The following is a 115,343-nucleotide window of genomic DNA, read 5'->3' as shown; positions in this document are numbered from 1 at the left end:
TATTCGTGGAAAAACGACAGTGATACTTTTGGCATGCTGTTTGGCTACACACGCCAAGAACGAACTAATCGTACTTTGACGGGGGATACTGAGAGTAATGTATGGCGCTATACCGGTGAACAGGCCGTTAATACTGGCGGTAATCCAGTTGAAAATAATAATAATTGGGATCCGATCACTGATGCCAACGGACAAAACTATAGTGATGTATGGTTTCTGCAAGTGGTGAGAACCTCTGTAGTGAATGAAGTACGCGAGCGTGAAGGTGTGCAGTTTAGCACCCAATGGCGACCAACAAACCGTATTGAAATAGGCTTAAATTACTTTGGCTTTAGTTTAAATCAGCAGCGCAACACCTCGATTGTTGATATGCCAGAGTGGTCACTTAATCCTGATTTTTTAACTGATGTTACTCTTGATAACACCGGTAATATTGTCACAGGTATGGATTACAATGCGCTTGCCAGTGGCGCTAATAAAGATATGCAATTACCTTGGCTGCGCGGCAGTTATGTTGATGAAGAGTCAACTTCAGATACCTTTGACTTTAACCTTACTTACGAAGGTGATAATTTTACAGCGCGTTTTGTGGTTGATAAAACCAAGGCCAAAGGCGGTCCTAAAGAAAGTTGGGAAGCCGCATATAAAAGTTCAAACGCAGGTGAAGACGGAAGTGTTATAGAAAATGCTCGCAAACAGCGGGTTGGTTAATTTCAGATGATAGAATTTCAATGCAGCTTGATCCAAACATCTTAGATAATCTGTTAAATGGTATTGGTGGCGGGCGTGATGCGGGTTCGTCAAACTCAAGCTTTGTGCGCAGTACGCTTGAAGAAAAATACTATCAATTTAACTGAGTCAGAAGCCGTTACTCGTTTAGGCGATGACACTGATTCACGCTTAATAAGCACCAGCTATTCAGGCAGACGTTATTAAGCGGGGTTTAATTAAAGCTTTTAAACTTAAGCGCGGCCAAGTAATTGTGTTTTTACTGACTGTTTAACAGAATTCATAAGGTGTTATGCTTAATCATTAAATGATATTAATGAGCTTAGTATTTTCTTTTACCCTTGCAATTACCTACCTTAGCAGAGCCTATGTCTAATAACGCTGTTGAAAGTTGCGGTTAGCCAGCAAGCCGATTTTTAAGTTTTATGGGATTAGGCGTGAAAAGGATATTCCAGTGCGCATAATAAAGTATGGGCGACAGAGCGTTAACAGCAAGTGAGTGATAGAAAGCTTGGCTATAAAATGTAGGATTAATAATGAATACACTTTATATAACGGGTGCCGGAGTGAGTGCAGCCAGTGGTATTCCAACCTTTCGTGGAGAAGATGGCTTTTGGACTATTGGCAGTAAAAACTTTACGCCAATGGAAATGGCGACAAGGGCGATGTATAAAAATAACCCACGAGAATTTTTAGCTTGGTATTACCACCGATTTGCTACATACCGTAATCACGGGCCTAACGAGGTACACTATTGGTTAAGCGATAAAAACTTAATTACTCAAAATATCGATGGGCTTGATGGTAAAGCAGGCAATAAAAACTATATTCCAATTCACGGGCGCCTTGACCAAATGACCTCTTTTCATCATCAAGGCGATGACGTAACACCTCAAACGACACCATGGGGTAACATAGATGAAAGCCGTTTACACGATTCATTGCTTGAGCTATTTAAAATCGAAAACCAGCAGGCCGTGCTCAATCACTCGCTAAAACCTTATGTATTGTTATTTGATGAATACTACACCGAGCTTTATCGCATTAGTGAAGCCCAGCAAAGAATGATTGATTCCGACAAAATCGTATTTATCGGCACCTCGTTTAGCGTAAATATCACGCAAATGGCATTGGAAGTGGCTCGTAGTTACGATATCCCGATAGAAATAGTTGATCCAGACCCGACCCATATAATGCATGCAAACGTCAATTATAAAAAAATGACAGCACTTGAGTATGTGCAACAGGCATAAAACCAAATATGTTTAGCATATTTGACTTTATTACCCATATTTATTTTATAGAGGTTTTGAGCTTTGTAACATTAAGGCGAGCTTCTCGCGGATCGGGTGTAAACGTTGCGGTGCCTTCTTTATTGAGTTGTAGAATATAGCTCTCATCGCCTTTAAATGCACGCCAAGAAGGTAACCCTGGGCCATTGGGTGAGCCGTGTTTAATAAAGTTAGTAACGTAACGGTGCATTATTTTGGCCATTTGCTTGTCTTGATCGGTGGTAATATGGCCATATTTAGTGGTGGCTGTATTGAAAAAGTAAGGGATTTCAGAAGCGTGCGCGGCGCCTTGTGCATCAACTGTTTGTGCTACATACCCAAATCGGTAAAGAAATGCGGGCTGTGAGAATTTACTTACTTGTTGAGCAACAAAGCGTGCAGGTTCTTGCATTAAGCTATCTTGGCCTGTTTCATAATTAAGTACATCTAGATCTTTTTTATCGTTGCTATCATAGGCTTGCTTAGCTTGAGCTGCATGGGTGCCAAAACTGTTAAATAGTGCTTCTTTAGTGCTGTAATTCGCAAAACTAATATCGTGGTTTGTGGTACCAACCATCACAGGAACATGACTAAAATTACCTTCATTTAATGCATTTTCGATCGATGAACTAACTAAAGTACCATCTAAAATAGGTCCACCAACATAGGTAGGTGCTTTTCGGTTTGGGGTCATACTGGCTAAATTAAGGCCATCAACAAGCTTATCGGCGCTCAGCATTCGTAGTGCTTTTAATGCTGGTTTATCGTCGCCTTTAATATCGTACTGAGCCGCAAAGTTAAGACCAACTTGCTCTGCTGATAGCGTGTTTTTATCATCACTTTTCAAGGGCAGTTGATTAAATAGTTTACGGCCACCACCAGACATTATAATGGCTTTGTTGAATAGTCCTTGTGCGGCAGGGGTTTGCATCATTGCATGTACAGACTCACCACCGGCAGATTCCCCCATAAGTGTAACTTGCTGTGGATCGCCACCGAACTGGCTGATGTTATCTTTCACCCAATCAAGCGCAGCAATTTGATCCATAAACGCGTAGTTACCAAGCGCATCGTCTGCAAACTTAGAAAGTGCTGGGTGTGCAAAAAAGCCAAAACGACCTAGGCGATAATTAAAACTAACAAATACCACGTCTTGTTTTGCGAAACTTTCACCGCTATATACGTCAGGTGATGAACCTCCATTTACAAAGCCACCGCCATGTATCCACACCACTACAGGGTAAGGTTGTTGACCTTGCTTGGTGGGTTTAAACACATTTAAATATAAACAATCTTCAGTAGGGAGCGTAGTGAGTGGCGCAGCATCGCCAGCAAATGGTTTTTGCATGCAGTCTGGCGCAAATTCAGTCGTATTTTTTACACCTTCCCAATCAACAACAGGCTGCGGCGCTCGCCAGCGATTATCAGCTACAGGCGCAGCAGCAAAAGGAATACCTTTGAAGGAAATTACTTTACCTGAATCAGTACCTTGAATTTTACCGCCGGTTACATCTGCAGTGGTATTTTGTGAAGGCTTAGAACAAGCTTGTAAAATAGAGGCTGTTACAACCAGCGATGAGATAAAAAGCAGAGATTTAAGTGAACGCAATACCATTGTTAAGCCCTGTAAAGGTGGTTGTTTTAGTATAGATAACCTACGGATAGTAGCACTTAGATGAGTATAATAAAAAGTCGCACTGATAAAATATGCATACAATAACGAAATAAACCAACGCAGCTATATAGGGATTATAGCTACGCCGGTTAGGTATTTGGCAAGGTTAATCAACCTTTTATCTTCTGGGCAGAAGTGTGCCAAATTAGGTGTTATACCTAATGAGTATTAACCGTTAAAAGCGTGTACGAATACCTAAGGTAATACGGCGCTCAAATATATTTTGGGTGATCACATGCTCTGACCACTGCGCGTAGATATCTTCCTTTTCTTCAGTTAAGTTGCTTACAGAGGTATAAATACTGGTATTTTCAGCAATGTCGTATCCTGCGTACATATCAAAGTAGAGTGTACTATCGGTCCAAAATGGCACTACACCTTCACCCATTGGTGAGCTTAAACTGTCTAAGCGGTCGCTTCGATAATTGGCAGCAAGGCGTAATTGTAGAGGTCCTTTTTCGTACCACAGCACGGCATTGGCTGATTTTTCAGAGTTATCTTGAATGGGTAAGCTTTTCCCGTATACATCTACGTTGGCGCTGTCACTCGGTGCGTAAGTAAAGTTTAATGACGTACCTAAACCATCAAATGGGGCGGGTAAAAAGTTAAACGCTTGCTGATAAACCACTTCAAAGCCTTTAATATCGCCGCCTTCACCGTTTACCTCCGTGGTGACGGGTACTTCACGGCGAATAACGCCGTCAATATCAGGCAGTCCTTGCATTACAATACCGTTTTCAACAAACGATTCAATATCCATTAAAAAGGCTGAAATACTCAGTAAGCCACTTTCATTAAAGTACCACTCGGCAGATAAGTTGTAATTAGTGGCGCGCCATGGTTCTAAATCAGGGTTACCGTTTTGAGTGCCTTGCACAGCCACTAATAAGTCTGGGCTTACTCCAAGCTCTGCGCCGAGTACATCACCGGCACGAGTACGGCCAACGCTCACACCCCCTGCGAGTTTACCAATGTCTAACGTGGTCATGGTTTTACCGTAACCTGCACGTAAAATAACGTCATCGGTCAGGTTTAAGTTAAAGTTCATTGATGGTAAAAAGTCTGAATAATCACGGGCAAGCCATTTTTCACCGGTTTTTTCACTGGCAGTACATAACGAGCAAGGACGCGCTGAGCCAAGTTGATTTTGTAGTAAATCGAGTTCGGTTTTAATGTATTGCGCACCGACATTAGCGGTGTAACTTAAACTCCCCAATTCGCCAGCAAAGTTTGCTTTAAAATAGGCTGTTTGGGTCTGTTCTTTTACTTGATAAGTACGCGATGGGTTTGCTAAGCGTTTATTGCCCGGATAAATAGCGTTTTGAAATGCCATTGGATCGTCCATTACTTTTGGGTCGATTAAATAAAAGCTTTGTCCTGCACCACCTGGGCCTAAACCATTTACTTGGTGTACCCAACCATCTGGCATGTCACTAAAAAAGCTAGTTTTACCTATGGTTAAGTCGCCGCCTGCAACGCTATTTTCACCATCACCGTTAGTATCACCAAGTGACGCACCAGAGTCTTTCCACATGACATCGGCGGTAATATCACCGGTTGTAAATGGTGCGACTAAAATATAAGTCTCACGTTCTACATCACGTTTTGAAGCACGCAAACCAAAATCAAGATTATGCAAATGGTTGGTATCGAATGCGTAATGACCATCAATACGCGCGACATCAAGCCTGGCTTCTTCTTCAAAGTTATTTTCAGAGTAAGTAGAAACAAGGTTGTACTGGTTTATATCGTTACCAAAATCCTCAGGAAAACCAAGAGTTAGATACTCGCCACCACGAGAAAAATTAACATCAACCGCTTCAGGACCATAGCCATTTGGGTTTACTGGCGTAATACCATCACCATGATTTTTTAGTAAACCATGTTGCTCACCTGAGGTTAAAAAGCCATGGGCTACATTTTCTGTGTGGCTACGCTCGGCTGAGCCATGAATATACCTAAATTCGCCTGATAAAGGACCGTCGCCTTGGTATTCGAAGAAAAAGCTAGCGTTGGTTGATTCTCGTTCGTTAGTTAGGCTTTCAGAATAGGCACTGACACGGCGTACTTCTAAATCGGCATCATTAACGGTGTAAATTTGTCCACCTTGGTCGTTATCAAGACGCGGAATAAAGTTATCTGAATAAGCCCAAATAGCACCTTGAGCATTATCTACCATCACACCTTGTTTGCGGTCGGCATCATCCATCTTTGTATAAAATAAATCGCCAGTAAATATGAGCGAATCAGCTATCTGGTATTGCACAGTGGTGTTTAAGCCTAAGCGATCACGTTCGGTTTCGCGGTCCATCACGCCATAAAAACGTTGGCTGTAAAAGCTGTCGTTTAAGTCGCCATCACCGTTAAAGTCGCGGTCAGTTTCGTTTTGCACTTCTGATGAAGTTAAAATTGTGCCATTACGATAGTTCGCAAGAGTACTTTCATCGTACGCTGCGGTAAAAATAATGCCGAATTTATCATTGTTGTATCCAGCAAATACGATCGCTTTAGGGTCGATTTGTTCTGATAAACTACCGCGTGTGCCCTCACCCGTAAGTGAAAATGTGGTGCCTTCGTCCAGATCAAAAGGGCGGCGGGTTTTTAAATCTAAAGTGCCCGAAATTCCCCCTGCTAATGTATCGGCTTGAGGCGATTTAAGCACATCGATTCCTGACAGTAGCGCTGCTGGGATATCAGTAAAATCGGGCTGTAGCTGCGTAATAGAGCCGGCACTTAAAAATTGTTCGCCATTAAGTAAAGTAGTCACTTGTGGCATACCACGAATATTAATGGTTGAGCCTTCACCGGCGGAGCGGCGAATTTGCACACCGGGAATACGTTGCAGCGTATCGGCAATGGTTACGTCAGGTAATTTACCGATGTCTTCTGCGGTGATTGAGTCCATAACACCAGTGCTAAAGCGCTTATTGTTAATGTCTTGTTTGTTACTGGCTGCAATGCCGCGTACTTCAATGGTTTCAATTTCATCATTTTCGCTTTGTGCTTGATCTGCAGCAAAAGTACTAAAGCTTGAATAGCTACAAATAATTGCAGCGACTGCTTTGGCTGTTAAACTCTTGTTTAGCATAGCTAGGTGACGGTTTTTGGTAGTCATTTTGTTGTTCCTCATCCTGTATTTTTTAAAGGTGATTATTATTGCCTGTTAATTTGTAACGCGTGTTGACTATTTTCCTGTTATTAATTAACATCACTTTCAAACAAAATGCAATAACAATTACATTAACATTTGATAATTTTTTGAGTTTTAATGTAATGTTGCTATCTAAGGTAATGATTTAAAATAAGAGTTTTAGTTATGCAGCAATTAGTGATTAATAACGCCGCGCAAATAAATAGCGTGAATAAAGGTTTAGGCAGCAAGGAAGCGCTAACACTTAGTGGTTGGAATGTAACTAAACAACAAGTTAGCTTACCTTGCGCGTGTATTTATCAAACTCGGTTAGATAACAATATTGCTTGGATGGCAAAATTTGCACAGCAAAGTCACGTTGAGTTTTCGCCCCATGGTAAAACAACCATGGCGCCGGGAATTTTTAAAAAACAACTGAGCGCAGGAGCCTTTGCAATTACCGTAGCAACGGTGCATCAAGCTGTTGTTGCAGCAGAGGCGGGTGCCAAACGTATAATTATGGCTAATCAATTGGTTGGCCTTGCTAACTTGCAATACCTTGCTGATTTATTAGCGCAGTATGAAATCGACTTTTACTGTTTAGTTGATGATATTGATAATGTGGCAGCCATAGGCTCATTTTTTACCGAGCACAACCTAACAGTAAAGCTATTAATTGAATTAGGCGTGCCCGGCGGCCGTTGTGGTGTTGTTGATAGTAAAAAACTACAGCAGCTAGTAACAAAAACAAGTCAATTTTCATCATTAAAGCTTGCCGGTATTGAAGTGTATGAAGGTGTGCTTAGCAATAAAAACGATGTAACTCGGTTTTTAAATTATGCAGTTGAACAGTGCAAAAAACTGATCGAAACGAATGCATTTGATACTGAAAAAGTGATCATAACCGCAGGCGGCTCTGCGTGGTACGATCTAGTATGTGATGCGTTTGCACCAAATAATATGCTCGATAATATGATACCGATAATTCGCCCAGGTTGTTATGTAGCGCATGATCAGGGTATTTATGAAAATGCCCAGCAACAGGTATTAGCGCGTAATCCGCTGGCCTGTAATATTGGCAGCGATTTACAGTCGTGTTTAGAAATTTGGGCTTATGTGCAGTCGGTACCTGAACCCGGACGCGCAATTATTGGTATGGGTAAGCGTGATGTTGCCTTTGATGCCGGGCTGCCAATTCCTAACTTACATATAGATCAACACGGTAAAGTTACTAGCGCAGGCGCTAATTGGAAAGTTGAAAAAATAATGGATCAACACGCTATGCTTAGCTGTGAGCAAAATAGTCCCTTAAAAGTGGGCGATATTATTGCATTTGGTACGTCACACCCTTGCCTGACATTTGATAAATGGCGCTGTATAAACGTAATTGATGATAATTATAACGTTATTGATATTTTTGAGACGTATTTTTAAAACGTATTTCTAAAAAGAGTAATTAAATGGATATAGTTTCGCGAATTAAAGAACGCATCGGGCATTTACGCCAGTCTGAGCAGTTAATTGCACAGCTAATTTTAGCTGATTTACAATACGCGGCCTCAGCAAGTATTGGCGATTTAGCACAGCGCGCTAAAGTTAGTCATGCCTCAATTACCCGTTTAGCTAAAGCGCTGGATTGTGAAAACGTACGAGATATGAAGCTGCAACTGGCGCAGTCGCTGGCGGTTGGCGAGCGCTTTATTAGCGATAACAGCTCGGTGCGTGAGGATATTCCAGCCATTTATAAAGCCATCCACGATATTTTAGATATGAACGCAGGGCTTATAGAGCAGTCACAAGTTGAAGCTGCAGCCCGCTATATTGCAGGCAGCCGACATACGCTTATTTTTGGGGTTGGTGGCGGCAGCTCCGTAGTGGCACAAGAGTGTCATAACCGCTTGTTTCGTTTAGATGTGTTAAGTAATGCTTATAGTGACCCAGTTATGATGCGAATGACCGCTGCTAGTGTCGATATAAGTGATGTAGTGGTGGTGTTATCGCTTACTGGCTTACCAGGCGATTTAATCGATGCGGCTAATATAGCTAAAGATTATGGTGCTAAAATTGTTGCTATTTGCCCAGACAGCGTACTTGCAGATGCCGCAACGATACATTTACCTATTAAAACCAACGAGTCAGATTACATTTTTACACCAAGCACCGCACGTTACGCAATGCTTGCGGCTGTTGATGTACTTGCCAGTGAAGTGGCAATTTTAACGCAGAAAAAATCCCGTGAAAAACTACGCCGCATTAAACATGAGTTAGACGAATATCGTCAAGGACCTGATCGCGCGCCATTAGGAGATTAACTATGCAGCATGATATTTCGCAGCAGGTAGATACCATTATCTATCAAGCTAAAATGTTTGATGGGTTAGGCAATGAGCCACAGCTAATAGATGTGGCGATTGTCGGTGAACGTATTGTTGCCATAGGCGAATTATCTGCATTACAAGCAACGCATGAAGTAATGGCCGCAGGGCTATGTTTAGCGCCGGGGTTTATTGATGTACATACCCATGATGATCTCGAGGTATTACGTAACCCGGATATGGCAGCAAAAATTACGCAGGGTGTCACTACGGTGATCACGGGTAATTGTGGAATTAGTGCCGCACCTGCCAAATTAACCTCAAAAGCGCCTGATCCGATGAACTTGTTAGGTGAAAAAAGCGAGTTTACCTTCACTAACATGGCCAATTATATTAATGCCTTTAATAAGCAAAAGGCGAATGTAAACGTGGCAGCTTTAGTTGGGCACACCACGCTTCGTAACAACGTGATGAATGATTTATTACGCGGCGCAAGCGATGATGAAATTGCCTTAATGCAACAACAACTAAATGAAGCGATTAGCCAAGGAGCTTTGGGACTTAGTACTGGGCTTGCCTATCGCAATGCACATTGTGCGCCCGAGCAAGAAATACAGGCATTCGGCCCTACTTTGAAAAAGCACGATGCGCTTTACACTACTCATTTACGCACCGAATTTGATGCTGTACTTGAAGCTATGGATGAAGCCTTTGCGATGGAAAAAAACTTTGCCATTAAAGTAATTATTTCGCATTTAAAGTGCGCAGGTAAAAATAACTGGGGTCGCGCGCCTGAGTTACTCGCCAAATTTGCCGAGCAAGGTGAAGACTCAAAATGTAGCTGCGATGCTTACCCTTATGCTGCAAGTTCTAGCACCTTAGATTTAAACCAAGTAACGGCTGATTTTGAAATATTTATAACCTGGTCAGACGCTCACCCAGAAATGGCAGAACGGACATTGCAGGATATCGCCAAGCAATGGCAATTGCCATTACTTGAGGCGGCTAAAAAGTTGTTACCCGCCGGGGCTGTTTATCATGGTTTAAATGAGCAAGACGTAAAAACGATTTTAGCCTTTGATAAAACTATGATTGGCTCTGACGGTTTACCGTGCGACCCGCATCCGCATCCACGTTTATGGGGCTCATTCCCGCGAGTGCTGGGTCATTATAGCCGCGAGCACAGTACTTTCTCTCTTGCTACGGCCATTCATAAAATGACTGGTTTAAGTGCTGCCAATTACCGCTTGGTTGATCGCGGGGTGATCAAAGTCGGTAATTTTGCTGATTTGGTGCTATTTGATGCCGATGAAATTATTGATAACGCTACATTTTTAGATCCAGCCTTACCCGCCTCAGGTATTCACCGAGTGTGGACTAACGGCCAAGCTACATTAATAAATAAACAGATATTACCTGCACACTCGGGGAAATTTTTAACCTCACTTGGAGTAAATACAAATGATTAAACGAATTGGAACTGAAGGTGGTAAAGGCACCGGTGGTCAACACTTACCGTTTGCTCGCGCAATCGAAGCGGGTGGCTGGTTAATGGTGTCAGGGCAAACGCCAATGAAAGACGGTGAAGTAGTTGAAGGTGGTATTATTGAACAGTCTCGTTTAGCCATTCAAAACTGTATCGATATTATGGATGAAGCGGGTTATGGCCTTGAGCATGTAGCACATGTGAAAGTAATTTTGACCGATGCGCGTTATTTTCAATCGTTCAATAAAGTGTTTAAAGAGTTTTTTGGCGCTCATCCACCAGCACGCATTTGCGCTGTGGCAGATTTGGTGGTCGATTGTAAAGTTGAAGTTGATGTGACTTGTTATAAGGCACCTTAATTTTAGTTTTGGTTGGCTAAATTCCTTTATTTTTAAGGTGGTTAGCCACACCGTTAAGCAGTAAAATAATGGAAATAAGCAGTACAAACTGCGTAGTAGAAATAAGCAATACAAGTAAGCAATACAATAAAATAAAACACTATTCATCAACAGAATAATAACTAACACCAATCTCGTAATTAAATAATATGCGCGGATTCAAATCTGAAGTGCATAACGTTTAGGCGGCTTTAGCCGCCAAGTGATCCTGCATCAATTTTGCAGGCGTTTCAAATCCAAGTGTCTTCCTCGGACGATTATTAAGTTGCTCAAGTACTGGTATAACTTGCGCTGGTGTTACCGCCTTAAAATCGGTGCTCTTCGGCCAATACTGACGTAGTAATCCATTCGTGTTTTCATTCAATCCGCGCTCCCATGAGTGATAAGGGTGAGCAAAATAAACAGGAACACTTAAAGCCTCTGTGATTTGCTCGTGATAAGCGAACTCTTTTCCATTGTCAGCCGTGATGCTATGAAGCGCTGACCTATATGGCCTTAATAGCTCTATCGTCGCCGCAGTGACGGCTTGTGCTGTTTTGCCTGCCACCTGAGTTGATACAGTGAATTGGGTGACCCGCTCTACAATGGTAACAAAGGCGCCTCGATGACCTTTGCCTATGACGGTATCTATTTCCCAATCTCCGATACGACCTTTCTCATCAACTATTTGTGGGCGCTCTTCAATGCTAACGCGATTTTTTATTTGCCCTCGGTTTGTTTTACCATGACTGCGCTTGTGATATTTCTTACCGTGTCGGCGCAGATGTAGGTATAACTCACCACCTGCTTTTTTATCTTCCCAGATATACAGATAAATGCATTCATGGCTGACAGACAGTTCACTTTCTTTGCGTAACCATCCCGTTATTTGTTCAGGACTCCACTTCTCATTAAGCTTCTGGGTAATTAAAGCTATCATTTCAGGTGTCATCTTAAGCGGTTTTCTTACACTTCTTCGGCGAAACAAAGCCCGCTCATGAGCTTGTTTGTGTCTGTAACCTCGCTTACCTGTATTTCTAGAAAGCTCTCTTGAAATCGTAGATTGCGATAAATTAGTTAGCTCAGCAATACTTTGTTGCGTAAAACCGCTTTTCTTTAGAACGGCGATCTGGCATCTTTGCGCATAGGTCAGTTGTTTGTAATGTCTCATTGTAAAATCTCTTGCCGGAGAAAAAGCAGTTAGTTTATGAGCAACTGACCACTTAATCTAGCCAAAACAAGTTATGCACTTACAATTTGAATCTAGGATGTATAAAGCGTTGCGTGGATTGGTGTAACAGGATGTCTTATGAAGTGGCAATTATTAATGGCCTTTTTAGGCTACTTAGGATTTATGATTTGGTTTGGCTGGTGGGTTAGCCGAAACTCTAAAGGCGGTGATGACTTTTTACTGGGCGGACGTAACTTACCGTTTTTGCTTACGTTAGGAACTACGGTTGCCACTATGGTTGGCACCGGTTCATCCATGGGCGCTGTAGGTTTTGCCTACCTTAATGGCTGGGCTGGTATGATATATGGCCTTGGTGGTGCTGCGGGTATTCTACTGCTGGCTAAAATATTTGCCCCCGTACGTGAACACCAATTCATGACGATGAGTGAAGAAGTCTCTTATTATGTAGGGGCGCATCCGCTGGTTAAAAATACCATAGCGGTGTTTATTTTTATCGCCAGTATTGGTTGGCTAGGCGCACATATATTAGGCGGCGGCATGTATTTAGCGTGGCTAACGGGGCTGTCCCCCTTTAGCGCCAAACTTATTATTGCATTGGGTTTTAGTGTTTATGTCGTTATTGGTGGTTATGTGGCGGTAGTGTGGACCGATTCGATTCAAGCAATTGTATTGTTTGTTGGCTTTTTCTTAATGGCCGGTGTCGCGCTTTATGAAGTCGGTGGTTTAAGCGACATGGCTAGTGCTCAGCCTGTTCTTAACCAAAGCTTTTTATCGCTCGATAAAATAGGCGCTGTACATGGTTTATCGCTGTTTTTTGCGGTGCTCGTTGGGGTGTTAGTTGCGCCTTCATTTCGCCAGCGTATTTACTCAGGCAAACATGTTAAAAGCATTCGACAGTCGTTTTATTTATCCGGTGGTTTGTATTTAATATTTGCTATTGTGCCTGCCATTATTGGCATGGCCGCTTATGTACTGAACCCAAACCTAGACAACAGCGCTTTTTCATTTCCTTATATGGCGTTTGAGCTACTGCCTTTTGGCTTAGCTGCGTTAGTTATTGTTGCAGGGCTGTCTGCCACTATTTCAAGTGCCAGCTCTGATGCCATTGCAGCAGTGAGCGTGCTTATTCGTGATATTTATAGCTTGGTATTTAAGCGAATGCCCCATGCAAATGAAGTGGTTAGGCTTTCTCAGATCGGCTTAGTTATGACGATTGGCATTGCTTTATTACTTGCGTTGATGACCGATGACGTCATTGGTTATATCACCAATATGATTGCTACTTTGATGTCGGGTTTATGTGTATGCGTCATACTCGGTCACTTTTGGCCGCGCTTTAATTGGCAAGGAGCGATTACGGCACTCGTGGTGTCGTTGTGTGTGTCGTTGGCTATTATTCTTATCCCAACGTGGCAGGCGTTTTGGAGCAACCCGGTTATCCCGGCTATTTTAGCCTCAGGCCTTATGGCTGTTATGGTTACTTTAGTTAGCCCCGCACAGGCGTGTAGCTCAGCCGAAGCGTTAGCTATTTTAAAAGCCCAGCGCGAGGAAATGCAGCATGATTAACACTATTTATTCTGGTGGCACGAAGCATTTATTATCGTCGATTTTAAAGGATTGTTATATGAAAAAGTTTACTCATTTTCTGTGGGCATGTTTACTAAGTTGTAGTTTTGCTAGCACCTCTCAAGCCGAGCCCGTATTAATGCCGATGCCTGTAAAAGTAGAGGCGTTAGCTGGAGTAACAACCCTTCATTCATCTCTGCAGGTTTTTATACCTAAAGCGCAGCAACCACTATTACAGCCACTGTTTAAAAATACATTATTTGCAGAGCAATTTAAGCAGTTACAGTTTACGACGGAATCGGCGGCGCAATTACATATCAATATTGCAGAGGCGGTGAGTGAATTACCTTATTTAAATATGGATGAAAGCTATACGCTAACCATTAAAAATAACACCGTTAATTTAAGCAGCGCTAACCAATACGGCATGCTCACAGGGCTGGCAACGCTATCGCAGTTATTATTTAGTGCTCAGCAACCGTTACAGCTGAGTAATGTAACGATTACTGATACGCCTACTTACCCGTGGCGTGGTTTATTATTTGATGGCGTACGCCATTTTTTACCGATTGCAGATGTTAAACGCACATTACGTGGCTTAGCATCCGCAAAGTTTAATGTGTTTCACTGGCACTTAACTGACGATCAAGGTTGGCGAATTGAGTTAAATAGTTACCCTAAATTACATCAGCAGGTATCTGATGGGCTTTATTATACAAAAGTTCAAATTAAAGACGTAGTACAGTATGCGGCTAAACTAGGTATTAGAGTCGTGCCAGAGTTCGATGTGCCAGGTCATGCAAGCTCCATTGTGCTTGCTTACCCTGAACTGGGTAGCGGTACAAAACTCACGCAAATGGAGCGTCGCTGGGGAGTATTTAAACCGTTACTCGACCCGAGTAATCCAAAGGTATATAAATTTATTGAAGAAGTTGTCGCAGAGCTTGCTGGTTTATTTCCTGATCCGTATTTACACATTGGCGGTGATGAAATTGATGATACTGATTGGCAAAAAAATAGCAATATACAGGCTTACATGCAGGACAAAAACCTGGCAGACAGTCACGCCTTACACGCCTATTTTAATCAAGAAGTGGCTAAAATTTTAGCTAAATATAACAAGCAAATGATTGGTTGGGATGAAGTACTACACCCAAGTTTACCGAAAAACACCTTAGTGCAGTCATGGCGTGGTCATCATTCACTGGCGCAAATTCGTGAGCAAGGATACAACGGTTTACTGTCAAGCGGCTTTTATATTGACCAACCACATTGGACAAGTTATCACTATCGCAATCACCCAGAGCCGTTAGTTAAAAAGCCTGTAACTGCCAGTGCATTATTAGGCAGTGTTAACTTTACACTCACGCGACTAAAAGGCAGAGCTGTTACCGGGCAAGTAGATTTATTTAAAACACCAAAAAATAACTTACAAGCGCGTATTGAAATAAAAGGTAAAGGGCAGTTTATTAGCCAACATGTACAACAAGAAGGTGATGTATATCAGGTTAAACTCGATACTTGGATGGGCGCAACCTTACTTTCATTTGAATTACAAAAAACCACCAATATAGATGCGATGATTGGTAACACCCCGTACCAATTTACTGCGTTTGAAAACTCAAAGAGCACCTTAACGCAGTTAAATAAGCAGATAACTGAGCAACAACAACGCGTACTTAAAGGTAAAGTACTGGGCGGTGAAGCCACAGCATGGGCTGAAATGATCACAACCGATAATATTGATACCCGTTTATGGCCAAGGCTTTATGCGATTGGCGAGCGTTTTTGGTCAGCGCGAACCGTTACTGATGAACAAAGCATGTATAAACGCTTAGCAGTAATAGACCGTTACAGTGATGAAGTTGTTGGATTATTACATCAGCAGCAACTTTTGACTCACTTAAAAAGTGTGATTAAGGCACAGCCTCACGCATCAAAAAATGATTTAACGGCATTGTTAACATTTAGCCAATTAATTGAGCCTGCTCATTATTATACTGCGCATCATTTAGCGTTTTTACGTGATGAGTATCATCAAAAAGTGCCGTTGGATGAATTATTATATGTGTTACCTGTCGAAAGCTTAGCGCTTAAAGAATTCGATTATAAGGTTGATGACTACAATCGTCAGTGTGATGAGCAATTACTTGCGCCTTTACAAAATCAGCTTGTGGTTTGGCAACAATTACTCGAAAGTAAGCAACCGCTCTTTATGAACTTACCCCAGTGGCAAGCAAGTTATTTAGCGATACTTGATGCGCTTCATAACAAAAAAGAGTTGGCTAAGCAGCCGAGTGTAAATAATGACAATGGCACGATTACTCAGGTTATTGCCTCTATTAATGATCTAAAAAGAGCGCAGCAGTCTTGCCGCGCTCAATAGTAATAACTAAGTTTAGATGCTAATTAGTTGGCATTAAAAATAACTCGCGCACGTTGCAGCGCGGGTTTGCTTCAATAGCAAATAAAACGGCTTCAGCGACATCGTCAGGGTCTAGCTTATCGGGCTTTGCTTCATCAAAAAAGGGTGTGTTAACCATACCTGGAGCAATGGTAGTACAGCGCCCTTGCCATTCTTTCATTTCTTCAGCAAGGTTTTGCCCAAAACCATAAGTAAACCACTTAGTTGCTCCGTATATAGAACCTTTTAACGGAGTTCGCCCTGCAGCTGAACTGGTTAAAATAAAGTGCCCGATGGTTTTTCTAAGGTGCGGTAAGGTAAGTTTTGCAGTCCAAAGTAATGCATTGATGTTTATATCAATCATTTTTTGCCACTCGGCTGGATCGCCTTGCTCTGTGCCTGGCGTGTTTACACCCATACCAGCATTAGCAAATGCAACATCAAGGCGGCCAAAGTGCTTAACGCCTTTTTTTACAACGACTTCAAGGGCAGAATAGTCAGTTGCATCACAAGCGACGGCAAAAGTGTTATCGATACCTAGCTCTTTAACCAGTTCATTGAGTTTGTTTTCACTACGCGCAGTTATAATAACTTTGTGGCCATTTTCAACCAGTTTTTTTGCGGTTGCTTCACCAATGCCGCTTGATGCTCCGGTGATTAGAATGACTTTTTGTTTTTCCATTACATGACCTCTCAACTAGCTTAAAACTAACGTATTATAGTGTGCCCACAGTATATCGCAAAAAAGCTTAACTTTAATTGAATTGAGGAAAAGGTGTACAGCCCTAAAAGACAGGGCTGTACCGAAAATTATAAGCTAATTTATAGCTGAAATGGATATACTGAGCCCAAGTCAAGTAGTTGGGTTAATTCATCCAGTGCTTGGTAGCTTTCGGTGAGTAAATTAGGATCGGCAAAGTCATCACTACTTAACGCGTCGCGATAATACTTATTTGCCCATGTAGTGAGTTGCTGATACTTTACTTCGCTAAAGCGTACTTGTGGGTTAACCGCAGCAAGTTCTTGCTCTGTTAATGCAACGCGCAACCTTAAACATGCGGGGCCGCCGCCATTTTGCATACTTTGGCGCAAGTCGAAAAAACGTACTTGATTTATCGGGTTATCTCCACGAACAAGTTCGTTTATATAACTGTTAACCGCTGAATTTCGTTGGCATTCCTCAGGTGCAACTAATAGCATTTTACCACTAGGGAGGGTAACAAGTTGGCTATTAAACAAGTAACTACTAACAGCGTCGTTCACGCTGACCTTGTCAGTGGGTACTTCAATAATGTGCAGTTGTTTTTCACCTAAATAGGCGCTTCTAATCTTGTTTAAGGCGTCAGCTTGATTTAAAAATGCTTGCTCATGACACAATAAAACATTGGCATTAGCGACTGCAATCACATCGTTATGAAATACCCCTTGGTCAATTACATCAGGATTTTGTTGAATAAACAGCTGGTTCGTAGGTTTTAGTTGATGCAAGCGAGCAATCGCTTGTGAGGCTTCGAGGGTTTGCCTTGCTGGGAAAACACTTGGCTTTGGTAATGTGCTGTTAAAACTACTTGCCCCAAATACAAAGATTTCTAAGCCATTGTCGCCGTGATTATCACCAAGACGATTATGATTCGCTGCACCTTCGTCACCAAAAAAACCTTGCTCTGGCAAATGTGGATGATGACTAAAGTGATCATTATTATTAAACATCGATGCCAAAATGGCACTAGTGGTGCTTGGCTCTAACGAGCGGTGAAACTTATTATTTAAGTTAGCTGCGGTAAAATGTACTTTATTATCAAGGGTGTCTATTGATGGTGACACGGTACCAGCGTTTGCTGTCCACATAGCTGATGCTGAATAACAGGCACGTACTAGTACAGGGTCTACTTTAAACGCTTTGTTAATTATTTGGCTATCTGTGCCGCTAAAACCAAGACGCTTTAATATGTTGATATCAGGTCGGGCATGAGGAGCAAAAATACCTTGTTCGAGACCAAGCTCATGCATGGCTTTCATTTTTTCAAGGCCTTGCAATACGGCTTCTCGAGGGTTCGAATGGGTTGAGGCATGATTTAGTGAGGCAACGTTCCCATAAGATAAACCAGCGTAGTTATGAGTAGGTCCAACTAAACCATCAAAATTCATTTCAACTGACTGCATAGGTATTCCAAGAAGTTTAATGTTTTTTCACCATACAGAAAATTATTAAATGAAGCCAGTTAACTCCATCTCAATATTGTGTCGGTTTTGTTGCAAATGGTGACCTCCCCATCTTAACGTGGCTTGGATATGATTGTTACGTTTTAGTACAGCACATTATAAATAGTGCGTTTGGGAATTGTGTATTGTTCAGCGGCTTCACTAATCCTAGTGGATGGACCTATATTTTGTTCATCACTTTGGTTAAGTTTTATTATTTATTAACAAACCTACGCTCTTGCTCTGAGGTTGTATGTGAATCGTTTGCGTGGTGCACATGCCAAACACTAATGTCTAAGCGCCATAATAAATATAAAGTATGATAAAAGTTATACATTGAAAATCTTCCCTGTCGATGAGGTTGGTAATGTAATACCCAAGTTTAGATACTGTCTATTGTTTATCTAAGGAAGAATTATGCCAGTCTGATAAGTTATTTTTATTACAATAAAATCAGCTGCTTGATTTTTTATTTATACATCAAATTAAATATAAGCACTAATTTAGTGAAAAAGTTCAGTTTTGTGCACACTGATGGCGCACAAACTTATTGTACTTGCTCCACCAGTAAGGGGAATTAAAACCCTTCCAGCACGAGCTTGCCGCGTGCTTGATGGGATTCTAATATTGCGTGAGCATGACTTAGATTTTCAATATTAATTTTACCAAGGTGCTGGCCAAGGGTCGTTTTAATAGTACCGTTATCGACAAGCTTTGCCAGCTCGTTAAGTAATTGGTGCTGGGCAATCATATCGTCTGTTTGAAACATTGAACGAGTGTACATAAACTCCCAGTGCAGCGAGATACTTTTACGTTTGAGTTTTAAAATATCAAAACTTGCAGGGTCGTCAATGAGTGCCAGTTTACCTTGTGGTTTTATAACCTCAACAATGCTATCTAAATGTTGTTCAGTGTGAGTGAGGCTTATTACATAATCAAACTGGTTAAGGTTTTGGGACTGACGTTGTTCGTTTAAACACTTAGAATGATCAAGCACATGCTCTATGCCTAGATCGTTTAGCCAAGTAACACTCTCAGTGCGTGATGCAGTACCTACAACGGTTAAGTCTGTTAATTTTTTTGCAAGTTGTACTAAAATAGAACCAACGCCGCCTGCTGCACCCACCACTAATAGCGACGCGGGTTTAGCATCTTTATCGTGGGGTATTTGCAAACGGTCAAATAGTAATTCCCATGCAGTAATACTAGTTAATGGTAGTGCAGCAGCCTCAGCGTCGTTTAATGAAGTAGGAGCTTTACCTACGATTCGTTCGTCAACAAGCTGAAACTCTGCATTACTGCCTGAGCGAGTCAGGTCGCCGGCGTAATAAACGCGGTCACCTACTTTAAATAAACTTACTGTATCGCCAACGGCTGTAACAATCCCGACAGCGTCCCAACCAATTACTTTATAACCGTTTTTAGGGCTGACATTTGCCCGAATCTTAGCATCGACAGGGTTGACTGAAATGGCTTTGACTTTGACCAATAAATCATGGCCCTGTGCGTTTGGCATAGGAAGCTCAATTTCTTGAAAAGAATCGTCAGTTAAGCTTTTTGTTGCTTGCGTATAACCAAATGCTTTCATGTCTCACCCCGGTAAATCATCTATGTATCGCAATACTATAGCGTATATTTGATTATAAAAAGCGCCTGTTCAATCATTTTTTGGCTGATATTAGGACAGGTGTGAATAATTAAAAAATCACATATGTTTTTTCATATATAAACTTTAAAATATACGATTTACCATATATAGTGTTGTTGTCTAATACTAAGGTGATGTTATGAATTATTTAGATCCTATTCAATTTTTTAAATGTTTAGCCGATGAAACGCGCTTAAAAACACTTTTACTGGTACTTCAAGAACAAGAGCTTTGCGTTTGCGAGTTGGTTGCTGCGCTATCACTGAGTCAACCGAAGGTGTCTCGCCATTTAGCTCAGCTTAGAAATTGTGAGTTACTAACTGATAGGCGCCAAGGGCAATGGGTGTTTTATCGTTTAAACGATGCTTTACCACGATGGGCGACTGAGGTTATTGAAAAGACAGCACTTAATAATAACGACTTTTTAAATGACAGCATAACTTTATTGAATGAAATGGGCGATAGACCAACTAGAGCAACAATTTGTTGTGAAGGCTCTATTAACACCTAAATTGGAGAACGCCGCAACTAAGGGAGAGTTATTATGGGCATTTTTGAGCGTTACCTATCTATTTGGGTAGCATTATGCATTTTTATAGGTGTGGTACTGGGCAATATTTTTCCTGAGCTTTTTGCTGTTGTGGCTCAGTTTGAAGTTGCCCATGTAAACTTAGTTGTTGCAGTACTTATTTGGGTGATGATTTATCCGATGATGGTGCAAATTGATTTTGCATCAATAAAAGATATTGGAAAAAAACCTAAAGGGCTTATTTTAACGCTTGTTATTAATTGGCTGATCAAGCCATTTAGTATGGCGGCATTGGGGTGGTTATTTTTTAAAATCTTTTTTGCCTCAATGGTTGACCCTCAAACGGCTAACGAATATATCGCAGGAATGATTTTGTTAGGCGTTGCCCCTTGTACTGCAATGGTATTTATTTGGAGCCAATTAACTAAAGGTGACGCTAACTATACGCTTGTTCAGGTATCGGTGAATGACATTATTATGATTTTTTCTTTTGCACCTATTACGGCATTTTTACTGGGTGTAAGTGATATTACTATTCCTTGGCAAACGCTCCTTATTTCAGTGGGGTTATATGTTTTACTGCCTTTGGTTGCAGGAGTGTTAACTCGTAAAAAGCTACAAAAGCAAGATAATGAAAACCGAGTTAATTCTTTTTTAAGTAAAGCTAAACCTTGGTCGGTAGTAGGTTTACTGGGCACTGTTACGTTGTTATTTGGTTTTCAAGCACCGACTATTGTAAACGAGCCTCTGGTTATTGGTTTAATTGCTATTCCGTTACTCATTCAAACGTACGGTATTTTTGCTATTGCTTATGTGGGTGCAAAAATACTGAAGTTGCCTTACAACATAGCAGCGCCGGCTTGCATGATAAGTACTTCTAACTTCTTTGAACTTGCGGTGGCGGTGGCTATTTCACTGTTTGGGCTTCACTCCGGTGCTGCATTAGCAACAGTTGTGGGCGTGCTTGTAGAAGTGCCAGTGATGTTAAGTTTGGTATGGTTTGCTAATAAAACAAGCCATTGGTTTGACGCTGAAGTTAAGTAGTCTTCAACTCTGTAGTTATAACTATGAAATAATTAAGGAAAAATAAAATGACAATTAAAGTAGGTATAAATGGCTTTGGCCGCATGGGGCGCTTAACATTAAGAGCAGCACTTAATTGGCCTGAGGTTGAGTTTATAAAAATAAATGATGTGGCGGGAGATGCCCAAACTCATGCTCACTTATTAGAATTTGATTCAGTACATGGTCGTTTAGCTGAGCCGGTGTTAGTCAATGGCCAAGTGATCCGCGTCGCAAATCATGCAATAACGCTCAGCAATAATAAGCATATTAATGAAACTGATTGGTCAGATTGCGATGTAGTAATTGAAGCCAGTGGTAAAATGAAAACGACTGAGTTACTACAACAGTATTTAGATCAAGGTGTTAAACGTGTGGTGGTGACCGCGCCTGTTAAAGAAAGTGGTGTGCTTAATGTAGTTATGGGAGTGAACGATCATCTTTATGAGCCTGAGCTGCATAAAATAGTAACCGCAGCGTCATGTACCACTAATTGCTTAGCACCTATAGTTAAAGTATTACAAGAAAAGGTGGGTATAAAGCATGGTTCAATAACTACGATCCATGACATTACCAATACTCAAACGATTATAGATGCCCCACATAAAGATTTACGCCGAGCACGTGCTTGCGGTAGCAGTTTGATCCCAACTACCACCGGTAGTGCAACGGCAATTACCCATATATTCCCTGAACTTAAAGGCAAGTTAAACGGCCATGCGATACGTGTACCATTAACCAACGCATCAATTACTGACTGTGTGTTTGAGCTTGAACGTAAAGTAACCGAAAGTGAGGTTAACACTTGGTTTAGTGAGACTGCACGAGGCAACCTTAAAGGTGTATTAGGCTATGAAGAAAAGCCGTTGGTATCCATAGATTATAAAACAGATCCGCGCAGCTGTACTATTGATGCGCTTTCTACCATGGTTATTAATGACACTCAGCTAAAAATATATGCTTGGTATGATAACGAGTGGGGATATGCCAATCGCACTGCTGAGCTAATGTTGAAGGTTGGTTTAAGTGATATAAAAGGAGCATAAAATAACGATGCTAAGCCAGCTATCTCAACCGATAAAACAGTATCTAATAATTACCGGTAATTATTGGGCTTTTACCCTCACCGACGGCGCGTTAAGAATGCTGGTGGTGTTGTATTTTCATCAGCTAGGTTATGGTGCACTGGCAATAGCCATGTTGTTTCTATTTTATGAGATTTTTGGCGTTATTACCAACCTTGTAGGCGGTTGGTTTGGGGCTATTTTAGGTCTTAATAAAACCATGAATATCGGATTATTTATACAAATAGTCGCGTTACTCATGTTGTGCGTGCCTACTGAGTGGTTAAGTATTGTTTATGTCATGGTAGCGCAAGCGCTCAGTGGTATCGCTAAAGACTTGAACAAAATGAGTGCTAAGAGCGCAATTAAATCGTTAGTACCACAAAGTGAAGAAGGCGAATCAACATTATATAAGTGGATAGCCTTATTAACTGGTTCTAAAAATGCACTCAAAGGCGTTGGTTTCTTTTTAGGTGGACTACTGCTTACGTTATTTGGCTTTACAGGAGCGCTACTGTGTTTAATTACCTTATTGAGCGCAGTATGGATCTTGAGTCTAATAAAATTAAAAGGTGATATCGGCAAAGCTAAAAACAAACCAAAGTTTACGCAACTGTTTTCTAAGTCAAAAGCAATCAATTTATTAAGCCTTGCCAGAATGTGTTTATTTGCTGCCCGCGATGTATGGTTTGTTGTTGCATTACCTATTTACCTGGCTGCAGAGCTCAATTGGAATCACTGGTGGGTGAGTGGATTTCTGGCTCTTTGGGTTATTGGTTATGGCATCATTCAAACCCAAGCTCCACGTATTACCGTTAATAATAAGTTGTTATCGGTGGCGATGGGTGAAGCGCAAAAATGGGTGATTATTTTATGTATATTTACTGTATTTCTTGCTTTAAGTGCGGTATTTGACTGGCATTTTAAAGTGATTTTATTGATTGGACTGGGCGTTTTTGGTGCTATTTTTGCAATTAATTCGTCACTGCATAGTCTTGAATTCAAGTATTAAGTGCAATCATTATGCAGCCACCAGAACTTCTGATTGCCCCGTAAATAATTCATGAGGGGTTTTATACCCTCTTGTTTTTCTTGGCCGATGGTTGAGCTTATCAACTGCCGCCTGTATCTCTGCTTCACTTAGCGCCATAAAGTCAGTTCCCTTGGGGAAGAAGCGTCTAAGTAAGCCGTTGGTATTCTCATTTATGCCCCGCTCCCATGATGAATAGGGATGAGCGAAATACACATCAGCTTCTAATTTTTGTGCAACATGCTCATGGTGAGCAAACTCTTTTCCATTATCTAACGTCACGGTAATAACCTTACCTTTATATGGTGTCATACACGTGATCAGCGCATCGGCTGTTATTTTCGCATGCTTGCTTTCAATTCTGTGAACGACTGTATATAACGTTTTACGTTCAACCATTGTGACAAGCGCATTTTTACGCCCTTTACCTATCACTGTATCGCCCTCCCAATCACCAATCCTAGACTTTGAATCCACAATACTTGGGCGTTCATCAATGCTGACTCGATTAACTATCTGTCCACGTTTATCATAGCTTCCATAGCGTTTTTTATACTTTTTACATGCACGAGTGAGTGTCTTATGTAGCTTGCCACCACGAGCCTTGTCTCTGTAAATATATTGATAAATTGTTTCATGATGTAAAACGACCTGTTTCTCTAAAGCTAAGCGGCCTGCCACTTGCTCAGGGGAAAGTCCGTCATGCAACAATTTATTAATCCAGTGAGTGACGTCCTCTGTTAACTTACTTGCTTTGAAAGATGACTTACGTCTTTGTTCAGCAAAGTTATTGGCTTGGTTAGGCCGATAGCCTTTAAGTCCTTTATTGCGTTTTAGCTCTCTAGAAATAGATGACGGTGAACGAGTTAGTTCTTCAGCTATCTGCTTTTGGTTATTTCCTGCTTTTATTAACGCGTAAATCTGGTATCTTTCTTCTTGTGTCAGCTGTTTATATTTCATTAAAGCAATTTCCTTTGGCGAGAAAATGGCCGAATTATAACAGCTGGCCATCTAATCTGAGAAATTGCACTTATTATCCGAATTTAGGAGTTATTTAATTGTCAGTTTTGCAGATAAAGATGGAGTGTCACTGGATGTAGGCTTTTATTATATGGCGAATGCCTCAGGAAGACTATTAGGCACGGTACTCTCTGGGGGGATATTTCAGTTATATGGGTTAACAGCGTGCTTAATTGCCAGCGCTATTTTATTGTTTTTAGCAGCGATCGCCACGGGGTATTTAGCTGCCCACAAAAATACGCCACAGTATAAATAATTTAAAGATGAGGAACCCCAAAACTATAAATTAATTATACTTTTTATAGTTTTAATAAGACTAAATAAACTCAAACAGGCCATTCTTTAACAAAACGGCGATGGCATTAGGTGTACGTAAATGCGGCAGTTGGTGTTAGCAAAAAAGCTTTCTAGGTTTACTTTTGGTCGCATTTTTACGACTGTTTTAATTTTACCCAGTATCGCGTAGTGGCAGCCGCTTTCATCAAGTATGAGCCACTAAGTAAACAGTCTGAAAAGTTAATTGCTGCTGAGGTTGAAGAAAATATCACTGCAATGCAGCGGCTTATGGTGAACGTATCAAAAACAATCGGCGCAGCAAGCGGGTAATCACTGCCACACCTTGAATCAACTAGTTGACCAACAAAGTAATGAGCTTAATAAACTAAAAACCTGAGCTTAAACAGCTTAGGGTCTTATATGGACTCCCTATTAATGTCAAAAATAAAATTGAAATAAATTAGATGCTAGCTTATATACGGGCTCAAATTGAGGAGCTACCCCTGGCCTCAAATGTATTCGCACCTTCATGACTTTTCTGTTGAGCAGTTTTTCAAACTTCAGACCCTAACAGTCTATTGAAGGTCGGTCTTACCTATTTCAATCGATCTTTCTGACAAGTCTTTAAGCCACAAGTAATTGTGGCTGATAATCTTTGTTATGCTTTTGCATTGCAAAAGCCGTTCTGATTGTTTTATTTGCTAACGCTATAGCGGCTACTTTTTTGCCTCGACGTACACTTAATGCTTTTAACCATATATCTTTTTGGCTACGAACTTCTCTTTTTTCTAGTTGTGAAACAACAGCTAATGCGCCTTTATACAAAGCACTACGCAGCTTCTTATTTCCTACTACTTTAGATATCGAGCCTATATTTTGTTTTCCCCCGCTACTATGCTGTACTGGTGTTAGACCAAAGCAGGCCGCAGCTTCTCGACCATTTTTAAAATGGGTTATATTACCTAGTGCTATTTTAATCAGTATTGCACAGACAGGTCCCACGCCTTCTAATGCTTGCAAACGTATACAGGTTTGATCTTCTTTAATTACTTCATGCAATTGCTTTTCAATCAGCTTCACCTCTTCAATCGCCTCAGTAAAACGCTGATAAACTCGGTTAATTGTGAAGCGAAAAGCGCCTGTTAGGCTGTTTTCAGCATCTTCTAATATCTCAGGTATCGCTTGGGTCAACTTCGTATCCCCTTGAGCAATTGGGTAACCAAACTCTAACAATAAAGCTCTTAGTTGATTACCTAAACTGACTTTTTCTTTGACTAATAAATCACGCATACATTCAATGCCTTGTAAGCATTGCTCTTGCACTGAAAGTAAACGACTTCCTTTTATATGAGGCTGTCTCGCTGCAACTGAAATAGCCAGCGCATCATTTGCATCGGTTTTCTGCCCTTGACGAAACGCTTTTACCTGTCGCGCGTTAATCGCTTTGATCTGGTGCCCTGCCTGTTTAGCAAATTGCGCCCAATAATGCGTTCCGCCACATGACTCCATAGCAACTAAAGATTGCTTTTCTTTAATTAATAACTCTTTAAGCTTGGCTCTGCTTATTGTTTTGTTATAAATAACTTTGCCATTGCTTTGCGTTTTGCAAACTTGAAATAAATTTTTTGCTAAATCAATCGCTATCACATTACAATTCAACATGTATGGGCTCCTTAGTAAAAGTTTGGACACTTATTACGTTACTTCTGATGGAAGTGGGAGTCCATACATCTGTTGACCTTTTAAGGTTAAATTTGCAGCAGTCTGTTTGGTATTTAGGCAAGGCAGCGCCTATGTAGTGTGGTTATTCCCCATAAATAGGCGATAACGCAGCATCAATGCCAAACAGGCGCTGCCCTTTGGGTTCTGCCTCGGGGCGATTTACTCTTTGTTGCCTACATGGATGTAGGTAAGGGGCGTGAGCAGGACGCGGAAGCTTTGCTCGGTTTTTACTTAGCCCACTAGGTTACAAACCGAGCAAAGCGATTAAACCGCCCCGAGTTTGAACAAATTTTAATCCGCAAAGGTCAACAGACCCTCGTTATTACGTTTTTATAGCTGCTTTAACATCACAAACATACTATCAATTAAGTTCATTGCGGTGTTGTGAGGTTGTGGACGGTGTAAGTAACTGCGCAGCCCTGTAAATTGAATTTGAAACAGACGGGCATATTCAATTGCAGGTAGATCGTTTGCCAGTTCATTATTTGCTTGAGCTTTAGTGAATAACGACGCTAAATATTGCTCAAACTGAGCAAGCAGCGTTTCACTTAATGCCTTTAACTGCGGTTGTTGTTCGCTAAACTCTGCATTAGCTTTAACCAACATGCATATTTCGCTGGGTTGACTGCATTGCTTATCTGCAATAGTAACCTGCTGCACAAATGCTTTAAGACCCGCTAAGACTGTTTCACTCTCAGCTAAGCATTGCTCTAATGTTGCTTGCATCATCGTGGTGTAATTTTTTAACGCCTCGCAATATAAACCTTCTTTAGATCCAAATGCTGCATAAATACTGCCTGGGCGCATATCAATGGTGTCTTGTAGATCACGGGTAGAGGTCGCATGGAAGCCCTTTTGCCAAAATAATTGACTAGCAAGCTGCACTACGTTATCACGATCGAATTTTATTTTATTAGCCATCAGAAAATTCATAAGTTGAACATACGTTCAATTTTAACTTGAACAAACGTTCAAAATCAACTATTCTAATGCCATTGTTAATAATCAAACTGTTGGAGATGATATGACAGACTTTACTTTATACACTCAAGAAAACGCCCCAGAAGCTGCAAAATCACTACTTGCTAAATCAAAAGAAGCATTTGGTATGGTGCCAAATCTGCATGCGGTAATGGCTGAAGCGCCAACCCTACTTGAGGGTTATCAAGTTTTGCATGAGCTATTTCAAAACACCTCGTTTAATAAAGAAGAGCTTACAGTGGTTTGGCAAACCATTAATGTAGAGCACGAATGTCACTATTGCGTACCCGCTCATAGCGCAATTGCTGCAGGTATGAATGTTGATCAAGAAATTGTTGATGCACTTGTAAATAAAACGCCTCTTAGCGATAAAAAGCTAGAAGTGCTGCGTGATACCACGCTTGCTATGACCCGCAACCGTGGTGTGATTAGTGATGCAGAGCTTGAAACGTTCTTTAATGCAGGTTTTACTAAGCAACAGTTGCTTGAAATCGTGGTCGGTTTATCGCAAAAGGTGATGAGTAATTACACTAACCATTTAGCCGATACGCCGGTAGATGAACCATTTAAAAAGTTTGCTAAATAACAGTAACAACCTTAATAGCGCGGCCATACAGCCGCGCTTTTTATTTTAACCAGAGTGCTCTGGTATTTTTAAAGCGCTACTTTCTGACTAGTTTATGCACTTTGTTATTTTCCTTTCACCTCTCATATCTCATATATCGCATTAGTGGTTTACGTTTAGTAGTCAATCAGCCTGGCAAGTCACTAAAGAGGGTTAAAAACCAATTCTTAGTGAAAAGTGACGATTCATCCCTGGTTAGTATGTATTTAGAAAGTACAAACAGATCACAGAAAGATTTTTAAGTGTGTCATAATCAATTCTAATCATTATTAACAAGATTAGTATGGGCCACTGCTTGCTTATTAAAAAAATATTAATACTATTTGCTGGCTGTTTTCTGGCTGGGCTGTTTATTGGTGGGAAGTTTGGTTATTGGCCAACTTTTGTTGCAGGCATGTATGCCCTAATGAGTACAGTAACTCTCTTAGTATATAAGTGGGATAAGCATTTAGCCATGAACACTACTCAGGCATCGACTCGAGTGCCTGAGCGTAGTTTGCACATCTTTGCACTTTGTTGTGGTTGGCCTGGGGCATTATTAGCTCAGCAATGGTTTCGCCATAAATCTAAAAAGCGGCGTTTTATTGTGATCTTGTGGTTTATTATTGTATTAAACTTGGCTTTATTCATCGCGGGGCTTTTATACCTAAGACCGTTAATAAGTGCCCTCTAGTTACTGAGAAGCACGAAGACACTGTATTATAAAGAAATAGTGTCTAAGCTGAGCTTCTGATTCATAAATTGTGTGCTCTAAGACTCAAGCTTGGGAGGTTTGGCATTTTGTTATCAAGATTAAAGGGGTTATTACTGGTAATTGTATCTATTACTATTGTTTTTTTTACTACAACGCAGGCTTTTGCAGGTATGTTTGGTTTTTTTAATAAACAAGAATTTGTTTTATCAGCACCTGTACAGGGGCGATTATTAAATGAAGGATTACCCGTTGCTGATACTAAAGTAATTAGATCGCTGACTTATGGTGACGAATACATAGATGAAACAACAACAGATGATAAGGGTTATTTTGCGTTTACTGAGAAAACGATTAATACGTCTAAACCCTCAAATATGTTTGATAATGAGTCGTTGACTCAGCATATTTATTTAGAAAATGGTACACCAGAAGGTGTTGTACTATGGGCTATCAGAGTTGTTTTGCATGAGCAAAGTGACACACTAAAAAGACTACTTGATGATTTAGTTTGTGATATCTCGAAAGAGCCACAAACATACGATATACCAATTGAGGAAGCGCCAGAACACTTTTTCACTATTTATGGTGTATGCGAGGTTTAATAAAAAAACCTTCAGTATAAAACTTGCTTTGTAAGAGTTTGTAGCTGCCCCGTCCTTTTTTGTCGGAGTGCGTTTATCAGGTAAAGTGGCTAATGTCTGTTTAATTGCTTCAAGTGTTACTCCCATCGTTTGCGCAGCTTTTATAAGCGCTACACGTTTCAGTACATCGGGTTTACAGCGACGTTGGTTACCGCTGCTGCGCCAGCTTCTGCTTAGGCCTTCAGTTTCGTAAAAGTGCAGTGCTGATACTTTTACACCACTGCGCTTAGCGACATAACCTGCGGTTAAATTAGCTTCGAGGAGTTTTTTATGTTGAACGGTCATAGCTTCGCTCCACCATAAAAAAAGGAGCTAACCAAATGCAAGAAAAATTAATAAATAACAATCGCAATCCTAAAATCTAAGCTTAGAACACGACTACAAAAGTAGTTTTCACTACTGTCTAATGCGGCACCTCCCTCAGCACCCGATGCATTTACGTTAAGTGTAAATACATTTTTCTTTATTTAGGAATGACTTTTCAATCACACCAGTATATTCAAGCTAGTTAATTACTTTAAATAGAGTTAGGGTAGGTTAAACAAAAAAGAAAAGGATAATTTATGAAATCATTATTTTTAGCCGTAGCACTTACTTTAGTTAGCTTTATTGCAACTGCTGAGCAAAGCGAACCCATTATAAAAGATTTTGGCCGTTTTTATGAAGTACCAAATCATGCGCCTATAGATAAACAAACAAAATTTAAAGTTGCTTTTGATGTTGGTGGTGGTGCGGAAAAAGGCGCGAAAAATAACTATATAGATAGCTTGGCACGCTTTATTAATTTGCATGTAGCACATGGTGTTAAGCTTGAAAATATTCAATTAGCCCTGGTGGTACATGGTGGCGCAAGTGTTGATGTACTAGAAAATAGCTTTTATAAAAAGCGCTTTGGTATGGATAATAAAAATCAATCTCTTATAAACCAATTACTTGAAAATAATACTGTTATATATGTCTGCGGGCAATCAGCTACGCATATGAAGGTTGCTCCTGAAGAACTTATTCCTGGCGTAAAAATGTCGCTTTCAGCGATGACAGCCCATGCACAGCTGCAGCAACAAGGTTATACTTTGAATCCTTTTTAATGAATATATTGTGTTTTGGTGACTCAAATACCTTTGGTATATCACCCTTAGATGGAAAGCGGCTATCAGAATACGAGCGCTTTCCAACTTTACTTAAACAGCAGTTAGCTGAGCAATGCCATGTAATAGAAGCTGGTCAACCTAACCGTACTTTAGTGAAAAACTTAGCGTTTACCGGTGATAAATCAGGCATAAAATATTTAAAACCGTATCTTGAAGAGCATAAGCTGGATGCAATCATTATTCAGTTAGGTACGAATGATTTAAAAGCCCGTTTCGCTTTAACACCCAAACAAATAGCTGAGGGTTTAGAGCAATTAATAATGAGTATTAAGGCTTTTTATCGGCAAGTAATTAATCACGAACTTAGTCACCAAAAACAGAAAAACCAAAAACCTAGCAATCAACCCTTAATCATTATTTTAAGTCCACCAAAAGTGTTTGAAGTGGGGCAGTATCAAAAAGTTTATAAAGATGCTGAGCAAAAATCTAAAGCATTAGGGCTGCATTTTATGCAGGTTGCTAAAAAATACGGTTGTGAGTTTTTAGATTGCTACCCGCTCGTCGAACCTTGTAAAAGTGAAGGTATACACATTCCTAAAAGTGGACATAAAAAGCTGGCTAACGAGCTCTATAAATTGCTATCTATTTAGTTTTGTACTTATCTAATAACTCTATCACCTTTTGTTGGCCAAAGGTTTGTGCAAATTGTTCAGCAGTTTGCCCTGCTTTATTTACATGTTCTGCATCGCAATCGAGACTAACTAAGGTTTTGGCAATACTAAACTCACCTCTAAAGATCGCGGCCATTAGTGCTGTGTTGCCACGGTTGTCTTCTAAACATGCATTAGCTCCGAGGTTTAATAAGGTATTTACTGTTTTTTTATGGCCGTGGTAGGTGGCAATCATTAAGGCTGAATATCCCTTATTGTTATAGCTATTAATAGGTACTCCCGCGCTTACAAATTGGCTAATAACGGTATCATCATCAGTGCGTGCAGCAGCAAAGTAATATGCAAGCAAGTTATCATATTGCGATTGTGTATCTGTTTTTGGTTCATTAGCAGCGGCTTTAAAGCTCAAAACAGCGAATAAAACTATTAGTAAGTAACGCATAAATGTGTCCTGTAAAAAAGAGGAAGAGCAAGTCCTCCTCTAAATGGTTAGGGTCGGGTTGTTAAAGTTTATTGGCTAGTTGCTTAACCATTTTAATATCGCCGTTTACGGCTTTAGTTAAGCGTGTACCGTATTCAGTATCGGCTTTGTAAAAGTGACTAAGCATTTTGTGCTTAACGTTGCTGTCTTTTACTTTACCTAAGTCGCCCGCTAGGTTGCTAACTAAATTAGTACGCTCTTGCTTGCTAAAGCTGCGGTATAAAACGCCTGCTTGAGCGAAGTTTTGCTGCTTTTTAATAGCTGCTTGCTGTACAAAACCTTTTAGTTTCGTTTGGCTTCTACGAGCAATTGGATTCTCAGCTACATTTTCGTGGCTTGGTTGATAGTTAACGTTACCTTGAGTATTACCGTAGTTCATAGCACCATCTTGGTTATAATTAACTACATCAACTTTTGTACGGTTAACTGGCAGTTGTTGATGGTTAGCACCTAGGCGATACATTTGTGTATCTGCGTATGAAAATACGCGACCTTGTAGCAGCCTATCTTCTGATGGCTCAATGCCCGGAATAATATTACCCGGTGCCATGGCAACTTGTTCTGTCGATTGGAAAAAGTTATCTGGTACACGGTTTAACGTCATGGTACCGACTTTAGTTTCTTTAACACCTAACCACATTTTTGTAGCATCTAATGGGTTGTAATCAAAGTTATTTAGTTGCGATGGTGTAAGCGTTTTTATATACAGATCCCACTTAGGAAAGTTACCCTTATTGATTTCGGTGTATAGGTCATGAGTTAAGTGCTGAAAGTTTTTACCTTGTACTTCGGTTACCTCTTTTGCACTTAAGTTATCAATACCTTGTTTGCTTACCCAATGGAACTTAACGTATTTTACATCACCGGATTTATTAATCATTTTGTATGCATGTACGCCAAAGCCATCCATTTTACGTAGGCTTGCTGGTGTACCGTTATCACTGTAAACCCATGTTAGCATGTGAGTAGAGCCCGGCTCATACGAGAAGAAATCAAAAAAACGATTTGGATCTTGGATGTTATCGATAGGTGATGGTTTTAATGAATGTACCATGTCAGGGAATTTGATCGCATCACGAATAAAAAATACCGGCAGGTTGTTACCTACTAAATCCCAGTTACCTTCGTCAGTATAAAACTTAGTTGCAAAGCCGCGTGGATCACGCAAGGTTTCAGGACTACCCTTAGAGTGGATAACTGATGAAAATCGTACAAATACTTCTGTCTCTTTGTCTATTTCGTTAAATGGGGCTGCAATAGTTAAGTCATCTAGCGCTTTGCTTGCCGTAAATACACCATGTGCACCGGTACCACGTGCATGTACTACACGCTCTGGAATACGTTCACGAGCAAAGCGTTGCAGTTTTTGAATTAATTGTACGTCTTCAAGTAATACGCTACCGCGTTCACCAGCGGTAATTGAGTTTTGGTTATCGCCAACCGCCGCGCCGTTATCTTTAGTTAGCGTTGCTGCACTGCTAGGTAATGCCATTGCGAGCATAATAGCGCTTAAGGTTAATTTAGCTTTATTGTTAGTTAGTTTATTCATAGTGACCTCTAGATATTGTGCCAGTCAGTTGGCTTATTAATTGGTACTGAGTATATGAGTAAGCTTTTATTCGGTAAAGGTGATTGATTAGATTGGTTTGATTTGTATTTTAGATTGGTTTGGTTTTCTCAATGTAATAGTGAGGCATTAGACCTTAGTCTAGTATTTGACTATAACTCTATTGAAAGCATGGGTTTTCAGGTGTTTTTTTACCTGAAATCACCATGCTGGTGCGTTTATTATTCACTTTTTATTGACATTAGTATATGTAAAAGAGAGTATGCCCACTGCTTGGGCTAATGCCCATGCTGGTGAGGTGAAAATCTAAATGCACAAAAAGGTGGCAAAATGGCCAATAACATAGAGCTAGTGATTTTTGATTGTGACGGTGTTGTTATCGACAGTGAGGTATTAAGTGCCCGCGTGTTAATCAGCATGCTGCGCGATTTAAATATCAATATAGATAAGCGCTATGTACAGCAGCATTTTTTAGGCTGCAGTTTTAAAACTGTCAGCGAAAAAGTTGCAACCGCTTTTGGGATTAACTTGCCAAGCCAATTTGAAAACGATTACCGGAAAATATTAGTTACTATGTTCGCCGAGCACTTACAAGCAACAACAGGTATTCATGAGGTACTTAAAAACCTTAATGTACCATTTTGTATTGCTACAAGTAGTAGTCGTTCAAGAACAAAAAAAGCATTGCAAGCTGTTAATTTTGAGTCGATCTTTAAGAATATTTTTACCAGTGAAGAAGTTACCTCTGGCAAGCCTGCACCAGATTTATTTCTACATGCAGCTGCGTCGATGGAGGTTTCACCTCAAAATTGCTTAGTGATTGAAGACAGTAGCGCTGGTGTTCAAGCAGCCTTGAGCGCAAATATGCAGGTTGTTCACTATAGTGGTGGCCAACATTTAGTTGGGGGAATAAATCATGTGCATTTAAATTTCCCTAATGTTGCGTTACTTACCCATTGGCGGTCATTTTTTACTGCTTATCCTAAACTCACACACAAACAATAATTATGAATGAAAAATCAAACAGTGAATTAAAAAAGCTAGAAGACGCTGCTCGAGCTGCATGGCTTTACTATGTAGCTAAAAATACCCAAGACGAAATAGCACAAAAATTGGATGTATCACGTCAATCAGCACAGCGCTTGGTCGCCCTTGCAGTTAGTGAAAGTTTGATAAAAGTACGTTTAGATCATCCTATTACACGTTGTATGGAGCTTGCTGAGCAGTTAAAGGCTGAATTTAATTTATTAGAATGTGAAGTCGCCCCAAGTGATCCAAATGATATCAACTCATCATATGGGCTTGCACAAAGTGGCGCTAAAATTTTAGAGCGTTATCTAAAATCAAAGCAACCAAAAACTCTTGCATTTGGTACTGGACGGTCATTAAAAGCCTGTATCGATGAATTGCCAAGCATGGAGTGCGAGCAACATAAGTTGGTATCGCTAGTGGGTAACATGATGGAAGATGGCTCAGCATCTAAATTTGATATTGTAGTAAGTATGGCTAATCGGGTTAACGCTAAGCACTTTCCTTTACCGTTGCCTTTATTAGCGCAAACCCAAGCACAAAAAGAGTTATTACATGACTTAGCGCCAGTTAAAAATATTTTTAACTTAGCAGCCAATGCTGATGCGACCTTTGTGGGGATTGGACATATGACACCTAGCTCACCGCTTCTGTTAGATGGTTTTATAGATACAGATGAGCTGCAATCATTTCAAGATGCCGGGGTTACCGGCGAAATAGTGAGTTGGCTTTATGACAAAAACGGCACACTCATTAATAACACACTGACCGAGCGTTTACTAAGTGTACCACTGCAAAAAAATACTGAAAAACCTGTATTTGGTATTGCCGCAGGCCCTGAAAAAGTCGCGGCTATTGAAAGTGCTTTGCAAGGTAAGCTGATTAATTCGCTGATCACAAATGAATACACAGCTGAAAGAATTCTTAAAAACATTTCATAACGATTAATAATACGTCTGAAACTATTTTTTTGAGCAAAAATACGAATAAGTAGTAAAGGCATAGGAAATGATAATGACAACACATCAAAACACACCTAATTTAAGTGAAGTTAACGAAGAACAGCTTCCTGTTGCTCAACATAAACTTCATGGTTGGAAACACTTTGCTGGGCTGTATGCTGGAGAGCATGTAGCAGCAACTGAATTTGTAATCGGTGCAACATTTGTGGCACTGGGTGCTTCGACAATTGATATTTTACTTGGCTTGCTAATAGGTAACTTACTTGCCATGTGCTCATGGTGGTTACTTACGGCGCCAATTGCTGTCGAAACTCGCTTAAGTTTATATAATTATTTAAACAAAATTGCGGGCAACTCAATGACTAAGCTCTATAACTGGGCAAATGTGGTCATTTTTAGTGTCATATCAGCGGCAATGATCACTGTTTCCTCCACCGCGGTGCGATTTTTATTTGATATACCTGCTCAGCTTAATTGGTATCCAAATAGCCTTTGGTTTGTTGCTATCGTACTGGCTGTTGGTTCGATAGTGGTGTTTGTTGCCATGTATGGTTTTTCTACGGTGGCTGACTTTTCAAAATTATGTGCACCGTGGTTATTTGTCATTTTTATTGGTGGCTCGTTTGCGCTATTTCCAGAGCTTTCAAATCACGTTATTGGCTCAACTTCATTAACCAGTTTTAATGACTTCATGATTATTGGTGACTCCTCGATTTGGACCGGAACCAATGCAGAAGGCGAAAAGGGGATAGGTTTATTTGAAGTGATAGGCTGATCTGAACCAATAGTTTTGGACACCTCATTAAGTGAGTAAACTAACTCATAGAGGTGAAACATGACAACTAAGACCAAACGTAAATCCTATTCAGAAGAATTCAAAGAAGAAGCACTAAAGCTGGCGAGTAAAGTAGGTTTTGCTCAAGCTGCCAGAGAATTAAGTGTCGCAGAGTCCCAGCTTTACTATTGGCGAACTGCTGCTCTGAAAAAGGCATCTACATCAGATAGAGAAAGTACGTTAGCTACCGAGAATGCTCGTTTGAAACGCCAACTAGCGGTGCAAGCAGAGGAGCTAGACATATTAAAAAAAGCCGCCACCTACTTCGCGAAAAATCAAAAATAACACGATTTGAATTTATGCAAAGCTACCGAAGCACATTCAGCGTTATCAGAATGGCTAAGGTACTTTGTGTATCGCCAAGTGGGTTTTATGCATGGATAAAATCATGTGAGCACGTGTGTAAGCGCAAACAACAACAGCAAATGTTAGATACTCAGGTCAAAGCCGTATTTGTTGACAGTAAAGAGCGAGACGGTGCGAGACGTATCCAAGTCGAGCTGGCGGAGCAAGGGAATAAACATGATGTAAAAACCATCAACAGAAGCATGGGACGTCAGGGTTTAGTAGCTAAAGCAGCTCGTAAATTCAAGTCGACCACCGACAGTAAACACAATTTACCTGTGGCCCCTAATTTACTTGAGCAGAACTTTACCGCCGATAAGCCCAACCAAAAATGGGCAGGTGATATCACGTATCTAATGACCAGCGAAGGATGGCTTTACCTCGCTGTGATTATCGACCTGTACTCGCGCTCAGTGATTGGTTGGTCAATGAGTACACGCATGACATCATCTTTGGTGTGTGACGCCCTGCAAATGGCTATCTGGCGCCGAGGTAGACCTAAAGATGTCATTGTACATAGTGATAGAGGCAGCCAATATGCTTCCCATGCTTATCGTGATTTATTAAGCGAACATCATTTAATGCAAAGTATGAGTCGTAAAGGCAACTGCTGGGATAATGCGTGTGTGGAAAGCTTCTTCCATTCACTCAAGGTCGAAGCCATCCAATATGAGCCTATTATGAACCGAGAAACCATGAGGCAGCATGTATTTGAATATATAGAAATTGATTACAACAAAAAGAGAAGGCATAGTGCGTTAGGCTATTTAAGCCCCGAGAAATTTGAACAACTAAATGTCGCTTAACGAAGTGTCCACTAATGATGGTTCAGATCAATTACTCTAAAGTGTCAGGTTACACCAAGCGATATGGGGAACCACGAAATTATAGCCTGCGGGTAATGTACAATTTTTAAGGTGTAGTTTAGTAAAACTAACACTTTAAAAATTATATAATTGATAAAGTTACACCATTAATACGCACTTGTTCAAGTGCGTATTTAACATTCCTTTTCAAGTTCAAGCTAGCCAACTTATTACCAACAACCAGCAAAATAAAATGTAACTATATAGTCGTTGCGCAAAACAAGTAACAAAAGTACAATTGATAATGGTTATTATTAAATAAATGAACTACAAGTGAAAATTAAGGAAATCTTACTCCCTGTTGCAGCATTAGTATCAACAACTGTATTAGCAAATACTGATGAAACTAATACCGAAAATCAAATGACTGTCATAGAAGTTACCGGTGAATTGTTATCAAGAAGCTTGCTACAAAGTGGCAATAGTGTTGTTGTTTTTGATGCCAAAACACTTGAAAACCGCCCTGAACTTAGAACCGTAAGAGATGTTTTAAGTGAGATCCCTAATATTACTATGGTTACAGGCACAGGCAAAGCGCCAACAGTAAGAGGGATTGACGGTACTGGCGCCGCTGAAAATGCCAATGCATTTTTTGCCGGCAGCAGGGCACGGCTAAACTGGCAAATTGACGGCCGCTCAGCTACTTATAACGAAATAGTATTTGGCGACTTAGGCATTTGGGATCTCAATCAGATTGAGGTACTTAGAGGGCCACAAAGTACGCTCGCTGGGCGCAATGCTATCGCAGGTACAATCCGCGTTGAAACGCAAGATCCAACATTCGAACAACAGTTTACAATTCGCGCCGAAGGTGGGAATTTAGACCAAAAACGCCTATCTGCCACTTATAATCAACCGCTTACAGAGCAGTTTTCTGTACGTATTGCTGCCGACCAATTTGAACGTCGCTCCCCTGTTGATTATGAACCTTACCCAGATGTTGATAATCCAGCCGAGATGGAAGGCCGCGCAATTAGAGGGAAATTACTTTACGAGGGTAACGACCAATATGATACCCGCATCGTTGTTACCCTTACTGACAATAAATACACCGGCCCAAATGGTGAAATTATTGATTACCCGTTTGATGAAAGACGCTCTAATTTTCCACAACAGCCTGTACATGTAACGCATACGAAAAGCGTGGGGGTTGAATATAACGCAGCAATAAATGAACAACTAGCGCTAGAAGTGACGGCATCAGCAACAGATTTTAATTTTGAGCGTAAATCCACACCAGACGGCTCTAAAGCTAATGTTGATACGAAAGAATATGTGATTGAACCTCGTTTACGTTATCAAGGTGATAACGGCGCACAATGGGTTATTGGTAGCCGCTACTATAGCGCTAAGCAAGATGATTGGATTCAGTTTATTGTCAAACAGAGCTTTACTGATGATTCTAATAATTTTGCAATCTACTCAGAGGGCGCATTTCCATTTAATGAAAAATTTGAACTAACCGCGGGTTTACGCTACGAAAAAGAAAACCGCAAACGTGAAGGTGGCGATCCAGATAGGGCAATAGCTAAAATTGAATCAGATAATGATTACAGCGCTCTGTTACCAAAGCTAGGCCTTAGTTATCAAGTTAATGAAGAGCATACCATTGGCTTGCAATTATCTCGTGGCTATAACGCAGGGGGTGGTGGTATTTCTTTTGGCGCACCGATTGTAAACTATGAGTACGACGAAGAATACGTAAACTCATTGGAATTATATGGTCGACAACAATGGGCTGATAATAACATCAGCACATCGCAAAACCTGTTTTACTCGCAATATACAGACATGCAATTACCCTTTGATTTAACAACCGAAAATACGCGTGATGAAGCTTATGTGGTAAGAAACGCAGACGAAGTTACCACTGTTGGTTTTGAATTTAGCGCAGATTGGCGTATTGATGAGCAATTTAATTTGTACGGTAGCTTTGCACTATTAGACTCCGAAATCACTGATTATCCAGGCTCAGGCTTAGAAGGTAACTCATTGTTTATGGTTCCTTCTGCTTCAATGAAGTTAGGCGGGACATGGCAGTCAAATAACTGGGTTGTTAATATGAGCGGTCAGTACACTGATGGTTGGTATACCAATATTTCAAACGATGAAGGCAGTAAAACAGGCGCATTTGCCACCTTCAATACCAGCTTAAGTTACTCAATATCAGAGCAAGCTAAATTGTACCTTACAGTACGTAATATTTTTGATGAAGATGCGCCTGTTGCGCTATACCCAGGTACAGCACCTGCTGACAGCAATGAACCAGACAGCCATTTTGATAAAGCAGTTTTAACTCAACCTCGAACCATTAGCGCAGGTTTACAGTATACATTTTGATCTAACTAATAATTTACACGGCAGGCTCGCTTGCCGTAACCCTTCATAAAAACAATAACTAGGATTCATGCAATATGGCAATTCTAAAGCACGATCATAGCCTTTGGCCATTAGCCGTCACCGTTGCACGCGGCGGATGCACCCTCGAGATGCATTTAAACTCATTGCACGGATGGGATGAGTGGTTTAAAAAAACGGAGCCTTTTGTCGTTGTTCGTGTTTACAGCGATGAAGAGTCTTTACAGCATCCAAAAGGAGCAGGGCCCGCTACGCAAAAATGGTTAAAAGAGGGAGCGGCAGAGCAAATGCAGCAATATGTTCAAGCAATGCTTATTGTGGTTCCAGAACAGCAATTTGAACGAATGCAAAGAATGAGTGTACAAAAAGCCTTTGGTATACCCGGTGCTGTCGTTAAATCACTTGATGATGCCCATACTTGGCTAATGACAACATCAAACCACAATAAAACATTTGAGCAAACAAACTTTATGCAAATAGAGACGCTTGTTCACGCATTAGCGACTTAACCTATTGAATTAAGACTATTTAGCACTATTAGCAGCTGATTTTTAAAATCTATATTGATATCCATCAGGTAATTGCGCTTGAGGATAAAAAGTATGTGCTAATTCAACAAGAGCTTGCGGCGTTCTAGGGCCCATACTAAGCAAATAGGCAACATCAAAATTATGCACGCGTTTATTTTTAACTGCATTGGAGAACTTAAACGCGTTTAACAACTCAGAACTTGATGGTTGCTCATGCCCACCAATACTCATGGTAATAATTACATCAGGGTTTAGTACAAGCGCCGCTTCACTCGATATTGCCTGCCAGTTAGCCACGCTTGACGCCATCACATTCTTACCACCAGCAATAGCTACGAGCTCATTTGCCGTAGTACCAGAACCTGCAACCATGAGTTGATCACTGCGAATAACCAACACTTTAGGTTTAGTCGTTGCTTGTTTTAAAATATGCGTTAAGGCATCACGATCTGCTTTTAGCGCTTGCGCTAACTCCGTTCCTTTGCTCTGGACTTGCAACAGGCTGGCTATTTGTTCTATTTTATTTTCAATCCGCCAGAAGCTATCATTTTCGTGCAAAATAACCAGATTCGCAGCGGTACGTTTTAATTGCTCAACCACCTTCTTCGGGCCTATATCTGCCTCTGCAAGGATAAGATCAGGGTTTAATGACAATATCCCCTCAACGCTTATTTTACGCACATAGCCAATTTGAGGCTGTGTGGTGGCTGCAGCAGGAAAAATACTACTGCTATCAACACCAACAATACGTTGCTGCTCGCCAAGCGCATAAATAACTTCGGTTATTGAGCCGCCAGCAACCACAATTCGTTGTGGGTTAATGGGTTGCGGGCTTGCATGTACGTAACTATTAGCAAGTAAAGTAACGAACGAAATAAGGAATAGTACAAAGGGCTTCATTGTCATCAAATCAAATTTGAAAACAAAAATAATAACAGTTTCTATTTTCAACTTATAGCTTTATCTATCACGAATAAAATCCAGAGTTAAGGTGTATTTTCTTTTGGCGCTTATGGTGAACCTCGAAGCTATAGTGCGCAAATAACTTACTAGTTTTGATGTAATAACCAATCACTATGTAAGTGTTTAGTTCTGGGTAATCAAACCCCTTCTCTAAACAACTTTACGCACTACAAGCAAGGGCTATAGATTCGCTTGAAAGATAATTACTTTTGTGATCGCCAACCTATCGCTAACATTAACATCACTGCAATCAGCCCATAAGGCAAGCCATTATCGATGCTATAAACACCAGTCCCAACAATAGGGCCTACAACAATTCCCAGCCCTTGCGCTGCTGAAATTGTTCCAGCAGCGGCTCCTTGCTCATGATCTTCAACTGAATTGGCAGCCAATGCCGAGACAGATGGAAAAACCCATCCCATGCCAAAACCCGCTACGCCATAGCTAAACCAAAGCACAAGTGGTGTCGAGGCGAAGATCGTACAGCTAAATCCGGCTGCGGCAATGATCCCCCCACATTTAATTAATCGTCGCGGCTGCCAGTCAAGCTTTTGTAATACAACTTGTGCAACTATCAGCGTTACACCAACAATAGCCAGTGCAACACCTGCGGTGCGCGCCGTACTCGCAGGCTCAAGCAATAACCGATCGAGGGCAAAAAAACCAACCGTGATCTGCGCAACCGCAACACTAAATGTAGCAACAAAGGCTACAATTACTGGCCAGCGTAAGCGTATATCGTTTAATTTTAGTGAGTTACCGTCCGGCTTTACGTGGTGTTCTCGCCTTGGCAATACACGCCAAATTACAATCAATGCAATGGCGGGTAAAACAGCCGTGATGTATAAAGGAATACTTAAACTATAAGGACCAATGAGACCTACAAAACTTGGGCCTATAACCATACCTGCGGCACTTGAGGCCCCGATCCCAGCCATCGCTGCTGCTCGCTGTTTAGGCGATATATGATCTGCCACTAATGCAGCACTTGTTGCGGGCACCGCAGCATAGAATACCCCTGCTATACTCCGTCCTATCACAATGCCGACAAATGCGAGTCCCTGCACCATTGCCGTTTGCATCGCAAAATCAATAAACAATGCCAATAACGCATAGCTAATAACAAAGCCAGCAAGCCCAAATAGCATCACTGGCCGACGGCCGTTACGGTCGCTTAGTTTCCCCCAAAACTGAGCCATAACAACCCAAGCAACACCGGCCATAGTCATTGCCGTACCAAGCTGCCATGCTTCAAGCCCGATAACGCGTGCAATGGGCGCAGCCAAAGCCGCAAATGCCATTAGCGCCATCGTACACACAAATGTTTCGAACATAAGCGGTTTCAGGCTAAATGGAGCATCCGTTGTTGGCACAGTTTTATTGTTGACTAGGTTACTCATTCTCTGTCCTTATGATTGAGGGTATTGCACAGTTTTTATGCCGCTCCCCACCTTCAGGGCATATCGCTTTAAAGTGGTTATCGTCTACTGAACGTTCATAGCCAATTGCAGCATGGAATAAATATACATCGTCGTGATTTACATCACGATCAATTAATATTTCAGGGATATATTCTTGCGCACGGATATCAGAACCGCGTATCAACAAATCTTTAGTTGCCTCTTGAGCTTGCCAACCGCCTTGCGCCCACACCCAGCTCAAAATTGTTATTTCAGTGGTGCTATCATTTGTTTTGATAACCACGTCACTGCTCCTTGGTGCACCCAATAATTCATCGAGCGATCCAGAGCCAACTGATAGAGCCAGACGCTGTAATAGTGAAGATGAATGGAGTCCCACATCGAGTGCTGTTAGTATAGAGCTCGGTGAGCGTTGCTCAAGGACTCCCCAATTATCTAGAGATAATGCGGCATAAAGTCCCAACCAGCGACGATCTGCATTCACAACTTGCGTAATAGGTTTATCGATTGTCGCAAACTCCTCTGCCAGCTGCTCTGCTGCGCGTTTTCGAATTGCCATCGCGGCTGTAAAGCCACTATATGCTTCAACGCAACGTAACGCAGTCCATCCCGCGACTCCTTCTAACAACCAACGCGCTCCAGCTTCATTTCTGAGCTCTCCACGTTTGCTAACAACTGCGCGCGCTAATGCTGTCGCTATTTTGTATTGACGCTGCCATGCACCTTGGCCAGTACCATCGCTGTACCAAGCAATGTCTTCCGGCGCCCATAGTACGCCAGCGTATAAGGCGATATCTCCTGACATACGCGGTGCTTGAATTACCTGCTCAATATCCACTACAGTGTCTAGCTCCGTAGTAATACACTGTTTCATCGCCATCAATTCTTTTGCAAAGTCATCTAGTTGAGGCTGACGAGCTGCGCCTATTAAAAATTTCGTCGAAAAGAGCTGCTGCTCTGGTATCTGCTCACGGTGCCACACTGAAGCAAACGCTAACACACCGTCTGTACTACCCTCATCTGTTACTATGTATTCGCCATTATTCTGCTTAATGGCAATAGACCAGCTCCAGTTGCCAATAGGGGCAGCTCCTTGCAGTGAGCTTAATGCTGATGCGCTAGGTAATTTGGGCAATTGGGCTGATAGTCCTAAGCGTGCGCGATCACCAATAGAGCGCACTAAACGGTCTGGGTCGTGCCCAAGTTTTGGCAATATATTTTGGCTACGCAACCAAATACTAGCAGCATCAAGCCACGGTGCTGATTCTGTTTGCCATCCTTGAGCATCTATATTCAACTTAAGTGTTAACGTACAAGGTGTATCGCACTCTGCTGCTACTGCAAAGTGACTATTGTCTGCTACAAACTCTATTGGTGCCCCAAATTTGCTTGCACTTACTAGCGAAGTGCCATGTGGTAAAGTACCATGAAGAGTAGCAGCCTTAAGGTTATCAATGCGCCAGCTTACTTTTCCCACTCCCTGAGATGGGTTGAGGCGTACAGCAATATCACCGCCACTAATGGAAAAAGGCGACGCTTTAGCCCACCAGTGTTTTTCCCAATTACCATCATGCGTTATGGCGTTAGACGATGATTCATATCCGCCTAGCTCAACAAATTGCGTATTGAGTACATTGGCGCATATTACTATCAAGCTCAACGCGATAGCGAGCGTTAAACCACCATAACCCCATATGCGTCTTCGCGCAGCATGGATACGATCTCGCAGTGTCAACGCTGTGCCACGTCGCCAGATTATCCAGCTACTTGCAAATAGCACTAAAGCAAGCGCTAACTTTAAGCTAGCTAGTGCCAAAATCATTGCAATCCATGGCGACCAGCCTGTCAACTCAGATGGATAGGCATGGATAGGTGTGCCAATTGCTGCAGGTGTATATTGCACTAGCTCAACTTCATGATTAACGATGGCGATAAAAGCTGCGAGTATAGAGACTACATAAGCTGTGCCTGCTCGCTGAAAAATAGCATGTGCAAGTACTGCAATTGCACATAACTCAGCTAATGCAGGAAACACGGTTAGCAAGACATATGCAAATGGGTAGCTTATGTTAAGTGCATGCGGTGCGGCGATCCCTGTCATTATCAATGACGCGACCGCAGGTACCAAGCATAATAAAGCGGTTAGCCCAAGAGCGGCAAAAAAACGGGCAAGGAGTCTTATTCCTAGCGGCACTGGCGATGTATCTAACCATTCAATAAAGCCTTCACAATCATCGCGACGCATTAATGCACCAACAAAACCAACAACAACAAAAACGATAAAGACAAAAAAGAAGCCAACCATAAAATAAATAAGCGCTTGTGGCGTGGGCACGAGCGGGCCATCAATATGACCAATAGAGTTCACCCAAGCGGCTGCTACGCCGATCGCAGTGAGTAATAATAAAGCAAGGCGCAGGCCAAAGCTTTGCAAAGAAACCTTTAAATGCCAAGCAGACTCTGCTGCCAATGTACGCAACCAATTAGGACTGTTAATTGCACCAGCTGGTTTTGCTGAGTGAACTACATAGGATGAGGTTTTATGTGCTTTTAAACGCGGAGCATGCTCCATAGCTAAGTGCTCTCGACGTAAGCGCAGCAGGAGAATAGCCCCAATTACGACACCAATAAATAGCCACAGTCCGCGATTAAGTAACAACCTATCTGTAAAGCCAATAATAGCGACCTTTTTTTCGGCTGGGGTCCAAGTAAGTGCCTGTCGCTCTGCTTCAACATATGCGGAGGGATCAATAATTGATGCAAGCATTGGGCTTACGCCTCCTTCATGTAACACCACCAAGGAAATCATCCAAATTAAGCTCAATATTGCTGCTGTCGCAAAAGCGCCAGTATTAGAACGCGTAAGTGCGGCACCAGCTAAGAACAACACCCCTGTCGCAAATGCACTGGGTACAGTGAATACAACCAGTGACAATAGTGCAGCCGACCAAGGCACTGGGCCAATAGCATCGGGTGGTAGCGCACCAACAGTAACCAGTAGAGGTGCCATCAGTAGTCCGACACAAATTGAAGAGCCTAGAAAAACGGCGACAACAAGTGCACCACTAAACCGTGCTGCAAGTAGCAAACGCAAAGAAATAGGACTGCTAAGCACAACTTCATGTAATTCAGCGCTGCGATCCCTCACTACGATCTGTGCAAAAATCCACGCCCAAGCAAAAAACAGCCACAAACTTTGGCCTGACACCATTAAGTAAATCACATGGGGGCTGTTACGATAGATATCTACCGCCCCCATGCTGCGCATGTAATCAGCATTGAGCAAAAAAATCAGCATATAGGCGCTCAGACCAAAGAATACGATTGGCGTAATCAAACTAGTCAAGCCTTGTTTAGCCTCATAGGCGGCTTCTTTGAAAAAGAAACTGACGCGTGAATGACTCATCACAACTCCTCAACCTTGGCAGCGCGCAATGCATGATAATACACATCTTCAAGACGAGGAGTCCGCTCGCTGTAACCTTGTTGTGCGGCGCCAGAAATGACCACTCGAGTGCCGTACGGTGTTGCCGTTGCATGTAATGCATCATCAGGAACTACTTGGTCGCGTGGAACTTCTCTTTCCCAGATTTGTCCTTTCAGACTCGCTTTAAGAGCATCAGGGGTACCTACGGCAACAATTCGACCTTTCGCCATAATAGATAAACGCGTGCAAAGATTCTCAATATCTTCAACAATGTGAGTCGACAACAGCACAACAGCATCACTGCCAATCTCAGCAAGAATCCGATGAAATCGACTTCGTTCAGCGGGATCCAAACCAGCCGTTGGCTCATCAACTATCAATAAACGAGGCTTACCGATTAGCGCAACTGCAATGCCAAAGCGACGTAACATACCACCAGAGTATGTTGCTACAGCGCGATGTGCGTCGCGCTCCAAGTTAACGCGGGTCAAGAGGTATTCAACTTCCTGTTTGCGTACCTTTTTATCAGTTCGTCCCTTTAGCCAAGCGAAACGCTCAAGCAAGTCACGCCCAGATACGTTCGGATAAGCACCAATCTGTTGCGGTAAATAGCCTAACTTAAAACGCAAACTGTCAGGATCAGCTAAAGCGTCGATACCGTCTAATGTAATTGAACCTGAATCAGGTTGTTGAAGTGATGCTAAAGTGCGCATCAGCGTACTTTTCCCAGCTCCATTTGGCCCAAGTAAGCCATATAATCCTGGTGTTACTTCAAGATCAACACCATTTAGCGCACTTACGCCCCCTTTGTAGCTCTTTCTGAGCCCTTTAACAACTAGGCCACGTTCACTCATTTGTTGATTAATCATGTTTGTTTACTCATCCGTTTTTCAATTCTAAGAAATAACGCATTCACAAAGTTCAGCCACATTTGTTACTTGCTGTTTTTACTTTGGGCTGCGTCACTTTGACCATATTTACCAATCAAACTGAAAACCAACACCTAGTGTGCGAGGTTCGCCAACACTGCCATAAGCTCCAGCAAGACCAAAATCCCTGCCATCTTGGACAAAAATTTCATAATCATCATCGAGTAAGTTGTTACCCCAAATATATGCTCTCCAGTCGTCTTGCTGATAACCTAAACGACCACTCAAGAGCTTACGATTACCGATTTTAGTTACTTCTGGTGCATCAATTCTAGAATAGGTATCACCGGTGTAGCTAAAAGTCATTGATGTAAAAAAGCCATTGTCATTTTGATAAAGCCCCCCTAGATTTGCAGTAAAGTCAGGTGCTTGAGGAAAAGACATCCCCGCAAGGTCGATCCCCTTAGTTACAAACTCTTCGAATTCAGTATGAATAAAGCCAAAATTTGCAAATAGATTTAGATCTGCGGTCGCTTGCCACTCAGCTTCAAACTCAGCACCGCTCACTTTAGACTTACCAGCATTGACCACGGCATCATCGAAGCCAGCTAACCCACCTGGTAAAGTCAGAGTGACTTGTTGATCTGACCAATCAAAATAGAAGAGATTGGCATTTAACCGTAACTTTCCATCAAGCAGTTGATTTCGCAAAAATAGCTCATAATTATCGATGAACTCCTCATCATATGGCGTCGCCTCACCTAAGAACATCGCAAAAGAAACTCCTCCAGCTTGAAAACCGCGACTGTAACTGGCACCGATCCGAGTATTATCACTAATGTCATAAGCGATGGTTAATGAAGGGATAAGTTGATTGAAGGATTCGGATGCGGACTGATCGCTGACAAAACCATTGTCTTTAAAATCTTTTGTGCTGCGTTTTTCTCGATTTAGCCGAGCACCTAGCTTGATCTCCCAATCATCAATAGGCAGCCAATTTAGTTGCGCAAATAAAGCTTGTTGTTCAATATTTTCTGTGCTCTGTACGGTATTGTTAAACGGGATTACACCACCTTGACCATCAGGAAAAACACCAGCACCTGTGAATCCATTGTAGTACTCGCCGTCAGAGTAAAATAAACCCACTAATCCAGAAAGACGCTTTCCCTCATAATGCAAACGAAGCTCTTGACTTAGCAGTTCCTCGTTCATAAATCCGTCCACACCTAACAAATCGTAGGCAGTGTGATCACCTTCGAAACGCTGATCAACAGCAAATTTATTGAACCCGGTCACAGAGGTAAAGCGTAAGTTTTCACTTACTTGCCAATTTGCCTCCAGCGATAAAAGGTCAAAGCTTGAAGGAAAGTCTCCTTCAATATTGTATGATTGTTTACGTTCAAAAATATCGCCCTCAGGTAATGCATAAACAAATGGAGTGGCGTTAGTGTCTGAATTATTATGTAAATAGCTCAGATCAAAAACCAACTCCTCATCACCGAGTGGCAGCCAACGCAGCGCTAAACGAATTGTTTCTTCATCCTCATTTTGAACATCTTCGCGGCCTGTGGTGATGTTTATAACATCGCCGTCTGATTGACGAGTCTCTAGCACCAAGCGCGCAGCTAATGTATCTTCAGCCAGTACAAGATTTTGCATCAATGCCAACCGCTTAGTATCGTACTGGCCAACTTCTGCACGAACCGAACCTTCGTAACCAAAGAAATCAGGGCGGTTATAATTGATATAAACAGCACCAATCAGTGCATTAGGCCCTTGTAATGAAGACTGAGGCCCACGCAAAACCTCAGCAGAAGTGGCATCAAAAAGCGAGGGTTTTACATAGTTACCTGCAGATACCCCCATAGCCACTTGGTTAATAAGTATTGATGCCAACGCATTAGAACGATTCAAAGAACCCGCTATGCCATCTGTATTTACACCACGGATACTGTATGCCCCCGAGATAGCGCTGCCAGCAGAAACATTTGCCGTCCGGTCAAAGACATCTTCTACGTTGTAAATAACCTGATCTTTTATTTGTTCTTCACCAAAATAGCCAACGCTCGTTGCTATTTCTTGGCGGGTTTCTCCCATTTTACTCCCCACCACAACAATTTTTTCTAACTCTTTCGATTCAGGTTTAGTTAAAGGTACATCTTGTTCAAGCAAAAACGTACCAGACGTCGTTTGCGTAATTCGCAGCCCGCTATTGGCGGTTAATTGCATTAATGCTTGTTGGGCGGTTAGCTTGTCTGAAATAGCCGAGCTTTTGTATTGACTAATGTTGTCAACTTTCACGATAACTTGTTGCTCAGTAACTACCGTAAAGTCACGGAGTGCTTTAATGAGCGGTTGAGCTTGAATTTCAAAATGAAAAGTTAGGTTATCGCCAGCATAGTCTTGGCTAAAGGCGGTGGGTGTAGCGGTTAAAGCTGAAATCAGTGCCAAAACACACCATAAATTAACACGATGTTTTTTATTTCGGTATTCCATGCATACCATGCTTAATATCTCCATTGAATATTAGACGCCAATGACAAATTTCATTGACTCTTAGTGAAGGAGACACTAAAGCAGCTTATACCCGTAAAAAATAAATCAATAAATTTTAAAACTAGTTTTTATAGCGGTCGCTCTGGGGGAAGTGAACGTAATACTAGCGTATTGCGACCTTGAACTTTACCCGACAAATGATAACCTTGCATGATTGCACGTAATGCTTCATCGCCTTTATTTAATACAAAGGTACCTGATACTAGCCTATCAGCCTCATAGATCAAACGGGTGTCTAATTCATAGGACGTATATGACTGCAGCACCTCAAGTGCTTCTATTAAAGGTCGCTGCTCAAAAACAATGACTCCATCTCGCCAAGCCCCCATTTCATCAAGTGCTCGAGTTTTTATGTCACCAAGTTCACCTGCTGTAATGCGAATAACGTCATTTTTTGTTAAGCGTGCTTCTACTGGGGCTTTTTCTGCCTGAACACCAACGGCTCCTTCAATAACCTCTATTTCTACAGCTTGTTCACCCAGTTTATGAAACACAAACTCGGTACCTAATACCCTTGCCTCTACCTGTTCGCTTAGAACAGAAAATGGCCTATTTGGTTGCGAAACCACACTAAATAAAGCTTTCCCGCTGACTAACATCACTTGTCGCTTTGCCTCTGTCATTGTTACCTTAAGTTCGGTGTTCCAATCTAGCCAAATCTCTGTTCCATCTTCTAGCGTTACTTTACGCTGCTCTGCCCAACCTGTTTGATAATGCTGTGGTTTACTGACCGGATTGGTTTTTTCTATCCTCTGCACAATCTCAGTTTGAGGCACTGTTGGGCTGCTAAAATCAAAACCAAAAAGGGCAAATATAATCAAAACCATTGCAATACCGGTTGTAGGTAGCATTCGGATGGGTGTTTCTGCTAACCGTTCAAATTGAATTTGAGTAGCCAATTTAAACTTGTCGACCAGTGAAAGGGGAGGGGGATCAATTAGCCCTAACAATGCCCAGTTAGCTTCAGCTTGCCTAGCTGCAATTTCATGTAAAGATGACTGATTGCGCCAAGCATCTAGTTTAGATTGGTTATTTGGATCATTGAAAGCCGCAACGACTAGGTTATACGCTTCACGCTGTAGGCGCTTGTCGGTATCTTGATTATTCACAGCTTTTTCCTCAGTTAAAGTGTCGCGATTTAACCACAGAGTGCTTTTACCGCCCTGTTATTATAGAACACACTTCATGTGCAAAAAACCGTAATATTTACTCATAAAGACACCTAAATTCGGAGAGAAAGTGCTTTTTTCACATGCTTTTCCACAGTGGAAAGACTCACACCCATTTGCTCGGCAATATCTTTTTGGTTAATACCATGAAGCCGATACATAATAAAAATTTGACGAGTCAGTACAGGTAAACTCTGAATAATCTGCTCAACTTTTTGTACATTCTCTGTAGATTCAATAATGTTCTCAGGGCTACGTTCATCCCATTCCTCCATTATCGGTGCTAATAATACGTTTAATTCAGCTCGAGTGCGCTCAGAACGCTGTAAATTAAACGCAGCATTTTTCACAGCTCGATATAAGAATGCGCGTACATCTTTAATTGGAGGATCGGGATCCCGGCGCAACAAGTTCTCTGCAACAGATTGGAAGATATCAGCAGCCGTGTCGGCGCAGCCTACCCGTCTGGTCAAAAAGCGGTTAACTTCTCGTCGATACCCTTCGATTGAGCGAGTGAGATTTTCGGCACGAAGTTTCAAGGATTTTTTATTTTTTACCGATAAATACATGCTAAATTCTTAATAAAAGGTTGAACAAAATACTTATGACAAAACGATAAAAACAAATGATGCTCAACGTTTCCCAAAACACTACCACGAATAAAAATCATTCTCAACAACAATTCCTTATCAGGTCTTACTTTACTTAAAAAATGTAAAGCACTGTAAAATAATATTATATTTAATATATATCACGAATAAATGCAGTATAAGAACAATGGAGAGATCTTAGGTGAGAGCACTAAGCGCGCTAAGGTTGGACAACGCCAGACTAATGTAGACTGGCGTTGTGCCGATAAAGCAGAACTTAATTATTTTTCAAATTTGAAACGCTCAGGTAACGTATCTAAGTCCCTACCTTCGCTTGGTTCTCTGAGCTTAGCAGTACCATTTACCAATTTACGTATATAATTGTATGCTAGATCACCAAACATAGGGCAGAACTTGGCACTCTCATCAACAGCCGCCTGAAAATGTACCCCTCCCCAAACGCGGCTTTGGCCACATTCTTGAGCAAATGTAGTCCAATTATTGTATGAAATTACAGTATCGATTGCGGGTGTCACACCAGACTCGATGCGTGACTTTCCTGCGGCTATAGACAGATTATAAACCATACTGTCATCGCCAAAAAACTGCCTTGCGGCCTGAGCGTGGGCATAACAAAAACATGTTGAAGCAGAAGGATACTCTGGGTGATCCGCTTCTTCAAGGTAACTTGTCCATTCACTCCCTTTCATAGTAACAGTTCCCTTTCCTGGCCCACCCCAAGCTTCTATATCTGCATCTTTAAATAATTTTTGAATGGCACTAAAAGGCCTAACTGCATCATATTTGTACTTTTCCTGCCAGACAAAAATCCCTGCATCGAACGTTGCCATATTCACTACAAATTCAAACTGCATAAAATCTAATAAAGATAAATTTCTTGCATCAGTATTTGTTGCAACTGAGAATGATAATGAACGAAACTTATCATCAAATAATTCTGCTTTTAATTTCAGCTCATCAGTTAAATCTGCCGAAGCTTGCACCACCTCTTTTGCTTGCTTGCGATAAGCTTTACGGTTGCGGTGATTACTATTGTGCGGAGGTGAAATTTCAAACTCTCGAGGATCTTCATACGAATATGGCTCAGCAAGTGCAAACTGTGGGGTCACGAACTGTTGGATCTTATATAAACCCAAACCTTGACGTTGCATATCTGGCTGCCAGTGAGATGGGTTACGTAACTCATAAGCCGTATTAACTGGTTTATAATTGGTATAGTCCGCATATGGTGTGGGATTGAAGGTTTTGCCAACATCTCCATATTGGTTCATGCCATCATTTAGGCGACCAGCAACAACCGCATTACCTGCAACATTACCTAAGCCAACAGCCGTTGTGATGTCTGTGCTATTGTTATCTGGGTCAAGACCAACATTTAACAGCAACTGGCGCCAAGTTTGCTTATATGACGGCATATAGCTATTAAGTACACGGTAAGAAGCATAAAATACTGCAGTATTAATATTCCTGTTTGTTGCTTCACTTTGTGGTCTGCGACCAAGGTGTGAATACACGCCTACAGCCGTTGGATGATAAGCCGCTGTTGCATCGTACCAAGCGTTTGTTAGTAAGATAGCGTAGCGAAAAACCAAAGAAGCATCACCATAATTTGCAGATACATATTCACGCAGAGCAGGAAGGCTACCAAAACCGATGACATCTAATGCTGCGTTATCAGCATCAAAGTCAAAATCCTCTTTGACTTGTGCGACGCTGTGTAGCGAACAAAACAGTGTAGATACTAATAACCCTATTTGGCAGACACTTTTCAATTTATGTATTTGATAAATCATATTTCTAATAGAAAGGTACATTTTTATTTTCCTTGTACGAATGTGAACCAGAAAATTCAACACCCAGAGGCTCGCTTAGTTGGGTGTGGTTATCGCTGGTATGTCTAAAGTGAAGTAACCAAAGAGCCTGATAGCAGTGGCGCTAAAGTTACGCAAGTTAACCGTTACCCAGTTTATGTGTTCCTTTGTTACCTGTGGTGATACTGTGTTTGGTTCGCCAATATTGCGTTTGCTGAGCGATATACCACTGAATTATTTCGTGATATAACGACTCTATGTAATCAGCAGGTAACTTATGTTGCAGTGCCCACTGTCGACGTTCTAGCAACATTTCAGCGACTCGGTCAGGGGCTGGAATACTTGCTTGGTTTGGCTTAAAACGCGCTGCGGATAGCACATATTCCATGCGCTCTCCCAACAGTTTAATGATCTCGTGATCAATGGAATCAATACCATCGCGAATATCCTTAAGGCTTTCGCATTCTGACGGGCTTTTCATAGATTTCACAAAATTATCCTTCTTTTCTAACCTTGGCTGTTTCTTAGTATTTCATACATCGCTTTAGCCACATGATGAGTTATAAATTTCACTGACTACCGATAATGAAAACACTTCTAACCGTTTTACCCGTAACTGTGGAGCAAAAGTTTTTAGAAGTAGCTTATCTATGGAGCTCAAGGTGGGTTTCCAGCACATCGCCAATACAATGGAGTAATTCTGATTGACTAGGTTGATTGAGATAAAAGTGCCCTCCGGAGAACATTCTCATAGAAAAGTTACTTGTCGTTTCTTGACGCCAAGCATCAAGTTCTGCTTCTTCAAATTCGCGTTCATCCTCACCACCAAAAGCGTAAATTGGACAACTAAGAGGGGCTTCAGGCGCATAAGTGTAAGTATCGGTTAAAGCAAAATCAGATCGGATTGTTGGCATGAGAAGGGCCATTAGCTGAGCTTCTTGAAGCACAGCTTCAGAAGTTCCCCCTGCATAGTTAGTTCGTAAAGTGTCTATAAATTGTTCATCTGGCAACGTATGAAAATACTCTCTGGGTAGAGGAGACTGAGGTGCACGCCGCCCGGATATCAGTAACGTCAATGGCATCGGATCACCTCGCCTGCGCAATTCTCGTGTCAATTCAAAAGCCAATAGTGCTCCCATGCTATGACCAAAAAAAGCAAAAGGCTTATCTAGATATGTTTGCAATCCAGAAGCCAAAGCCCGCGCCGCAGTTATCGCTTCATCAAAACAGCTTTCACCAATCCGCATCTCCCTTCCAGGCAATCTGATGGGACGCAACTCAATATGCTCAGGAAGTTGCTCAGCCCATCCTCGAAAAGCCAACGTTCCACCACCAGCGGCTGGAAAACAGAACAGCCTCATCTTAGCTTGGGGGTTATCAGTTCCACCGAGCCATAACGACTTCTCTAGACTCATGTTATTCTCCTTACTGTATTTAATTTCTGTTTAAGTAATGTTCGAGGAGTGTCGCAATTTTTTCCGCGCCCATTCGATTATTCCTCACTAACCAAGTAATGAATGCAGGAGCGCTTTATAAAATAACCTCAAATTCAGTGCAGCAGTTAGATAATCATATATTTGATTACAGTAGTTGGACCGAAGGGCTTCTTTCTGTGCGGAACATGCCCATAAAGCATTTTTTAGCGGAGTTATCACGTTATCACCGTGGGTTTATAAAATGTGCGCCAAATTTAGATGATTACTTAGTATCTGGGGTGTTTCAATTAAATGATACTAACCTCATTTTAACAACTCTTGCTCGCACTGCTCGCGCTAAAGTGCATTACATGACTCGTTGGTGGGCTGAAATACGGCCTTAATTATTCAATTAGTTACCCAGTTCAATAGAGTTATATAAAAATATAAGATAATTATCATTTAACCTTACGGGGTTTCTATTTTCATGCGTCATATAAGTATGCATTAAAGAAATAGGAAATCATTCATGCCCCGCGCTGCACTACACTTATTATCCGTTGTAACTTGTTTGTTGGTTATCACACCCACTGCAAGTTTAGCTGAACAAGCAACAGCGACATCACAAATAAAAATGATCAATTTTGATCTACCCGGGGGCGAACTAGGGGATGTACTTAGATTATTTTCGCGCCAAGCCGGTGTAACGCTGTCATTTGAAGAGCGGACTGTACGTGGTTTTTCAGTTACTGCAATGTTAGGTCAATACAGCACTGAATCAGCATTGTTGACGCTATTACAAAATACTGACTTACAGGCCTTACCAATTAGTAGTCGTGCATGGTTAGTACAGGAAAAAAACCAACAAGATTTAATAACCCTAAATACTATTAATGTGCAAAGCCGTAACGTTGATCTAAAAGATCAAACCTACACCGAAGCTGCCTCAGTAAACTTGATCACTCAGCAAGATATTCAACGTTTTAGAGGAACCAGTGTTGGCGATATTTTTCAGGGCACGCCGGGTGTATTGATCAGTGAAAACCGCAACTCTGGTGGTCTCGATATAAATATTAGAGGTATGCAAGGACAAGGTAGAGTACCTGTGGTGATCGACGGCAGCCGCCAAGAAACCACGGTTTATCGCGGTTACTCTGGGGTGTCAAGTCGTAGCTACATTGACCCTGACTTAATCGGAACACTTAAAATTAGTAAAGGCCCGGTAATGAGTGCTGATGGCACCGGCGCGACGGGTGGCTTAGTGAGTGTAAGCACATTAAGCGCCGATGATATTGTAAAAGAAGGCGAGTTAACGGGCTATCGATTGCGTGTTAGCGCCATTGGAAATAGCTCAAATGCACCCGATCCTGGGACTTATGCGGGTTATTATTTAGCACGTAATGCGTACCGCTCCGAATGTCGGTTTTCGAGCTACTGTAGCGATCAATATTTAATGCCAGAGCGCTTTGCACCTGATGAAGGCATGGATAGACCAAGCTTATTTAAATTTAGGAGTTATGCCGGTAGTTTTGCAGCAGCGAAACATTTTGAATGGGGCGACCTTATTGGCGCCTATGCAAAAAGAGAGCAAGGTAACTACTATGCAGGCAGTAATGGCCCTGCACCAGAGGTCATTTACGGCGAGCCAGACAAACTTGCTTGGTACACTGAAACGCAAGTATCAATGCAAGGCGCGTCACGTTTTCGTGCTAATGAGCGTATCCCCAATACTAACTTTTCGAGTGAATCTTGGCTGTTAAAAAGTAATGTACTGCTGCCCGATGATCAAAGTCTAGAAATGAGCTATATACGTTATAACAGCGCGTATGGCGAAATGATGCCTTCACAAATACGTTCTTTTGGTCAGGCAAGACAATGGCTTGATAGCGAAGTAACCAATCAAACTTACACATTGCGATACCGTTGGCAGCCAATTAAATATGACTGGGCTGATTTTAAAGCCAATATTTGGCATACCGATGCACTTACTCAGTTAAATACCCCAGGTGTTGGCTCAGTAGATATTGCTGATAATGTTGCTCGCAGTGATGACTATCAACGCTTTGGAACTGATATAAGTAATAGCATGATGTTTTACTCAGCAGGCGAATTAGAACTAAGTTATGGCTTTGCTGGACAGTATGAAAACATGGACACTAACACCCCTGAAACTGAAGGTTTTTATGTGGGTTCGCGCAGCGGGTGGCGTAAAGAGTTCAGCGCTTTTAGTGCAGTAGATTGGCAATTTGCATCAGCATGGTCACTAGAAGCCGGTTTACGTTTTACTCATTTTTCTTCTAAAGACAACAATCCTCTTGCTATAAACACGAATGATCCCGCCTGCATATCTGACGATGCAGGTGGTTGCTTAGAAGTGCAATATGAAAATAGTCATTCAGGTACTGCGCCGTTAGTCGCTATAAAATGGCAAGCATTTAAAGGATTACAGTTTTACCTTCGCCATAGCGAAGCATTGCGCATGCCGAGTTTATTTGAAAGCACCTCAGGCTGGTCTGTAAGCCCTGTATTAGATATCCCCTTAGAACCTGAACATGCAACTAATCAAGAAGTTGGCCTAAATTATTTAAACGACTCATTACTGGCCAATGATTATAAAGTGGGTTTCAAGCTCGCGTATTTCCAAAACCACATTGAGGACTACTTAACCCGCACCCAGCCAAATGCATGGGAGCAAAAGCAAGGTGGCTTTGACTTCTTCCGAATGCGAAATATCGACAGTCTTGATCTAAATGGCTGGGAACTTAATTTTAGCTACGACACAAAATACTGGCTTGTAGAATTAAGCGGTACGCATTACACCCATATTGAAGTGTGCAATGTAGGGAGTTACGTACGTTACTACTGTAATGATTGGGGCCTACCTGAGAGTTATATAAACAACATGATCCCGCCAAATTGGCATGCAAGTGCTCACCTTGGTGTGCGTTTATTTGAACAGCGGTTAGAAGCGGGACTAAGAGGCACTTTCATGGGGCAACGTAACTCAATCCCTCGTTACAACGCTCCAACAGGGTTTAATGAACCCGTCCTTTGGCACAGTTATAACCTGCTGGATATCTATGCCAGTTATAAATTTAACGATGATACGACACTCGATTTCACCGTAGACAATGTCACCGATCGTTATTACCTCGATGCCTTGAGCTTGGGTTTAGTACCTGCACCAGGAAGAACAGCACGACTGAGCTTAACCTTACAATTTTAACTGATAACACCTATCAGACAGGAGAATAAAAGCATGAAAAAAATATTTGGCGTAATCGCTATCATCGGGCTTTCGCTCACTATGTCGGCCTGTGGCGGCAGTAGTGATAAAAAAGCCGACACCGAAGTGCAAGTCCCGCAGCAAAAGCCAATCGCTGTCATTGAGTTACAATCGCCCACGGAACAAATATTTTCATTAGAAGCTGGCGCGGTACAAGTAACACTCAATGCTGATACAAGTACCCATGCCGAAGGTACTAGCTTAACTTACACGTGGCAGCTTATTGAGCGACCAGCTGCAAGTAACTCAGATATTACCAGTGCAGACAGTGCAATAACTGAATTTACAGCTGATTTCCCCGGTGTATATGTAGTGAGCTTAATCGTAAACGATGGCACCAAAAACAGCGAAGCTGTTCGTTTTACGCTCACTGCAACCAGCCCGTATCCAATTGCAATTACTGAGTCAATTTATAGTGTAAATTTGGGCACTGATAGCATTGGTCTTGATGGTAGTCAAAGCGTAACACCGACTGGTGAAACCGGCTCATTAGAATACCAATGGGAGCTTATTGAAAAGCCAACAGATAGTACGGGCTATTTAAACAATGCAGATCAAAGTCAAAGTACTTTATTTGTTGATTTAGCCGGTGATTACAAACTGCAATTTATAGTGACTTATAATGGCATTGCCAGTGAGCCCGTTAATGTTACGGTTAGTGTGGCAGAGGGTAATGCACCACCAGTTGCTAAAGCAGATGACATTACTATTATTTTAGGTGAAGAAGCCGTACTTGATGCCTCATCGAGTATTGATCCAGAAGGTGAGCAACTGCAATATCGCTGGCAATGGGGTTATAGCCCAACGGAGCCTGATAATGTACCCTTGCCAAAACTTGACGGTGCAACAACCGCCAAAGTGCGTTTTACTCCACAAGCTGTAGCAAATTATAAAATAATGCTATTTGTATTTGATGGCACGCGAAAAAGTGAAGAAAAAGAAATAACCGTCACAGTCAATAAAAACCCTGAAGCGACAACCAATGCGGCACCTATTGGTGAGTTATCAGCAACTGGTTATTATCCGTCTTACAGTATTGGTGAACAAGAAGTTGGTCTTCGCGCCGAGTTTAACTTTACTGGTTATGATCCAGAAGGTGAAGCGCTGCAAATTATCGACGCGACACTTGTTGAAAAACCTGAAGGTAGTTTAGCTGAGCTTGTTGATATAGGCTCTTGGAAACCGATGGGTAAAAAAATCCAAAAGTTAGATATAGCAGGTACTTATTTAGTTCGAATGGTGATTTCTGACGGTGAAAATCAAATGTCACTTGATGCCACGATGGAAGCAAAAGTAGGTAACGTTAACGGCCAACCTTCAACAAGTGGCGTTAATGCACAATCAAAATCAGTATTGGTTGGTGATGCGTTAGTATTTGATGCTTCAAGTAGCGATCCTAATGATGACCCAATTACCTTTCACTGGGAGCTAACAGATAAACCCGATGGCAGTAACGCCACAATTGAAGCCGTGATCGAGCCAGAGAGCCAAGAGTATCGCCGTGCAAAAGTGATCACCGATGTGCCAGGTTCTTACACTGCACGTTTGATTGTAGAAGATGACCGTGGCTTATTTGCCAAAACATATGCGCAAGATGATGGTTTAGCTAAATTAACCAACACAACACCAGAGATACGCTCAGTAGTATGGGCACGTAACTGGGGGCGTTTAAGGCCGGGTGAAGACTATTATCAAATTCTAACATGTATGTCGTTATTGCATCGCCCGGTGACAATTGATGCCGATGGTGATGAAGTATTCACGCATGAAGAGCTGATCAGTACACCTGAAGGCGGCGAGTTTACCAGTAGCCCAAGTGAGGCCGATTGCTCTAACACCCGAGGTCAAGTATTTACTAAACCAGGAACGTACACATTCAGATACTCTGCAACAGACTTAATTGATGATGCTCCACAGTACGATTTTGTAGTAAAAGTTGACCCAATAGCTGAGGCTAAAGGTGTTCGTTTACGCAGTTTAAATGACAATAATGAAAGCTTATGGCAGCCATTACCATATGAAAATATCCCTCCATTTGCTAATGACTTTTATGCAAGCTCTAAGCCTTTCCTTGAAGAAGGTTATGTAAGGTGGTCATTAACTGCAACAGATGCAGATTACACCATCGAAAATCTACATGTTAGTCATATCAATGGTGATTTAGAAAGCTTAACACCTCGCTTTGAAAACTTAATGCAAGGGCAAGTTATTGGCAAAGGTGAGTCAGTTGAGTTTAAAACTGTATTACCTGCGGTAACGTGTGTTGGAAACAAAGAGGCATCAGAAGGATTTCATTTTTCATTCAGAATTAAAGAAATTCCTGAGATCACTTTTGTATATGAAATATGGCGCACAGCTAACCAATCAAGCTTATTTGATGATGATGAGTGGAGAGAATGTGAGAGCGACTAGTTAGCATAAATCGATACTATTTAAAAAGTGTAGAGTGATTTTAATGCCACTTACCTTAGAGCAAGTGGCATTTTTTATTGGAAAGTTATGAGTCTGTAACGGATTCTGTGTAACTGCCCGTTTTTAGATTTTAAATATGTTTACTGAGGTGTTCCTCAAATTCAATGATAAAACCGCCAGTCTCGTATTGGTATCCGTCCATTTTTTGATGCCTCTTTTATTGCTGAATAATCATTTTTCTTGCAGAGTCGTCATTTGGAAATAGCTTACGGTTTTTAATCGCTCGGCGAATAACGCTGTTGAGTGATTCAATGGCATCCGTTGTTTAAATGGCTTTTCTTATCGCCTCAGGGTAATTAAATAACGTATTTTGATTGTCCCATTTCTCTGCAAACCGTTCCAACTCTAGTAACGTCTCTTCTTCTGTCGTAATGGCTTTATAATCTTTCCATGAAACCTATTTCAATGAGTTGGGAGCCATATGCTCTATGTATAAGTTATTTTTGTGGAAATATGCATCACAATCCCAGATAAATAGGGAATGCTCCAATTTATCCCTGCAATAGCTATGTATAAGCTATTTTTGTGGAGATATGCATTACAATCCCAGAAATAAAGGGAATGCTCCTATCAATCCTCTGTAATAGCTATGTATGAGCTATTTTAGTGGAAATACGCATCACAATCCCAGAAATATAGGGAGTTCTCCTATCAATCCCCTGTAATAGTTATGTATAAGCTGCCTTCGTGGAAATATGCATCACAATCCCAGATAGATAGTTATTTGGGAAGTGATTGGAAAGTTCCATGGGGTTTATTCGTAAGCGCGCAATTAAACCCACATACCAATATTAATGCTACCTATGCATAATTTACTCAGCATATTAACCTGAGGTAATTATGAATAAACAGCAAAAAATAAAACACTGGCAAGGCATTTTTGAGCAGCAAAAATCGAGTGGTTTAGCCATCATTCAATTTTGTCGTGATAACAACATTAACGCATCGACTTTCTATGTTTGGCGTAAACGCCTTTCTGACGAAACGATAAGGGTTAAAAAGCAACAGGTGATCCCGTTTGTTATTCATGAGCAAGCCTTTACGCAACCTTCAATCATTAAACTCACCACACCAAACGGCTATCAAATAGACTTCGAGTCGACATTAGCTAACCAAACGCTAGCCAAATTATTGAGCGTACTGTGACACCTTGCACCCACCAAGTTTACTTGGTCACGGGATTCACCGACATGCGAAAATCAATCAATGGGTTAAGTATTATTGTCAGCGATACCCTATCTCTCGATCCTTTAAGCCAAGCGTGGTTCGTTTTTTGTAATAAACAACGCGATAAATTAAAAATTTTGTTTTGGGATACCAATGGTTTTTGGCTTTATTATCGTCGCTTAGAGCAAGGACGATTTCAATGGCCAAATCATGCTCAAGCACACGTAGCCATGGGGATTGAACAACGGCAGTTACAATGGTTATTATCTGGCTTACCGGTAAATAATAAAACCCGCCACTCAACTTTATCAGGGTTATCAGTGATGTAAATTAACCAGATCGTTTTTTTTACTTGAACGATCTTTCCCATGTGTCATGCTATTAAAATGCCAGACACTATTCTCATCACCGAACTACAAAATCAGCTTGCACTTATGCAGGCTAAGCTTGATGGCTTAGAAAAAGATAAAATTTCACTGCAAGAAGATAAGGTTGAAATGCAATCGCGGATTGACCACTTGCTTGCTGAGCTTAAGTTAAGTAAATCCCAAAAATACGGTAAAAAAAGTGAAAAAGCCCCACGGGGCACCTTCAATGAAGCGGAGCAGCATAAAACGACTGAGCCGCCTAAACACCATAAGAAAGGTAAACAAATACTGGCTGAGCACTTTGAACGAGAAGAGGTTGAGCACACCTTAACCGAGTTAACGTGTCAGTGTTGCGGTGAACAACTACATCAATGTGGTAGTGAAGACAGCGAGCAAGTGAAGATTATTCCGGCGAAAGTCAGTGTCATTAAGCACAAACAATTTAAATATGCTTGCAGACATTGCGAGCATGAACAATTGGCCAGTAAAATAATCACCGCGCCTAAACCCAAGCAGCCTATTCCTGGCAGCATTGCGAGTCCAGAAGCGTTATCGGCGGTTGTTACGGGCAAATACTGCGATGCCTTACCGCTTTATCGTTTCGTTGACATACTGGGCCGTGGCGGCCTTGAACTATCGCGCGGAACATTAGCTAATTGGTGTATTAAAGCGGGCCTGCTAATCAGCCCCTTAGTGGCAGCCATGCAACGTCACTTGCTTAGTGAGCACAGTTTATGTGCCGATGAAACCCGTACACAAGTCTTAGATGAAGGTGACAACCCTAGCAGCAATTCCTACATGTGGGTTTATCGCAGCAATGAGGTCAGCCGTGAGCCTGTCGTGATTTACGATTACCAAGCAGGTCGAAGTCGCGCTTGCGCAAAAGAATTTCTTGCCGGTTATCAAGGCTATTTACAGTGCGACGGTTACCGTGTTTATGACGGTATTGAAGGCATTACCCCTGTTGGTTGCTGGGCACACGCTAGACGCAAATATAACGATGCCTTAAAAGCAGAGTCGAAAAACAAAGGTCGAGCGCATAAAGCCATCAGCTTTATCAGCCAATTATATAAACTGGAAACCCACGCTAAAAACAAACAGTTATCTCCTCAAGCGCGGTATCAGTTACGACAAGAAAAAGCCTTACCCATATTAATGCACTTTAAAGCGTGGCTTGATGAAGCCGAAGGTAAAGTAACGGCGGGGAGTTATATTGGCAAAGCGATAAAATACACGCTTAATCAATGGCCGAAATTAATGCGGTATAGTGAAGATGGCGAACTAGGGATTGATAATAATATTACTGAGCGAGATATTCGGCCGTTTACCACTGGTAGAAAAAACTGGCTATTCTCAAAATCGGTTAATGGTGCTCAGGCCAGCGCGATACTTTATAGTATTGTGATGACGTGTCGTGCTAATGACATCAATCCGTATTACTACTTTGTGCATTTATTTAAAACGTTGCCGAATCGAGATGTGGGTGATGATGATTTTACCGACCTAATGCCGTGGAATGTGCAGCTAGACTTCGATTATAGCTAAGCGCACTGCTTAAATGCGCGCTTACTATTAAACCCTCACGCATCGATAGACAGCATAGACGACGTATTGAATGAAATTTGCAAAATTGGCGAACAATATGTGGTCGACTGCAAAAGCAAACAACTGTGCACAGCTTAAGGAAAAGACAATGAAACCAGAAATTTATGATTTAATCGGAATAGGTGTTGGCCCGTTTAATTTAAGCTTAGCAGCGCTTTCTTCGCCACTTTCAGATTTGAAGACGCTATTTGTTGACAGTCGCCCTAAATTTGATTGGCACCCAGGTATGTTATTAGACTCTGCGAGTCTGCAAACCCCTTTTATGTCAGATTTAGTGACGATGGCAGACCCGACAAGTCAGTTCAGTTACTTAAATTTTGCTAAGCAGACTGGTAAATTGTATTCGTTTTATATTCGCGAAAACTTCTTTTTACCGCGCCAGGAATATAATCAGTATTGCCAGTGGGTGTGCCGCCAGTTAAATAATCTCAAGTTTAATTTTCACGTAGAAAACCTTGAATACGAGCAACAGCTCGACTGTTATCGTGTCTCTGGCAAAGATAAAGTGACTGGCAAGGTGCAAGATTTTTATTGTAAACATTTAGTGCTTGGTACTGGTACCCAACCTTGGCTACCTGAATTTTGCCCGACCGATAAGCACATAACTCACTCTTCACAGTACCTTAATAACAAAGCAATGTTACAAAGTAAATCTGACGTTACTATTGTTGGCAGTGGTCAGAGTGCAGCTGAGATTTTCCATGATTTACTGCTAGATATTGATAAATTTGGCTACCAATTACGCTGGTTGACGCGTTCACCGCGGTTTTTTCCTTTAGAGTACACCAAGCTTACTCTCGAAATGACATCGCCTGAGTATATTGATTACTTCCATAATTTACCAAGTGCAAAGCGACAACAACTTATCCACTCACAAAAGTCGCTTTATAAAGGAATTAATTCAGAGCTCATTAACGATATTTACGATTTGCTCTATCAAAAGAAACTGAATTGCGATTTCTCAGTCGAGCTTTTAACGAATACCTCATTAACGAACATTAAACAAGAAGGCCAAAAACTTGCCCTCTCATGCCAACATAACGAGCTAGAGCAAGATTTTAGCTTTAATACTAATGCACTTGTAATGGCGACAGGCTATCAATATCAGTTACCCAACTTCATTGAACCATTACGTCATAAATTAAACTTCGATGAGAACGGCGAGTTACAAGTAAAACGTACCTATAACATTGATGAGCAAGGTCGTATTTTTGCACAAAACCTAGGCCTCAACAGCCATGGACTAACAGCGCCAGATCTCGGAATGGCGTGTTATCGCAATGCCATCATATTAAAACAAGTATTAGGTAAAGCGCCTTACAGCATTGAAGAACGCATCGCCTTCCAACAGTTTGGCATTCCTAAAACAGAGGGCTGCTTTGCGCCCTCACGTAGTAAAACTGCTTCAATGTCACAGGAGGCTATGTGAACAGTTGTAACCACGCAGAGGTCAGTAAAAGCTTCGCTAGCCAGTGCCAAGCAAGAATAAACACGGACGCCTTCGCTATTGATGACTTTCGTTTTTACATTTACCAAACACAGAACCACTTCTCCTTGTTAAATAGCTGGCTTGCTCAAGATTATGCCCACTTTTGGGGAATGCAACACATGAATGCAGAGCAACGCCAAAGTGAACTTGCTCCCGCATCTCACAAACTAGCACTTATAGCTTATCAAGATGCGACCCCTGCTTTTTTTATTGAATTGTATGAACCGCAGTTTGGCGAAATCGGTAAACATTTTGAAACCCACCCAGGTGATTGTGGCATGCACCTTTTACTTGCCCCCGTAATCACCCCGCAAAGTGGTTTTAGTCGGCGTGCTATCACAGCAACAGCAAAACTCATCTTATCTAAATTAGGTTTTACTCGATTAGTTGTCGAGCCTGACATTAATAATCAAAAAGTACATAAGCTAAATAAAAAAATAGGTATTCAGAGCAGTCATATCGTTCGCCTTACACACAAAGATGCATGGCTAGGTTTTGCTGACCTAGCAAGCTTTGAAGCAGCAACAACACAAGGAGACTAATTATGGAAATCATTAAAAATTCATTCCCTCAACATTTATCTGAATATTTATGGCAAGGTGCTAATCAACATTTAGTCGCCAAAATACTGTGTGAGTTTAGCCATGAAAAACTAATAGAACCTATTGCTGCAAAAGAACATAAAAAACAAACAGTGCAGCAATTTCAGTTATTCTTAGAGAGCAACCAAGGGCTTTTAAGTTATGACTTTAGTGCTCGCCGCTATCAACTAGATCACCTACATATTCAGCCAGAATCAATTGTCTGCAAACTAGATGGCACTATCCAAGATTTAGATGCAGTAACACTCATTATTGCCCTAAAAGATCGTTTAGGTATTACCGATAGCCTCTTACCAACTTATTTAGAGGAAATCACCAGCACTTTATACAGTAAAGCATTTAAATTGCTTCATCAAAATAAATCCGTTTCAGAGCTGGTAAATTGCGACTATCAGCAAATTGAAGCGGCCATGACTGAAGGCCACCCTGTATTTGTTGCTAACAATGGTCGTATTGGCTTTGATATGGATGACTGCCACGCTCTTACACCTGAAAGTGGTCAACCAATGAAATTAGTCTGGTTAGCTGTTGCGCGGGTAAACACAAGCCTAGCAATGATTGAAGAGCTTAATTACGAACGTTTTATTGAAAGTGAATTAGGCTGCCAGCAAGTTGCAGCATTTAATAACATGATTGCTGAGCATGATAAAAAAGCTGAGGACTATTACTTTATGCCCGTACATCCTTGGCAGTGGCGCGAAAAGATTAGCCGAATTTTTGCTGCTGATCTTGCTCGTAAGCAACTTGTTTATCTTGGTCACAGTGAAGACGATTATCAGGTCCAACAGTCGATTCGCACATTCTTCAACTTAGATAACAACAAGCGTTGCTATGTGAAAACGGCGTTGTCTATATTGAACATGGGCTTTATGCGCGGGTTATCTCCTTATTACATGAGCCGAACGCCCGAAATAAACACCTTTGTTGCTGAGCTTGTGAACAGCGACCCATACTTTGCTAAAAATCGCTTTATCGTTTTAAGAGAAACCGTAGCAATTGGTTATCACCATAAATATTACGAGCAAGCTTTAGAAAAAGATACGCCTTATAAAAAAATGCTCAGTGCACTTTGGCGAGAAAGCCCTTTCAGTTTAACGTTTCAGGGAGAACCGTTAGTTAAAGAAAACCAACAACTTCTGACATTAGCTGCCTTACTACATCAAGACAGCCAACAAAATAGCTTACTAGTTGAACTAATTAATACCTCTCAACTCACTGCAAATGAGTGGGTAAGCAAATTAATGGATCTTTATTTACAACCTCTATTACATGCGTTCTTTGCGTATGATTTAGTGTTTATGCCCCATGGTGAAAACCTGATCCTCGTTTTAGAAGAACACCAACCAGTTACCATTTTAATGAAAGATATCGGTGAGGAAGTCGCGATACTAAACGGCAATTCACCTTTACCTGGTCATGTTGCTAACTTAGCGGTGTGCCTAGAAGAGGACATGAAATTAAACTATATACTACTGGATATTTTCGACTGTATTTTCCGCTTTATCGCACCTCAGCTTGATGCACAAAATTGTTTAACTGAACATGGTTTTTGGCAATTAGTCGCTGATAAAGTTTATCAGTATCAGCATGAAAAACCGCAATTTTCCGAAAAATATACACGTTACAACTTATTTAAGGCTCGCTTTACGCGTACCTGCTTAAACCGTATTCAATTGAATAATAATCAGCAGATGATTGACCTTGAAGATAGAGAGAAAAATCTCCGTTTTGCTGGGGATATCAAAAACCCACTGCATGATTTTGCAACTAGTCATGACTTTCAACATGACATAACAATGGCCTAAGCATAGGCCTCACTATTTATATACGTAATAGGACTACGAATAAAAATGAAAAAGACTAACTACTTTAAACTCACGCCTGTCGCACTTTCTTGTTTAGCGATATTTAGCCAATCTTTACAGGCCGAGCAAAAAAAGCATAGCGATATGGAAGTACTCACAGTCGTTGGTGAACAAAGCAATGCCCGAGGCTATAAAGTTGAGCAAATGAGTACAGCAACGGGTTTAGAATTGTCATTTCTAGAAACACCACAATCAACCACAGTCGTAACTGAGCAAGCGATGAAAGATCAACAACTAAACTCAGTTATTGAAGTGATGAGCAGCGTAACAGGGATTAATACCCGACCTTCTGACAACGACCGCTATTCAATCAGCGCCCGTGGTATTGGCGTAAGCAGTATTTTATATGACGGAGTGGCAACAACCTACGATACTCGCTTTAACTATGGTGACAACTTGATGGATAGCGCAATTTATCAGCGCATAGAAGTTGTTCGCGGTGCAACAGGTTTGATGCTGGGGTCGGGTAGCCCGTCGGCTGCGATTAATTTAGTTCGTAAGCGTCCGACAGAAGAGTTTCAAGCAAGCGTAAGCCTAAGTACAGGTTCATGGCAACAGTTACGCGGTATTGTTGATTTATCGGGAGGCTTAAATCAAGACGCAAGCGTACGAGGTCGAGTCGTCGTAGCGTATCAAGATCGTGAAAGCTATCAGCATCGTTACGAGCAGCAACGACAAACCCTATACGGTATTATCGAAGCAGATATAGGTCGTAATACATTACTGACGTTAGGTGCTGACTACCAAGACACTAAACCTGAAGGCACAATGTCAGGCGGATTACCGTTATTCGACAACCAAGGCAATAGAACTAACTACAGCCATCATATATCAACAGCCCCACGTTGGGCGTCATCCAAAACCAAAGCGTTGAATAGCTTTGCTACGATTGAACATAATTTTAGTGATGACTGGCAACTCAAAGCAAGCTACATCTATGGCGATAACGATTTAGAATTTGATGTGTTATGGGCTACAGGTAACCCAGATCCAATAACCAACGAAGGTATGATACCTGGCTCATTGGCATTTATTGACGGTAATCGAACCCAACATACATTCGACTTAAAATTAACGGGTCACTTTACCCTCTTTGACCGCTCACAACAAATTCTAATTGGCGCAAATCAACAGAAGCAAGAGTTTGCCAATCCATATTATGGCTCTTTAGATGAGGCTCTACCTTTAGGTGACTTTAGAGATAAAGGTTTTACATATCCGACCCCTACATGGAGCGATGAAGTTCTGTATGGCTCATGGGGAGAAACAAAACAACAAGCAATATACCTTGCCTCTGATATTGAGTTAACCGACTCACTTTCTATGGTAATAGGTGGGCGTATTGATAATTGGGAAACTGACCAAGATAATTTTGGCACCATTCATGATTACGAAGTTGATAATGAATTTACCAGCTATGTCGGCGCCACCTATGCTATTGGGCAAAATGTATCACTGTATGCCAACTACACAGATATTTTTACACCACAAAGTAGAGTGCAAGCTGATGGCAGTTACCTCGATCCTGTTAAAGGAAAAAACTATGAAGCAGGTATTAAAGCCAGCTTATTTGAAGAAGCGTTAGACACCTCACTCTCGGTGTTTGAGATCCGTCAAGATAACGTTGGTGAAGCAACGGGAGAAACCTTACCAGGAACAACGGTTCCTATATACCGCGGTATTGATGGCACTAAAACACAAGGATTCGAATTTGAAGCCAATGGTTCAATCAATGAGCAATGGAACGTCTATTTTGGTTATAGTCAATTTGAAACAGAAGACCCTGATGGTGAAAAAATAACAACCACCAGCCCAAAACATCAAGTAAAGCTCTTCACTACCTATGAATTAGATAACTGGGTAAATGGCTTACAACTGGGTGCTGGTGTTAATTGGCAAAGTGAGATCCACAGAGATGTTACTAAGCCAGATAGAAGCTCAGTGGAGGTTAGCCAGCAAAGTTATGGGCTTGTTCGATTAATGGCAAGATACAATGTAAACGATCAACTAACATTGCGCGCTAATTTAGACAACGCATTCGATAAACGTTATTACAGCCAATTAGGCTTTTATAACCAGTTTCAATATGGCGCACCACGAAACTTTAGCATCACTGCTCAATATAGTTTCTAAGTAACTCGACATTATTGCGAATTGCTATTATGCCGCCTCTGTATGAGGCGGCATAAAATACACTTTAAAGACGCAATTTTGTGAAGAAACTTCCACCCCAGCATAATGAAAGTACAAACATACATGGCGTTACACGATACCACTGAGCTAAACTCTTTACTGGAGCGACAGGCTCCATTTTATAGTCAGCATTTTAAAATTATTGAGCCACATCAACCTCTCCCCAAAAACTGCCAACCATTATCACAACGGTTAAATAAACCGCATTATACAGAAGCACTCGTTACTTTTTCTAAGAGCTATCAACAACAGCAACAAGAATCAATCGACTTTAGCGCATTACATTCTATGTGGGGCCAATGGTTTTTCGGCTTTTTGCTTCCGCCACTATTAGAATACGCATTAAAAAGCCAAGCGAGTGTATTGCATGCTGCGATGAACCTTAAAAACTGGCATTGGACTTATCATCAAACGGGGCGAGTAGAATGTTTCTATTTAGTACTTAGAGAAGATCAAATTCAAAGACCGACTGAGTTACCCATCACATTGCTAGAGCGGTTACTTGTTAAGCTGATAAACCCTATTGTGAAACAACTAAGTACCCTGTCGCCGGGGTCAGAAAAGTTATTTTATAGTCATGTTGCGTACTGTTTTTATTGGTATTTGTCAGAGATGCCGTTAGCTCAAGAATTTAAATTTAATTTACTAACCCAGTTATTTAGTAAAGACACATTATTACTCGCTAAAGACGCTACTTTGCCACACCCTTTATGTCGCAAAATTAGACTTAAAAATAGTGAGTACCCACGTATTATGTGTTGTTTACGGCATAAATTACCTAATACACCAATGTGTAATATTTGCCCATTGAACAAAAATAAACACAAGGTCTGTAAAACAATGATGTAAAGGCTCTGTAAAAGAGCCTTTATAGAATATTTGAGCAAAGTTTTTTGCTCAAATATAATCTCATTTAGCCTTCAACAATAATGCGTAGCATACGACGAAGTGGCTCTGCAGCACCCCATAGTAATTGGTCACCCACGGTAAACGCACTGATGTACTCAGGGCCCATAGATAATTTACGAATTCGACCAATTGGGATATTCAATGTGCCTGTAACTTTAACGGGTGTTAAGTCTGTCGCGGTGATATCACGTTCATTGGGTACGACTTTAACCCATTCGTTATGCGACGCTAAGATTTGCTTCAACTTGCGCTTTCCATTCCTCTTTCGATTGCCCTGATGGCATAGGCACATCAATCCACGGAATTAAGCTGCCTGCTAACGGTACGCCAAATTGATCTTGAGGTAGCTCGCTTGATGCAATTTGCTCAGTTACAAGCTTGTCTATTTCTAAAATGGCCGCTTGCGGGTCGGCAAGCTTATCTGCAACGCTTGCGTGAATAGAGCCCATTTGAGCAATAAGCTCTTTCATATTACGAGCGCCGGCACCTGAAGCTGCTTGGTAAGTCATAGGGCTTACCCATTCAATTAAGTCTTGCTCAAATAAACCACCTAAAGCAAGCAGCATTAATGAAACCGTACAGTTACCGCCTACATAGGTTTTAACACCTTGTTCAATGACGTCTTTATTAACAGGATCAAGCACGATTATACTGTCATCTGTCATCTGACATACGCAGAGCTGACGCTGCATCTATCCAATAGCTATTCCAATCACCAATATTATGACTAATTGCTTTCAGCATAATGTTCAAATACTGATTCAATATCTTTTTTAGTTAACTCATTAAGTGTAAGGTCTCGACTATTTGACAAGCCATAATAGTATGTTTCATCTGTTGTAGTGATTACATTTGTGTCGTTCTTTAAAATCAAAACATCAACATTAGCAACGCAATACATTTCATCTATCGAAACACCTAAACCATCAATATTTTTAATTTTAACTTGTGCAACTTCGCCCTTGGCTTCTGATTTCTTTCTAACATCAATAAGAAGATATTTTGCACAGTAATCTTTTACCATCCTTTTATTAATAACTAGCTCTAGCATTTCAGGTTTTTGTATAACTAGACCTGAAGGTTTGGTTAGGTGATAAGTAATAGCGCTGCTAGTTGCAGCTACCACAGCCATGATCAGATATATTTTTAAGCTATTCATGCTTTGCGGTTACTCCTATTTTCCAATTAGGTTTGTGGGCGCTCTTGATTTTCAATTGCTCTCAAGCTCAACGAAGTGGCTCAAGAAATTTGTCATATTAATTAAATCGTCGATGGTAAAGTTACCGAAATCGTTGCCCTTTTCGTACGGGTATCTGCTTGCCTGAAAGGCTCCTTCAAATTGACTCAGAACAGCTTTAATGCATCCACCGAATTCAGCTTTGTAAGCGGATATCAATCGTTTTTGGAAGGCTTCTGGAATCACTTCCAGACGCTTCATTAAGCCGTGACCATTTCCACCTACGCTTTTTGCTTTCGCATAAAGCTCTTCAATACAGGAGCTCCCACTATCAATAGGTGTTCTAACTTCATCAGCCGAAAGTGACTTTAAGTAAAGTTCGATCGCTACAGTTGCCAAATTAATAAGAGGTAATACGACGCCTTCTTCTACCTCTTCCACTGCCTACAGGCTTTCTTAAACTGGTCTGCTGCGTCTTTTACAAGGATGTTTGGTATTTCCATTAATTCGTATTCCAATTTAATTATTTATTTGTATCGGTGAAATAGCATCTTATAATCTTTGTCTGAAATAGATGCTGTCCAAAATTCAGGAGTAAATGGCCCCTTTTTTACTTGCCTTTTTATTTCTTTCTTATGCTCATCTGGCATGTTTACGCCAAAATATATATCTGTTATTTCATCTTCTTCTAAAGATAAGCACTCACAATCATGTTTTAACTCAAGGCCTTTTAAGAGGTCGATATTTTGAGTTAATTCGATGTGTGATTTTATGTCTCTCTCATGATTTGGGTTGAAAATAGATCTGTACTCATTTTCATATTCCCATGTTTTTGATTTGCTGAGCATTGGACCTAAACCCATGTTTTTGATTTGCTGAGCATTGGACCTAAAAATAAATGGATTGTTGGATTGATATTCACGGCAATGAGCAATGCCCCCACAACGAGGGTAATATTTTAAACACATGTACTGAATTTGAAGATAATCCTCAATGTGGCTTTATAAGCTCTACCTGTGTTGATGGTGCGGCGGGTAAGTCTGGAGCTTGCTACGTAAAAGAAGAAGTATGGGATTGTGGTAGTACTGTAACAGCTGAAACCGTAGAAAAGAATACCGAATACCAATGCTCTGGCCCCATTAGGTGTATGGGAGATGACTGCCTTGATCCTAACGCAACCCAAAATCAAGCAGATAACTTTGCTAAAGCAACCGCTTTATTAAATGCAGCTCAGTTCATGACACAGGATATGGAGTGTACTGGCGGGGCCACTGAAGAGGGTGGCGATGAAAACATAGACTTAGGTTGCTCTGCTTTTGCAGGAAAGGCTGGTACTTGCAAAATAGCGGTTGGTGGAGTTTCAGATTGCTGTGAAAAGCCAAAGAATATAAATATGTCGGATTATTTGATGATGATTAGCCAAGTACCAAAGTTGGATGGGGCCATATTATCGCTTGGCAAAGACAACATAATTAAAAGCTCTTATCAAAGTTTGCGCGAGCCGGTTATGAATGCTTGGTCAGACGTATCATCTCCATTTACGAGTTACATGGATAACATTTCAGGTGCAGTAGGTGATTTTTTCTCTCCAATTGAAGAGTTAAAAGATGAGCTTATGGATCAGCTAAAGGAAAAAGCTCAAGAAATGCTCCAAGAAATAATGAGCAACTTTATAGAGGATAAAAGTACGGAAGCAGCTGCATCAGCCGCAGCTAACAAAGCAGCAAAACAAGCATCCGAGGAAATGGCAAAACAAGCAGCGTCAATGCTAAAGGGGGCTATGAACGTCTACACTGCCTACGTAGTTGCAATTGCAGTTATTCAAATGGTTTACGCATGTGAACCAGAGGAGCTTGAAATGAACGCAAAGAGAGCGACAGATAGTTGTACTTACGTTGGATCATATTGCGAATCAAAAGCGCTTGGTGTCTGTGTTGAGAAGCATCAAGCGTATTGCTGCTTTAACTCTCCGTTATCAAGGATAATACAGGAGCAAGTACGCCCACAACTAGGTTTGGACTTTGGAACAGCATTGGAGCCTAGTTGCGCCGGTGTGCCTCTTGATAAAATAGCAGAAATAGACTGGTCACAAATAGACCTGGATGAGTGGCTAGCTATATTATGATCTGAACCAATAGTTTTGGACACCTCATTAAGTGAGTAAACTAACTCATAGAGGTGAAACATGACAACTAAGACCAAACGTAAATCCTATTCAGAAGAATTCAAAGAAGAAGCACTAAAGCTGGCGAGTAAAGTAGGTTTTGCTCAAGCTGCCAGAGAATTAAGTGTCGCAGAGTCCCAGCTTTACTATTGGCGAACTGCTGCTCTGAAAAAGGCATCTACATCAGATAGAGAAAGTACGTTAGCTACCGAGAATGCTCGTTTGAAACGCCAACTAGCGGTGCAAGCAGAGGAGCTAGACATATTAAAAAAAGCCGCCACCTACTTCGCGAAAAATCAAAAATAACACGATTTGAATTTATGCAAAGCTACCGAAGCACATTCAGCGTTATCAGAATGGCTAAGGTACTTTGTGTATCGCCAAGTGGGTTTTATGCATGGATAAAATCATGTGAGCACGTGTGTAAGCGCAAACAACAACAGCAAATGTTAGATACTCAGGTCAAAGCCGTATTTGTTGACAGTAAAGAGCGAGACGGTGCGAGACGTATCCAAGTCGAGCTGGCGGAGCAAGGGAATAAACATGATGTAAAAACCATCAACAGAAGCATGGGACGTCAGGGTTTAGTAGCTAAAGCAGCTCGTAAATTCAAGTCGACCACCGACAGTAAACACAATTTACCTGTGGCCCCTAATTTACTTGAGCAGAACTTTACCGCCGATAAGCCCAACCAAAAATGGGCAGGTGATATCACGTATCTAATGACCAGCGAAGGATGGCTTTACCTCGCTGTGATTATCGACCTGTACTCGCGCTCAGTGATTGGTTGGTCAATGAGTACACGCATGACATCATCTTTGGTGTGTGACGCCCTGCAAATGGCTATCTGGCGCCGAGGTAGACCTAAAGATGTCATTGTACATAGTGATAGAGGCAGCCAATATGCTTCCCATGCTTATCGTGATTTATTAAGCGAACATCATTTAATGCAAAGTATGAGTCGTAAAGGCAACTGCTGGGATAATGCGTGTGTGGAAAGCTTCTTCCATTCACTCAAGGTCGAAGCCATCCAATATGAGCCTATTATGAACCGAGAAACCATGAGGCAGCATGTATTTGAATATATAGAAATTGATTACAACAAAAAGAGAAGGCATAGTGCGTTAGGCTATTTAAGCCCCGAGAAATTTGAACAACTAAATGTCGCTTAACGAAGTGTCCACTAATGATGGTTCAGATCAGTTATAACTTTCATCCAGCGACTGGAGAATTTGATTACACAAATCCAGATATAATCCATGATATAGCGAATCCAGAACAACCCATAACCGCATTTGGATATATCACAGCTGCACTAAAACTTCGTAAAGAGCAAAACTTAGCGGCATTTACAGTTCAGTCGTGCGATAACATTCAGCATAACGGCCATGTTACGCGAAAAATGTTGTTAGCATTTGCACAAAAGCAAGATGCCGAATTAGCACAATGGATTGAGCAACATGTTGCCTTTCCTAATGCCATGGTTGATCGTATTACGCCTATTTCAAAGCAATCAGATATTGATTATGTGACCCAAGCGTATGGCATAAATGATGGCTGGCCAATTACCTGTGAGTCATTTACACAATGGGTAATAGAAGATGATTTTAGTGATGGTCGTCCAAATTGGGATAACGTAGGTGCACAGTTTGTTAGTGATGTGACCCCATTTGAAAAAATGAAAATACGTCTGCTCAATGCTGGCCACTCGGTACTTGGCTTACTCGGTTCGATTCATGGTTATAGCACAATTGATGAAACCGTCTCTGATCCATTATTTGCAAAATACTTACGTGCATTTATGGATTTAGAAGTCACGCCATTGCTTGAAACACTACCAGGTATTGAGCTCGATAATTATAAAGATATATTAATAGAGCGCTTTTCTAACCCAAATATTAAAGACAATTTAGCGCGTATTTGTTCAGAAAGTTCAGCTAAGTTACCTAAGTTTTTAATTGCCAGCATTAGTGAAAATCTAGCACAAAACCGTAACGTATCTTTAGCTGCCTTAGTAATAGCGAGTTGGTGCTTATACAGTGATAAAGGTATGACAGAACAAGGGCAAGCTCTTGATATTCAAGATGCTATGGCAAAAGAACTTAATCAAGCTGCTAAACTAACAGCAACAGAACCGCTATCGTTTATTGAGGTTGAAAGCATTTTCGGTGATTTGGCGAAAAATAAAGAATTTGTTCTTGAATACACATCTGCAATTGCTGCTTTATACACACCAAATAGCCAGATCAAAAGTGTTATGAACGCCACATTAGCCGCAAAAGAGGGCATGTAATGAGCATATTAATTGATCATAAAGCTGCGGCAGATATTAGCATAAGCTGTTTTGGTGAAGTGCTATGGGACTGTTTTGATTCGGGTAAACGTTTAGGTGGTGCACCGTTAAACATGTGTGTACGTATTAATTCACTTGGCATTAAAGCAGACATGATAAGCGCTGTAGGTGATGATGAGCTTGGTAAAGAATTACTAAATGAAATTAGCGAACAAAGTGTTAGCTGTACTTATATAGCCGTTAACGACAGTAAAAACACCAGCACGGTTGAAGTAACACTCGATAGCAGTGGCTCTGCTAGCTACGAAATTGTTGCTGATACCGCATGGGATAATATATCCATTACTGATGAGCTACTAAAAAAAGTTAGCTCGGATGATGTATTTGTATTTGGTAGCTTAATTGGCCGCAGTGCTCCTTCGCTTGCTACTTTGCAGCAATTACTTGATGTGGCAAATTTTAAAGTATTTGATGTGAATTTACGTGCGCCGCATTATCAGCTTGATACCTTAATTGAATTAATGAACCAAGCTGATTTCATAAAATTAAATGACGACGAGCTTTATGAAATCGCCAAAGCAATGGGGTGTAAGTATCATTCCCTTGAACAAAACCTCGCTTTTATTGCCAAGCAAACAAATACGCAATATTTGTGTGTAACAAAAGGCAGCCACGGTGCGCTTCTTACTATTAAAGGTGTTAATTATTATAACTCTGGCTATTTAATTAGTGTGGTTGATACTGTTGGTGCAGGGGATTCGTTTTTAGGTTCGTTGATTTATCAACTTTGCAGCAGTGATGACGCACAGCACAGCGTTGATTTTGCGTGTGCAGTAGGTGCTATGGTTGCTGAAAGTCATGGTGCGACACCGAAACTGAGCCATCGACAAATAAATGAGTTTATGGATCCTGCATGATCTCAGTTTAATCAATAAAAAAGCGGTCTTTAAAAACCGCTTTTTTATTGTCTGCTACTTTATTCCTGATAATAAAGTGAGGGACTTCATACCTCGAATTGATATTATCAGAAAGTCTTATTGTAGACTGAAGCAGTGTCTGCTAACTTGCGACGATTATTAAATGGGTTAACGTGCTTATTTTACCCAAACAAAGAGAAAATGTGCTTTATGATTATCTTTTTTATCTGTTTGACGATTTTAATTTTAAGTTATAAATTTTATAGCCCTTTTGTCGAAAAACAAGCGGGTATAGATCCAACCGCGGCTACACCGCAAACGCGTTTTAGTGAAGGTATTGATTATGTACCAATCCACCCTGTACGCGCTTTTTTAATTCAATTTTTAAATATTGCCGGTGTCGGTCCAATTTTTGGACCTATCCTTGGTGCGCTATACGGGCCTATTGCTTTAGTATGGATAGTGCTCGGTAACGTACTCGGTGGCGCAGTGCATGACTTCTTCTCTGGTGTAATGAGTATTAAAGAAGATGGTAAAAGCCTTCCAGAAATAGCTGGTAAGTACTACAACGTTGTATTTAAAGGCTTTATGCTTGTATTTACCGCGATGCTACTGTTTTTTGTAGGTGTTGTTTTTATTACCAGTCCTGCAGGTTTGCTCAGTAATTTAGATGTATTCAAAGATACCTTTTTAGCGAATAATACCTTTTGGGTATTGGCTATTTTAGGCTATTACCTTTTAGCGACATTACTACCAATTGATAAAATCATCACTCGGCTTTATCCTCTATTTGGTTTGTTAATGATAGTGATGACCACGTTAATTGCAATTGCTTTATTAATTGATGCCCCACATTTACCCGTAGCAGGTGACTTTTTAGCTTATTTTGAAGCTGATCATGCTCATGATTTTTTGACACCTAACCCTGATGGCTTACCCACATGGCCGCTGCTGTTTGTAACTATTACCTGTGGTGCGATTAGCGGATTCCATTCAACTCAAGCGCCTATTATTACCCGTTGTTTAACGAACGAAAAATATGTGCGCCCAGTTTATTATGGCGCAATGATGTGTGAAGGTATTGTAGGTTGTGTATGGGCACTTGCTGGTATTGCTGCATTCCCAGATGGATATGCAGAATTAAAAGCATTACTTGACCAAGGCGGTCCTGGCTTAGTGGTAAATCATGTAGCGAGCAGCTATTTAGGTGTATTTGGCGGTATTATGGCAATTATTGCTGTAGCTGTTTTCCCTATCACTTCAGGTGATACTGCGTTTCGCTCATTACGTTTAACAATGGTTGATGCTTTTAATATCCCACAAAGCTTACGTAACCGCTTGTTATTAGCTGTGCCAATTTTAGCTATTGCATTCTTTATGACTAAGCTCGATTTTACACTTATATGGCGCTACTTTGCGTTCTCAAATATGTTGCTATCAACCAGTGTGTTATGGCTTGCTACTAAGTACTTATTTGACCGTGGTGCTGTTCATTGGATCGCCAGTATCCCTGCGGTAATTGCAACAGCGATTACGGTTTCATACATCATGACAGCGGAAATTGGCTTTAACTTATCACCTAAGCTTGGTCAGCCAATTGGTGCTGTGGTTGCAGTGATAGGGTTTATTGTATTAGTGATTGTTCATAAAAAACATCATAAGCAAGTCGCATAACTAATTGTTTATTTGCAAAAAAAAGCGAGCTTATAGCTCGCTTTTTTTATGTATGTTAAATATTGAATTTAGCTTTCTTGCTTATATACCGCTAGTGGATGCGAAGTACTTAAAGATACGTGAACTTTATCGCCAGGGTTTACTACCACTTCGTGACTAATACGGCTAGTTATAACTGTTTTACAGACAAGCTCTACAGCGCATAAACGGCTACCGCCTTCAAATCGTACCCATACAACCACGCCATTATTATCCGCATCGCCTTGCACAAGTAATACGTCATCAGGGCGTAGTAATACATCGACATCGACATCGCCTTGCTGACAATCTACGGCAAGCGCGGGCACACTACCAATATTAGTGATTGCTTGACCTTGTGCGAATTTGCCTGCAATGAAGCTTGCTTCACCTAAAAAGCGCGCTACAAAGCGATTTTTTGGCATGCTAAAGCAGTTTTCAGGTGAGTCAATTTGTTGAATCTTTCCGCCTTTGAGTACCCCAACACGGTCACCTACTGAGAGTGCTTCTTCTTGGTCGTGGGTTACCCAAATAGCAGGTACACTGGCTTTTTTGAGGGCGTTACGAATATCCCAACGCAGCATATCTTTGAGTGCAGCATCTAAGTTTGAAAGTGGCTCATCAAGTAATACAAAATCCGGTTGGTGGGCAAGTGTACGAGCAAGGGCAACCCGCTGTTTTTGTCCGCCAGACAGTGTGGCAGGCTTTTTATCACGAAAAGCATCAAGACCAAGTAAGGTGATCCAATGATCTGCAACAGCAGTGTCTTTTAACCGAAAACAAATATTTTGCGTTACCGTTAAGTGAGGAAATAAGGCAAAGTCTTGAAAAACCATACCGACACTGCGCTTTTCTGGTGGTACATTGAGCTTAGGTGATGCGCGCCACTTACCTAAACTTACTTCACCTTCACTTATTGGGATAAGCCCGGCAAGTGCTTGTAAAATCGTGCTTTTACCACAACCCGTAGGGCCAACAAGCATTAGGATTTCACTTTTATCAAGTGCTAAATCTAGCTCGCTTACTACACGGTTGCTGCCGTAATCTATAGACAACTTACTTACAGATAGCATTTGTTTTTAAATCCTCAATGTTCGAACTGGTTTCGCTTCTCGCCAGACAACATAATAGCTAAGCCACACGCAGAAATCACTACCAGTAGCAGACCAGGAACTGCTGCGCGGCCAAAATAACCCGCTTCGTAAACGCGCCATAAGTAAGTAGAGAGTGTTTCGAATCCTGTTGGGCCAAGAAGCAAAGTGGCTTCTAATTCTCGCATTGATTCTAAAAATACCAATGCAGCACCAGCGATTATGCCGCGCATAGTTAACGGTAATGTTATACGCATAAATGCTTCTCGGGGGCTTGCACCCAGCACTCGTGCTGATTTGACTAAACTTGAATCAAGGTGTTCGGTACTAGTACGTATTGACCCTACCGCTAAAGGTAAAAATCGTAGCACATAAGCAATAATTAACAGCCCTAAAGTTTGGTACAAAAAGGGTAATTGTAAGCCGCCATAAACCAGTGTGGTGCCCATCACTACGCCAGGAATACCAAATCCAAAGTAGGTAACTCGCTCCATAATACGACCCGCTTTGCCTGTTAGTGCTGCATGAGCAACAGGAATAGCAACAATAACGCCCACAACAGCAGCAATAGCTGATGCGTAGGCTGAGTTCCATGCAATGCTAAAATCAAATGAGCTAACACCATCGCGGACAAGCCATAACGAAAATATAGCTAACGGTAAGCCAATCGCTAAAAATAAAATAGGGGCAAAGGTTAAAAATATCAAGCTGAGTTGCCATTTTTTAGGGAAGATAATTAACGGCCGGCCTTGGCGTTCGCTGGCGGTTTTAATATTTGACTCTATAAATAATAAAAAGCCCACAATAACCATCAATTGTAATGACAACATTGCTGCGCGATCTAAGCCCATTGAATTGTATTCTACATAAATGACTCTGGTAAAGGTATCTAGGCGCATCATGGCGGGGGTACCAAAATCAGACAAAGTGTATAGCGCAACCAATAATGAGCCTGCGGCAATACCATTAACTACACGGGGTAGGATGACTCTAAATACACTTTGTGTCATAGACATACCAAGTGTACGCGCCGCATTAACCATGCTTGAATCAAGGCTGAGCAGTGATGCGCGTGTTGTTAGCATCACAAAGGGGAACGTATAAAGTGTCATAACAATAGTTGCCCCCATAAGGCCATGCATTGAGGGGGGTTCAAAACCGAGGAGGGTATTTATTTCGCCTCCGCGGCCAAATGCAGCATAAAGTGTAAAAGCACCAATGTAACTAGGAATAGCAAGCGGTGCGGCAAACACCACCAACCATAGTTTTTTAAAGGGTAAGGTTACATAAGCACTAATAAACGCCAGTGGCACACCAATTAATATTGACCCTAATACCGTTAAGACCATTAGTGATAGGGTGTTACCTAATACTTTTAAGTTGTGGGTATCAAATGCTGAACTGGTATCGCCCGCTAAGGTTATTAAAATATAAATAGGAGTTAACGTAATGAGCGCTGCAAGCAGCGCCATTGGGTATGACACAGGTAGTCGCATTACAGTACGCCGCTGTTACGCATCAAATCAATAGTTGGACGTAAATCGGCTAACTTGGTTAAATCCACTTTAGGCGGCGAAACATCTGTTAAAGAGGGCAAACCTTCTGGTTGCGTAATACCATTAATTAAGGGTATTTCATAAGCTTCGCTAGCTAAATAACCTTGTACTTCTTTACTGAGTAAATAGCGCATAAAGTTAGTTGCCAGTGGGTCATCATTCAAAGCTAAAATGCCTGATGCGTTCACTAAGCAACCTGCATCTTGCTGGGTAAAGGCTAAATCAAGCTTTGCATCTGGTTTACCTGATTTAAGGCGCAGAGTGTAATAGTGATTAGCAAAACCAATATCAACTTCGCCACGCTCAACCCCCATAACAACTCCAAGTTCACCAGCGTAAGTTTTAGAGCGCTTTTTCACTTTTTTAAGCCATTTGGCGGTTTTGTCATCGCCTTCCAGTATGCGCATGGCAGTAACAAATGATTGGAATGAGGCATATGCAGGCGCCCAACCAATGCTTAAGTCACTGTCGGCAATCTCCATAATACTGGTGGGGACTTGCTCTTTCGTTAATCGCGAGGTGTTATAAGGCAAAGTACGAATACGCCCTGTAACAGGCGTCCACTCTTTATAACGAAACTGCGGTTGTAACTGTGAAGATAAGTCTTCAGGGATTGGTTGTGCTAGGCCTGCATCAGTTACTAAACCGATTGCACCAGAGTCTACCGCCCAAAATAAATCAGCTCTTTGCACCCCTGCTTTGGACTCAGCCACAATAGTATTAGCTAATGCTGCTGTAGGACCGCGACGAATACCAAGCTCTAAGTTAGGGTTTTTATCTTGAATTGCCTGTAGCACATTCTCGTACAAACCACCCTCACCACGGCCTAAATATAAGGTAAGCTCACCTTCAAGTTTAGGTAAGTCATCAACCGAGATTGGATTGGCTATTTCGCTGGCGAGTGCGCGAGAAAGAGGCAGTGGTAATGCACCAATTGCCCCTAACGCAGCTAAGCCTTGTATAAAATTCCTACGCTTCACTTAAAATACATCCTTACGTTCTTCTTCTGCTTTTTCAAGTAACACTTTTGCGCGGTCTAGTTTAGTGTGCATATCAGAAACTACTTCGCGAACTTCATTAACGCTTTTATCACCTGAAATGGCTTTTGGTAGTGTTACGTTAAAATCTTTTTCCAGAACTTCAACCAGATTGGCATCTTGTTCAATAAGCGTGCCTTCTACGCCTTCGAAAAGATGTAGGTAAGTGTCGTGTACAATATCAGTCGCTTCGCTGTTTAAACGTTCAGCATATTTAGCAACAACACGATCAAGCTTATGTTTAATTTCATCAATGGTGGCACTTTGTGTCATCATTTTAGTGGCTGTGGCTTTAACGTTTTCTAACAAGCCTTTTTGCTGAAATTTTGCAGCAAGCTTAACAGCCCCAAGACCTTGCCACAAGGCGATATTCATGGCTTTTTGCTCTTTACGCACATCAACAGCAGGTTTATTACTATCAATGGCTGTTTTTATACCATAAATACCTTGCCAGATTGAGGCGTATACAGGCACTAAATTGGTTTCAATGGCGCTATGGAACTTAACCGATTCCCAATATTCAAGTAAATCATCACTGTTTACAGATTTTGCACCCTTGCTTTCGTAGTCGCTTACCATAGTATCGACTTTATTAACCATCCATTCTACTTCTTCAGAGTAATCTTTCATGTTTTCTTGTAGGTGATTTACGTGTTCACCAATAGGGCCATTAGCAAATACAGGCTGCGCCACGAATGATGAGGCTACTAAAAGGCTGACGCCTACGGTTTTTACTGATTTAGATAATAAATTCATAGTAAGGATGATCCGAAAGGTTATTGTAAATGATAGCGATTATCATATCCGTAAAAGTGACTAAAATCAATATACCTAAATTTAGATTGAAACACCCGCTATATATGACCTTAGCGTGGTTTCTGTGTTTTTAGCGAGGTTAAAATGAGCGCTGACTATTGAATCCCAGTGATACACTTGATGTATAGTTTGATTTTTAAGCTAAAGTAACAAATAAAGACATTTATTTTTAAGTGATAGGTATAATAGTTAATGTATTAAGTAAAATAAGCGATTACTAATGAGGAGCATAGAGTGTCGTCATTTAATGTTCAACAACTGATTAAAAGTAAGCAAATAATTTTGTTTGACGGTCAGTGCAAGTTATGTAACGCGTGGTGTAACTTTATTATTAAGCATGACAAAAAGCTGTGCTTTAAACTGTGTAGTGTGCAGTCTGATAAAGGGCAAGCAATACTTAATTACTTTAACTACCCAATGGATAATTTCAAAACCATGATTTACGTTCAGAGTGACGTATGTTTAACCCAAAGCGATGCAGTACTTGCTATAACAAATCAACTTGGCTGGCCTTGGCGAGCCGCTAACATAATGCGCTTAATACCCAAACGCCTGCGCAATTGGGTATATGACCGTATTGCGTTTAACCGCTATCGCTTATTTGGTAAGCTCGATTATTGCCGTTTGCCTAAAAGTAGCCATGAACAGCATTATCTGTAAATAAGTGATAAAATTAACAGAGTTTAATTTAGGTAGAGATAAATAATGGCCAGCACTGCCCACGCATTACATATTTTGGTTAAGCATAAAGAACTTGCCGAAGACATCATAAAACAGTTAAAAAAAGGCGCTAAGTTTCAAGTGCTCGCAAAAAAGCACTCATCTTGCCCATCGGGTAAAAAAGGCGGTGACTTGGGTGAATTTAAACGCGGTCAAATGGTTCCTCAGTTTGATAAAGTCGCTTTTAATAGCGAAATACTAGAGCCGCATTTAGTGAAAACGAAGTTCGGCTGGCATGTAATTAAAGTACTGTATCGAACTTAATAATTAAGTTGCCAAAAGGAAGTTAGCAATCTGATCTAGTCAATAAATTTATATTGTGTCTGAGAGGTCGTAATGAGCGAATTACAGACATTCAAAGTCTTGACGTAAAAATAATCAATTCTCGTTATGTAATTTAAACGGCTTCTCGTTAAAACTTTCATAAAAATTCAAGCTGTTAATTTTCAGGCGATTTATAATGTGTGTTCTCATTATGCAATTTTATGCATTCTCGATTAAGTAAATTCTCGGTTATAGAGTAGTCAAAACAATTGTAATTCCTTGTAGCTATGTGTAAATTATTAATAATTGTATTTTGATAATTCTGGCGATTGGCACATTGAGTGTTAACGGGAATTCTCGGTAATACGCTGTTATGTTGCTTATTGCGGCACTGTCGTTGCTTTGTCGTTACTTTGTCGGGTTGTTTTCGTAACCGATAACTCTATTATTTAGGCATTGTTACCACTCAGAGTAACGAGGAGTAAACAATGATAGTAAAAAAATTAAGAGTTAAGAATAAATGGTCTCAAGAACAACTTGCGACAATGAGTGGGCTTAGTGCTCGAACTATCCAACGTGTCGAAAGTGGGCAAAGCGCCAGTTTTGAAACTCTTAAATCTCTCGCCTCTGTATTTGAAATTGATATAAATAAACTTACAGAGGAAATAACAATGATAGATAAAACAACTGAAAACTGGAAAGCACAACCTTGGTGGTTTAGGTTTGGTTTCTTGGGTATGTCATCAAGAAAAGCTCAACTATGCTCTGAATTTGCTTTTATAGTATTAGGCCTCGCTGCCTTTGTATATTGGGATGATAAATTTGCAGGGACTTGCCTTGTTATCTGCGGTTATTATACTAGTTGGCTAATTAGATACGGTGATAAACAAGACGTATGGTAGAAAAATCAACATAACAAGCCACTAAAGCAGGACAAATAACAGTTGGTTTTTGCTCCTGCGTCGCTTATTTTAACCAACTATTATTTGCCCCTTAGTGGGGCGTTGGTATGACTCCCACTGTCAAGTTAAACGCACTGATCCTTGCCTAACTTTTTAAGCCATAATTACTTCAGCTCGAATTAGAGCGAGTTAATACATAGGATGAAGCAAGTAATGTCGTCGGTCATCGTGCTGATATTCGTTGGTTATTACTATTTCTAGTAACAGAGCAGACCTTACTTATTTCGTCGTGGCACCTGTCCTATGTTCGTGGTGCAATGCAGCGTTAGCTGCATTGCCATCCTAACGCCGTCGGTGGTTGTGCCACACCCGGTGCTTGATCCCATGCATTAACTCTAATTCGTTTATCATGCAGGTACTCTTGCCAATCTCAGTTTTGTATTCACTGGCGTAAGCACCACTTCTTTTGCTATTGCTCATATGTATGCAATCATTTCTCGGGCAATGGCGGTGACAACTAGGTTGTAATGTTTCCCTTTGGCTATTATTTCTTTATAGCGCTTGCAGAGCCTAAGTTGCGGTGTTTGTCAAACTAGTTGTCGCGATCACTACGTTATGCACTCTCAGCCTTGACACTATTTTGTTCAGGGTTTAAGTACACTTCTTTTGGTAAATCCCAATTACGGATATTACCGCTCCAGCGCTCAGGGTGAGCATCTTTAGCACCTTGATAAACTTCTTTTCTATTAGCCAATATGTCACCCGCTAATCCTGAATGCCTTTGATGTGGGCTGACGTATTTGATGCCACTATGTTTGTGGTTAAAATTATACCAGTGGCTAAATTTCAACACCCAACTACGCGCCTCATCAATTGTTGAAAACCCTTTATACGGATAGTCAGGGCGATATTTACACGTTTTAAATATCGACTCAGCATAAGCATTATCATTGCTCACCCTAGGACGATTAAAAGACGACACGACACCTAAACTATAAAGTGTTTCAAGCATTGATGAGCCTTTCATTGGGCTTCCATTATCCGAATGCAGTACCAGAGGATTATCTTTAACTCCTTCTTTTAAATGAGCTTTCTTAATTAATATTGATGCATTTTCTGCTGATTCGTCATCATGAATTTCCCATCCAACAATCTTTCGACTAAATATATCGAGTATCAAATATAAATAAAAATGCAGCCCTTTAGCGGGGCCTGGTAACCAAGTAATATCCCAACACCACACTTGGTTTGGCCCTGTAGCACAGTGTGTCGTCGGTACTTTTCTCTCTTTTATCTGACTACGTCCGCGAGCGTTTTGCTGTTTTTCTTCATGAAGAACACGATAATATGTTGATTCAGAAGCAAGATAAATACCCTCATCTGCTAATGTAGGGACGATTTGGCTTGGTGGTAAGCTCTTAAAATCATCGCTATTAACGATGGCTAATATGTTATCTCTCTCTGCTTTTGATAGCTTATTTTTTGGCTCAGGGCGCTGAGATATTGGTCTACCATCTGTTTTTATGTTCCCGTCAACAGTCCAACGTTGATACGTCCGGACACTGATCCCAAGTTCACGGCAAGCTTTAAACTTTGGCGCACCAGAACTCACAGCTTCATTAACTAGTTTAACTGCTTGAATGCGAGCTGAGTCGAGGATCATTCGTCCTCGGCTTCCCCCCAGATCGCATTTGCTTTTTTTCTTAACACCAATAGTGCTGCGGTTTCAGCGAGTGCCTTATCTTTTCGACGTAGCTCCTTTTCTAATTGATTGATCTGTTTTTTATCTTTCTTTGTTTCGGTGGAGAAGGCTTTTTCTTGCTCTTTAACGTTAGCGTTTGCATCTATACACGCATTTCGCCAAGCCGATACTTGTTCCACATAAAGACCTTTGCCTCGGCAATATTCCGCTAACTCAGCTTGATTTAAAGAGGCTGTTTCCAACACGACTGAGAATTTATTTGCTGATGACCACTGCTCAGCATTCTTTCCATCACCTGGCACTAAATGCCCCTTATCAATTGCTTGTTTTCGCCAATTATACAAGGTTGATTCACCAATCCCCATCTCGATTGATAATTGGGCTATTGCTATATTATTTGGAGGCATCATCTTCTGAAGAGCCGACTCTTTGCTTTGCGCTGAATAATGTTTCATTGTTACTCCACGCCCTCTGTTTAATGGTTGAATATTAAGCGCGACAACTAGTCTGACAGAGAGGGGTTGTGCCTTCCACGCAATATCAATAATGTCCTTTGGTAAACCTTCTTGTCGTTTTTGCATATCGGTCGATATATTTGCTGCATACCGATAAGTGTGTGCGCCTTCGACGAGAAGGCGTCTTGCTCGGCCGTTTCCGCATTTTGTGATGGCGCCAATATGGCGCTTGCCACCACTCGAGTGTTCACTGGGTACAAGACCGAGATAACTCATTAATTTACGGGGATGGTCGAAGCGAGATAAATCACTAAGCTCAGCAACAAGCCGGTGGCGACCAATAATCGAACGCCACGCATAGCTTGTATTGCTTTAACAGCGGGATAATAACGCCATTGATGGACGTGATGTGTTAGTTCATTGTCTAGCCGTTCAAGTCGGCTTATTCGTTCAGTAATTGTGTGTAAAAACTCTTGTAAGATGATGTGCTGGGTGTGGCAGCACAAGCTCAGTGAGCCAATGTAAATGCTTTTGTGACCAATTCGCAGTGCCTTCGTAATTAATATTATTGCGAAGCAGCAGCGCCTTTAATTGATACTTAGCATCTTTTAAGTCCTTCATTGTCACTTCGCGTTCACGAGATAAATCGCGTACAGCTTCATCTTCAGGCTCAGGAACATAGATAGGTGTTAAATCCTCAGATTTAAGTAATTTAGCAAGCTTAAGGGCATCACGTTTATCGGTTTTAATCTTCTCACCAGGCTTTTTAGGAATAAGAGAGGGTGCAACCACATAATAGCAATGGCCGAGGCTGGTAATTAATCTGTAAATCCAATAACCACATGGACCGGCTTCATAGAAAAAGTGTAGCGTTGCGCCAGGGTATTTCGATTCGAACTGACGAACAAGTTTTTGAACGGCCACTTTGGAAGATGAAACTCGACCAAGGTGAACATGAGCGCCTCTATGTTCTTCAATATAGGCGACTTCATTGAATTCTTTATGTGTATCAAGACCAATAAAAAGTATGGTATGTTTATTCATGTTAGCCTCTGCTGTTTAGTTATTTGACAAACTAATTATGGCTCTGGCTTTGAATTAAGCTAACCCACGAAAAGCGGAGGCTAACACCGTGTGGGAGTCATTATGTCTAGGTGTAACCAGAGGGTGTTATGAATAGATGTGAATGGGCTAACTCTAACCCGTTAGAAACTCAGTATCATGATGATGAATGGGGTGTACCCGTTTATGATGATAGGATACTTTTTGAAATGCTTATTTTAGAAAGTGCTCAATCAGGGTTGAGTTGGGCAACGATTCTTCAAAAGAGGAATGGCTACTTAAAAGCGTTTGATAATTTTGATGCGGAAAAAATAGCGAATTATTCAGAAGATAAAATAAAATTATTGCTAGGTGATACCGGTATAGTCAGAAATAAATTAAAAATAAATGCCACTATAAATAACGCAAAAATATTTTTAGAAATCCAAAAAGAGTACGGTAGTTTTAATGAATATATTTGGTCGTTTGTTGGCTCAAAGATCATTAATAATAAGTGGAAAGACAGCTCTGAAGTTCCATCGAGTTCCTTAGAATCAGAAATGATGAGCAAGGCCTTAAAGAAAAAAGGTTTTAAGTTTGTGGGCCCAACAATTTGTTATGCGTATATGCAAGCAGTAGGAATGGTTAATGATCATGTTGTTTCTTGTTTTAGATATAAGGAAATAATAGCGTTACAAAATCACACCTAATAAGTCATTAAACCAGAACAAAAATACGTTTGCTGTTTTCGTTCCTCAACCATTTTAGCAAATGTATTTTTTCCACTTGAGTAGGCGTTATAAACAATGGAGTTTCGATGATAGAAGTCTTGGGAATAGTTGCATCGTTGTTGGGGATAATCGCTTTTTTTGCGGTAGGCCCCAAAGATTTATTAGCAAACTTAAAAGGCTGGTTTGTTGAACCTATAACCTCAATAAATAAGCACAAAAATAAATTAGATATACGAACATTGTTTGATTTACTGAAAGTGGAAGATATCCGTCAAGAAAATATTTTCACTAAAAAAACGCTTAAAAAAGATAGTTTTGATGCTGATGTTCTCTCATATGAATATAAATTTACTGAAGAACTTCAAAAAATAAAAGATGACGAGATAAAAAGTAAACTAGATTATGCACAAAAAAATGGTATCACGTTAGACAATAATGCATCTTTTGCTCTTAGGCGTATTGATGTTAGTAGGCCTGAAGGAAAGGATGGTAAACGCCATAATGTATACAAACTGATGATGGAGCGAACAGATTATCATAGCTTTGTTTTTCCTAATCTATGCTTAGATAAACTATATTATAATGAAGCAACTCAAGAAAATCACTCGCTGCGAGATAGGCTATCACTTGAGCAAGAGTTGCTTTCAATATCAAATTTAACAGATCTCCCCCAGTGTCAGTTTAAAATTGGTACAGGTACTTTATTAGTAACTAAAGATGGTTTTTTAATCTGCTCTGTAAGATCTAAAAATCAATTGGTAGCTGGAAAACAAGATAAAAACGAAATAACAGTACATTTATCTGCCGCAGAAGGTATGTACCGTTCGGTTAATAATCCATCAAGTGGCGATGTTGATACCAATGGTAAACCATCTCCCTTTATTACTAGTTCGCGCTCGATAATAGATGAACTAAACCTCAGAGAAGAAGATTTTAATGCTGAGGATATAGAGTGCCTTGGTTATTTTATGGACTTAAAAAGAGCGCAGCCATTCTTTCTTTTCTATTTAAAAGTTAATTTGTCTGTAGATGACTTCTTTGCAATCTATTCAAATACAAGCACAGACATTCATGAAAACGAAGCTATTTTTGCTTTGCCGAAAAACTTCGATAACTTGAAAGGCTTGTTTACGGGTAAAAGAATTAGTGATGTAGGTGCTAAATACCCGAAAATATATGATGATTTTTTTAGTGTAAGAAGTTCTTATAAAATAAGAATTGCGTCTAATCATGCAAAAGCAGGGTTTGCCACATATGCATTTAAAGACTTAGGCCCAATAACGCGAGATTTGCTTTAAAGCGTTATGACAAGTCGTTTAACAAGACAAAAGAGTTGGCTTTTATTCGTTCCTTGCCACGACCTCTAGATACACGACTAAGTCAGTAGAATACTCATTGAAGTACTTAAAACAACAAAAAAGCCACGTAACCTCGGGTTACGTGGCTTTGTTATCAGTGCTTTAAAGCTTGGGTTACTTTGCTTCTTCTTGCGTAATTTGTTCAAGTGCTTGAACAAATGCGTCACTTGGTTGGCCGCCGCTAATGGCGTATTTATCGTTGATGATAAATGTCGGTACTGAGGTAATACCGAGTTCTTTAAAGCGATTTTGCTCTTGGCGTACGGTATTTACGTATTGATCTGAGTGCAAAATGTCACGGGCAGCGTCTTTATCAAGGCCTACGCTTGCAACGACATCGAGTAATGCCTCTTCTTGATTTAGGTATTTTAAATCAGTGAAGTGGGCTTCAAAAAAGGCCATTTTCAGCTCAGTTTGTTTATCATGTTCGCGTGCCCATGTTAATAAACGATGTAGATCAAAGCTGTTGATCATAATGCGTTTACCGTCAAAATTAAATGTGAATCCTGCGCGTTTTCCGGCATCGAGCATGTTTTGACGATTCTCATCGCCTTGCTCTTCGCTCAGGTTGTATTTTTGCTGTAGGTGTTCGTTTAAGTCTTGGCCTTCAAGGGGCATGTCTGGGTTTAGTTCAAACGGATGCCAAGTAATATCAGCGTTTACTTTATCTTTAAGCTCTTCTAGGGCGGTTTCAAGGTTTTTATACCCAACCACGCACCAAGGGCACATTACGTCTGAAACAATATCAATTTTGAAGTCTTTCATGAGCTTGCCTGTTTTTAAAGTGTATAAAGATTATATGCAGGCGCGGGCTAATAAATTCAAGGGCAGGAGTTTGTGAGCTTTAGTGCTTACTCATCACTGCACGATATAGTCTGACCGTGCGGTGATGGATTAATTTGAAGCTTATTAACTTTTTAAACCAAATGGGTTGTCAATGCTGTGCGCCGGCTCCGTAAACCATTTAGGTCCGTTATCGGTCATATAGAAGTGATCTTCTAAACGTACGCCAAATTCATCAGGGACAACCAACATGGGCTCGTTACTAAGGCACATTCCTGTGGCAAGCGGGGTTTTATCACCGCCAACTAAATACGGCCATTCGTGAATATCTAAACCAATGCCATGGCCGGTACGATGTGGACAACCTGGGGTTTGATACTCGGGCCCTAAACCTTGCGCGGCTAAATATGAGCGGGCTGCGCCGTCAACGGCTTCACAAGTTTCGCCAATTTTTGCGGCGTTGAAGGCAGCTATTTGTGCGGCTTTTTCATAATCCCAAAACTGGCGTTGGCGCTCGGTTGCTTCGCCGTATACGTAAGTGCGAGTTATGTCTGATAAGTAATCGTGTACTTTACAGCCAGTATCAATTAATACCATATCGCCTTTTTTAAGAATTTGTGCATCTTTTACACCATGTGGGAATGATGTTGCAATACCAAATAATACGATGCAAAAATAGTTCCCTGGTGCGCCTACTTTTTGGTGTGCTTGTTTGATAAAAGCTTCAACCTCGGTTGTGCTAATCCCCTCATGCAGCATGCTAGCGGTGGCTTGATGAACGGCCAAGGTCATATCCATAGCGCGCTGTATCAGTACTAGCTCATTTACTGATTTATGCATACGACAATGGGCAGTTACAGGCTGTGCATTAACAATATTCAAACCCGTTTGCGCTTTATTTATGCCATCAAAAATAAAAAATTGCGCACTTTCGTCAATACCGACAGTGCCGTTTTCAGCAATCCCCATTTCTTTAATAATGTTGACAAATAACTGGTATGGGTTTTCATGTTCAAGCCAGCCGCGAATAGGCCCTTCAATTACTTTAAAGCCATTGAGTGAGCCAATTTCAAAATCAGGGGCTATATATTGCACGTCGCCTTTAGCAGGTAAAATTGCGCCGACCATACGCTCACTTGCGTACCAGCGCATGCCGGTAAAGTAGGTTAAATTAGTGCCTGCGTTTAAGTAAATAGCATCAATATCGTTGGCTTGCATGTAGGCTTGCGCGCGAGCTATACGCGCCAAGTATTCATCTGCTTGAATTGGGCTTAAATCGTCGGTCATATTCGTTAGGCTAGCAAGTGCCTGTTCTTTGGTTTGAATACCAATACCGTTGGTTGTCATTGTGCTCTCCTCGTTATTTTTAGCTATTGTAACGAGCGAAAGACTTGAGTGCAAACCGTTGCGATGAGAGAAAAAACATATATAAAGCTTACGCTAAAAAGTAGTTACTTTTTAGCGTAAGGTAAGCGCTTTATTACCTTGGTTGTATGATAGCTATCAAGGCCGCTTACGGTGACCGTATTTATTGATTCTAAGTCTATAAAGCCATCGCTTTGAATTGCGCTTTGTTCTATATGCAGGTCAATTATTTCACCAATTACAAGTTCGGTGCCATTGATAGCAAGATGCTGATGCTCGACGAGTTTAAGCGCATATTTTAATCGGCTTTGTGCTACAAATGGAGCATTACAGCCTGCTAAGTATTCAGTTGTGAGGCCGGTTGCATCAAACTCGGACTCTTCTTTATCGAAGCGTGCTGAAGTTTGGTGGGCTTGCTCAACGATATCACTATTTACTTGATTTATGGTATATACGCCGGTTTCTTTAATGTTTTCAAAGGTGTGTCGTGGCACGCTGTGCGGGCGGATTATCATGCCAATCAGAGGTGGATGTGCACCTAAATGAAAAACTGAACTAACAATCGCTAAGTTGGTTTTGCCGTTACTGTCTTGAGTGCCAATTAGGTTTGCACTTTTAAAGCCCGATAATGAATTGATTAAATGCGCGCGATAGCGGCCATCTAACTCATTAATTTCGTTTATTGTTAAATGCATGGTGTATTCCTTGTCAATTAGTTTGTCTAGCTTACTAATTAAGATAAAGCGGCTAAGCAATCAGTACGATTAATACCAAATAAAATGATTGTTTTAAACATTATTTTTGCACCGCTGTCAGCTAGATTTAGAGGTTAATTTTTATTATAGGCACTTGGTGACTTACGGTATTTAGCAAACACCCAATAAGCTAAATCGGCAATGAAACGAATGCCCGGTAGCTTAAATATTTTTAACCAAGAGTGCTTACCAACAATTTCCCACGCGGCAAAAGTTACGTCTAAACCGTAAATCATCTCGCCATTGTTGCGCTTGCCGTGTAAAAAAGCCAATGCGTCAGCGCGCTTTATGTAACTAAAGCGAGTTTCAAAATCAGCGGCATTTATATCTTCTAAAGTAATAAGATTGTGTGTATCTGCTTGCTTTAATTGCTGCATTTCTGTGTTACATAATGGGCAATCACCGTCGTAGAATATAATCATCAATTACACTTTTTAGCTTTTTAATTATTTCTTGTTACGAAATAGAATATAGTTTGGATCTGTTAAATCATGTTTATGAATGTTATTAATAGATGCTCAAAATTATAAAGGTAAGTTGCTGGTACGTTTTTTACCGCTATTTAGACTCCACATCTTGAATCGTTCAGCACGTTTTAAAGCCTTTATAGTATAAACATCAACAATGGAGTATTCTCGATGAGTGAACAATATGCCGCCCTTAGGGGTAATGTAAATCTGCTTGGGCAGCTTTTAGGGCAAACAATTAAAGACTCTCAAGGGCAAGAAATTTTAGATAAAGTAGAAGAAATTCGTGCTTTAGCTAAATCTTCTCGAAGCGGCAACAGTGAGGATCGTCAAGCATTAATTAATGTATTACATGCACTAAGTGATGAGGAACTCTTGCCCGTGGCACGTGCCTTTAATCACTTTTTAAACCTAGCCAATGTGGCTGAGCAATTTCATACTGTATCGCGCTTTAATGATGTGGGATTTTGTCAGTTAGCACCTTTAACGCAAACGTTAAAAACCTTAGTTAATAGTGCTAAAAATGGTGAGGTAGATGCAAATCATATTGCAGAAGCTCTGTCTAAATTACACATTAATTTAGGGTAAGCGCGCATTTAAGCAGTGCGCTTAGCTATAATCGAAGTCTAGCTGCACATTCCACGGCATTAGGTCGGTAAAATCATCATCACCCTCATCTCGATTCGGCAACGTTTTAAATAAATGCACAAAGTAGTTATAAGGATTGATGTCATTGGCACGACACGTCATCACAATACTATAGAGTGTGGCGCTTGCTTGGGCACCATTAATTGACTTTGAGAATAGCCAGTTTTTCCTACCAGTGGTAAACGGCCGAATATCTCGCTCAGTAATATTATTATCAATCTTGAATTCAAGTATTAAGTGCAATCATTATGCAGCCACCAGAACTTCTGATTGCCCCGTAAATAATTCATGAGGGGTTTTATACCCTCTTGTTTTTCTTGGCCGATGGTTGAGCTTATCAACTGCCGCCTGTATCTCTGCTTCACTTAGCGCCATAAAGTCAGTTCCCTTGGGGAAGAAGCGTCTAAGTAAGCCGTTGGTATTCTCATTTATGCCCCGCTCCCATGATGAATAGGGATGAGCGAAATACACATCAGCTTCTAATTTTTGTGCAACATGCTCATGGTGAGCAAACTCTTTTCCATTATCTAACGTCACGGTAATAACCTTACCTTTATATGGTGTCATACACGTGATCAGCGCATCGGCTGTTATTTTCGCATGCTTGCTTTCAATTCTGTGAACGACTGTATATAACGTTTTACGTTCAACCATTGTGACAAGCGCATTTTTACGCCCTTTACCTATCACTGTATCGCCCTCCCAATCACCAATCCTAGACTTTGAATCCACAATACTTGGGCGTTCATCAATGCTGACTCGATTAACTATCTGTCCACGTTTATCATAGCTTCCATAGCGTTTTTTATACTTTTTACATGCACGAGTGAGTGTCTTATGTAGCTTGCCACCACGAGCCTTGTCTCTGTAAATATATTGATAAATTGTTTCATGATGTAAAACGACCTGTTTCTCTAAAGCTAAGCGGCCTGCCACTTGCTCAGGGGAAAGTCCGTCATGCAACAATTTATTAATCCAGTGAGTGACGTCCTCTGTTAACTTACTTGCTTTGAAAGATGACTTACGTCTTTGTTCAGCAAAGTTATTGGCTTGGTTAGGCCGATAGCCTTTAAGTCCTTTATTGCGTTTTAGCTCTCTAGAAATAGATGACGGTGAACGAGTTAGTTCTTCAGCTATCTGCTTTTGGTTATTTCCTGCTTTTATTAACGCGTAAATCTGGTATCTTTCTTCTTGTGTCAGCTGTTTATATTTCATTAAAGCAATTTCCTTTGGCGAGAAAATGGCCGAATTATAACAGCTGGCCATCTAATCTGAGAAATTGCACTTATTATCCGAATTTAGGAATCCCTAGTTCGCCATCTTCACTATATCGCATTAATTTCGGCCATTGATTAAGCGTGTATTTTATCGCTTTGCCAATATAACTCCCCGCCGTTACTTTACCTTCGGCTTCATCAAGCCACGCTTTAAAGTGCATTAATATGGGTAAGGCTTTTTCTTGTCGTAACTGATACCGCGCTTGAGGGGATAACTGTTTGTTTTTAGCCTGGGTTTCCAGTTTATATAATTGGCTGATAAAGCTGATGGCTTTATGCGCTCGACCTTTGTTTTTCGACTCTGCTTTTAAGGCATCGTTATATTTGCGTCTAGCGTGTGCCCAACAACCAACAGGGGTAATGCCTTCAATACCGTCATAAACACGGTAACCGTCGCACTGTAAATAGCCTTGATAACCGGCAAGAAATTCTTTTGCGCAAGCGCGACTTCGACCTGCTTGGTAATCGTAAATCACGACAGGCTCATGGCTAACCTCATTGCTGCGATAAACCCACATGTAGGAATTGCTGCTAGGATTGTCACCTTCATCTAAGACTTGTGTACGGGTTTCATCGGCACATAAACTGTGCTCATTAAGCAAGTGACGTTGCATGGCTGCCACTAAGGGGCTGATTAGCAGGCCCGCTTTAATACACCAATTAGCTAATGTTCCGCGCGATAGTTCAAGGCCGCCACGGCCCAGTATTTCAACGAAACGATAAAGCGGTAAGGCATCGCAGTATTTGCCTGTCACAACCGCCGCTAATGCCTCGGGACTGGCAATACTCCCCGGTATCGGTTGTTTAGGTTTAGGCGCGGTGATGATTTTACTGGTCAATTGTTCATGCTCGCAATGTCTGCAAGCATATTTAAATTGTTTGTGCTTAATGACGCTGACTTTCGCCGGAATAATTTTAACTTGTTCGCTGTCTTCACTACCACATTGATGTAGTTGCTCACCGCAACACTGACACGTTAACTCGGTTAAGGTGTGCTCAACCTCTTCTCGTTCAAAGTGCTCAGCCAGCGTTTGTTTGCCTTTCTTATGGTGTTTAGGCGGCTCAGTCGTTTTATGCTGCTCCGCTTCATTGAAGGTGCCCCGTGGGGCTTTTTCACTTTTTTTACCGTATTTTTGGGATTTACTTAACTTAAGCTCAGCAAGCAAGTGGTCAATCCGCGATTGCATTTCAACCTTATCTTCTTGTAAAGCATCAAGCTTAGCCTGCATAAGTGCAAGCTGATTTTGTAGTTCGGTGATGAGAATAGTGTCTGGCATTTTAATAGCATGACACATGGGAAAGATCGTTCAAGTAAAAAAAACGATCTGATTAATTTACATCACCGATAACCCCGATAAAGTCGGGTGCCGTGTTTGATTACTGACCGGTAACCCTGATAGCAACCACTGTAATTGGCGTTGCTCGATGCCCATAGCCGTGTGTTCATTAGTCTGTTTTGGCCACTGAAATCGTCCTTGTTCTAAACGACGATAATAGAGCCAAAAACCGTTGGTATCCCAAAATAAAATCTTTAATTTATCGCGTTGTTTATTACAAAAAACGAACCACGCTTGGCTTAAAGGATCGAGAGATAGGGTATCGCTGACAATAATACTTAGGCCATTGATTGATTTGCGCATGTCGGTGAACCCCGTGACCAAGTAAACTTGGTGTGTGCAAGGTGTCACAGTACGCTCAATAATTTGGCTAGCGTTTGGTTAGCTAATGTCGACTCGAAGTCTATTTGATAGCCGTTTGGTGTGGTGAGTTTAATGATTGAAGGTTGCGTAAAGGCTTGCTCATGAATAACAAACGGGATCACCTGTTGCTTTTTAACCCTTACCGTTTCGTCAGAAAGGCGTTTACGCCAAACATAGAAAGTCGATGCGTTAATGTTGTTATCACGACAAAATTGAATGATGGCTAAACCACTCGATTTTTGCTGCTCAAAAATGCCTTGCCAGTGTTTTATTTTTTGCTGTTTATTCATAATTACCTCAGGTTAATATGCTGAGTAAATTATGCATAGGTGCCATTAACATTGGTATGTGGGGCTAATTACGCGCTTACTTAATTTAGGGGCTGTTGATCTTTGTAGTACATATATCAATCAGCCCACATTGGTAGCCACATCATAGTAAATGCTAAAGCGAGCATTGAATGATAATTTCGTTCAAGCTTTTCATACCGCGTGGCTATCCCTCTATATTGCTTAATACGGCCAAATGCATTCTCAACCAAGTGCCGATATTTGTACATGCACCAGTCAATATCTTCATTGCCTACTAAACTGTTGCCCTTACGTGGAATAACGGGTGTAGCGTTATTATCACGAACAAACGCTCTCAGTTTTTCACTGTCGTAGCCTTTATCTGCGACAACCATATTACTTGTTGGGCAATTAGCTACGAGTGACTCTGCATGGACGATATCATGCGTATTCCCACAGGATAATTCATAATAAACAGGCAACCCTCCGCTATCGACTGCAAGATGAATTTTCGTAGAATTTCCACCTCGGCTCTTTCCAATTGATTCATTGTCAGCAGTTCTTGCACCGCAACTATGTTGATGAGCCCTGACAATACTGCCATCAATGAAGACCCAATCCATGTCCGCATCACGAGATAATGCGCGAAACAGTTCATTCAAAATCCCTTTTTTGGACCATAAATTAAACCGTCTGTAGATAGCACTCCAACGGCCAAAATCAGAAGGTAAATCTCGCCATGGAATACCTGTGCGCATCTTATACAGTATGCCTTCGAGCGTTTTTCTATGGTTGGGCTTATTATAAATTCGACCACTTAAGTACATTACTTTTGATAAGACATTCCATGTCCCGTCTGTTAACATTAATCTTGGCATGTAGGTTCGGTGTAAAGTTTTCTGGCGAATTCAATTATACCTTATCTTCATGCTGTTTGTTTTTCATACCACAAAGATCAACACGCCCTAGTACTTACCGCACATCCGACTGAAGTAACACGCCGTACCATTATCAATAAACATGTTGAACTAAGTGATTGTTTAGCATCACTTGAACGTACTGATAACCTTGAGTACGAACGCGAGGCGATATTAAATCGTGTTGCTCAGCTGATTAGCCAAGCATGGCATACCGACGATATTCGTCACTCTCGCCCAACCCCAATTGATGAAGCAAAATGGGGTTTTGCAGTAATTGAAAATAGTTTATGGCACGCTGTTCCACGCTTCCTGCGTCAATTTGAAAGCCAAGTACAAGAGCATTTTGAGCTGTCGCTGCCACTCGATTATAGCCCGATTGAGTTTACCTCATGGATGGGAGGGGATCGCGATGGTAATCCATTTGTAACTGCACAGGTAACTCAACAGGTGCTTGATCACGGCCGTTGGATGGCACTTGATTTATACAGCCGCGATATTGCTAAACTTAGTACTGAACTGTCTATGTCTGAAGCAAGTGATGAGCTTGTCAACCTAGCAGAGCAAGAGTTTGAACCTTACCGCGCGGTTTTGAAAAAACTTAAGAGTCAAGTGAACGAAACGGTCACTCACTTAAGTGCTAAAATCAAAAATAAGGGCACTGAAGCGCAAGATTTAATTACCGATATTGCACAAATTAAGCAGCCTATAGAAGCGTGTTATCGCTCATTATTAGAAAACAATATGAAAGTCGTCGCGAATGGCTTACTGCTTGACGTGCTTCGCCGCGTTAATAGCTTTGGTTTACGATTAGCAAAACTTGATGTACGCCAAGACTCGTCTCGTCACAGCGATTTATTCTCAGAACTAACGCGTTACTTAGGACTGGGTGATTATCATCAATGGCAAGAAGAAGATAAACAAGCCTTTTTACTGGCTGAGTTAAACTCGCGCAGGCCTTTACTGCCTAAACATTGGCAACCATCGAGCGATGTGCAAGAAGTGCTCGATACCTTTGATGTAATAGCTGCGCAAGACTCACAAACATTTGGTTTGTATATTATTTCAATGGCGCGTACTGCTTCTGATGTACTAGCTGTACAACTTTTATTAAAAGAAAGCGGCTGTAAATTTAACCTGCCAGTGGCGCCTTTATTTGAAACGCTTGATGACTTAAATGCAGGTAAAGATGTGATTGAGCAACTGCTTGATAACACTTGGTATCGTGGTCATATTCAAAATACACAAAATGTCATGATTGGTTATTCAGACTCAGCTAAAGATGCAGGCATGATGGCTGCAGGCTGGGCACAATATGAATCTATGGATAAATTAGTACAATTGGCAGAACAGCGTGGCATTGAACTGGTATTATTCCATGGTCGTGGTGGTACTGTGGGTCGTGGTGGTGCGCCTGCTGCACAAGCGCTTCGTTCACAACCTCCTGGCTCTTTAAAAGGTGGCCTACGCGTGACTGAGCAAGGTGAGATGATCCGCTTTAAGTTTGGCCTACCAGATGTAGCTTTACAAAGCTTGAACATCTACGCTGGTGCGGTACTTGAAAGTAACTTATTACCACCACCAGAGCCCAAAGCACAATGGCGCGATGTTATGGCGCTTATTAGTGAGCAATCTTGTGATCATTACCGTAACGTCGTTCGCCATGATGAAAACTTTGTACCGTATTTCAGAATGGCAACACCAGAACAAGAGCTTGGCAAATTGCCACTAGGCTCTCGTCCTGCTAAGCGTAATCCTCATGGTGGTGTTGAAAGCCTGCGCGCTATTCCATGGATTTTTGCTTGGAGCCAAAACCGCTTAATGCTTCCTGCATGGCTTGGTGCATTAAACGGTTTACAAGCGGCGCTTGATAAATATGGTATTGATACACTCAATGAAATGAGCCAGCAGTGGCCATTTTTCAGAGCTCGCCTAGAGATGCTTGAAATGGTTTTCAGTAAAGCCGATAGTTGGCTAAGTGAGCATTATGACGATGCACTCGTTGAACCTATGTATCAACCTTTAGGGGTTAAACTACGTGAAGAGCTGGACAAGGCCATTAGCTTAGTTCAATCACTTAGCCCACAAAAGAGTTTACTTGCGGATCAACCTTGGATTAAACAGTCTATTGCTCTTCGCAATCCATACACTGACCCACTAAACCTATTACAGGTCGAGCTATTACGCCGTTCACGTCAAACGGAAGGTGCTAGCGAAGGTGATATTGATAACGCATTGATGATCACAATGACTGGGATTGCAGCTGGTATGCGTAACACGGGTTAAGCTTATTCGTTTGAATATGTTTTCAGACAATACTTAACAATTTTATACGCCGCACATTGTGCGGCGTATTACTTAACCGCTTATTTTTATTTAGTAAATAACTTCAACTTTACCTATCTGCTATAAAAATAGACCTGATGAAATTTTTATATATAAATTGATAGAGTATTCAACCTAGTATTTGTCGCTTTAAACTTTTACACTGTTTGGCCATTAAAATAAACACAGTGACTTTATGTCAGTATCTATTGGTTCATCAACTGCTAAAGCCTCAGATGGGGGTTTTTCATTTGATTCGGTGCAAGCAGCTGCACTACTAGACGAAGTTAAATCACAGCAGGGTCGACTTGATTGCGTAAAAATAGCGGCACTGTGTAAGATGCATAACATTGATATCGATACGTTATTGCGTGCATGTTTACCTCTTGCTAGTCAATTAGCTGTTGCGCCTGTATCTGAGTTTTATGTCGGCGCTATTGTTATGGGTAGAGATAAGGCGGGTGATCTAAACTTTTACTTTGGTGCTAATTTAGAATTTGCTAATCAAGCATTAAACTTAGTGGTTCATGCTGAGCAATCAGCAATAAATAATGCGTGGATTAATGGTATTAAAAAGTTTATTAAAATAGCCATTAGTGATGCGCCTTGCGGCCATTGTCGCCAGTTTATGAATGAGCTAGTTGGCGCTAAAAACCTACAGATATTACTTCCTCAAAACACCTTTAAACTGACGGATCTTTTACCTCACTCATTTGGGCCAAAAGATCTAGGAAATAAATATAGCTTACTAGATGAAGTGCACCACAGACTATCGTTTGAATCAAACCAATGCAGTGAAGGTTTGCAAGAAGCAGCACTAAAAGCGTACGTGCCCTACAGCGGAAACTATAGTGCAGTTAAAATTTCGACATTCGAACAAGGTGATTACTATGGTCGTTATAGTGAAAACGCAGCTTATAACCCGAGTCTATCACCGTTACAAAGTGCCTTGAGTCAATTTTATTTATCAGGTCTGGTTTTTAATTCTGAAGTCGTTAAAAGTATCGAGCTTTTAGAAACACGCGATAAGCAAAATCAATACGATGTAACCCAAGCTGTGCTGGCAAGTTATGCTTCATTACCAGCTTTAACTTATTACTGTTTAGCGCTAAGCTAACAGCGTTTTTGCAGCTTCAAGTACCACGGCAACTGACTTTCTTTCTATTTCGCCGTGGTCTACATTAGGTATCTCTTGACGAGTACGGTTAACCAGTACGCCTGCAACGCACGCCGCTTTTAACCCCAGTGCTGCACACATAGTAAATAATGTGGCTGATTCCATTTCATAGTTCATCACGCCTAGTTTTTGCCATTCATCACAGCTACCCTGGAATGCTTTTGGCACATAACCTGAATAGGTATCGTAGCGCTCTTGGCCTGGGTAAAAAGTATCACTAGATGCGGTGATACCTATATGAAAATCAATATTTAAGTTATCACATGCATTAACCATTGCTTGGGTAGCAAAAAAGTCAGAAACTGCTGGATAATTAAGTGGCGCAAAATGTTGGCTGGCACCATCTAAACGAACGGAGGCTTGGCTAATTAAAATATCACCTTCATTTATATGTGGTTGAATCGCGCCCGTTGTGCCAATGCGCAAAAATGTAGTGACTCCAAGCTGGGCGAGCTCTTCCACGGCAATAGACGTTGACGGGCCACCAATACCGGTTGAACATACCACTACGCTTGCACCATTAAGTTTGCCTAAATAAACATGGAATTCGCGAGTCTTGGCAAGGCATATAGGGTTTTCAAGGAAAGTAGAAATGCGCTCAGCTCTGTCGGGGTCGCCTGGCACAATAGCAAGTGTTGCAGCTTGTAAGTCGTCACGGGTAAGCCCTAAGTGAAATACCTTTTCCATAGTGTTGCCTTTTTAGATCATATAATTATGTTAGTTTAACATCATTACTATTATCAAATTTCCTGTACAGGACGGATGTCCGTAACCCATTTAAACTTTATTCACCATCTATGAATATTCAAGCAAGCCATTACAATGCCTTCTTTTTGGGATGGTTGACTTACACCAGTAGACTCTATATCTATTTAATATGTAATAAAGTTAAGTTTTTATCTCGTTTTTATTTTTTCGTAATTCATTGTTATAAAATAATTTTTATTTTTTTATTTGAAACTTAGTTACTTTATTAAACCTTAAAAAGGGTCTTAAAAAAATAACATAGCAAGTTTATACGAAATATTTTAGTTAACGAGGTTTTTGCATAACTACGCAAAAATAACAGGTAAGGAATAAGTATGAGCACGCAATGGCAAGCATTTAAATCTAAAGTAGAGCATTGTTTATGCCCACCAGGGGATGGTGTTTTTACGGTTAATACTGCAAAAGAACGTAAAGCTGCACTGCGCAATAAACTATATGGACAAGAAGATAACGTTGACAGTTTATGGCGTGATTCGTTAGGCACATTAAACCAAAGTGAACATAAAGCTGTCATGTTAGGTATTAGCTCCGATTGCGGTGGGGGTATTTTACGTGGCGCTAACTGGGGGCCGTTATTTTTACGCTCAACTCTGATCGATCAACAGCCACAAGCAAAATCGTTCGATTTAGGTGATGTACGTGTTATCCCACATTTACTCCATGACAAATATTTAAACCAAGCAACTATTAGCAACTGTCAAAAGGCTTTGTATGACAATCCAAGTAGTGATTATTACGTAAGTCCATTATCGATTACAGAAGATGTGTGTGACAGCTTTTATGCTACTTTTACAGATAAAGGTATTTTTGGCATGGGTGGCGATCACTCTATTAGTTACCCACTGACAAAGTCATATTTAAAAGCAAAGCGCGAACAAGGTAAACGTACGGCAATTATTCACTTTGATGCCCACACCGATTTATTGGTCGAACGTTTAGGTATCGATTTATGCTTTGGCTCATGGTGTACTCATATTTTAGAGTATTTACCTGCGCCGCATCACCTTATTCAATTTGGTATTCGTTCAAGCGGAAAGCCAAAAGAACACTGGGAGTCGAACTTTGGTGTGAAGCAGCATTGGGCTCATGAAATTATTGAGCGCGGCGCATCGGCGATTGCCGCAGAGGCTATTGCTCAGCTTAAAGCTGATAATGTGGACGAGCTGTATGTCAGTTTTGATATTGACGCGCTTGATGAAGAATTTGCATCAGCCACTGGTACGCCAGAAGGCAATGGCTTAACACCGCAACACGCTTTAGATATATTAGTGGCACTTGCGGATGAATTTCCAATTACCGGTGCTGATATGATGGAAATAGCCCCATTTACTGACAGCTCATTAGTCGGTCAATCAAGCTCCGAAACAACTCTTAGAGAGGGAGCTAAAATTTCAGCTTTTTTAATTAATGCAATGAACAAGTAATACTGGAGTATTATTAAAAGCAGCTAAATTTAGCTGCTTTTTTATTTAAATTTTGGTGGTGTGTCAGAAAGTATGCTGAAGAAATAAAGGAGGGTGACAGCCAAAGCAAGATGATATATTTGAGGTTATGAAGACACAAATAGATATCAGCTGCCCCGACTGTCACAGTCCCAGTTTAAAGAAAAACGGCATAAAAAGCTATGGCAAGCAGAACTACCAATGCAAGGACTGCAAACGTCAATTCATTGGTGACCATGCCTTAACTTATAAGGGCTGTCACTCTAAAATAGAAGACATCATACGGCTAATGACGGTGAGAGGTTGCGGTGTTAGAGACATAGCTATTATAGCCTCAGTCAGTATCGGTAAAGTATTGGGCACCATAGGCTCATCTGTTTATAAGATCGCGCCTAAGAAGCGCTACTATGAACGCTTAGAGGTTGATGAGTTCTGGACTTACGTGTATCGCAAGAAGCGTAAAGTCTGGCTCATCTACGCTTATGACCGTGCTACTAATGAGATTGTCGCTTATGTCTGGGGCAAACGTGACTTAAAAACAGCTAAGAAGCTAAGAGCACGTTTAAAGCAACTTAAAGTAAGCTATGGCTCTATCAGTATGGACAACTGGGATAGCTTTAAAACCGCCTTTAAAGGTGATCACAAACAGGTTGGCAAACAGCATACCATAGGTATAGAGGGTAATAACTGTCGCCTTAGACACCGATTAAGACGAGCGGTTAGAAAGACTTGTTGCTTCTCAAAAAAGCTTGATAATCATTTTAAAGTGTTTGATTTGGTGTTCTTTTACATCAATTATGGCTACGTCTGATGCCAGCATACTTTTTAGAACACCACCTAAATTTTAAAACCTATTATGATTTTATCAAAAACCTTGATAAGCACACTCCTGATGCCTTGTATAATGCGTTTCTTAAATATTATAAATAATACTAGAGCTCACTATGCACACAAGCATAATTTTAAAGTCATAATTAAAGGTTTAATTGCCTTAAATTTGAGCGCAAAAATGTTTAAAATCAAGCGTTCGACACCGCTTGTGTAAAAGTGATCGTGGAGCTGTCAGATTAGGTACAATTTTATTTTTTATACTTACTACGCTAGCGAGCAAGCCTTAGCTTAGTATGCGCCTGCGCTGTAAATAAGCTCGTAGCTGTGGCTGTAAATTTCGATGATATTGCCAAACGGGTCTTCCATGTAGATCATACGGTACGGTTTTTCACCTGGGTAATAGTAACGTGGTGCTTCCATACGTTTTTTACCGCCAGCTTCAACAATACGCTCAGCTAAACCTTCTACATCGGGGTCTTGAACACAGAAATGGAAGATACCAGTTTTCCAGTACTCGAAGTTATCTTTTGGATCTTCTTGATTTTTAAATTCAAATATTTCAACACCAATACGATCACCTGTAGATAAGTGCGCTATTTTGAATTTCTCCCATTTTTCACCAAATACCTCTGTGCACATTTCGCCAATTGGGCTTTTGTCTTCAGTGATTAAAGTTGGTTCCATAATCGTGTACCAACCCATAACTTTTGTATAAAAATTAACGGCTTTTTCAACATCAGGTACTGAAATACCAATGTGCGAAAAACTGCGTGGATAGGTGTGACTCATAATAATGTTCCTCTTTATCTTGTGACTAGTTGATGGAGTTAGTTTACGAATCAGGCAAGATTAAGTAAAATTATGATTAATCATAATTTTGAGTACATTTTGTAATGATAAATCCCACATGGTTAAAAACGTTTTGCACTTTAGTTGAAGTAAATCACTTTACCCAAACAGCTGAGCGGCTATATATGACTCAATCAGGTGTAAGCCAACATATTAAAAAGCTAGAACAGCATGTTAATTGTGCCTTACTTGAAAGACACGGTAAGCAATTTTCGCTTACCGTACAGGGGCAAAACCTTTATCAACAAGGTAGTTTATTACTCAAAGAATGGCAGTTTTTAGAACAGCAATTAAAAGACGACTCACCTTATAGTGGTATGGTAAAAATACAGTCCCCAGGCAGTTGTGGTTTACAGTTTTATAGTCAACTATTAGCACTGCAAACAAAGTATAAAGAGCTCAATATTGATTACCGGTTTGCACCAAACTTGAGTGTAGAGCAAGCGGTTGCAAACCATAGCGCCGACATTGGCTTTTTAACCCAAGCACCCACACTAAGCGAAGTAAGTAGCCATAAAATAGGTAAAGAGGCTTTATTATTGGTAACACCTGCGAATATTAAAATGCCTTCGTGGGATGTGTTGTGTGAGCTTGGCTTTATAGGTCATCCCGATGCTAAACACCATGTGCAGTTATTGCTCAGTGAAAACTATCCTGAATTTGAACATATAGATCAAATAAAGCAAACAGGGTTTTCTAACCAAATAAGTTTAATACTGGAGCCGGTAAGTTTAGGGTTAGGCTTTACGGTTTTACCTGCGTATGCGGTTGGTGCGTTTAATAAGCCTGATCTTATACAAACACATTACTTAGCCAACCCAATAAATGAAAATATTTATGTGTGTCATCACCGAAATAGGCCGCTTGCAAAGCGTATGTATACGGTAATTGAGGCTATAAAAGCAGGTGAGAGTTAAAGGATTTACAGAGAAAATGCATTATGAAACTGATAGAGTAAGAGTTGAGCAGTGATTAGTCCTAAAAATTTTGACCGTGAGTAAAATAATATCCTAAGCTAGAAGTTTCACATACTAGCGATTTAAGTCGCTATGGGTAAGATGCTTGTTTATTCAAATGCATTTTTTCTAGAGGTTTACCCCTTCCAGTGAAAGAGTACCGCTACTTTAGCGATGTTTTAAGCAGAAGGTGTGTCATTCATCCAGTAGCACTATATCGGCATTACCTTAGGTATTACAGTCTTGATTGATTACCTTACAAGAATGTGAATAGCGACTCGTTAGCCACTTAGAAGAGTATGTGCAAGAGGTGTTACGTTTTTAAATATTATTCCAATTCAAAAGGCTTTTGACAAAGCTAATACTTGGGTGCTAGCTTATTCGCGATTTAAAGTTCCTTATTTTTATAGCAAGAATAAAGGCTGACTGCAGCTATTTATCATTATTTTACATGAGCATAATATTATGAAAAAATTTCAGGAACAATCGGTTAAAAGTGGATTTATGGCTATTTTAGCTACGCTTTTAGCGGTAATAACCTGCTACTCAGCCACGGTATCTGCAAGTGATAAGCAGCAAACTTTGGTTTTAGTAGGCGGGGCACTAACTACGTGCTCTAGTATGAGCGCCAAAAATTGCCAAGATACGAAGCAAATTGCAGGAAAAAAAGCGAATCAATATCAATTAACTAGTGATGCATTACGACAACTAAAATTAAAGTGGCCAAACGATAATGCAAGTCACCGTGATCAAACCCTGCAAATTTTATCAAAAATAGCCCGTGATCATCCTGAGCAAACCAATGAGGCGACTATTTTATGGGCGTGGCGAGATTTGAATAATGCTTTATTAAATAAGTTAACTGACCAAGAATATAATTTTATAATTGATACGCTTGAAATCTCAGTTGTCAATGATAAGCAAAAACGTATAAAAGAAGTCGTTAATACCCAAATTAATAAAGAAAGCGCCACTAACGATATTCTAGATTTTGTTTCTGCAACCGTTAAAGTTAATACCAAAAAACCTTCAATGCTTGCCATTACAGCCTCAAGTCGTGATCCTTATGAATCTGCGGACTTTTATGAAAGCTTACTTGATTTTGAAGGGGTCGATACAAATTGGTTGGCATTAACCCCTGCACTAGCAAAGGCGATAACTACAGGGCAGTGTGATAATTTAACCAGTCTTCGTGAGCAATCGATGAATGTATTTAATCGACAAGTCATTTACCCTGATCGTATTAACGCTGAACTTGCACTGTGTGAGCAAGGCGTTGATAACTTAGTTAAAACGATTGAGTCAGCAACCGGTATTATGATTAATGGCGGCGATCAAAGTTTAGCGCGTAAAGTTATGTTTGATGACGCTGGTAAGCCATACCCTTGGACTCATGCTATCCGCACTCGTGCATTATTAGTCGGTACAAGTGCCGGCACGGCAATTCAAAGTGGTGGTAAAAACGAATACGGTAATGTGGCTATGCTCACTAATGGTACCAGTTTATCAGCCATACGTGATGGCGCACATGCGTTACCTGCATCAAGTGAGCGCTGTGGCGACAAGTGTAGTAAAGATTTAACGGCCGACTCGTTGACTTATCACGCAAATGGCGGTTTAGGTAGCTTTGATATGGGGATTTTAGATACTCATTTTAGCGAGCGTGACCGTACAGCCCGCCTGGCAATATTGTTAGAGGCCACTAAGCAGCAACATGGTTTCGGTGTTGATGAAACCACAGCGTTAGTTGTAATTAATTCAGCCGATACACAATTGATGACAGTGATAGGCAAAAGTGGTGTGGTGCATTTAAATAAACCTAACAGTGAAGCGGCATTTAATTATTCGTATTGGCCTGTCGGCACCATTATTGATGTAACTGCAAAGGGTTATAAAGTTAATAGCCGAACTGTTGAAAATGCATTGCCTAATATTGATATACCCAGCTTACCGATGCAGCGGTTTATGGATATTTTAACTGATACAAAATTGCGTTCTTTAACCCAAGCGATGTGCTTAGCTAATGAAACGCAAGCCGCTGCGCAGCAAGACGAGTTTTCTGTAACCTTGTCTGGCGATAAAGATACTCATTTTTATCGTGTTAATAGTAATCAACATGGCTGTTTAGTTGATAATTTAAGTATTGAAATAGCTAAGATTAATTAAGATACTTCAGGTAGCCGTAAGTTTGTAAATTAGTTACTTAACTTACGGCTTTGAACCGTCTTATTTATCCTCATTTTTTAAGCTTGGTCTTTGAGACGCGCGGGGTATTTTGCAGTTATATTAATTTATGAAAATAATTCTTAATTAGTATTGGAAAATGTAGAAACTTAACTTAGAATGATCGTTCATTCTAAATTAAGGGTAGTTTACATGCAGCGTTCTCGCGTCGTTCTTTTTGCAGTGTCCGCTTTAGCCAGTGCTGTTGTCTTATCTGGTTGTGATCAAAAAAGTCCATCACCAAGTCAGCAAGAAAAACAAGCCGCTCCAGTAGGAGTGGTCACATTAAAAAGCCAACCACTAACATTAACCAAAGAGTTACCCGGTCGAGTCGCTGCATCACAAGTCGCTGAAATTCGCCCTCAGGTAAATGGTATTATTCAATCGCGTTTATTTACTCAAGGGGCACAAGTTAAGAAAGGCCAGCCTTTATATCAAATAGACCCATCAACTTTTGAAGCGCAAGAGGCAACCAGCAAAGCGGCTATTACTAAAGCGCAAGCAAGTATTGCAAACGCGAAAGCAAAATCAGAGCGTTATGATGAATTATTAAAAATTAAAGCTGTAAGCCAACAAGACTTTGATGAAGCAGATGCCAGCTACAAAAGTGCGCAAGCTGATTTACTGACTGCCCAAGCACAACTTAAAACGGCGCAAATTAATCTTAATTACAGCAAAGTGTCGTCGCCTATTAGTGGTCAAATTGGTAAGTCAAATGTTACTGCTGGGGCGTTAGTGAGCGCAAATCAAGCAACCACTTTAGCGACCGTTACTCAGCTTGATCCTATCTACGTTGATTTAACACAATCAAGCAATGAACTTACACGATTGAAAAAAGCTATTGCTAGTGGTGAGCTTGATAAAGACCTTGAGGTTCACTCAGTTGTTGAATTAAAAATGGAAGATGGCTCTGTTTATTCTCATAAAGGTACGTTGCAGTTTTCTGAAGTGACCGTTGATCCAAGTACTGGTTCGGTAACGTTACGTGCGGAGTTCCCTAATCCTGAAAAACTATTACTGCCAGGTATGTATGTAAGAGCGGTAATTGTGGAAGGTGTAAAAGCTAATGCTATTTTAGCGCCGCAGCGAGGAGTGAGCCGCAACACTAAAGGCCAACCAACGGCTATGGTCGTTAGCAAAGACAATACAGTTGAAGCACGTGTACTTAAAACAGATCGTACAGTGGGCTCAGATTGGTTGATCACCGAAGGTTTAAATGATGGCGATCAGCTTATAGTTGAAGGCTTACAAAAAATAGCACCGGGCGCACCTGTTAAAGCTGTGCCTGCGGAATCAGCTGATAAAACTCAATAACGGAGCAATTTAATGTCACGATTTTTTATCGACAGACCCATTTTTGCATGGGTATTGGCCATTATTGTTATGTTGGCGGGAATACTTGCAATTAAAAGTTTACCTGTTGCTCAGTACCCGTCAATAGCACCACCGGCCATTAGTATTCAAGCAAGCTACCCGGGAGCTTCTGCTAAAACATTAGAAGATACGGTTACCCAAGTTATTGAGCAAAAAATGAAAGGCTTAGATGGCTTGTTGTACATGTCGTCAACGTCTGAATCAAATGGTTCGGCAACGCTCACTTTGACTTTTGATGCAGATACAGATCCAGATATAGCCCAAGTGCAAGTACAAAATAAGCTCGCACTGGCAACGCCACTATTACCAGAAGAAGTTCAGCGCCAAGGTGTAGCTGTTGCGAAATCAGCGCCTAACTTTTTAATGGTCGTTGGTTTTGCATCTGAAGATGGCAGTATGAATAACATCGATATCGGTGATTATGTTTCTTCAAATGTATTAGATATTGTATCGCGCGTGGATGGCGTGGGTGAGGTCCAGTTGTTTGGTTCTCAATATGCTATGCGTATTTGGTTAAAGCCAGACATGCTGCAAAAATATAAACTGACTCCTGCGGATATTAGCGCGTCAATTAGTGCTCAAAATGCACAGGTTTCAGCTGGTCAGCTTGGTGCATTACCAGCTGTTTCTGGCCAACAGCTTAATGCGACTGTAACGGCGCAAAGCCGTTTACAAACACCTGATCAGTTTAGAGATATCTTTGTTAAAACCAATAACGATGGCTCAGTGGTTCGCCTTGATGATGTAGCAAAAGTAGAGCTAGGCGGTGAAAGCTATAGTGTAGTTGCGCGCTTTAATGGTAAGCCTGCTGCAGGTCTTGGGGTTAAACTTGCCAGTGGTGCAAATGCTCTTGATACCGCGGAAGGTGTAAAGGCGGCGCTAGCTGAGTTAGAACCTTTTTACCCTGAAGGGTTAGCGACGGTCGTTCCTTACGATACGACTCCGTTTGTAACTTTATCAATTGAAAAAGTAGTTAGCACACTAATTGAAGCCGTAGTTTTGGTTTTCTTAGTTATGTATTTGTTTTTACAGAACTTCCGTGCGACATTAATTCCGACCATCGCGGTGCCTGTTGTACTACTTGGTACGTTTGCAGTGCTACAAGTTTTGGGCTACTCAATTAATACTTTGACCATGTTTGCGATGGTATTAGCAATAGGCTTACTCGTTGATGATGCCATTGTGGTGGTTGAAAACGTAGAACGGGTGATGACCGAAGAAAAACTCTCCCCACTTGAAGCCACGCGTAAATCAATGGATGAAATTAAAGGCGCGTTAGTCGGTATAGCGATGGTACTGTCTGCGGTATTTATACCCATGGCGTTTTTTGCAGGGTCTACCGGGGTTATTTATCGTCAGTTCTCAATAACCTTAGTTACGGCGATGAGTTTATCAGTACTAGTGGCACTTATTTTAACACCTGCACTTTGTGCAACGATGTTAAAGCCAAGCCATGTACATAATGATAAATCGCTATTTGGGCGTTTCTTTATGGGCTTTAATCGCGGCTTTGAGAAAACCAATAGTGGTGCGCAAGGCCTTGTGAGCCGAATGATAAAAAACAGTAAGCGTTATTTACTTTGTTATGGTTTGATTGTTGGCGGTATGGTGTTTATCTTTTCACAGCTACCGTCAGGCTTTTTACCAGATGAAGACCAAGGGATTTTGTTTAATCAAGTAAGCCTGCCTGCAGGTTCAACCACAGAGCAAACTTTAAAAGTGGTTGAGAAAATGGAAAAGCACTATTTAGAAGATCAATCTGAAGCCGTGCGTTCAGTGTTTAGTGTTACAGGCTTTAGCTTTGCAGGTTCTGGGCAAAATGCAGCAATTGGTTTTGTGGGCTTAAAACACTGGGATGAGCGCCAACGTGATGATTTATCTGTAAGTGCTATTGCAGGTAAAGCGATGGGATATTTTTCAACGATAAAAGAAGCATTTGTATTTGCTTTCCCACCACCTGCCGTAGTGGAGCTTGGTACAGCTAACGGTTTCACTATGTTCTTACAAGATAGGACGGGTCTTGGCCATGAAAAATTACTAGAAGCACGTAATATGCTGTTAGGTATGGCATCAAAGAGCCCAATACTTACCGGAGTTCGTCCTAATGGCCAAGAAGATAAGCCAGAACTTAAGCTAGATATTGATCTTGCAAAAGCTGAAGCGCTTGGTCTAAAGCAGGCTGATATAAATAGCACGCTCTCAACGGCTTGGGGTGGTAGTTATGTGAATGACTTCATTGACCGTGGTCGTGTGAAAAAAGTCTATTTACAAGGTGCCTCAGAGTCTCGTATGGCCCCTGAAGATTTAGACAAATGGTACGTGCGTAATAGTAGCGGCGATATGGTGCCATTTACTGCATTCGCGCAATCTTACTGGGCTTATGGATCACCACGCCTTGAACGTTACAACGGTTTTTCAGCAATGGAAATTCAAGGTACGGCTGCGCCAGGATACAGTACCGGCCAAGCCATGGATGAAATGGAGAAGCTGATTAAACAGCTACCCGCTGGTATTGCTTTTGAGTGGACGGGGATCTCGTACGAAGAGCGCTTAAGTGGCGGTCAAGCTCCAATGTTATATGCACTGTCGCTATTAATCGTATTTTTATGTTTAGCGGCACTTTATGAAAGCTGGTCAGTACCTGCGGCGGTTATGATGATTGTACCGCTGGGTATATTTGGTGCTTCGATGGCTGCATTTATGGGGGGCTTATCAAACGATATTTATCTACAAGTTGGTTTATTAACGACCATTGGGCTGTCTTCCAAAAATGCTATTTTAGTTGTTGAATTCGCGCTACATAAAATGGATGAAGGCATGGAGTTAGTTGATGCTGCGATTGCTGCTGTGAAATTACGTTTACGTCCTGTATTAATGACTTCAATGGCCTTTATTTGTGGCGTATTACCGCTTGCTCTTGCATCGAGTGCAGGTTCAGGGGCGCAAAATGCACTCGGTATTTCAGTAATAGGCGGGACGCTTGCATCGTCACTAATTGTTGTTATTTTTGTGCCACTGTTTTTTGTGTTAATTAAACGCATATTCCCTGGTAAGCACGCAGCGGCTAAACAGGAGAAATTACAATGAAGTTAAAAGCCTTAAGCTTAGCACTAAGTACCTTGGTACTTAGTGCGTGTCAGATGGCGCCAGAGCTTGAAGACATTCAACTGCCTGTGCCAGATAACTATGCTGTTAAAAGTGAGCAGGGTAATGCCACTGATTTAAAGTGGCAGCAGTTTTTTGTTAACAACAAACTGCAAAGCTTAATAAAGCAAACACTGATGCATAATAAAGACATTAAACTGGCTGCACTTAACGTGCAGCAAGTACGTGCTTTGTATCAAATTGAAGACTCTGCTCTATATCCGTCGATAGATTTCTCAGCATCGGGTACTCGCCAGCGTCTACCCGCTGATTTGTCATCAACTGGCAGGGCAGGTATTAACGAAAGTTACTCAGCAACGGTAGGTATGACAGCTTATGAACTTGATCTATGGGGTAAAGTCCGTAACCAATCTGATCAAGCTTTACAAACCCTGTATGCCACTGAACAAGCGCAAACGAGTGTAAAAATTAGTTTAATCTCAGAGGTGGTAAATGCATGGCTTAATTATGCTGCAGATAAAGAGCTGCTTTCACTTGCCAATGAAACGCTCAGTAGTCAGCAAGAGTCACTGGAGTTGATGGAGAAAACCTATGCACTTGGTGCCGCGTCTAAGCTGACATTAGCACAAGTACAAAGTACTGTTGCCACAGCCAAAGTCGATATAGCTAATTATCAGCGATTATTAAAACGTGATAAAAATGCGTTAGACTTATTGGTTGGCCAAACAGTAACAGCTGACTTATTGCCTGAAAAAGGTATAAATGATGCACTCAAGTTTCCAACAGTGCCTGTTGGCATGCCGTCGCAATTATTAGAGCAAAGACCAGATATAAAAGCGGCTGAGTATCAACTTTTAGCAGCGAACGCTAATATTGGTGTAGCCAAAGCGGCATTCTTCCCAAGTATTAGTTTAACGGCTAATGCGGGGACTGCATCGTCTGAACTAGATAATTTGTTCTCAAGTGGCACAGGAACATGGAGTTTTATCCCTTCAATTAACCTACCTATTTTTAATATGGGGCGCAATCAAGCTAATTTAGATGTTGCGCAAGCACAGCAAGAAATAACCCTGACAACCTATGAGCAAACTATCCAAAAAGCTTTTAAAGAAGTGTCGGATGCTTTGGCTGATAGGGAAGGTTATATGCAGCAGCTAGCAGCACTTGAAGAGCTTTATAATAGTAACCATGTATCGTTTATGCTTTCTCAAGCTCGGTTTGAAAAAGGCGCAGATAGTTACTTGCAAGTACTCGATGCACAGCGTAATTGGGTCAGTGCTGGGCAGCAATTAATTAATGGTAAGCAAGCTTATATTGCTAGCCAAATTAATTTGTATAAAGCTGTTGGCGGTGGCTGGCAAAGGCCAGAGCAACAAGCGCAATAGCAGTTTATATCACTAGTTTACAGCGTGTAGACTAGGGCGTGTTGATCTTTGTGGTATGAAAAACAAACAGCATGAAGATAAGGTATAATTGAATTCGCCAGAAAACTTTACACCGAACCTACATGCCAAGATTAATGTTAACAGACGGGACATGGAATGTCTTATCAAAAGTAATGTACTTAAGTGGTCGAATTTATAATAAGCCCAACCATAGAAAA

General features: G+C 41.0%; 88 protein-coding genes and 13 pseudogenes (1 of these 101 running past the window's edge). 55 read left to right on the top strand and 46 right to left on the bottom strand.

Features of this window, described 5'->3' with window-relative positions:
* Positions 1–848: pseudogene (locus ACT3S9_RS16355) on the top strand (TonB-dependent receptor) (its annotated part extends 63 nt beyond the left edge of the window); the annotation flags it as partial.
* Between the two features lie 417 nt (positions 849–1,265).
* Positions 1,266–1,982, top strand: a complete 717-nt coding sequence (locus ACT3S9_RS16350) for an SIR2 family NAD-dependent protein deacylase (protein ID WP_441835185.1) — start codon at positions 1,266–1,268, stop codon at positions 1,980–1,982.
* Between the two features lie 40 nt (positions 1,983–2,022).
* Here the strand turns inward: ACT3S9_RS16350 and ACT3S9_RS16345 are convergent, their stop codons facing one another.
* Positions 2,023–3,615 (bottom strand): carboxylesterase/lipase family protein, encoded by a 1,593-nt coding sequence (locus tag ACT3S9_RS16345; RefSeq protein WP_441835186.1) that lies wholly within the window; start codon positions 3,613–3,615, stop codon positions 2,023–2,025.
* Positions 3,616–3,850: 235 nt separating this feature from the next.
* Positions 3,851–6,790, bottom strand: coding sequence for a TonB-dependent receptor (locus ACT3S9_RS16340; RefSeq protein WP_441835187.1), 2,940 nt, complete (start codon positions 6,788–6,790; stop codon positions 3,851–3,853).
* A 201-nt stretch (positions 6,791–6,991) separates the two neighbouring features.
* On the opposite strand from ACT3S9_RS16340, the gene ACT3S9_RS16335 reads away from it, so the two are divergent.
* From ACT3S9_RS16335 to ACT3S9_RS16320, 4 genes are read left to right on the top strand one after another with little or no spacing between them, the layout of a single operon-like run.
* Positions 6,992–8,239, top strand: coding sequence for an amino acid deaminase (locus ACT3S9_RS16335; RefSeq protein WP_441835188.1), 1,248 nt, complete (start codon positions 6,992–6,994; stop codon positions 8,237–8,239).
* A gap of 26 nt (positions 8,240–8,265) precedes the next feature.
* Positions 8,266–9,117: a MurR/RpiR family transcriptional regulator gene (locus ACT3S9_RS16330; protein ID WP_441835189.1), complete on the top strand. Its 852-nt coding sequence runs from the start codon at positions 8,266–8,268 to the stop codon at positions 9,115–9,117.
* A 2-nt stretch (positions 9,118–9,119) separates the two neighbouring features.
* Positions 9,120–10,589 carry an N-acyl-D-amino-acid deacylase family protein gene (locus ACT3S9_RS16325; protein WP_441835190.1) on the top strand — a complete coding sequence of 490 codons (1,470 nt, stop codon included), beginning with the start codon at positions 9,120–9,122 and terminating at the stop codon, positions 10,587–10,589.
* On the top strand, positions 10,582–10,965 hold the full coding sequence (locus tag ACT3S9_RS16320) for a RidA family protein (protein ID WP_441835191.1): 384 nt from the start codon (positions 10,582–10,584) through the stop codon (positions 10,963–10,965). Before ACT3S9_RS16325 ends, ACT3S9_RS16320 begins: the two co-directional genes overlap by 8 nt.
* 220 nt (positions 10,966–11,185) lie before the next feature.
* Here ACT3S9_RS16320 and ACT3S9_RS16315 read toward each other — a convergent pair whose 3' ends face one another.
* On the bottom strand, positions 11,186–12,154 hold the full coding sequence (locus ACT3S9_RS16315; protein ID WP_444750711.1) for an IS30 family transposase: 969 nt from the start codon (positions 12,152–12,154) through the stop codon (positions 11,186–11,188).
* Between the two features lie 138 nt (positions 12,155–12,292).
* Between ACT3S9_RS16315 and ACT3S9_RS16310 the strand changes: the two genes are divergently transcribed.
* Complete coding sequence (locus ACT3S9_RS16310) at positions 12,293–13,741, top strand: sodium:solute symporter family protein (RefSeq protein WP_441835192.1); 1,449 nt, start codon at positions 12,293–12,295, stop codon at positions 13,739–13,741.
* A gap of 58 nt (positions 13,742–13,799) precedes the next feature.
* Entirely contained in the window at positions 13,800–16,127 is a 2,328-nt protein-coding gene (locus ACT3S9_RS16305) for a family 20 glycosylhydrolase (RefSeq protein WP_441835193.1), read from the top strand.
* Positions 16,128–16,146: 19 nt separating this feature from the next.
* Here ACT3S9_RS16305 and ACT3S9_RS16300 read toward each other — a convergent pair whose 3' ends face one another.
* The 3 genes from ACT3S9_RS16300 to ACT3S9_RS16290 all read right to left on the bottom strand — a co-directional run bounded on the left by ACT3S9_RS16300 (position 16,147) and on the right by ACT3S9_RS16290 (position 19,935).
* Entirely contained in the window at positions 16,147–16,827 is a 681-nt protein-coding gene (locus ACT3S9_RS16300; RefSeq protein ID WP_441835194.1) for an SDR family oxidoreductase, read from the bottom strand.
* 140 nt (positions 16,828–16,967) lie between these two features.
* Positions 16,968–18,308, bottom strand: a complete 1,341-nt coding sequence (gene astB, locus ACT3S9_RS16295; RefSeq protein ID WP_441835195.1) for an N-succinylarginine dihydrolase — start codon at positions 18,306–18,308, stop codon at positions 16,968–16,970.
* Positions 18,309–18,924: 616 nt separating this feature from the next.
* Entirely contained in the window at positions 18,925–19,935 is a 1,011-nt protein-coding gene (locus ACT3S9_RS16290; protein WP_441835196.1) for a zinc-binding alcohol dehydrogenase family protein, read from the bottom strand.
* Between the two features lie 199 nt (positions 19,936–20,134).
* On the opposite strand from ACT3S9_RS16290, the gene ACT3S9_RS16285 reads away from it, so the two are divergent.
* From ACT3S9_RS16285 to arsJ, 4 genes and pseudogenes are all read left to right on the top strand, one after another.
* Positions 20,135–20,506 carry a metalloregulator ArsR/SmtB family transcription factor gene (locus ACT3S9_RS16285; RefSeq protein WP_441835197.1) on the top strand — a complete coding sequence of 124 codons (372 nt, stop codon included), beginning with the start codon at positions 20,135–20,137 and terminating at the stop codon, positions 20,504–20,506.
* Positions 20,507–20,539: 33 nt separating this feature from the next.
* Entirely contained in the window at positions 20,540–21,568 is a 1,029-nt protein-coding gene (gene arsB, locus ACT3S9_RS16280) for an ACR3 family arsenite efflux transporter (protein ID WP_441835198.1), read from the top strand.
* Positions 21,569–21,615: 47 nt separating this feature from the next.
* Positions 21,616–22,632, top strand: coding sequence for an ArsJ-associated glyceraldehyde-3-phosphate dehydrogenase (locus ACT3S9_RS16275; RefSeq protein ID WP_441835199.1), 1,017 nt, complete (start codon positions 21,616–21,618; stop codon positions 22,630–22,632).
* Between the two features lie 7 nt (positions 22,633–22,639).
* Positions 22,640–23,644: pseudogene (gene arsJ, locus ACT3S9_RS16270) on the top strand (organoarsenical effux MFS transporter ArsJ); the annotation flags it as partial.
* A 27-nt stretch (positions 23,645–23,671) separates the two neighbouring features.
* Here the strand turns inward: arsJ and ACT3S9_RS16265 are convergent.
* On the bottom strand, positions 23,672–24,640 hold the full coding sequence (locus tag ACT3S9_RS16265) for an IS30 family transposase (protein WP_086959932.1): 969 nt from the start codon (positions 24,638–24,640) through the stop codon (positions 23,672–23,674).
* 76 nt (positions 24,641–24,716) lie between these two features.
* Between ACT3S9_RS16265 and ACT3S9_RS16260 the strand changes: the two are divergent.
* Positions 24,717–24,956 (top strand): annotated as a pseudogene (locus tag ACT3S9_RS16260) (organoarsenical effux MFS transporter ArsJ); the annotation flags it as partial.
* 644 nt (positions 24,957–25,600) lie between these two features.
* Here the strand turns inward: ACT3S9_RS16260 and ACT3S9_RS16255 are convergent.
* Complete coding sequence (locus ACT3S9_RS16255) at positions 25,601–26,638, bottom strand: IS110 family transposase (RefSeq protein WP_301563131.1); 1,038 nt, start codon at positions 26,636–26,638, stop codon at positions 25,601–25,603.
* A 390-nt stretch (positions 26,639–27,028) separates the two neighbouring features.
* Positions 27,029–27,619, bottom strand: a complete 591-nt coding sequence (locus ACT3S9_RS16250) for a TetR/AcrR family transcriptional regulator (RefSeq protein WP_441836626.1) — start codon at positions 27,617–27,619, stop codon at positions 27,029–27,031.
* A gap of 103 nt (positions 27,620–27,722) precedes the next feature.
* Between ACT3S9_RS16250 and ACT3S9_RS16245 the strand changes: the two genes are divergently transcribed.
* The 3 genes from ACT3S9_RS16245 to ACT3S9_RS16235 all read left to right on the top strand — a co-directional run bounded on the left by ACT3S9_RS16245 (position 27,723) and on the right by ACT3S9_RS16235 (position 29,600).
* On the top strand, positions 27,723–28,265 hold the full coding sequence (locus ACT3S9_RS16245; RefSeq protein WP_441836627.1) for a carboxymuconolactone decarboxylase family protein: 543 nt from the start codon (positions 27,723–27,725) through the stop codon (positions 28,263–28,265).
* 322 nt (positions 28,266–28,587) lie between these two features.
* Positions 28,588–28,977 carry a DUF1294 domain-containing protein gene (locus ACT3S9_RS16240; RefSeq protein ID WP_441995256.1) on the top strand — a complete coding sequence of 130 codons (390 nt, stop codon included), beginning with the start codon at positions 28,588–28,590 and terminating at the stop codon, positions 28,975–28,977.
* A 107-nt stretch (positions 28,978–29,084) separates the two neighbouring features.
* Positions 29,085–29,600 (top strand): DUF6795 domain-containing protein, encoded by a 516-nt coding sequence (locus ACT3S9_RS16235; RefSeq protein ID WP_441836629.1) that lies wholly within the window; start codon positions 29,085–29,087, stop codon positions 29,598–29,600.
* 42 nt (positions 29,601–29,642) lie between these two features.
* Here ACT3S9_RS16235 and ACT3S9_RS16230 read toward each other — a convergent pair.
* A pseudogene (locus tag ACT3S9_RS16230) lies at positions 29,643–29,924 on the bottom strand (MerR family transcriptional regulator); the annotation flags it as partial.
* Between the two features lie 278 nt (positions 29,925–30,202).
* On the opposite strand from ACT3S9_RS16230, the gene ACT3S9_RS16225 reads away from it, so the two are divergent.
* Both ACT3S9_RS16225 and ACT3S9_RS16220 read left to right on the top strand, forming a co-directional pair.
* Complete coding sequence (locus ACT3S9_RS16225) at positions 30,203–30,727, top strand: DsrE family protein (RefSeq protein ID WP_441836480.1); 525 nt, start codon at positions 30,203–30,205, stop codon at positions 30,725–30,727.
* On the top strand, positions 30,727–31,380 hold the full coding sequence (locus tag ACT3S9_RS16220; protein WP_441836479.1) for a GDSL-type esterase/lipase family protein: 654 nt from the start codon (positions 30,727–30,729) through the stop codon (positions 31,378–31,380). Before ACT3S9_RS16225 ends, ACT3S9_RS16220 begins: the two co-directional genes overlap by 1 nt.
* Here ACT3S9_RS16220 and ACT3S9_RS16215 read toward each other — a convergent pair.
* Positions 31,373–31,843 (bottom strand): ankyrin repeat domain-containing protein, encoded by a 471-nt coding sequence (locus ACT3S9_RS16215; protein WP_441836478.1) that lies wholly within the window; start codon positions 31,841–31,843, stop codon positions 31,373–31,375. The genes ACT3S9_RS16220 and ACT3S9_RS16215 overlap by 8 nt on opposite strands.
* Before the next feature lie 61 nt (positions 31,844–31,904).
* Positions 31,905–33,431: a catalase gene (locus ACT3S9_RS16210; protein ID WP_441836477.1), complete on the bottom strand. Its 1,527-nt coding sequence runs from the start codon at positions 33,429–33,431 to the stop codon at positions 31,905–31,907.
* A gap of 348 nt (positions 33,432–33,779) precedes the next feature.
* Here ACT3S9_RS16210 and ACT3S9_RS16205 point away from each other — a divergent pair, with 348 nt between their 5' ends.
* From ACT3S9_RS16205 to ACT3S9_RS16180, 6 genes and pseudogenes are all read left to right on the top strand, one after another.
* Positions 33,780–34,454 (top strand): HAD family hydrolase, encoded by a 675-nt coding sequence (locus ACT3S9_RS16205; RefSeq protein ID WP_441836476.1) that lies wholly within the window; start codon positions 33,780–33,782, stop codon positions 34,452–34,454.
* Between the two features lie 2 nt (positions 34,455–34,456).
* A complete protein-coding gene (locus tag ACT3S9_RS16200) occupies positions 34,457–35,419 on the top strand; it encodes a sugar-binding transcriptional regulator (protein ID WP_441836475.1) in 963 nt (320 codons plus the stop codon).
* Positions 35,420–35,492: 73 nt separating this feature from the next.
* Positions 35,493–36,212, top strand: a pseudogene (locus tag ACT3S9_RS16195) (hypothetical protein); the annotation flags it as partial.
* Between the two features lie 63 nt (positions 36,213–36,275).
* A protein-coding gene (locus tag ACT3S9_RS16190; RefSeq protein WP_086957897.1) for an IS3 family transposase occupies positions 36,276–37,426 on the top strand; the annotation gives its coding sequence in 2 pieces (ribosomal slippage) (positions 36,276–36,531 and positions 36,531–37,426; 1,152 coding nt in all).
* Positions 37,427–37,759: 333 nt separating this feature from the next.
* Positions 37,760–39,826, top strand: a complete 2,067-nt coding sequence (locus tag ACT3S9_RS16185; RefSeq protein WP_192540205.1) for a TonB-dependent receptor — start codon at positions 37,760–37,762, stop codon at positions 39,824–39,826.
* A 74-nt stretch (positions 39,827–39,900) separates the two neighbouring features.
* A complete protein-coding gene (locus ACT3S9_RS16180; protein ID WP_192540204.1) occupies positions 39,901–40,353 on the top strand; it encodes a hypothetical protein in 453 nt (150 codons plus the stop codon).
* Between the two features lie 42 nt (positions 40,354–40,395).
* Here the strand turns inward: ACT3S9_RS16180 and ACT3S9_RS16175 are convergent, their stop codons facing one another.
* From ACT3S9_RS16175 to ACT3S9_RS16130, 10 genes are all read right to left on the bottom strand, one after another.
* On the bottom strand, positions 40,396–41,274 hold the full coding sequence (locus ACT3S9_RS16175; RefSeq protein ID WP_192540203.1) for a heme/hemin ABC transporter substrate-binding protein: 879 nt from the start codon (positions 41,272–41,274) through the stop codon (positions 40,396–40,398).
* Positions 41,275–41,540: 266 nt separating this feature from the next.
* Positions 41,541–42,737, bottom strand: a complete 1,197-nt coding sequence (locus ACT3S9_RS16170; protein WP_192540202.1) for an MFS transporter — start codon at positions 42,735–42,737, stop codon at positions 41,541–41,543.
* Positions 42,730–46,164 (bottom strand): hypothetical protein, encoded by a 3,435-nt coding sequence (locus ACT3S9_RS16165; protein WP_192540201.1) that lies wholly within the window; start codon positions 46,162–46,164, stop codon positions 42,730–42,732. The genes ACT3S9_RS16170 and ACT3S9_RS16165 overlap by 8 nt, the downstream gene beginning before the upstream one ends.
* Positions 46,164–47,054: an ABC transporter ATP-binding protein gene (locus tag ACT3S9_RS16160; RefSeq protein WP_225736424.1), complete on the bottom strand. Its 891-nt coding sequence runs from the start codon at positions 47,052–47,054 to the stop codon at positions 46,164–46,166. Before ACT3S9_RS16160 ends, ACT3S9_RS16165 begins: the two co-directional genes overlap by 1 nt.
* A 108-nt stretch (positions 47,055–47,162) precedes the next feature.
* Positions 47,163–49,550: a TonB-dependent receptor domain-containing protein gene (locus tag ACT3S9_RS16155; RefSeq protein WP_441831127.1), complete on the bottom strand. Its 2,388-nt coding sequence runs from the start codon at positions 49,548–49,550 to the stop codon at positions 47,163–47,165.
* A 128-nt stretch (positions 49,551–49,678) separates the two neighbouring features.
* A complete protein-coding gene (locus ACT3S9_RS16150; RefSeq protein ID WP_192540199.1) occupies positions 49,679–50,719 on the bottom strand; it encodes a FecR family protein in 1,041 nt (346 codons plus the stop codon).
* Positions 50,720–50,832: 113 nt separating this feature from the next.
* The gene (locus ACT3S9_RS16145; protein ID WP_192540198.1) at positions 50,833–51,318 is read right to left on the bottom strand and encodes an RNA polymerase sigma factor; all 486 of its coding nucleotides are present in this window, start codon (positions 51,316–51,318) and stop codon (positions 50,833–50,835) included.
* Between the two features lie 332 nt (positions 51,319–51,650).
* On the bottom strand, positions 51,651–53,204 hold the full coding sequence (locus ACT3S9_RS16140; RefSeq protein ID WP_301562771.1) for a vanadium-dependent haloperoxidase: 1,554 nt from the start codon (positions 53,202–53,204) through the stop codon (positions 51,651–51,653).
* 136 nt (positions 53,205–53,340) lie between these two features.
* On the bottom strand, positions 53,341–53,682 hold the full coding sequence (locus tag ACT3S9_RS16135) for an isochorismate lyase (RefSeq protein WP_192540238.1): 342 nt from the start codon (positions 53,680–53,682) through the stop codon (positions 53,341–53,343).
* 163 nt (positions 53,683–53,845) lie between these two features.
* Complete coding sequence (locus ACT3S9_RS16130) at positions 53,846–54,616, bottom strand: thioesterase II family protein (protein ID WP_192540196.1); 771 nt, start codon at positions 54,614–54,616, stop codon at positions 53,846–53,848.
* A 98-nt stretch (positions 54,617–54,714) separates the two neighbouring features.
* Here ACT3S9_RS16130 and ACT3S9_RS16125 point away from each other — a divergent pair, with 98 nt between their 5' ends.
* From ACT3S9_RS16125 to ACT3S9_RS16115, 3 genes are all read left to right on the top strand, one after another.
* Positions 54,715–55,020: a hypothetical protein gene (locus tag ACT3S9_RS16125; RefSeq protein WP_444751120.1), complete on the top strand. Its 306-nt coding sequence runs from the start codon at positions 54,715–54,717 to the stop codon at positions 55,018–55,020.
* 125 nt (positions 55,021–55,145) lie between these two features.
* Complete coding sequence (locus tag ACT3S9_RS16120) at positions 55,146–57,842, top strand: TonB-dependent receptor (protein WP_192532255.1); 2,697 nt, start codon at positions 55,146–55,148, stop codon at positions 57,840–57,842.
* 33 nt (positions 57,843–57,875) lie between these two features.
* Positions 57,876–60,314: a hypothetical protein gene (locus tag ACT3S9_RS16115; protein WP_444751119.1), complete on the top strand. Its 2,439-nt coding sequence runs from the start codon at positions 57,876–57,878 to the stop codon at positions 60,312–60,314.
* Positions 60,315–60,444: 130 nt separating this feature from the next.
* On the opposite strand, the pseudogene ACT3S9_RS16110 reads toward ACT3S9_RS16115, so the two are convergent.
* Positions 60,445–60,810: pseudogene (locus tag ACT3S9_RS16110) on the bottom strand (transposase); the annotation flags it as partial.
* 404 nt (positions 60,811–61,214) lie between these two features.
* On the opposite strand from ACT3S9_RS16110, the gene tnpA (ACT3S9_RS16105) reads away from it, so the two are divergent.
* The 8 genes from tnpA (ACT3S9_RS16105) to fhuF all read left to right on the top strand — a co-directional run bounded on the left by tnpA (ACT3S9_RS16105) (position 61,215) and on the right by fhuF (position 70,512).
* Complete coding sequence (tnpA, locus tag ACT3S9_RS16105) at positions 61,215–61,520, top strand: IS66 family insertion sequence element accessory protein TnpA (protein ID WP_443489032.1); 306 nt, start codon at positions 61,215–61,217, stop codon at positions 61,518–61,520.
* Positions 61,517–61,870: an IS66 family insertion sequence element accessory protein TnpB gene (gene tnpB / locus ACT3S9_RS16100; protein WP_024605589.1), complete on the top strand. Its 354-nt coding sequence runs from the start codon at positions 61,517–61,519 to the stop codon at positions 61,868–61,870. The genes tnpA (ACT3S9_RS16105) and tnpB (ACT3S9_RS16100) overlap by 4 nt, the downstream gene beginning before the upstream one ends.
* Positions 61,871–61,909: 39 nt before the next feature.
* Positions 61,910–63,454, top strand: coding sequence for an IS66 family transposase (gene tnpC, locus ACT3S9_RS16095; RefSeq protein ID WP_443490041.1), 1,545 nt, complete (start codon positions 61,910–61,912; stop codon positions 63,452–63,454).
* Positions 63,455–63,602: 148 nt separating this feature from the next.
* Positions 63,603–64,943: a lysine N(6)-hydroxylase/L-ornithine N(5)-oxygenase family protein gene (locus ACT3S9_RS16090; protein ID WP_192532719.1), complete on the top strand. Its 1,341-nt coding sequence runs from the start codon at positions 63,603–63,605 to the stop codon at positions 64,941–64,943.
* Positions 64,940–65,545, top strand: coding sequence for a GNAT family N-acetyltransferase (locus ACT3S9_RS16085; RefSeq protein ID WP_192532720.1), 606 nt, complete (start codon positions 64,940–64,942; stop codon positions 65,543–65,545). The genes ACT3S9_RS16090 and ACT3S9_RS16085 overlap by 4 nt, the downstream gene beginning before the upstream one ends.
* 2 nt (positions 65,546–65,547) lie before the next feature.
* Positions 65,548–67,410 carry an IucA/IucC family protein gene (locus tag ACT3S9_RS16080; RefSeq protein WP_192532721.1) on the top strand — a complete coding sequence of 621 codons (1,863 nt, stop codon included), beginning with the start codon at positions 65,548–65,550 and terminating at the stop codon, positions 67,408–67,410.
* Positions 67,411–67,455: 45 nt separating this feature from the next.
* Complete coding sequence (locus tag ACT3S9_RS16075; protein WP_444751118.1) at positions 67,456–69,603, top strand: TonB-dependent siderophore receptor; 2,148 nt, start codon at positions 67,456–67,458, stop codon at positions 69,601–69,603.
* A 105-nt stretch (positions 69,604–69,708) separates the two neighbouring features.
* Positions 69,709–70,512 carry a siderophore-iron reductase FhuF gene (fhuF, locus tag ACT3S9_RS16070; RefSeq protein ID WP_444751117.1) on the top strand — a complete coding sequence of 268 codons (804 nt, stop codon included), beginning with the start codon at positions 69,709–69,711 and terminating at the stop codon, positions 70,510–70,512.
* 64 nt (positions 70,513–70,576) lie between these two features.
* Here fhuF and ACT3S9_RS16065 read toward each other — a convergent pair.
* From ACT3S9_RS16065 to ACT3S9_RS16050, 4 genes and pseudogenes are all read right to left on the bottom strand, one after another.
* Positions 70,577–71,283, bottom strand: a pseudogene (locus tag ACT3S9_RS16065) (aspartate-semialdehyde dehydrogenase); the annotation flags it as partial.
* A 16-nt stretch (positions 71,284–71,299) separates the two neighbouring features.
* Positions 71,300–71,731 carry a hypothetical protein gene (locus tag ACT3S9_RS16060; protein ID WP_193039146.1) on the bottom strand — a complete coding sequence of 144 codons (432 nt, stop codon included), beginning with the start codon at positions 71,729–71,731 and terminating at the stop codon, positions 71,300–71,302.
* 51 nt (positions 71,732–71,782) lie between these two features.
* A complete protein-coding gene (locus ACT3S9_RS16055; protein ID WP_193039147.1) occupies positions 71,783–72,190 on the bottom strand; it encodes a hypothetical protein in 408 nt (135 codons plus the stop codon).
* 86 nt (positions 72,191–72,276) lie between these two features.
* Complete coding sequence (locus ACT3S9_RS16050; protein WP_444751116.1) at positions 72,277–72,597, bottom strand: hypothetical protein; 321 nt, start codon at positions 72,595–72,597, stop codon at positions 72,277–72,279.
* 50 nt (positions 72,598–72,647) lie between these two features.
* Between ACT3S9_RS16050 and traN the strand changes: the two genes are divergently transcribed.
* The 5 genes and pseudogenes from traN (at position 72,648) to ACT3S9_RS16025 (ending at position 78,797) form a co-directional block, all read left to right on the top strand.
* Positions 72,648–73,874: a conjugal transfer protein TraN gene (gene traN / locus ACT3S9_RS16045; RefSeq protein WP_441995234.1), complete on the top strand. Its 1,227-nt coding sequence runs from the start codon at positions 72,648–72,650 to the stop codon at positions 73,872–73,874.
* A 60-nt stretch (positions 73,875–73,934) separates the two neighbouring features.
* A protein-coding gene (locus tag ACT3S9_RS16040) for an IS3 family transposase (RefSeq protein ID WP_086957897.1) occupies positions 73,935–75,085 on the top strand; the annotation gives its coding sequence in 2 pieces (ribosomal slippage) (positions 73,935–74,190 and positions 74,190–75,085; 1,152 coding nt in all).
* Positions 75,086–75,114: 29 nt separating this feature from the next.
* Positions 75,115–76,206: pseudogene (locus ACT3S9_RS16035) on the top strand (mannitol dehydrogenase family protein); the annotation flags it as partial.
* Positions 76,206–77,123, top strand: coding sequence for a carbohydrate kinase family protein (locus ACT3S9_RS16030; RefSeq protein WP_441993717.1), 918 nt, complete (start codon positions 76,206–76,208; stop codon positions 77,121–77,123). The pseudogene ACT3S9_RS16035 and the gene ACT3S9_RS16030, both read left to right, overlap by 1 nt.
* A gap of 210 nt (positions 77,124–77,333) precedes the next feature.
* Positions 77,334–78,797, top strand: a complete 1,464-nt coding sequence (locus tag ACT3S9_RS16025) for a carbon starvation CstA family protein (protein ID WP_441836147.1) — start codon at positions 77,334–77,336, stop codon at positions 78,795–78,797.
* A 68-nt stretch (positions 78,798–78,865) separates the two neighbouring features.
* Here ACT3S9_RS16025 and ACT3S9_RS16020 read toward each other — a convergent pair whose 3' ends face one another.
* Genes ACT3S9_RS16020 through ACT3S9_RS16005 form a run of 4 tightly spaced genes read right to left on the bottom strand, consistent with a single transcriptional unit; the run spans position 78,866 to position 83,255 of the window.
* A complete protein-coding gene (locus tag ACT3S9_RS16020; protein WP_441836148.1) occupies positions 78,866–79,888 on the bottom strand; it encodes an ABC transporter ATP-binding protein in 1,023 nt (340 codons plus the stop codon).
* 14 nt (positions 79,889–79,902) lie between these two features.
* Positions 79,903–81,402, bottom strand: coding sequence for an ABC transporter permease (locus ACT3S9_RS16015; RefSeq protein WP_441836149.1), 1,500 nt, complete (start codon positions 81,400–81,402; stop codon positions 79,903–79,905).
* Positions 81,402–82,442 carry an extracellular solute-binding protein gene (locus ACT3S9_RS16010; RefSeq protein WP_441836150.1) on the bottom strand — a complete coding sequence of 347 codons (1,041 nt, stop codon included), beginning with the start codon at positions 82,440–82,442 and terminating at the stop codon, positions 81,402–81,404. Before ACT3S9_RS16010 ends, ACT3S9_RS16015 begins: the two co-directional genes overlap by 1 nt.
* Positions 82,443–83,255 carry a hypothetical protein gene (locus tag ACT3S9_RS16005; RefSeq protein ID WP_441836151.1) on the bottom strand — a complete coding sequence of 271 codons (813 nt, stop codon included), beginning with the start codon at positions 83,253–83,255 and terminating at the stop codon, positions 82,443–82,445.
* 294 nt (positions 83,256–83,549) lie between these two features.
* Here ACT3S9_RS16005 and ACT3S9_RS16000 point away from each other — a divergent pair, with 294 nt between their 5' ends.
* The 3 genes from ACT3S9_RS16000 to ACT3S9_RS15990 all read left to right on the top strand — a co-directional run bounded on the left by ACT3S9_RS16000 (position 83,550) and on the right by ACT3S9_RS15990 (position 85,201).
* Positions 83,550–83,975, top strand: a complete 426-nt coding sequence (locus ACT3S9_RS16000) for a thiol-disulfide oxidoreductase DCC family protein (protein ID WP_441836152.1) — start codon at positions 83,550–83,552, stop codon at positions 83,973–83,975.
* A gap of 45 nt (positions 83,976–84,020) precedes the next feature.
* A complete protein-coding gene (ppiC, locus tag ACT3S9_RS15995) occupies positions 84,021–84,299 on the top strand; it encodes a peptidylprolyl isomerase PpiC (protein ID WP_441836153.1) in 279 nt (92 codons plus the stop codon).
* 488 nt (positions 84,300–84,787) lie between these two features.
* On the top strand, positions 84,788–85,201 hold the full coding sequence (locus ACT3S9_RS15990) for a helix-turn-helix domain-containing protein (protein WP_441836154.1): 414 nt from the start codon (positions 84,788–84,790) through the stop codon (positions 85,199–85,201).
* A 407-nt stretch (positions 85,202–85,608) separates the two neighbouring features.
* Here ACT3S9_RS15990 and ACT3S9_RS15985 read toward each other — a convergent pair.
* The 3 genes and pseudogenes from ACT3S9_RS15985 to ACT3S9_RS15975 form a co-directional block, all read right to left on the bottom strand.
* Positions 85,609–85,779: pseudogene (locus tag ACT3S9_RS15985) on the bottom strand (IS110 family transposase); the annotation flags it as partial.
* 35 nt (positions 85,780–85,814) lie between these two features.
* Positions 85,815–87,358, bottom strand: a protein-coding gene (locus tag ACT3S9_RS15980) for an IS3 family transposase (RefSeq protein WP_225736794.1) whose coding sequence is annotated in 2 segments (ribosomal slippage) — positions 85,815–86,905 and positions 86,905–87,358 — 1,545 coding nt in all. Because the reading frame shifts where the segments join, the coding sequence is not laid out codon by codon here.
* Between the two features lie 66 nt (positions 87,359–87,424).
* Positions 87,425–88,402 (bottom strand): annotated as a pseudogene (locus tag ACT3S9_RS15975) (IS110 family transposase); the annotation flags it as partial.
* A 128-nt stretch (positions 88,403–88,530) separates the two neighbouring features.
* On the opposite strand from ACT3S9_RS15975, the gene ACT3S9_RS15970 reads away from it, so the two are divergent.
* Together ACT3S9_RS15970 and ACT3S9_RS15965 are read left to right on the top strand one after the other, a co-directional pair.
* Entirely contained in the window at positions 88,531–89,109 is a 579-nt protein-coding gene (locus tag ACT3S9_RS15970) for a DNA-3-methyladenine glycosylase I (protein ID WP_441836398.1), read from the top strand.
* 107 nt (positions 89,110–89,216) lie between these two features.
* Complete coding sequence (locus ACT3S9_RS15965; protein WP_441836399.1) at positions 89,217–90,428, top strand: hypothetical protein; 1,212 nt, start codon at positions 89,217–89,219, stop codon at positions 90,426–90,428.
* Between the two features lie 174 nt (positions 90,429–90,602).
* On the opposite strand, the gene ACT3S9_RS15960 is transcribed toward ACT3S9_RS15965, so the two are convergent.
* The 4 genes from ACT3S9_RS15960 to ACT3S9_RS15945 form a co-directional block, all read right to left on the bottom strand.
* Positions 90,603–91,253 carry a DsbA family oxidoreductase gene (locus tag ACT3S9_RS15960; protein WP_441836400.1) on the bottom strand — a complete coding sequence of 217 codons (651 nt, stop codon included), beginning with the start codon at positions 91,251–91,253 and terminating at the stop codon, positions 90,603–90,605.
* Positions 91,254–91,397: 144 nt separating this feature from the next.
* Entirely contained in the window at positions 91,398–92,618 is a 1,221-nt protein-coding gene (locus tag ACT3S9_RS15955; RefSeq protein WP_441836401.1) for a M24 family metallopeptidase, read from the bottom strand.
* A gap of 104 nt (positions 92,619–92,722) precedes the next feature.
* Positions 92,723–93,331: a flavin reductase family protein gene (locus tag ACT3S9_RS15950; RefSeq protein ID WP_441836402.1), complete on the bottom strand. Its 609-nt coding sequence runs from the start codon at positions 93,329–93,331 to the stop codon at positions 92,723–92,725.
* 134 nt (positions 93,332–93,465) lie between these two features.
* Positions 93,466–93,813: a thiol-disulfide oxidoreductase DCC family protein gene (locus ACT3S9_RS15945; RefSeq protein ID WP_441836403.1), complete on the bottom strand. Its 348-nt coding sequence runs from the start codon at positions 93,811–93,813 to the stop codon at positions 93,466–93,468.
* A 216-nt stretch (positions 93,814–94,029) separates the two neighbouring features.
* Here ACT3S9_RS15945 and ACT3S9_RS15940 point away from each other — a divergent pair.
* Positions 94,030–94,440: pseudogene (locus tag ACT3S9_RS15940) on the top strand (phosphoenolpyruvate carboxylase); the annotation flags it as partial.
* Positions 94,441–94,467: 27 nt separating this feature from the next.
* Here the strand turns inward: ACT3S9_RS15940 and ACT3S9_RS15935 are convergent.
* From ACT3S9_RS15935 to ACT3S9_RS15910, 6 genes and pseudogenes are all read right to left on the bottom strand, one after another.
* A pseudogene (locus ACT3S9_RS15935) lies at positions 94,468–94,725 on the bottom strand (transposase domain-containing protein); the annotation flags it as partial.
* A 27-nt stretch (positions 94,726–94,752) separates the two neighbouring features.
* Positions 94,753–95,721 carry an IS30 family transposase gene (locus ACT3S9_RS15930; RefSeq protein ID WP_086959932.1) on the bottom strand — a complete coding sequence of 323 codons (969 nt, stop codon included), beginning with the start codon at positions 95,719–95,721 and terminating at the stop codon, positions 94,753–94,755.
* Positions 95,722–95,794: 73 nt separating this feature from the next.
* Positions 95,795–97,078, bottom strand: a complete 1,284-nt coding sequence (gene tnpC / locus ACT3S9_RS15925; protein ID WP_444751115.1) for an IS66 family transposase — start codon at positions 97,076–97,078, stop codon at positions 95,795–95,797.
* Positions 97,079–97,117: 39 nt separating this feature from the next.
* Positions 97,118–97,471 carry an IS66 family insertion sequence element accessory protein TnpB gene (tnpB, locus tag ACT3S9_RS15920; RefSeq protein WP_301563133.1) on the bottom strand — a complete coding sequence of 118 codons (354 nt, stop codon included), beginning with the start codon at positions 97,469–97,471 and terminating at the stop codon, positions 97,118–97,120.
* Positions 97,468–97,773: an IS66 family insertion sequence element accessory protein TnpA gene (gene tnpA, locus ACT3S9_RS15915; protein ID WP_301563154.1), complete on the bottom strand. Its 306-nt coding sequence runs from the start codon at positions 97,771–97,773 to the stop codon at positions 97,468–97,470. Before tnpA (ACT3S9_RS15915) ends, tnpB (ACT3S9_RS15920) begins: the two co-directional genes overlap by 4 nt.
* A gap of 116 nt (positions 97,774–97,889) precedes the next feature.
* Entirely contained in the window at positions 97,890–98,651 is a 762-nt protein-coding gene (locus ACT3S9_RS15910; protein WP_089367531.1) for an IS5 family transposase, read from the bottom strand.
* Between the two features lie 87 nt (positions 98,652–98,738).
* On the opposite strand from ACT3S9_RS15910, the pseudogene ppc reads away from it, so the two are divergent.
* A pseudogene (gene ppc, locus ACT3S9_RS15905) lies at positions 98,739–100,976 on the top strand (phosphoenolpyruvate carboxylase); the annotation flags it as partial.
* Between the two features lie 235 nt (positions 100,977–101,211).
* A complete protein-coding gene (gene cdd, locus ACT3S9_RS15900) occupies positions 101,212–102,132 on the top strand; it encodes a cytidine deaminase (RefSeq protein ID WP_441836575.1) in 921 nt (306 codons plus the stop codon).
* On the opposite strand, the gene udp is transcribed toward cdd, so the two are convergent.
* Positions 102,124–102,879: a uridine phosphorylase gene (udp, locus tag ACT3S9_RS15895; RefSeq protein WP_441836576.1), complete on the bottom strand. Its 756-nt coding sequence runs from the start codon at positions 102,877–102,879 to the stop codon at positions 102,124–102,126. The genes cdd and udp overlap by 9 nt on opposite strands.
* A 395-nt stretch (positions 102,880–103,274) precedes the next feature.
* On the opposite strand from udp, the gene ACT3S9_RS15890 reads away from it, so the two are divergent.
* Together ACT3S9_RS15890 and ACT3S9_RS15885 are read left to right on the top strand one after the other, a co-directional pair.
* Positions 103,275–104,384: an arginase family protein gene (locus ACT3S9_RS15890; RefSeq protein ID WP_441834853.1), complete on the top strand. Its 1,110-nt coding sequence runs from the start codon at positions 103,275–103,277 to the stop codon at positions 104,382–104,384.
* A 127-nt stretch (positions 104,385–104,511) separates the two neighbouring features.
* The gene (locus tag ACT3S9_RS15885; protein WP_443489204.1) at positions 104,512–105,213 is read left to right on the top strand and encodes an IS1 family transposase; all 702 of its coding nucleotides are present in this window, start codon (positions 104,512–104,514) and stop codon (positions 105,211–105,213) included.
* A gap of 308 nt (positions 105,214–105,521) precedes the next feature.
* On the opposite strand, the gene ACT3S9_RS15880 is transcribed toward ACT3S9_RS15885, so the two are convergent.
* A complete protein-coding gene (locus ACT3S9_RS15880) occupies positions 105,522–106,022 on the bottom strand; it encodes a lactoylglutathione lyase family protein (protein WP_441834854.1) in 501 nt (166 codons plus the stop codon).
* Between the two features lie 104 nt (positions 106,023–106,126).
* On the opposite strand from ACT3S9_RS15880, the gene ACT3S9_RS15875 reads away from it, so the two are divergent.
* The 5 genes from ACT3S9_RS15875 (at position 106,127) to ACT3S9_RS15855 (ending at position 115,125) form a co-directional block, all read left to right on the top strand.
* Positions 106,127–106,999 carry a LysR family transcriptional regulator gene (locus ACT3S9_RS15875; RefSeq protein WP_441834855.1) on the top strand — a complete coding sequence of 291 codons (873 nt, stop codon included), beginning with the start codon at positions 106,127–106,129 and terminating at the stop codon, positions 106,997–106,999.
* A 504-nt stretch (positions 107,000–107,503) separates the two neighbouring features.
* Complete coding sequence (locus ACT3S9_RS15870) at positions 107,504–109,204, top strand: cyanophycinase (protein ID WP_441834856.1); 1,701 nt, start codon at positions 107,504–107,506, stop codon at positions 109,202–109,204.
* Positions 109,205–109,414: 210 nt separating this feature from the next.
* Positions 109,415–110,575 (top strand): efflux RND transporter periplasmic adaptor subunit, encoded by a 1,161-nt coding sequence (locus ACT3S9_RS15865; protein WP_441834857.1) that lies wholly within the window; start codon positions 109,415–109,417, stop codon positions 110,573–110,575.
* Positions 110,576–110,587: 12 nt separating this feature from the next.
* Positions 110,588–113,722 (top strand): efflux RND transporter permease subunit, encoded by a 3,135-nt coding sequence (locus ACT3S9_RS15860; protein WP_441834858.1) that lies wholly within the window; start codon positions 110,588–110,590, stop codon positions 113,720–113,722.
* Positions 113,719–115,125 carry an efflux transporter outer membrane subunit gene (locus ACT3S9_RS15855; RefSeq protein ID WP_441834859.1) on the top strand — a complete coding sequence of 469 codons (1,407 nt, stop codon included), beginning with the start codon at positions 113,719–113,721 and terminating at the stop codon, positions 115,123–115,125. Before ACT3S9_RS15860 ends, ACT3S9_RS15855 begins: the two co-directional genes overlap by 4 nt.
* Positions 115,126–115,343: the final 218 nt, after the last annotated feature.

This window comes from Pseudoalteromonas sp. AOP31-A2-14, from assembly GCF_052378035.1.
GTDB lineage: Bacteria > Pseudomonadota > Gammaproteobacteria > Enterobacterales > Alteromonadaceae > Pseudoalteromonas.
The sequence above is the reverse complement of the archived record's forward strand: the minus strand, read 5'-3'. Positions and strand labels throughout refer to the sequence as shown.

Bases quoted from the DNA above. Each gene is read 5' to 3' on its own strand.
- ACT3S9_RS16345 (WP_441835186.1), bottom strand. From the start codon at position 3,615: ATGGTATTGCGTTCACTTAAATCTCTGCTTTTTATCTCATCGCTGGTT.
- ACT3S9_RS16015 (WP_441836149.1), bottom strand. From the start codon at position 81,402: ATGCGACTACCTGTGTCATACCCAATGGCGCTGCTTGCAGCGCTCATT.
- astB (WP_441835195.1), bottom strand. From the start codon at position 18,308: ATGCAGTCAGTTGAAATGAATTTTGATGGTTTAGTTGGACCTACTCAT.
- ACT3S9_RS16320 (WP_441835191.1), top strand. From the start codon at position 10,582: ATGATTAAACGAATTGGAACTGAAGGTGGTAAAGGCACCGGTGGTCAA.
- ACT3S9_RS16120 (WP_192532255.1), top strand. From the start codon at position 55,146: ATGCCCCGCGCTGCACTACACTTATTATCCGTTGTAACTTGTTTGTTG.
- ACT3S9_RS16005 (WP_441836151.1), bottom strand. From the start codon at position 83,255: ATGAATTTATTATCTAAATCAGTAAAAACCGTAGGCGTCAGCCTTTTA.
- ACT3S9_RS16020 (WP_441836148.1), bottom strand. From the start codon at position 79,888: ATGCTATCTGTAAGTAAGTTGTCTATAGATTACGGCAGCAACCGTGTA.
- ACT3S9_RS15970 (WP_441836398.1), top strand. From the start codon at position 88,531: ATGAATAGATGTGAATGGGCTAACTCTAACCCGTTAGAAACTCAGTAT.
- arsB (WP_441835198.1), top strand. From the start codon at position 20,540: ATGGGCATTTTTGAGCGTTACCTATCTATTTGGGTAGCATTATGCATT.
- ACT3S9_RS16330 (WP_441835189.1), top strand. From the start codon at position 8,266: ATGGATATAGTTTCGCGAATTAAAGAACGCATCGGGCATTTACGCCAG.
- ACT3S9_RS16325 (WP_441835190.1), top strand. From the start codon at position 9,120: ATGCAGCATGATATTTCGCAGCAGGTAGATACCATTATCTATCAAGCT.
- ACT3S9_RS16205 (WP_441836476.1), top strand. From the start codon at position 33,780: ATGGCCAATAACATAGAGCTAGTGATTTTTGATTGTGACGGTGTTGTT.
- ACT3S9_RS15875 (WP_441834855.1), top strand. From the start codon at position 106,127: ATGATAAATCCCACATGGTTAAAAACGTTTTGCACTTTAGTTGAAGTA.
- ACT3S9_RS15880 (WP_441834854.1), bottom strand. From the start codon at position 106,022: ATGAGTCACACCTATCCACGCAGTTTTTCGCACATTGGTATTTCAGTA.
- ACT3S9_RS16170 (WP_192540202.1), bottom strand. From the start codon at position 42,737: ATGAGTAACCTAGTCAACAATAAAACTGTGCCAACAACGGATGCTCCA.
- ACT3S9_RS16250 (WP_441836626.1), bottom strand. From the start codon at position 27,619: ATGGCTAATAAAATAAAATTCGATCGTGATAACGTAGTGCAGCTTGCT.
- ACT3S9_RS16050 (WP_444751116.1), bottom strand. From the start codon at position 72,597: ATGCTCAGCAAATCAAAAACATGGGAATATGAAAATGAGTACAGATCT.
- ACT3S9_RS15960 (WP_441836400.1), bottom strand. From the start codon at position 91,253: ATGAAAGACTTCAAAATTGATATTGTTTCAGACGTAATGTGCCCTTGG.
- ACT3S9_RS15945 (WP_441836403.1), bottom strand. From the start codon at position 93,813: ATGATTATATTCTACGACGGTGATTGCCCATTATGTAACACAGAAATG.
- ACT3S9_RS16130 (WP_192540196.1), bottom strand. From the start codon at position 54,616: ATGAGTCTAGAGAAGTCGTTATGGCTCGGTGGAACTGATAACCCCCAA.
- ACT3S9_RS16305 (WP_441835193.1), top strand. From the start codon at position 13,800: ATGAAAAAGTTTACTCATTTTCTGTGGGCATGTTTACTAAGTTGTAGT.
- ACT3S9_RS16165 (WP_192540201.1), bottom strand. From the start codon at position 46,164: ATGAGTCATTCACGCGTCAGTTTCTTTTTCAAAGAAGCCGCCTATGAG.
- ACT3S9_RS16060 (WP_193039146.1), bottom strand. From the start codon at position 71,731: ATGAATAGCTTAAAAATATATCTGATCATGGCTGTGGTAGCTGCAACT.
- ACT3S9_RS16220 (WP_441836479.1), top strand. From the start codon at position 30,727: ATGAATATATTGTGTTTTGGTGACTCAAATACCTTTGGTATATCACCC.
- ppiC (WP_441836153.1), top strand. From the start codon at position 84,021: ATGGCCAGCACTGCCCACGCATTACATATTTTGGTTAAGCATAAAGAA.
- ACT3S9_RS16135 (WP_192540238.1), bottom strand. From the start codon at position 53,682: ATGAAAAGCCCGTCAGAATGCGAAAGCCTTAAGGATATTCGCGATGGT.
- ACT3S9_RS16200 (WP_441836475.1), top strand. From the start codon at position 34,457: ATGAATGAAAAATCAAACAGTGAATTAAAAAAGCTAGAAGACGCTGCT.
- ACT3S9_RS16285 (WP_441835197.1), top strand. From the start codon at position 20,135: ATGAATTATTTAGATCCTATTCAATTTTTTAAATGTTTAGCCGATGAA.
- ACT3S9_RS16025 (WP_441836147.1), top strand. From the start codon at position 77,334: ATGATTATCTTTTTTATCTGTTTGACGATTTTAATTTTAAGTTATAAA.
- ACT3S9_RS15870 (WP_441834856.1), top strand. From the start codon at position 107,504: ATGAAAAAATTTCAGGAACAATCGGTTAAAAGTGGATTTATGGCTATT.
- ACT3S9_RS16090 (WP_192532719.1), top strand. From the start codon at position 63,603: ATGAAACCAGAAATTTATGATTTAATCGGAATAGGTGTTGGCCCGTTT.
- ACT3S9_RS16180 (WP_192540204.1), top strand. From the start codon at position 39,901: ATGGCAATTCTAAAGCACGATCATAGCCTTTGGCCATTAGCCGTCACC.
- ACT3S9_RS15910 (WP_089367531.1), bottom strand. From the start codon at position 98,651: ATGCCAAGATTAATGTTAACAGACGGGACATGGAATGTCTTATCAAAA.
- ACT3S9_RS16350 (WP_441835185.1), top strand. From the start codon at position 1,266: ATGAATACACTTTATATAACGGGTGCCGGAGTGAGTGCAGCCAGTGGT.
- ACT3S9_RS15965 (WP_441836399.1), top strand. From the start codon at position 89,217: ATGATAGAAGTCTTGGGAATAGTTGCATCGTTGTTGGGGATAATCGCT.
- ACT3S9_RS16290 (WP_441835196.1), bottom strand. From the start codon at position 19,935: ATGAAAGCATTTGGTTATACGCAAGCAACAAAAAGCTTAACTGACGAT.
- ACT3S9_RS16075 (WP_444751118.1), top strand. From the start codon at position 67,456: ATGAAAAAGACTAACTACTTTAAACTCACGCCTGTCGCACTTTCTTGT.
- ACT3S9_RS16255 (WP_301563131.1), bottom strand. From the start codon at position 26,638: ATGTTGAATTGTAATGTGATAGCGATTGATTTAGCAAAAAATTTATTT.
- ACT3S9_RS16175 (WP_192540203.1), bottom strand. From the start codon at position 41,274: ATGAAGCCCTTTGTACTATTCCTTATTTCGTTCGTTACTTTACTTGCT.
- ACT3S9_RS16240 (WP_441995256.1), top strand. From the start codon at position 28,588: ATGGGCCACTGCTTGCTTATTAAAAAAATATTAATACTATTTGCTGGC.
- ACT3S9_RS15865 (WP_441834857.1), top strand. From the start codon at position 109,415: ATGCAGCGTTCTCGCGTCGTTCTTTTTGCAGTGTCCGCTTTAGCCAGT.
- ACT3S9_RS15855 (WP_441834859.1), top strand. From the start codon at position 113,719: ATGAAGTTAAAAGCCTTAAGCTTAGCACTAAGTACCTTGGTACTTAGT.
- ACT3S9_RS15990 (WP_441836154.1), top strand. From the start codon at position 84,788: ATGATAGTAAAAAAATTAAGAGTTAAGAATAAATGGTCTCAAGAACAA.
- ACT3S9_RS16080 (WP_192532721.1), top strand. From the start codon at position 65,548: ATGGAAATCATTAAAAATTCATTCCCTCAACATTTATCTGAATATTTA.
- traN (WP_441995234.1), top strand. From the start codon at position 72,648: ATGGATTGTTGGATTGATATTCACGGCAATGAGCAATGCCCCCACAAC.
- ACT3S9_RS16160 (WP_225736424.1), bottom strand. From the start codon at position 47,054: ATGATTAATCAACAAATGAGTGAACGTGGCCTAGTTGTTAAAGGGCTC.
- ACT3S9_RS16215 (WP_441836478.1), bottom strand. From the start codon at position 31,843: ATGCGTTACTTACTAATAGTTTTATTCGCTGTTTTGAGCTTTAAAGCC.
- ACT3S9_RS16300 (WP_441835194.1), bottom strand. From the start codon at position 16,827: ATGGAAAAACAAAAAGTCATTCTAATCACCGGAGCATCAAGCGGCATT.
- udp (WP_441836576.1), bottom strand. From the start codon at position 102,879: ATGGAAAAGGTATTTCACTTAGGGCTTACCCGTGACGACTTACAAGCT.
- ACT3S9_RS16210 (WP_441836477.1), bottom strand. From the start codon at position 33,431: ATGAATAAACTAACTAACAATAAAGCTAAATTAACCTTAAGCGCTATT.
- cdd (WP_441836575.1), top strand. From the start codon at position 101,212: ATGTCAGTATCTATTGGTTCATCAACTGCTAAAGCCTCAGATGGGGGT.
- tnpA (WP_301563154.1), bottom strand. From the start codon at position 97,773: ATGAATAAACAGCAAAAAATAAAACACTGGCAAGGCATTTTTGAGCAG.
- tnpC (WP_444751115.1), bottom strand. From the start codon at position 97,078: ATGTGTCATGCTATTAAAATGCCAGACACTATTCTCATCACCGAACTA.
- ACT3S9_RS16265 (WP_086959932.1), bottom strand. From the start codon at position 24,640: ATGAAATATAAACAGCTGACACAAGAAGAAAGATACCAGATTTACGCG.
- ACT3S9_RS16155 (WP_441831127.1), bottom strand. From the start codon at position 49,550: ATGGAATACCGAAATAAAAAACATCGTGTTAATTTATGGTGTGTTTTG.
- ACT3S9_RS16115 (WP_444751119.1), top strand. From the start codon at position 57,876: ATGAAAAAAATATTTGGCGTAATCGCTATCATCGGGCTTTCGCTCACT.
- ACT3S9_RS16275 (WP_441835199.1), top strand. From the start codon at position 21,616: ATGACAATTAAAGTAGGTATAAATGGCTTTGGCCGCATGGGGCGCTTA.
- ACT3S9_RS16335 (WP_441835188.1), top strand. From the start codon at position 6,992: ATGCAGCAATTAGTGATTAATAACGCCGCGCAAATAAATAGCGTGAAT.
- tnpA (WP_443489032.1), top strand. From the start codon at position 61,215: ATGAATAAACAGCAAAAAATAAAACACTGGCAAGGCATTTTTGAGCAG.
- ACT3S9_RS15885 (WP_443489204.1), top strand. From the start codon at position 104,512: ATGAAGACACAAATAGATATCAGCTGCCCCGACTGTCACAGTCCCAGT.
- ACT3S9_RS15955 (WP_441836401.1), bottom strand. From the start codon at position 92,618: ATGACAACCAACGGTATTGGTATTCAAACCAAAGAACAGGCACTTGCT.
- ACT3S9_RS16310 (WP_441835192.1), top strand. From the start codon at position 12,293: ATGAAGTGGCAATTATTAATGGCCTTTTTAGGCTACTTAGGATTTATG.
- ACT3S9_RS15860 (WP_441834858.1), top strand. From the start codon at position 110,588: ATGTCACGATTTTTTATCGACAGACCCATTTTTGCATGGGTATTGGCC.
- ACT3S9_RS15890 (WP_441834853.1), top strand. From the start codon at position 103,275: ATGAGCACGCAATGGCAAGCATTTAAATCTAAAGTAGAGCATTGTTTA.
- ACT3S9_RS15930 (WP_086959932.1), bottom strand. From the start codon at position 95,721: ATGAAATATAAACAGCTGACACAAGAAGAAAGATACCAGATTTACGCG.
- fhuF (WP_444751117.1), top strand. From the start codon at position 69,709: ATGAAAGTACAAACATACATGGCGTTACACGATACCACTGAGCTAAAC.
- ACT3S9_RS16125 (WP_444751120.1), top strand. From the start codon at position 54,715: ATGAATGCAGGAGCGCTTTATAAAATAACCTCAAATTCAGTGCAGCAG.
- ACT3S9_RS16340 (WP_441835187.1), bottom strand. From the start codon at position 6,790: ATGACTACCAAAAACCGTCACCTAGCTATGCTAAACAAGAGTTTAACA.
- ACT3S9_RS16140 (WP_301562771.1), bottom strand. From the start codon at position 53,204: ATGTACCTTTCTATTAGAAATATGATTTATCAAATACATAAATTGAAA.
- ACT3S9_RS15950 (WP_441836402.1), bottom strand. From the start codon at position 93,331: ATGCATTTAACAATAAACGAAATTAATGAGTTAGATGGCCGCTATCGC.
- ACT3S9_RS16245 (WP_441836627.1), top strand. From the start codon at position 27,723: ATGACAGACTTTACTTTATACACTCAAGAAAACGCCCCAGAAGCTGCA.
- tnpC (WP_443490041.1), top strand. From the start codon at position 61,910: ATGTGTCATGCTATTAAAATGCCAGACACTATTCTCATCACCGAACTA.
- ACT3S9_RS16030 (WP_441993717.1), top strand. From the start codon at position 76,206: ATGAGCATATTAATTGATCATAAAGCTGCGGCAGATATTAGCATAAGC.
- ACT3S9_RS16225 (WP_441836480.1), top strand. From the start codon at position 30,203: ATGAAATCATTATTTTTAGCCGTAGCACTTACTTTAGTTAGCTTTATT.
- ACT3S9_RS16315 (WP_444750711.1), bottom strand. From the start codon at position 12,154: ATGAGACATTACAAACAACTGACCTATGCGCAAAGATGCCAGATCGCC.